Genomic DNA, 113,244 nt, shown 5'->3' with positions numbered 1-113,244 from the left:
AGAACTGGTTCCTGAAATCGGCGGACGGCAGCGAGGCCGAGTTTGCCCGCCTCGTCTCGCCGATCGGCGGCGATGCCGTCAAGGACAAGCGCCCGCCTGTCATCGCCGCACTCGCGGCCGCAGAAATCATGACCGCGATGGTCATTCACAGCGCAGCGTCAAACGCCGGGCGTCAGGTCCCGCGTGACAAGGTGTTAGCCGGCTGACTTTACATCACAGCTATATCGGCCGCTTCAAGCCCAGATGGTCGCGCAGCGTGCGGCCTTCATAATCCTTGCGGAAAAGGCCACGCCGCTGCAGTTCCGGCACGACCAGTGTGGCAAAGGCATCGAGTTCGCCGGGGAAAAATGAGGGCATGACGTTGAAGCCGTCGGCAGCACCTCCCTCGAACCGCGCCTGCAGCTCGTCGGCCATCTCGGCCGCCGTTCCGACGATGCGCCAATGGCCGCGGGCGCCGGCGAAATGCCGCGCCAGCTGGCGGATGGAGAGGTTGTCGCGGCGCGACTGCTCGATGACCAGCGCTTGCCGGCTCTGCATGCCTTCGCTGGGCGGCAGCTCGGGCAGCGGCCCATCGATCGGATAGCGCCACAGATCGGCGATGCTGAGGTAGCTGGACAGCAGTGCAACGCCGACATCGTCAGGGATCAGCTCTTGCAGTTCCTCATATTTTTCCTGGGCTTGCGCCGCAGTTTCAGCCACTACGGGTGCGACGCCGGGCATGATCTTGATGTCGTCAGGCTCGCGCCCATAGGCCGCCAGGCGCCCCTTGAGATCGTCGTAGAAGGCCTTCGCTTCCTCGATGGTCTGCGCTGCCGTGAACACCACATCGGCGGTGCGGGCGGCAAGGTCGCGGCCGACATCCGAGGCGCCGGCCTGAACCAGCACCGGTGCGCCCTGCGGCGAACGCGGCAGGTCGAGCGGATCCCTCATCGAAAAGCTCTGGCCATCGTGACCGGGAGCCCCATCTGGATTGCCGCGCCAAAGTCCGGTGACCACATCAGCGAACTCACGCGCCCGCTCGTAGCGATCGGCATGCGGCCGCAAGCCGGTCGAACCGAAATTGGCGGCCTCGATGGGACTGGCCGAAGTGACCAGATTCCAGCCGGCCCGACCGCCGCTCAGATGGTCGAGCGACAGGAAGGTCCGCGCCAGCCCGTAGGGCTCGTTGTAGCTTGTCGACGCGGTGGAGACGAGGCCGATGCGGCTGGTCTGGACGGCCAGCGCCGACAGAAGGCTGATCGGCTCGAAGCCGATCGAGCGCGAGGTCTGGCTGGCGATCGCGACATTGGCTTCGCGCAGGCCGGCGGCGTCCTCGCAGAAGACCATGTCGAACTTCGCCGCCTCCGCGGTGCGCGCCACCTGGATGTAATGGTCGATGTCGATGCCCGCCGTCACATGTGCCTTGGGATGGCGCCAGGCGGCGATATGATGGCCTGTCGCCCACAAGAAGGCGCCAAGCTTCATCTGGCGGGAAGCAGCGGTCATCGATCACCTCCGCCGGCGATCCCAAGATGCGAGCGCAAATTTGTCCCGCGATAGCTTTCTCGAAACAGGCCGCGCCGCCGGAGCGCCGGCAAAACCAGACCGACAAAATTGTCCAGTGCCGAAAGCTGCGCCGGCATCAGCATGTTGAACCCGTCGCAGCTTTTCCCCCGGAACAGGTCTTCAAGCCTGTCGGCGGTGACGGCAGGCTTTTCATCAATGACGTGCGAGACATTCATCAGCACCTTCACGACATCCGGGTCGCGTGCGCAGGCGGCGACGCGGCGCTTCAGATCGTCATTGCGGGTTTTCGCGCTCTCGATCGGTTCGTCCTCCAGCAGGACGACATCGGCGGTGCGGGCGGCAATATCCATGTCTGATACCGACAGGCCGGACAGCACCAGCACCGGCATATCCTGTGGCGAGCGCGCGACGTTCAGCGGCCCGCGCACCGAAAAGAATTCGCCCTTGTGGTCGAGCAGGTGCATCTTTTCGGGATCGTGGAAGCGGCCGCTGATCTTGTCGAACCTGAGCGCGTCCTCGTCCCAGCCTTGCCACAAGCCCTGAACGATGCCGATATATTCCTCGCTGCGGCGGCGAAAATCATCGCCGGAAAACCCCTCCGGCCGGCTGAAATTGGCTGCCTCACGCGGGGCCTGCGCCATGATCGCGTTCCAGCCGGCGCGGCCATGGCTGATGATGTCGAGCGAAGCAAAACGGCGCGCCAGATTGTAGGGCTGGTGGGCAACAGTCGAGGCCGCCGCGACCAGCCCGATCCTACTTGTCACCGTCGCCAGCGCGGCTACCAAGGTCGTCGCTTCGAAGGGCATCGTCGCGGCATCGCTGCCGGAAGCCGGCGCGGAATCGGCGAAAATCACCATGTCCAGACCGGCCGCTTCCGCCCTTTGGACAAACCGCGCCAGAAGGCTGAAGTCCGGCTCGGCTCCTGGCGATGGCTCGGAGGTTCCCGGAAGCGGTGAAACGGCAAGATGCATTATGGCGCCGTTGTCCATCGATGGTCCCTGCAAGGCGAAATACCATCGGAACTATGTTCGTCACGTCCAGCGATGGCAACCGCCGGCGCTGGGCCAACGGCCGGTCACTTGCCAGCCAGCCATCACTTGCTAGCCAGCCCTTGCTTGCCAGCCATTACTTGCCAGCGAGAAGATCTTTGATCAGCCGTTGGCAGCGCTCGGCCATGAAGTCGAGCAGCAGCCGCACCTTGGGGTCTTGCAGCTTCTTGTGCGGATAGACGGCGGCGAACTGCACCGGCGTCGGCGGCGTGTTGCTCAGGATCACCTTCAGCCGCCGGTCGCGGATGAACGGCTCGACCTCGAAGCGCGGCTTGTTGATGATGCCGCGGCCGGACAGCGCCCAGCCGGTTAGCACGTCGCCATCGTCGGTGTCGTAGGGCCCGTGCACCTCGAATTTCTGCGGGCCGGTGGGGGTCTGCAACGTCCACACATACTCGCGCGCGCCGGAATAGCGCAGCATCAGGCAGTCGTGCTTCTTGCCGATCAGTTCCTGTGGCTCAACGGGTTCGCCGCGCGCTTCCAGATATTTCGGCGCTGCCACCAGTACGCGTTCGCATTCCATGATGCCCCGCATCCTGAGGCTGGAATCCTCGATGATGCCGAGCCGGAAGGCGACGTCGATGCCTTCCTTCATGATATCGACATTGTGGTCCGAGAGCCTCAGCCGCACTTCGATGTCGGGGTACTTGTCATGGAAATCGGGGATGCCAGAGGCCACCAGCCGGCGGCCGAGGCCGAGCGGTGCCGTCACGCGGATGGTGCCGCGCGGTTGTCCGGACAGTGCCGAAACGGCGGCTTCCGCTTCGGTGATCGCCTCCAGCACCTGCTTGGCGCCCGAATAGAAAACCGTGCCATGCTCGGTCGGCATCAATTGCCGTGTGGTGCGGTTGAACAGCCGCACGCCCAGATGCTTCTCCAGCTCCTTGATGCGGTTGGAGGCGACCGCCGGCGAAATGCGCATGTCGCGGCCTGCCGCCGACAGATTGCCGAGCTCGACGACGCGAACGAAGACGGCGATGTTGTCGAGATAGGCCATGCGGTTTCGTGGCTCTCATCCAGCTGCGTCTAGCAACCCTAGTATTTTCCATTTTTTTTTGAAAGTCATCGCGCACCTCGCCTCTTTCCGTTTGCGCGCGACACCGTAAAGTCGCGTCATCGGCAGGGACGACTTCAATGATGGATTTCGCGATTTTCTGGGACTGGCTGAGCTTCGCCGTGCGTTGGCTGCATGTCATCACCGGGATCGCCTGGATCGGTTCGTCTTTCTACTTCGTGGCGCTCGACCTCGGCCTGCGGCAGCGTCCTGGCATGCCTGTCGGCGCCTTCGGCGAGGAATGGCAGGTGCATGGCGGCGGCTTCTACCACATCCAGAAATATCTGGTGGCGCCGGCCGAAATGCCTGAGCACCTGACCTGGTTCAAATGGGAATCCTACGCCACCTGGCTGTCCGGTTTTGCGATGCTGTGCGTGGTCTATTATGCCGGAGCCGATCTGTTCCTGATCGATCCCAATGTGTTGCCAATGTCGGTGCCGGTCGGCATCTTGCTGTCGCTGGCGACGATCGGCGTCGGCTGGGTGGTCTACGACCTGCTGTGCCGTTCGCCGTTGGGAAAAAGCGACACCGGCCTGATGCTGGTGCTCTACTGCGTGCTGGTGTTCATCGCCTGGGGGCTCACCCATCTGTTCACCGGACGCGCCGCCTTCCTGCATCTGGGCGCCATCACCGCGACGATCATGTCGGCCAACGTCTTCATGGTCATCATCCCCAACCAGAAGATCGTCGTTGCCGACCTCATTGCCGGCCGCAAGCCCGATCCGAAATACGGCAAGATCGCCAAGCAGCGCTCGTTGCACAACAACTACTTGACGCTGCCTGTGCTGTTCCTGATGCTGTCGAACCACTATCCGCTGGCGTTCGGCACGCAGTTCAACTGGGTCATCGCCTCGCTGGTGTTCATCATCGGCGTGCTGATCCGGCACTATTTCAACAGCGTCCATGCGCGCAAGGGCAACCCGACCTGGACCTGGCTGGGAGCCGTTGTCCTGTTCATCATCATCATCTGGCTGTCGACCGCGCCGAAGGTGCTGACCGGCGAACCGAAAGAATCGGCAGCGGCGCAGGTCTATGTCGCATCAGCGCATTTCCCGGCCGTGCGCGATACCGTGCTCGGCCGCTGCTCGATGTGCCACGCGGCGGAGCCGGTCTATGAGGGTATCTATCACGCGCCAAAGGGGGTGATGCTCGACACCGACGCCGACATCGCCAACCATGCCCGCGAGATCTATCTACAGGCTGGCCGCAGCCACGCCATGCCGCCGGCAAACGTTTCGCAGATTACCGACAAGGAACGGGCGCTGCTGGTGGCCTGGTTCGAAGGCGCAGGGAAATAGCATGACCTCGACACTTCTGCGCGGCCGCACGCTGTCCTTCGTGCGCTGGCCGCAAACGATCGACGACCATTCCGCCTGGCGCTACGAGGAGGATGGTGGCCTGCTGATCCGCGGCGGCCGGATCGTCGCCGCCGGTGCCTATGCAGACGTCGAGAAACAGGCAGGCGAAGCAGCGAAAAAAATCGACCATCGGCCGAATCTGCTGCTGCCGGGCTTCATAGACGCGCATGTGCATTTCCCGCAGATGCAGATCATCGCCTCCTATGGCGCCGAACTGCTCGACTGGTTGAACACCTACACCTTCCCGGAGGAGACGAAATTCGCCAACGCGCAGCATGGCCGCCGCATCGCACGGCTGTTCCTCGAAGAGATGGTGCGCCACGGCACCACGACGGTGGCCGCCTACTGCTCGGTGCACAAGGCGTCAGCCGAGGCCTTCTTTGCCGAATCGCATGACCGCAACATGCTCAACATCGCCGGCAAGGTGATGATGGACCGCAATGCACCCGACGGCGTGCTCGACACGCCGCAATCCGGCTACGACGACAGCAAGGCCCTGATCGCGCAATGGCACGGCAAGGGCCGCCAGCACTATGCGATCACACCGCGCTTCGCCATCACCTCGTCACCGGAACAGATGGAGATGGCCGGCGCGCTGTGCCGGGAGTACCCCGACCTGCACATGCAGACGCATCTGTCGGAAAACCACGCCGAAATCGCCTTCACCCAGGAACTCTATCCGTGGTCGCGCGACTACACCGACGTCTACGAGCACTATGGGCTGTTGGGGAAAAAGAGCTTGTTCGGCCATTGCATCCATCTGTCGGACCGTGAGGCGGATGCGCTGTCGGACAGCGGCTCGGTGGCGGTGTTCTGCCCGACCTCGAACCTGTTCCTCGGCTCCGGCCTGTTCGACTATCAGCGTTTTCGCCGCCGCGGCAAGCCGGTCAGGATCGCCGCCGCCACCGATGTCGGCGGCGGCACCAACTATTCCATGCTGCGCACCATGGACGAAGGCTACAAGGTGATCGCGCTGAACGGTGAGAAGCTCAATCCCTTCCAGTCCTTCTGGCAGATGACGCGCGGCAATGCCGAGGCGCTGTCGGTGGCGGAAAAGATCGGCACGCTGGATGAAGGCAGCGACGCCGACATCATCGTACTCGATGCCAGGGCTACACCGGCGATGCGGCTCAGGATGGAAACGGTCGAGACGCTGGCACAGGAATTGTTTCTCTTGCAGACGCTGGGCGACGATCGCGCCGTGCGCGAGGTCTATGTGGCCGGGCGGGCCGCCAAATCCGACATGGCGATTTAGGCACCCTCCGATGTGTTTCCTTGCTTGACCCGGCGGCAGCCATCGGTCAAAGCGTGCGGCGAAGTTGATAGGGGAACGACATGGCCGTTGCCGAAGACATCGCTCTGATCAAGAGACAGGAAGACGTTCTTGTCTTTCCCGCCTTCGATGAGGCCGTGGCCTTCAAGATCGGCTCGGCCATCCGTGATCGAGCCTTGGCCGAGAACCTGCCTGTTATCGTCGACATCAGGACTTTCGACCGCCCACTGTTCTATGCCGCGATGCCAGGTTCGAACGCCTCCAATCCCGACTGGGCGCGGCGCAAGATCAATGTCGTCAAGCGGTTCCTGAAAAGCACCTACCGCATGGTGCTGGAACAACAGCGCCCCGATCGCACCTTCAAGATCGGCGAAGGGCTGGATATTGCTGATTATGTGCTGGCCGGAGGTGGTTTCCCGGTCACGGTCAAGGGCGCCGGCGTCATCGGTGTGATCGCCGTTTCCGGCCTGCCGGAGCGCCAGGATCACGGCGTCGTCGTCGAGGCACTTTGCGATCATTTGGGCATCGACAAGCGCGGTCTGGCACTGCCCCCGGAAGAAAAATGAGCGACCCCAAGACCTTCCTCACCTCCATCTTCAACGCCGCCGTCGCCGCCGCCGATCCGGAGCGAACCATCCGGGATCATTTGCCGGCCAAGCCCAAGGGCCGCACCATCGTCATTGGCGCGGGAAAAGGCTCCGCGCAGATGGCGGCGGCCTTCGAGAAGGTCTGGGACGGGCCGATCGACGGGCTGGTCGTCACCCGCTACGGCTATGGCGCGACATGCGAGCGCATCGAGATCATCGAGGCGGCGCATCCGGTGCCGGACGCCGCGGGCCTGGAAGCCTCGCAACGCCTGCTCGCCAAGGTCCGAGGGCTGACAGCGGATGATCTGGTCGTGGCGCTGATTTCCGGCGGTGGCTCGGCACTCTTGCCATCGCCCGCCGGCAACCTGACGCTGGCCGACGAGATTGCCGTCAACGAGGCGCTGCTCGCGTCTGGTGCGCCGATCGCGGCGATGAACACCATCCGCAAGCATCTTTCCACCATCAAGGGTGGACGGCTGGCTGCCGCCGCCTGGCCGGCCAAGGTGGTGTCCCTGGTCGTTTCCGACATTCCCGGCGACAATCCTGCCCTGGTTGCCTCCGGTCCGACCGTGCCGGATACCGGCAGCCGTCAAGACGCGCTGGCGTCGATCGCAGCCTATGGGATGAAACTGCCGGCTGCGGTGATGGCTCATATCAGCACGCCTGCCGCCGATGCCCCAAACCCCGATGATCCACGCTTTTTACGCAACGAGGTGCATCTGATCGCGTCGGCCGGCGTCTCGCTCGAAACAGCGGCGGCTGAAGCTAAACGGCAAGGCGTCGAAGCCGTCATCCTTTCCGATGCCATCGAAGGCGAGGCGCGTGAGGTCGGCGGCGTCCATGCGGCCATCGCGCGCGAAGTGGCGACGCGCAACCGGCCGTTCGCAAAGCCAGTGCTGATCCTGTCCGGCGGCGAAACCACGGTGACGCTCCGCGCCCCCATTAATGGCATAAGGGGCAAGGGCGGCCGCAACTCGGAATTCCTGCTCGCCTTCGCCATCGGCATCAACGGCGTGGACGGCATCCACGCGCTCGCCGCCGACACCGACGGCATCGACGGTTCGGAAGACAATGCCGGCGCTTTCACCGATAGTTCGACCGTGTCGCGCATGAGGGCGGCGGGCGTCGACGCCAAGGCGATGCTTGCGGGCAACAATGCCTGGACGGCCTTCAATGCGATAGGCGATCTATTCGTACCCGGCCCGACTGGCACGAATGTCAACGACCTGCGGGCAATTCTGATCCGGTAACCTCAAGCGGCCATCAGCCGCTTCACCTGCTTCATGTCTCGCAGGAACCGCTGGCGTTCAGCTTCCTTGTCCGCGGGCTCTTGGATGCGCAGGATAAAGGAGGGGTGGATGGTGATGAAGACACGCAAGCCGTCCTCGCGTTCGATCACCTGGCCGCGCATTTTTGTCACCGGGATCGCCTTGCCCAGCAGCGACAAGCCCGCCGTTGCGCCGAGTGCCACGGCCAGATTCGGCTTGATCAGCTCGAACTCCTTGTCGATCCACCAGCGGCAGGCCTGAACCTCGCCGGCATTCGGTTTGGAATGGATGCGTCGCTTGCCGCGCGGCTCGAACTTGAAGTGCTTGACTGCATTGGTGACGTAGACCTTCTGGCGGTCAACCCCCGCGTCGTCGAGGATGGCATCGAACACCTTGCCCGCCGGGCCGACGAAAAGGTTTGCCGGCCAGATCCTCCTGGTCGCCGGGCTGTTCGCCGACGAAGATCACCTTGGCGCCGTCAGGCCCTTCGCCGAACACGGTTTGCGTGGCGTCGCGCCAAAGCGGGCAGCGCCGGCAACCTTTCGCTGCCTCTCGCAATTCGGAAATGGTGTTGGCGGCCTGATCTTCCAGGGCCTCAGCCGGCTCATTCTTCGACCAATGCTTGGCCTGCAGCCTGGCGTGGTGCGGCGCGGGTGTCGTCGGCATTCTGGCAATCATGTCCTTGGCGGCCTTGTCCGCTCCCGAGATCAGTTCTGGAATGAGCGAGGCCTCGGGAAGGTTCCTCCAATATTTCTTCGGCATCTCCTTCTGCATGGCTTTCACCTTCAGCCGCGCCGGGTTGAAGATGTTCTCGAAATAGGTGCGCCACAGGGCTTCGGTATCGTCCTGCGCCGGCGCATCGCGTTTGGCCGCACCAGGCCCGATCGCCAGCCTGTCGCCATCCCAGTCGGCGGAGGCATGCGGCGTCAAAATGGTCCAGCGCATACCGGTGAAGCGCCTGACGAAGAAAGCCGCGTTTCGTTCGACGATGAAATGATCCGGCTCGAACCAGGCGACATAGCGCTCCTCGTCACCGTCGCCGATCTTCCGGAAGCGTACGAAGGCGCGCATCTTGTGGATGTCGCGCCGCACCGCCTTCTCCATGGTTTCGAGACGACTGATGTCTGGATCCGATGCAATCGACAGCAGCTTCGGCTCTGTGCGCAGCCGCCAGAGCAACCGGTAGAGAAAAGCGAACCTGCCGGGGTCTGAATGGCAGAAGGCGATTTCGGCATGCTCGACGAAGTCACGCGGCACCACCAGCTGCACGCCCGCAGGCACGTCCGGCAATTCGGTTTGATTGGAGCCCGGCTCGACATGCCAGCTTATGTCATCGGGCCCGACTTCATTCAGGGCCAGCCGGCGTGCCGCGTCGCGCCAGCCGGAAAAGTCGGTCTCCGCGTCGAGCCGCACCGTATATCTGGCAAGATCGAGCTGTGCCGGTCGCATGGTCAAAACAGGGACAGTTGTTCGCAGGAACGCACGATCTTGCCGCGCAAACCGGCTTTGTCGGTGAGCGCGCCCGGCGACCAGCCTTCAGCGACGATGAATGGCCTGAGCTTGGCGATCGACTGGCAGAGACGGCCGATATCTTCCAGCCGCAGCCGCCGGTGACGTCGGGTCTCCAGAATTTTGGCGATCACCTTGGTGCCGAGACCGGGCACGCGCAACAATGCCTCTCGATCAGCGCGGTTGATATCGACGGGGAACCGTCCGCGGTTGCGCAGCGCCCAGGCCAGTTTCGGATCGATGGCGAGGTCGAGCATGCCGTCGCTGCTGCCGGCCAGGATCTCCGGCTGCGAAAATCCGTAAAACCGCATCAGCCAGTCGGCTTGGTAGAGCCGGTGTTCGCGCACCAGCGGCGGTTTCTGCAAGGGCAGGGACGACGACGAATCCGGGATCGGGCTGAACGCGGAATAATAGACGCGCCGCAGATGGTAACTGCCATAGAGCCGCGCGCTGGTATGAAGGATGCCGTCATCGGTGGTGCTGTCGGCGCCGACGATCATCTGCGTCGACTGCCCACCCGGAGCGAAGCGTTCGCGCTTTTTGGTCCTCAGCGTCGGCTCGGCCTTTTCCTCCATCTTCTGGCGCAGCCTGGCCATGGAAAGCCGGATCGTTTCCGGCTTCTTTTCCGGCGCCAGTCTCTTCACCCCTTCGTCGGTGGGCAGTTCGACATTGATCGACAGCCGGTCGGCATAGAGGCCGGCCTTTTCGACCAGTTCCGCCGAACTTTCCGGAATGGTTTTAAGATGGATATAGCCTGAAAATTTCTCTTCCAGTCGCAGCCGTCGCGCCACCTCGACCATCTCGCCCATCGTCTCGTCGGGCGAGCGGATGACGCCTGAGGACAGGAAAAGGCCCTCGATGTAGTTGCGCCGGTAGAAATCCATGGTCAGCTTCACCACCTCGTCGATGGTGAAACGGGCGCGCCGCACATTCGACGACGAGCGGTTGATGCAGTAGCTGCAATCGTAGATGCAGAAATTGGTCAGCAGGATTTTCAGCAGTGAAATGCAGCGCCCATCCGGCGCATAGGAATGGCAGATGCCCATGCCTTCGGTGGAGCCGATGCCGCCGGATTTCAGTGAATCCTGTTTCGCCGCGCCGGATGAGGCGCAGGAGGCGTCGTACTTGGCGGCATCGGACAGGATCGCTAGCTTTTCACGGACGGTGAGTGCGCTCATTTGTTCATGATATGTTCTTGAAGGCGGGCGCGCCACCTCATTTGATGGAGGCGGCGAAAAAGTGATCGCCGCCTGATCGCAAGGCTCTCAGACCTCGTGCAGGTAGAGGTGATAATCCAGTTCGCTCACCGTGCGCGCCACGCGCAGATACTCGGATTGCTTGATCGCCACGAAGGTGCGGTGCAGGTCTTCGCCGAGCGCGCTTTTCAGGAAGCTGGATGCCCGCGCGGCCTCGATGGCGGCGCGCCAGTCGACTGGCATCGTCGTGCGCGTCACCGCTGCCTCATAGCCGTTGCCGGTGGTTTCCGGGCCGGGGTCGAGACCTTCGTCGAGACCTTTGATGATGCCGGCCAGCACGGTCGCGGCGATCAGATAGGGGTTGGCGTCGACGCCCGATGGCCGATGCTCGATGCGCCGGTTCTTCGCGTCGCCGGCCGGCACGCGCAGTGCCACCGAACGGTTGTTGACGCCCCAGGTCGGCGCCACCGGGGCATAGGATTGCGAGACGAAGCGCCGCCAGGAATTGGCGTGCGGCGCAAACACCAGCATCGATTCCGCCATCGTCTGGATCAGGCCGCCGAGGCCACGCAACAGCGGCAGCGACCAGCTCTCGCCGCCGGCTTCGGCAAAGACGTTTCGGCCGGTCTTGTCCTGCAGCGAGACGTGGAAATGCATGCCAGAGCCGGCATATTTCTCGATCGGCTTGGCCATGAAACAGGCGGTAACGCCATGGCGGCGCGCCTGTGCCCGCACCAGCCGCTTCAGCATGACCAGGTCGTCGGCCGCCCGCATCACGTCCTTGCGGTAATTCAGCGTCAATTCGTACTGGCCAGGCGCATATTCGGAAATCACCGTCTCGGCCGGAATGCCTTGTGCCTTGGCCGCCGCATAGATGTCGGAAAACAGCGGCTCCATGCCGTGCAGGTGATCGACGGAATAGACTTCCGTCTTGCCCGAGACGCGGCCGTCGAGCACGGCGCGCGCCGGCTGCACCTTGCCGTCGGCGTCGCGCTCGTTGGCCAGGAGAAAAAATTCCAGCTCGAAGGCGCCGGCGGGATAAAGACCCTTGGCGGCCAGGATCTCCACTTGCCGGGCCAGCGCCAGGCGCGGGTCCGACGACATCGGCTGGCCGTCGAGGTGATACATCGCCATCAGCAGCTGGCCGCGCGGCGGGTTTGTGCCGTAGAGCGGCACCAGCGTGCCGGGGATTGGCCAGGCCCTGAGATCGCCGTCACCGGTCGTCCAGATCAGCCCGGTTTCGTGCACATCCTCGCCGGTGATGTCGAGGCCGAGGATCGAGATCGGCATGTGCCGGCCGCCCTCGAAGATGCTTTTCAGCTCATGCCGGCGCACGATCTTGCCGCGGCCGACTCCATTGGCGTCGGTCAGCACGATATCGAAGGCTTCGATTTCGGGATGAGCGTCGAGAAAGGCTTGCGCCTCGGTGGGCGTCGAGCCCGAAGGTGAGGTCATGATCTGTCCGGCTTTGCTTGGCGCGCCCATGTGTTAGCCGCTTGTCTCATGCCGCAAGTTTCGCCGCAACCGCGCCGAAGGCGGTGATCAGCCGGTTGACCTGGGCACCGGTGGTCGCCGGCGAGATCAGCATCATGTTGTGGAAGGGCGCGATCAGCACGCCGCGATTGACCAGCGCGACATGGATGGCGGCTTCCAGTTCCTGCGCATGCGCCGTCTCGGCCTCGCCGCCATTCCGCAGCGGGCCGGGCGCGCAGATGAACTCGACGCGGGCGCCGACGCGGGCAACATGCCAGGGCAGGCGGTAGCGGTCGATCACGCCGGTCAGCCCGGAGTCGAGCCGCCGCGCCAGATCGTCCATGCGGGCATAATTGTCTTCGGTCATCACCTCTTCGAGCGTGGCGCGCATCGCCGCAAACTGCAGCGGATTGGCTGAGAGCGTCGTGCCCATGCCGGAATAACCCGGCTCCTTCTCCCTGTTGTAGGCCGCATAGCGCGAGGCGACACCGTCGCTCATGCCCCACACACTGGCCGGCACACCGCCGGCGATCGGCTTGCCCAGCACGAAGAAGTCCGGGTCCAGCCCGTATTTCCTGGTGTAACCGCCCAGGCCTGTCGAGATGGTGTGCGTCTCGTCGATCAGCAGCAGCGTACCGGCTTCGCGCGTCAACCTGCGCAACGCGTCATGGAAGCCCGGATCGGCCAGCACCATGCAGGAATTGGTCAGTACCGGCTCGGCGATGACGCAGGCGACATCCTTGTCCCCAAGCGCTGCCTCCAGTGCGGCGACATCGTTGAATTCGATCACCTTCGCCGTGCGGGTCAGGTCGCGGAATTCCCCCGCCAGTCCCGGCCGGTTGATCGGAACACCATCCACCAGTCGCACCATCGTCTCGTCGACGGAGCCGTGATAGCAGCCGTTGAAGACCAGGATCTTTTCGCGCCCGGTAACGGCGCGGGCGACCCGCAACGCAAAGCGGTTGGCATCGGTCGCCGTTGTCGCGATCTGCCAGAACGGCAGGCCGAAATGCTGCTGCAGCAGCGGGCCGATGGCGAGTGCGTCTTCGGAGGGCAGCATATAGGTCAGGCCCCGCCCGGCCTGGCGGCGAATGGCGCGCGCCACCGGCGGTGGCGAATGGCCGAACATCGAGCCGGTGTCGCCCAGACAGAAATCGTCGAGCCTGATACCGTCGATATCGGTGATGGTGGCGCCCCTGGCTCTGTCGACCAGGATCGGAAACGGCGTCGGCCAGTCGTTCATCCAGTGCATCGGCACGCCGCCGAAGAAGCCGGGCAGGCCATTACCGACCTTCGCCCGTGATTGCGGCCGCGCCTTGCGGAACGCTGCCGCCTCGATCTCGCGCAGGTCGGCAATGCGATCGCGATCGATGCCGCCGATGGACGTCCTTGAACTGCCGCTATGCATGAAAACCCCCTCTGGTCGTCTCTCATAGCCAATCCATGTCCGCGACCGCAATTGGCCGCGCGTCTATCCTGCATTGGCTCAGCCGCTGGTGGCAACGCTTGACGCTGCTGGCGAAACCAGCGCCAATGAGGGGCAATTGTGGGTGCGGGGGGGAAAAATGCGGACGATCATTTGCGCGACGGGGCTGCTTTTGTCGGCCAATATGGCCTGCGCCTCAGGTGGCATCTGGTGCAACGTTGACGATGCGGCGGTAGCATTCGAGGTCGGCGCCGGTGTCACCAGAGGCATGGGCGGCCCGACTTTCAACTTTCGCGGCGACCTCGAAATCAAGGCAAGGTCCGCTGACGACCATCTGCGCAAGACCGTGTTCGAGGATGCCAACCTCACCCAGTACTGGCTCGACGACAAGGATCTGCGGCTGAACATCTATCATGAGCACGAGGTGGCCCAGACCTTCAGTTCCGTCGAACTGACGATCCTGACCAAGGCCAGCGATGAAGGTGTCTATGACGGGCAGTACACGCTTGCCGTCTATGACAGCACCGCCGACAAGGACGGCGATGGCAAGACCACCGATCTGACCGGCAAGGTTTCCTGCGGCGCCGAGTGATCCCAGACCAGGGTGTGTTGAGATTCAGGTCAGGCCGAGCCGAAAATGATGGCTCTCGAGAACCGGAGCGGAGCGGACGTTCGGGTCCGTGAGCACCGGAAGCGCAGAGAGCTGTCGTTTGCAGGCCGGCCTCACCTGAATTTCAGCACACCTTACGCCGTGATGTCGATGACGCCGCAATCGCCGGCCGCGCTGCCGAAGGCGACGCGGCGCTCTTCCTTGTCCCACATCATCGAGGTGATGGCTCCCTTGCCCGGTCGCCGCAACAGCACTTCCTTGGCATCGGAAAAACGTACCGCCATCACCATGCCGTCATCATAGCCGACGGCGACGACATCCTGGCTCGGGTGGCAGGCGACCGCCGTCACCATGGCGTTGCCACGCGTGCCGAGTTCCAGGGGCGCCTTGCCCATCGGGCCGTCCTTGCCTGAAAACGGCCAGACGATCGCCGCCGGTGCACCGGAACTCGCCAGCCACTTGCCTTTCGTGCTCCATGACAGGCTTTTGACCTTGCCGGGATAGCCGCTCATGCGCATGTGTTTGCCGTCGGCAAGCTTCCAGCCGTGCAGGGCGTTCTCCTGCATCGTGGTGACTAGGAACGCACCGTCGGGCGAGAAGGTGATGCCAGTATGGGCGCCGGCCCATTCGAGCTCCGCCGGCTTGCCTTCGGTGGCCGGGAAATGCAGCGTCGCGCCATTGTAGCGGGCAACACCAAAGCGCATGCCCTTGGGCGAGAACGCCAACCCCTCGACCGAACGCGGATGGGCAAATTCCCTGGTCTTGCCGTCGGCGAAACGCACGAAGGCGTTCTTGCCTGAGGCATAGGCGATGGCGCCCTGCGGTCCGGCGGCGACGCTGGTGATCCATTTTTTCCCGGCTCTCGCCAGTTCCTGGAAGCTGCCGCCCGCGGTGACAGAAAAAATCTTGCCATCCTCGCCGCCGGTGATCAGCCGGTCATTGGCCGCATCGTGGAAGGCGGCGAGCAGCCCGTCATTGGCTTGAATTGTCTTGTGGCCATGGTCGAGCCGATGGACGGCACCATCGGCCAGCGCGAAATGCGGCACGTCGCCGAGGAAGACGGCGGCGACGCAATGGCCTTCGAGATCAAGCGGGGCGACGGTGGGCATGGGCTAGTTCAATTTCCTGCTTTTGGCGAACAGAGGTGAGTAGGTTTCCAGATAGGCTTCATGCATGACGACATAGAACCTCGTCCAAAAGTCCGAGATGTCGACGAAGTTAACGATTCGCCGATCGTCATCGCCATCGAGGGAACCCCAGGAAACCACGATGTTTTCGCCAGACCTGGCCAGCGCGGGAGCAATGTCACCAAGACGAAAGAAGCGTCGTCTTTCTCTCGAAAAAAGTTGGATAACGTAGGGGTAGTAGTCTATCTCGGTCGCGAAATTCGCGCACAAGTTGGACCTGCGCACTCGTTTTGTCATCGGATTTGCCGGGCATCCGGCGTGCAGTTTGCTAAGAGAGGGTGAACTATCAGCCTTCAGACCGATAGCCCCTTTCCCATACTACCTTGGCGGGCGTCAAGCTGCCGCTTGGCAAGCCTCAAAGCTCTTCTTCAGCCGCTCGGCGTCGAGCTCGCGGCCGATGAACACCAGCCGGCTCTCATGTTTCTCGCCGTCCTTCCAGGCGCGCTGGTGGTCACCCTCGATGATCATGTGCACGCCCTGGATGACATAGCGCTCGTCATCGCCCTTGAGCGCGATAATGCCTTTCAGCCGCAGGATGTTGGGGCCTTCCATCTGGGTGACCTTCTCGATCCATGGGAAGAACTTCTTCGGATCCATCTCGCCGCCGCGCAGCGACACCGATTGCACCGTCACGTCATGGATGTCGGAAGGATGCGCGTGATGGTGGTGGTCATGCCCGTTATGGTCATGATCATGATGGTCGTGGTCGTGGTCGTGGTCGTGATGGTCGTGATCGTCCTGCGCCTCGAGGAAATGCGGATCGTTTTCCAGCGCCCTTGAAAGGTCGAAGGCGCCACGGTCGAGCACTTCCGACAAGGCGACGCCGGCGCGAGTCGTGCGATGGATCTTCGCCGCCGGATTGATGGCGCGGATCGTCGCTTCGACCTTGGCGAGTTCCTCCGGGGTGACGAGGTCGGTCTTGTTGAGCACGACGACGTCGGCGAAGGCGATCTGGTCCTCGGCTTCCCTGGAATCCTTGAGCCGCAGCGGCAGATGCTTGGCATCGACCAGCGCCACCACCGCGTCGAGCCTGGTCTTGGAGCGCACATCGTCGTCCATGAAGAAGGTCTGCGCCACCGGCACCGGATCGGCGAGGCCGGTGGTCTCGACCACGATGGCGTCGAAACGGCCGGGCCGGCGCATCAGGCCTTCGACGACGCGGATCAGGTCGCCGCGCACCGTGCAGCAGACGCAGCCATTGTTCATCTCGTAGATTTCCTCGTCGGATTCGACGATCAGTTCGTTGTCGATGCCGATTTCGCCGAACTCATTGACGATGACGGCGTAGCGCTTGCCGTGGTTTTCCGACAGGATACGGTTGAGCAGCGTCGTCTTGCCGGCGCCGAGATAGCCAGTGAGAACGGTTACGGGGATCTGCGTCTGTGCGTCGCTCATGACTTGCCTCGAAAAATCTGGGCCTTGAAAGGCCTCGAAAAGGGATTGTCGGCTCCATATAGGACGTGTGCCGGGTTTTTGCACGAGGCAAACCGATGGGCCAAACTGGCTTGCCGGCATTGCCGAATTTTCATTGGCGGGAGCCGCCGTCACAGGCCTGGATCAGCACACGGCAAGCCAATTAAAGAGGCACGATATGTCCGGCAAGCCATTCTCCTTCTCATTGAGCCGGCGCAAGGCGCTCGGCTTGATCGCGGTGACCGCCGGCGGTGGTGCCTTCCTGCCGGCCGCGGCAATCGCCGCCCAGTCTTCCGCCGCCCAGTCCTGGTCCTATGCCGGGCTGACCTTGTTCCAATCCGGCGCCGGCGTTTGCGCCAATCACGCCCGAGGTGACCGAAGGGCCGTTCTATTTCGACCCGAAACTCGAACGTGCCGATGTCACCGAAGGCAAAAAGGGCGTTGCCCTCACCGTACGGCTGCAGGTCGTCGACGCTGCCTGTCGCCCGCTTGCCGGCGCCCGCGTCGACATCTGGCATTGCGACGCGCAAGGTGCCTATTCGGGCTACCCGGGACAAGGTGACGGCCGTGATGTCGACACGTCGGGCCAGACGTTCCTGCGTGGCTGGCAGAAGACCCATGCAAGCGGCATCGTTTCCTTCGCCACCATCTATCCCGGCTGGTATCACGGCCGCACCACCCATATCCATTTCAAGGTCTTCCCTGACGAGAATTCGGTGATGACCGGGCAGTTGTTCTTCCCCGACAGCGTCAGCGACCAGATCTTCACCTCTGTCGCGCCATACAACGACAGGCCCGGCAAGCGTGACACCTCGAACGCCGGCGACGGCATCGCCAGGCAGGCCGGACCGCTGTCGCGGGCCGCACTGCACGAGGTGGAGGATGCCTATCAGGCGCTGATGATCGTGGCGGTGAAGCCCGGCTGAGCGACATTTCCTCACGCATATGGTCCGCGGCGAAAACTCCGCTCGCGAAAAGTCGTTTGTCATCTAACTGAAATAAACATCTGGCATTAGCCACGGCGGACACCTCAATGCTTGCCGGCAAAGCTGTTTGGAGCGCCGGACTCTTTTTGATCGTCGATTGCCAACCGGCCGGCTGCGTCTATGCTGACCGCACCGGTACGGCCGAAGAGGGATGACCATGGCTAAGGCGGACAAGACTGCAACAATGAGCCGGCTGCATTCGGCGGCAAGGCTGGCAAGAACCGCGCTCGCGGCGCGGCTTCTGGCACACGGCTTCTATGCCGGCCAGGATCAGATCATGCTGACGCTCGACCGTGAAGACGGCCAGACGCCGGGCAATCTTGCTGGACGCCTCGGCGTGCGCCCGCCGACCATCACCAAGACCATCAACCGCCTGCAGGCGCAGGGCTTTCTGGAAAAGCGCGCCTCCTCAGCCGATGCTCGCCAGGCCCATATTTTCCTCACCGACACGGGCCGCGACATCATCCACGCCATCGAGAAATCGGTGAAGAAGACCGAAAAGCAGGCGCTGAAGGGCCTCGACAAGAAGGACCAGAAGGCACTGTTCAAGCTGCTTGCCCGTATCGAGGCCAACCTCTCGAACGAGGAATTGGTGTTGATCGACGACGACGCCGAGACGGACGACTGATCGCCTGGTCCCGGCGCAACAATCAAGCCGCCTCCGTTGCAGCGCCTTGGATCAGCGATGACCAGCGCCCCGGCGTCATGCCGAACGCCTTCTTGAATTGCCTGATAAAATGGCTTTGGTCGCTGAAGCCGGTCTCGATGGCGATCTGCGCCAAGGGCTCGCCGGCGGCAATCATCCGCCGCGCGCTCTGAAGCCGGCGCATCACCAAGAAGCGATGCGGGCTGGTGCAGAAGGCGGCCCGGAAATGCCGTGACAGGGCATAGCGGTCGAGCCCGGTGATCGCCTCCAGTTCGCCTGAACGCACCGGGCGGCCGAAGTTTTCCGCGAGATAGTCGCGCGCCAGCGTAGCTGCTCGCCATGCCGTCCTGGCAATCGGCTTCGCCGGCTGGCCGGCATGCCGGGTCAGGCTTTGCATCAGCTGGGTGAGGAAGTCGGCAACGAACAGCTCGTCGAGTTCCTCCTCCAGCGGCCCCAGCGCCGAAAGCAGCGTCGTGCAGAAGCTGTCGTCCGTCAGCACGCCGTCCCTGACAAAGGGCAAAGACGCGCCGCCACGGCAGTCGAGCATCAGCGACGGCTCCAGATAGAGCATCCTGTAGCGCAATCCGTCCTCGGTGCCGGCACCACCGTCATGCAATTCGTCGGGATGCAGCACGATGATCTGGCCAGGCAGGCTGTGGCGCGTCGCGCCGAGGTAGCGAAACCGCTGTACGCCGTGCAGCGTCACCCCGATCGCAAAGGTGTCGTGCCGATGCAGGTCGAAGGCGCTGCCGTGGAACCGCGCCTCGATCCGCTCCATGCCAGCAGGGTCGGAGGCGAAGATGATGCAGTTCTCCGCCGCGTCAACGCACAAACGTCCAAGACCCTCGAAGGCCTGGCTGTTTAGATCGTGCGACATCTTCTCCTTCAGCCTCGTATTGGGGCACAAGCTCGAATGGTCAATGTCTCATGTTCGACACGAAATTTGCAATCGTGCTCAGGCAGGATCTGCCGGTCTGGCAGAAACTCAACGTCACCGCCTTCTTGACCAGCGGCATCGTCGCCCAATTCCCGGACATCATCGGCGAACCCTACCGCGACCGCGCCGGCAATCTCTACAATCCGCTGTCGATCCAGCCGGTCATCGTGTTGTCGGCCGACCAGGCGACGCTGGGCACAATCCACCGGCGCACGCTGGAGCGTGGCGTGACGACCTCGCTCTATGTCGAGGAGATGTTCGCGACCGGCCACGACACGGCCAACCGTGCGGTCTTCGCCGATTTCGCACCTGAAGACGCCAGGGTGGTCGGTATCGCGCTTCGCGCCGAGAAGAAGGTGGTCGACAAGATCACCAGGGGCGCCCGCATGCACCCTTAGTTCCCGAAAGCTAGAACTAAGCCTGCCGGGCGCTGTTGTTGTGCCAGCCGGCTTTGGCGTGGTGGCAGCCGACAATTGGCTTGCCGGCAAGCGGCATTTCCCGCAAAGGTGGGCTCCAGCCAAGCTTCCCATCCGGCCTGCAAGTGAGTGCTCCCCAAAGACATCCAGAAAGCGCAACGCCCCCGGTGGCGATTCTCTGCATGCTTTCCACCTACATCTTCTTCACATTCCTCGACACCAGCAGCAAATATCTCGTCCTGGCCGGGGTATCAGTACTGATCGTCGCCTGGGTGCGCTTTGCCGTGCATGTGGTGCTGGTCGGCACGCTTTTGCGCAGCTGGCGCCAACCGGTACGGTTTCGCCCGGTCAACCTGCCGGCCCATGTTCTGCGTGGTCTGTTCCTGTTCGGATCGACCATGTTCAACATCCTGGCGCTACGCTCCCTGCAACTGGCCGAAACCACCTCGATCTATTTCTTCGGGCCGATGGTGATCACTGCACTTGCCGGCCCGCTGCTTGGCGAATGGGCCGGCTGGCGGCGCTGGCTGGCGATCCTGGCCGCCTTCGCCGGGGTTCTGATCATCACCCGGCCAGGTGTCGGCGTTTTCGGCATCGGGCATATCTTCGCGCTCGGCTCGATGCTGTCGAACTGCTTCTACGTCATCATGACGCGCCGCATGTCGGCGACCGAGACGTCGGAAAGCCTGATCCTGTTTTCGGCACTGGCGCCGGCGGTGCTGCTTTTGCCCCTGCTGCCGTTTTCGTTTTCCCTGCCGCATGATGGCTGGCACTGGTTCGTCCTGCTCATGCTTGGTGTGTTCGGCGGCGTAGGCCACTGGTTGCTGGTCCAGGCCTACCGGCTTGCGACGACCACCGCATTGGCGCCCTATCCCTATTCGCAGATGGTGTGGATGATCATTTCCGGCTGGATCGTCTTCAAGCAGTTTCCCGACCGTTGGACACTGGTCGGCGCCGCCATCATCGTCGCCAGCGGCCTCTACATCGTTCATCGCGAGCATCGGCTTCGGCTGCAGAGCCGCGCGGCCTCCGATGTCGAAGCGGAGGCGTTGGCAAAAAAACTTTGATTTACTGCCGATCGATGGCATAACGCCGCCTTTAAACTGTTTAATGCATGTCGCCCAAAAGTGGGAACCAGTTTCGGGACAACGACGTGCATAAGGACTGAAGCCGGTCGGGGAGCACAGGTCGCTGGCACAGAAAATCAAGCTTTCGACGATCGCGGATGCGCTCGGCGTCTCCACGGCCACGGTGTCACTGGCGCTGCGCGACAGTCCGCTGGTCGCCGGCACCACCCGCGACCGCATCAAGGAACATGCCCGCGCCATCGGCTATATCTACAACCGGCGCGCCGCCAGCCTGCGCACCTCGCGTTCGGGCATTGTCGGGGTCGTCGTCCACGACATCATGAACCCGTTCTTCGCCGAGATCCTGCGCTCGATCGAAAGCGAACTCGACCGCAGCCGCCAGACCTTCATCCTGTCCAACCATTATGACCAGCTCGAGAAGCAGCGTACCTTCATCGATACGCTGCTGCAGCTGGGCGCCGACGGCGTCATCATGTCGCCGGCCATCGGCACGCCGGCTTCCGACATCCTGATGGCCGAGGAGAACGGCCTGCCGGCAGTGCTGATCGCACGCACGGTCGAGGGTGCCGATGTGCCGGTCTTTCGCGGCGACGATGCCTATGGCACCGGGCTCGCCACCAACCATCTGATCTCGCTCGGCCACAAGCGCATTGCCATGATCGGCGGCACCGACCAGACCTCGACCGGCCGCGATCGCTACCAGGGCTATGTCAACGCCATGGAGGCGGCAGGGCTTGAGGTCAGGCCGTCCTGGCGCATCGCCGGCCCGCGCACCAAGCAGGCCGGCTTCGAGGCCGCCGGGCAGTTCCTGGCGCTGAAGGACAAGCCGACGGCCGCCTGCTGCTGGAACGACCTTGTCGCCATCGGCCTGATGAATGGCATTGCGCGTGCCGGCCTGGTGCCGGGCGTCGACATCTCGGTCACCGGCTATGACGATCTCGAAGAGGCGGCAATTGCGACGCCGGCGCTGACCACCGTCTGGAACGGCCAGCGCGAGGTTGGACGCCGCGCCGCCAGCGCGCTGCTGGACAAGTTGAACGGGCAGACGGTGCGGCCGTCGCAGGAACTGATCAAGCCGGAACTGCATGTGCGCCAGTCGACCGGCAAGCCGGTGGAGCGTTCATGACCAAGGCCGAACAATTGCAGACCGTCGCCATTCTGGTGCCGGGCGACTTCAACGATCATGCGGTCAAGCGCATCGACAACACCTTCAACCCGGTCAGGATCGAACGAGCCGATCCGGCGCTGGTCACCGAAGAAATGCGCAGCAACGTGCGTGGCATTGCCTCGTTCGCCGGCATCAATGCGGCGATGATGGATGCATTGCCCAATCTCGAACTCATCGCGTCCTTCGGCGTCGGCTATGATTCGGTTGATGTCGGCCATGCGGCCGCCAAAAACATCATGGTCACCAACACGCCCGACGTGTTGACCGAAGAGGTTGCCGACGCCACGATCGGGCTGCTGATCAACACCATCCGCGACCTGCCGCGCGCCGAGACCTGGCTGCGTGACGGCAGCTGGCTGCGCAAGGGCAACTATCCGCTGAGCCGGCTGACCTTGCGTGGCCGCAAGGTCGGTATTTTCGGCATGGGCCGCATCGGCCAGGCGGTTGCCCGGCGGCTGGAAGCTTTTGGCCTGTCGGTCGCCTATCACAATCGGCGCCGGGTCGAAGGCTTGAGCTACCAGTACCACCCGACATTGAAGGGCCTCGCCGAAGCGGTCGACACGCTGATTTCGGTGGCGCCCGGCGGCGCCTCGACGGAGAAGGCGGTCAATGCCGAAATCCTGTCGGCGCTCGGCGCCAACGGCGTCTTCGTCAACGTCGGCCGCGGCAGCACGGTCGACGAGACAGCGCTTGCGGCAGCGCTTGCCAATGGCACCATCGCCGCCGCAGGGCTCGATGTCTTTGCCGACGAGCCAAACGTGCCCAAGGCGCTGCTCGACGCACCGAACACATCGCTGTTGCCGCATGTCGGCTCGGCCTCGGACCATACACGGCGCGCAATGGCGGATCTGTGCGTCGACAATCTGGTCTCCTGGTTCGCAGAACGTCGTCCGCTGACGCCGGTGCCGGAGACTGTGAATGTGAAGGCCAAAGCTATTCCAGGAAAAGCGTGAAGCGCCTTTCCGTCCGGACAGGCGGCAGGTTGCCACACTTATTAACGTCCGCTTAACCATCTGAAATCATTCTTCATCCTGTCCGTGTTCGAGGATGAAGAATGATAAAAACGCTTTCCCTCGTGACAGCTGCCGCCGCGCTGTTTGGGAGCTTTCATCTGCTTCACGACGGCGGCGGTGACAGTACCGCCGATGCGGTCGCGCCATCCAACAGCTACAGGCTGGTGGCCAATGGCGACCAAGGCGACTGCGCGGTCACGCGCGGTGCGTCGGTTTCGGATGACCTGTCGCTGTTGACGATGGGGCCGAACTGCCGCCGGCTCTTGCCCGGTATCGAGCGGGCAAAGTTCTGGCGCCAGCAACAGGACGGCACGGTCGCCTTCAGCGCCAATGGCGTCGATCCGATCGTCACCTTCGCGGTTGCTGACGGTGACGGCTATGAATCCTATGCGCCGGCCGCGCCATTGCTGTCACTGGCGGCGACAGGTGATTTGAGGAACTGATTATTCCGCAGCGGCGCGCGCACCGGCTTTCGCCACGGCGTGCAGCCGCACGGCATCGCCGAAGGCACGGAAAATCTTGACCGAGTTGCTATCCGAGTTGACCCAGTATTCCGGATGCCATTGCACGCCGACGGCGAAGGCGCGGGAGTCGCGCACCGAAACCGCCTCGACCGTGCCGTCACCGGCGACCGCCTCGATCTGCAGTTTCGAGCCCAGCCGGTCGATCGCCTGGCGGTGCAACGAATTGACCTTGATGTCTCCAGCGCCGAACGCGCCGGCCAGGCAGCTGCCCGGCTTGATCGAAATGGTCTGGTGGATGGCGAAGCGCTCATCCTGATTGTCGCTCACCGGCGCGCGGTGGTCGAACGAACCCTCGCGCTCCTGGATCTCGGTGCCCAGCGTGCCACCGAGCGCCACGTTCATTTCCTGGATACCGCGGCAGATGGCGAGCAGCGGTACGCCGCGCTCTATCGCCCTGCGAATCAGCGGCAGCGTGGTGGCGTCGCGCGCCGGGTCGTAGGGGCCATTGGCCTCGCTGGCATCGCCGCCATAGAGCGAGGGGTGCACATTGGATTTCGACCCGGTGACCATGACCCCGTCGACCGACGACAGAAGTTCGTCGAAGTCGAGCCTGTCGCCGAACGATGGCACCAGCACCGGAAACACGCCGGCACCGGCAATCGCCGCCTCCAGATATTGCTGCGGGGCGGCATGCCAGGTGTAGTTGTCGAACTGACGTACGTCGGTCGATATGGCGACGAGCGGCTGATGCATTTTGGCTCTGTTTTCCATCTGCAAAGGATGTCCTGCCTCCAAAATAGGCGATCCGCCGCCATTTTTCCATGACAAGTTTCGCTTGTCGCATGGGCCACGAAACAGCCTGTTAGACTATAGTTGCAGGGCAGCTGGGCTTCGCCGTCAAATCGGGCCGCCGCGCTGGACTCGACCTCTTGCCTGTGTATTGTTTCGCGCCAACCGACACGGAAGCGAGGATTTTCGGAACGTCGGTCTGTCTGGTCCAAAAGGGAGGAACTTCATGGATCGTCGTTCATTCATTCGCAAGGCTGGTGTTACTGGCGTCGGTGCTGCGGCGGCGGCGGCCACGCTCGCGGCGCCGGCAATAGCCCAGTCCAATCCCAAGGTGACGTGGCGGCTTGCGTCGTCCTTCCCGAAGTCGCTCGACACCATCTATGGCGGCGCCGAGGTGTTCTCCAAAATGCTGTCGGAAGCCACCGATGGCAACTTCCAGGTCCAGGTCTTTGCCGCCGGCGAACTCGTGCCCGGCCTGCAGGCCGCCGACGCCACCACGGCCGGCACGGTCGAGGCCTGCCACACGGTGGCATACTACTACTGGGGCAAGGACCCGACATGGGCGCTCGGTGCGGCGGTTCCCTTTTCGCTCAACGCGCGCGGCATGAACGCCTGGCACTACCATGGCGGCGGCATTGACCTGTTCAACGAGTTTCTCGCCACGCAGGGCCTTTTCGGCCTGCCGGGCGGCAACACCGGCGTGCAGATGGGTGGCTGGTTCCGCAAGGAGATCAACACGGTTGCCGACCTGTCCGGCCTCAAGATGCGCATCGGCGGCTTTGCCGGCAAGGTGGTGCAGAAGCTCGGCGTCGTGCCGCAGCAGATCGCCGGCGGCGACATCTATCCGGCGCTGGAAAAAGGCACCATTGACGCCGCCGAATGGGTCGGCCCGTATGACGACGAGAAGCTCGGCTTCTACAAGGTCGCGCCCTACTACTACTATCCCGGCTGGTGGGAAGGCGGTCCGACCGTCCACCTGATGTTCAACAAGGCGAAATACGACGAGCTTTCGCCGGCTTACAAATCGTTGCTGCGCACCGCGGCCCAGGCTGCCGATGCCAACATGCTGCAGAAGTACGATTATCTGAACCCGGCGGCGGTGAAGCGGCTGGTGGCCGGTGGTGCGAAGCTGCGCCCATTCAGCCAGGACATCATGGCCGCCTGCTTCGAAAAGGCCAACGAGGTCTATGCCGAAATGGAAGCCTCCAACGCGCCGTTCAAGAAGATCTGGGAATCGATCAAGGGCTTCCGCAAGGAGCACTATCTCTGGGCGCAGGTGGCCGAATACAATTACGACACTTTCATGATGGTCCAGCAGCGCAACGGCAAGCTTTAGCCCTGTAAACCACTCCAATGTATTCATTCCAGGACCCCGGGCCTGTTCGCCCGGGGTCTTTCTTTTCAGGCTGGCGAGGAACTCACCTCGATCAGTATTCCGCCTGGCGCAAGGCAGTAGAAGGTGGTCGAATTGACGCCGCCTCGCGTCAGCTCCTGGACTTCGCCAGGCGCGAGGCCCGCATCGGCAAGCTCGGCCTGCTTTGCGTGCACAATGTCCGGTTTGCCGACGATGAAGCCGACGTGAAAACCATCGGGATATCTGGCCGTCTCTCCCTTACCCGGCATCATCAGGTTGAGGATGAAGCCATCCGTTCCGCGTAGAACCGCGAAGGCATCCTTGCCGCGCATGGCGACAAGCTCGAAGCCGAAATGGCTGGTGAAGAAGCCGGCAAGAGCCGCGACTTCGGTGGCAATGAGATTGGCATGGTTCAGTTTCATGGTCCTTTGTCCTGTCGTTGGTTGAAGCGCGGACAGGCGTGGCTGCAGACCGTGAACCGGCGGGGCCGTGGCATCAGGAAATCCGGACATGACCCAACCGGCTCGCGGGCTTTCGCCTCGCTTGCCGGCCGTGGGTTCTCCCGCAAATCATGCGGTGAACAGGCCTCCGTTCAAAAACGGAAGAGACCGGACTACCGAACCGGACTTTTGACCGTCTATCTCATTGATTTTGCGTCGTTTATGCTTCGAGGCGGTGCCTTCTCCCCAATGCTTTTCCTAAAGGAAAATGCAACCGAAGGAGAGACATTATGACTTACGCCGCCATATGCCTGCTGCTGGCCGCAGCAGCCTTGCGAATGCGCTTGGTGCGCCTGCACCTCGCCTTGAGGCTCCTCCGCCTCTCCAATGCCCTCCATGACGCTGGCGCCCGTATCATTGACCGGGAAGAGCGGAAGGTGGGCCAATGAACGCGATCCTCGGAAGGTTTTCCCGCCGCGCTTTGCTTGTCGGCGCTGTTGCCTCTGTACCAGCCTTGGGAGGCGCTGTAACGGCTTCGGCGGCTACTCCCGTCAATGATCCACTGATCGATGCGATCGCCGCCTTTCGCGCTGGCATTGACGATTTCAACCGGAACGCGCGGCTAGAGGATGAGGACAAATTGGACGCCTATGCCGAGGCTTCCTTTGGGCTGACCGTCATCGAGGAATGGGAGCGGCCGGCACGATCGAAGAAAGGCGCCATTGAGGCCTTGCGTCTTGCTCTGGACGAAATGGGTTCGTTCGAGGCATCTCCGACGGTGCCGCCGATGGTGGCTGCAGCGCTGGCCTATCTGGAAGGGTTGCAGTCATGAGCGCCGCCATCGGGAAGACAACTTTCTTCGATCTTGAGCCGCTGATCTGCGATGCGGACAACATGCTCGACGTTCTCCTTGACATGATGGAGGTCTTTTCCACGGTTCCGGACGGGAACCACGTGCTGACCCAAGGCGAAGGGGAACGGCTTTTCTTCGTGGCCAGTATGGCGTCAAAGCTGTCAGGCGAAATGAAGCGGGCGTATTACAAAGCTCTGGAAGACCAGAAGGGCGGTGCAGCATGACCGATATGATTGAGCCCGCAGTGGTCCTAGACACCTTTGTGCAAGGCGTTGGGCGCGTCGAGGAAGTATCGGCGAACCTGTTCCGCTTGTCGTACTACGCCAACCAGCGAGGCTTCGACGGTAGCCAGGAACGCGTTTGCGTGGCGAAGTTCATTGTCACGGCCGAGACGATGAAGCTCATGGCGGCGGAAACATTCGGTCGGCAAGAGGCGCGACGGATGACCGGGGAAACCCATTCGCCAATGAACTGATTAACCGGAAATCGGTTGACGACATTGGCCCGGAGGCTTCGGCTTCCGGGCCTTTTCTTATGATGCCCCGATTGTAATGCCACGGACTAGCGCAACTTGGCGTTACACCACGGTCCTATGAAGGTCGATAAACATGACGGGCGATTCTGACGCTTTGTTATCCGGCGTATCGATCATCGTGAAACCGTATTTCCCATAGAAATCAATTGATGGTTTCTTGGCATCCACGACAAGAAACCGGCACCCCACATTAGGGCAAATGACCTCTCTCGTAATGCCTATGGCTAGATCCATAAGCAGTCGTCCGATGCCGCCCTTCTGAAGGCGTCGGTCTACCGCCAGCCTAGCGACTTTGACCGCTGGATATCTTGAATATGGGTACTGAAGGTCTTCGCCTTCATGGTTGGCTTGAACCTCGATTTCTCCGCATATGATGGTGATGTAGGCACTCACTCTTTCGGTGCCGTCCTCAACCGCCACATACGTGCGAGCTAGGCTTGCACCTTCATGGGACTTGGCATCTTTACGAAGATACGTTTTGAGAGGCGTGAACGCTTCGTCACCCAGTGACAAGGACGTTACTCCATCCTTCTCACCGAGTGCTCTTATTTGGAATTTGCGTTCAGCGTTTCCGGGCAGGGGATTTCGCGTCCGATTCTTTCTTGACCGTAACGCTTACCGAACCCGACTTTTGCATTTTGCAAAGCATGACAGAGCCACGCTTGGCGGATGCCGTTGCTGCTGCTTTTGGCCGACCATAGCGGACCTGATTAAGAAACTTCTTAGCATCATCACCCGTCAAGGTGACGCCGCCGAATGCAGAGGATTTGATACTCATGTCGTCTCCTTTCCTGTTATGGGGTGCTTCGCAAGGTACCTGTCAGGCACCATCCCATATCTAATTTTTCTTAACGGGGTGTCAATCAGCCGGGTGGAGGGCTTGATTTTTGTCGAAAAGGGTGCTACGAGGCGCGTGCCTCTCCGTTAGGCACTTACCTCTCCGGCGCCGAAATCCCAAAAATCCGTTATGAAAATATTTTTGCTCCTACAGCTTCTGTAGCGGGTTGAACTGGATAGCGCCGGCCATTCCCCTACGGCTGTGTAGCCACCGCCTGCCTCCCCTATGGCCAATAGAATTCAATCCCGCCTCATGCACTGTAAGGGGATGCGTGACTGGGTAACCCCCATGGCGGTCATTACCATAACTGTAAGCTTATCGCTTGCCGCCTATTTACTCGCCGGTCTGATGGGGCTTCTGGACTAGGGGCTTCACGGCGCGGGCTTCTCCGGCGGGAGGGACTTGGTTGCCGTTTTAATCACCCATTGGGACGTGCCACCAAGGTTGGCCCGGTTGCTGGTTATTTGCACGCGCCACAGCCGGGCCGCCTCTTTTGTCCTAGCGCCCCGCTGCTAAATCAGCGTCCCGCTGCGGTGTGTGTCACCGGCGGCGGGGCCCCTGCATCTCCTAGGCAGGTATCAGAACGGCGATGCGATGCACGCCGACTACGGCACTTGTATTTGTCGCCTCATCTGTCTTGCCCTTGGCGCACGTATACATGTCGCCTTCCTTGAGCTTGAATTCCTTGTCCACCTTTTTGATGGTGAATTCGCCCGCAGCGATTGTGCAAACCATATCGTTGTCCATCATCGTTGCCGGAGCATGTGCACCGGGCTGAAAGACCACGTCGACAATCGCGATGCTCTTGTAAGCGGCAATGTCGGCGTTCCCGGTGCCGACCTCCACCACCCTGACGCCGGGGGCAATCTCCTTGCCGTCCTTCGGGCCGTATTCCTTGGTTTTTGCAGATGCCGCCAAGGCGAACAATGGCGTTATGGCAGCGGCCGTCACACTGAGAGCAATTGCAGATCTGCGATTCAAGTTATCCATCGCATCCTCCCATTTTCGTCACGCGTGAATGTGCGGGACGTTTCATATTAGCAGAAATGCACTTGCAAGGCTCTTCCCGATCTACCGCTTTACGCATAGTCGTTGCGAGTCATTTGCGGGCTGCTCGTTGTCCTTTAGGTGCGGGCCCGCGCTCTTCTAAAGCAGCCGCCTCCAGCTCTTGCCGAAGCGCCCACACGGCAGGCCATGCGGCAGCCCAGGCCGTCCCTGATGAGGATGCTGGAGGCATCGGCCCGTCAACTTCCGATGGCGACGGCTCCCATGGCTTCATGCCAAGCATGTCGCGAAGAGCGTCGTCGTCGCCAGCCTTGAATGCCGCGATGGCGGCCGGCGTGATCCGGCGTTTGATGTCGCGGCGCAACGGGGTGCGTTTTGTTGCCACTTTATGGCGCTCCCATCTCGATGAGTGCCCACGGCTTTGCGCGCCTATCGGTCGGCACCCATTCAGCCATAAAGCGATGTCCGAACCGCTGCCATGCGTCCGCAGTCGCCTCGCGGAACGCAGCCCGTGCGGCTGGGAGATCGGCGACGCGGACAATGCGCCCGCAAGGATCGAAAACGCCGAACTCATCGAGATCGTGAAAATCGTCGTAACTGCTCTCGAAAACGTCGCGCCATGCCCGGTATTCAGCCTCGCCACCAATCTGGCGCCTGCGGTCTATCGGTTTTCTCTTCGTTGCCATCAGCCCACGTATCCAATGCCAGAGGGCCGGCCGGGACCGCTGCGCAACGGCTCGAGGTCGAGCCCGAGACGGGCAAGCGTCCGAATGCACAAGCTGCGTGCGGCGATCTCGTGCTTCAGGCCCGGGTGATCTTTCAGCCCGGCTTTGGTGCGGACGATCGCGCCGTCGGAATCGATTTGCGCCTTCAGCGCCTCGGCCCGGTCTAGCGCCTGGCATGCAGTCACGAGGAACTCGATACCGGCAGCATCAGTGATGCCGTATTGGCTTAGGACTGACTGCCACAGAGCCATCCCGTGTTCGCCGAGCGGACGCGGTGGCGCCTGGGTTGCGGGCGGGTTGCTGGCTACCAGTTTGAGATTTTTAGCCACGATTTTTCGGCCCTTTGAATGAATTGCTCAATTACGTGAAAGTTGTGGCCCGGAGCGGTCTGGACCCCAAACCCGATTTGCTTTTCCAGATACCCCCCCGGTGTTGGTCAGTGTCTGGTTGCATGACACTCATCCAGGTGGCGTTCGACCTTCGTCAGGATAGGGTTGACCAGGGGTTCGATCTGCTCCGCGACGAACGTGCGCAGAAGCGCCGGTATGTCGGCCGCGTCGATGTTGGGGTGGTCCATCATCTCCTGCGCGCGCCTCTCGACCGCACCCCGAGTTATGTCCCGAATCTCGTCTAGCGCTTCTTGTATGGTCATGACCTCGGCTCCTCGTTGCCTTTCGTGAAAGCGTCGAGCGACAGGCTGGCATCGGGCAGGCCACGCGCGTGGGCCTTTTCTCTTTCGCGCTGGCGAGCGGCCATGTGCGCTTCCCATTTGCTGTCGCCGTATAGCGCGCGGCCAAGCGCGTCGAGTTCCTCAGCATTGCGTGGCGGCGGTCCGCGAAGCGGGTTGCGCTGTCTGGTGGTGTCGGTCATCCGAGGCTCCCTGATTTGACTGCGAGCTGCCAGCAATCGGCAGCACCGGGAATAGCGCCGGCCGGCGTATCGGTGACAGCGACCCACAAGGCTCCGGAATAGGTGACGAGCGCGCCCTTGCGATATTCCAGCGCCCGCTGATGGACACCGGCAAAGTGCTGTGATTTGGCCTCGATCTCTGCGACGCGCTCTTCGAGTTCCTTCATGCGGAAAGCCGACCAGGCTTGGCCCGCCATGTCGAAGGCGCGAACGGTGACGACATCTTCCAAGGTGACGCTATCGTTCGGATGGGCGCCGGCATCTCTGAAGACTTTGGACAACGTGTCTGGATAGAAATCCAGGAAAGCAGCGAAGGTCTTGTCGATCAGATCCATATCCCCGGACTTGCGCGCGCCGAACGGGTAGGCAGGCTCCGGCAGGTCTCGCACCTCCCACTGTCGCGCTTGGATTTGTTGCTGCGGCGCGGCCTGCTTTGGCGGCTCTTCGCGAAGATCGACGCCCGTCTCGATCTCGATCTGCCGAGAAACGAGCGCGGCGCGCTCGGCATCGACCTTGCGGAGGTGCGCGTCGATTCCGTCACGAGCGGCGCCGACGTGATGCCATTTTTTGTCGACGAGTTTGTCGTAGAGCTTATTCAGGTCGCGCAGTCGGTCGCGGACGCCAAGCAATTCCTGAGCTTTGGTGATCACCGCAGGCTCCGCCGCTGGCGGATGAACCACCACTGGCGGCACCGGCAGCTTGATCTGCGGCGCGGGAGTGTCTTGCGGATCGCCTTTGAAGCTCTCGATCAATGCCATTGGATTCGCTGGAATTGACACAAGCGAAATTTCCAGAAGCTCCCACGTCTTGAAGCGGAGCCCGCCATTGGCCATTACCTCGGTATCCAGGCCGCGAAAGCCGATCGATACTGTCTTGCGAAGGCCCGATTTCACCAGATCCCAAGCGTAATTCGTCAGATCCTGTAGAGCACCCGGCTTCTCGATCTTGGCTATCCTGGCCTTGAACCGGATGCCCTTGGCGGTCACGCGGGCTTCGAAAACCTCGCCAACGTTTTGGTCTGATCGATGGTCGAGCAGAAACACAAGAGGCAGGGAAAATGCGCAACCCAATGGCTCCACGATATCACCTGCACGATCCGTAACCGGTGTGCTCGCCACGCCCTCAATGATGCGCTGCTCTTCATCGACGAATTTGACCCGCGTGAACTTCGCGGTCGCGGCGGTCTTGATGGTCATTCTGTCGTCGATGTCGATGGTCATGAGACCTTGGTAGCTGATTTGAAAAGTTCGAGGCGTGACAGCGTCACACTTTCGAAGGCCCTTGCCGACGTTGCCGCAGCGATCCATTTCTCGGCCGCCGTCCTTATGGCGGGTCGATCTTCAGCCTGATCTGCGCAGAGATACCCGGCGGCGATCAGGAAGGCGGCAAAGTTCACCTCGTCGACATCGATCACGAATGGTGTTGTGCCTTGCCGCAGCCGGGTGCGATGCCGGCGCATCCTGGCGGCGCCGCTCATGCTGCCACCGCCGTTGCGCTTGTTGCGCTTGTTGCGGTCTCCTGGGGAGGCGTAGACAGGTAGCGGTTCCAGGCATCAAGGAAATCTGCATGATGATAGCCGCGCGGTGTCGCTGTCCCAATCCTAACAACCCTTGGTTTGATGCCGTAGGGGCGGAGCTTCTGGGCTAACTGTCGATCATCGAGAGGTTTTCCCCTCATGTCTGACCAGGGCGATTCATCGAGACCGCAAAGCCGGATCAATATGGATTCGGTGGCCAGTACCTCGCTATCTGAAAAGATTGCCTTGAGGTCAGAGAGCAGTCGGACGCCAAGGCTGGGTGTACTCTCCTTAGAGAGCGCAACAAGCGCAACAGCCGCAACACGAGCGCGCGCCGGCCAATGTCCGCCGGCCGCATCGGCGACTGCTAGGAGCGGTTCCCAGACGTCGGCGTCGCGGTCCTTTATGCCTGCCGGCATCTCCGGCCATTGATTGCCGATGTCTGCGGAGATGAACTCGGCCCAGCCTGCCAGGCGTTTATGCACTACGTCGCCAGCGGGCTTATGCACGCGGCGGCGATACGGCTCGACTGCCTCGTCTGGAGCCCTGCGCCGCATGCGGATAATCACCGAACGGGTAAGGATGGTATCAGGCAGATCGCCGAGCCCAGCCAGCGCCACGGCGCAATATGCCGGCAACTCTTCGGTTTCGATGATCTTGCCCCGGACAACGCAGCGGCCGGCGGTGGCGCCGCGACGGTGGCCGGCGTTGAGCAAGCCGCGAATTTCCTCGTTGTCCTTGGCTTTCGGCCCGAAGATCGTGTCGATCTCGTCGAACAGGATGGTCGGCGCGCCGGCCTCGTCAGCCACCTTGCGGAAGAGGTAGGCCGGCGAGACGTTCACCGACTCGACCGGCCGGGGGACGAGCAGCTCGGAAATCTCAAGCGCGCGTGTTTTTCCAGATCCCGGCTCCGGTGACAGGAACGCAATCCGGGGTGTCGATTCCCAGGCCTGCATCATGTGGCAATGAGCCAGCCATAGGACATGCGCGACATGCGCGGCTTCAGATGGATAGGCAACGAAGCGGCCGACGAAGTTGTAAACCTCGTCAAGCAGCGAGGCGGCGAAATCGTCCTCCATCAAGCGCGCCTCCTCTGCTGGCGCCACTCGATCGCGGCCTCGATGACATATGCCGGCAATTCCTCCCCGATGCTCGGCCGGCGCCGGCCATGCCATTCGGCGAGCAACGTGGCGGTGCCATCGTTGAGGCTGTTGAGCAGGCGGCAGGAATAGCCCTCGTCGTCCAAACGAAACGCGGCGTTCAACAGGTGGCCGCGCGCCATGCGCACATGTTGGACAACCGGGCTGGGGACAACTTGCGGGGAAGGTTCAGGCGCGGTATCATGATACCGTCGATTTAAGCCCCCGCCCGTCGACATTCCTGAATGCCCGGTCGCTGCCAAGGCGGCCGGGTTTCGGCTTTCATGGGGTGCGATTGTCATTCGACACCTCCAGTCCGAAATCGTGGTGGCGGATTGCCTGGATCGCTGCGGCGGCGTTGAGGCCGAACTTTTCACGCAACTCGACAACCGCCGGCCTTGGCCGCAGATGCTTCGGCGTCTCAGCCAACCATGCAGCCGCCGACAGGATCAATTCGATTCCGCGCTCGCCGGTCATCATGCGGCCTCCGACCTGCGGGCCGCGATGCGTTCGCGGATCCAGGCGTCGACCTCGGACTTGACGAAAGCGATCCGCTTGTCGCCGAGCGGTACCGGCTGCGGGAATTTGCCGACCGCTCGCTTCTCGTTGATGCTGGTGCGGGAGAGTGAGGTAAGCCGAGCAGCTTCCTTGATAGAAATCAGAGCAGCTTCGCCGTCCATTTTAGACCACCTTTCGCTTTAGTGCGGCGAGGTGGCCTTTATGGTCGCCACCGTCGTCGCTGTTGACGTTGATGGCTGTCTAATTTGCACACGCGACGAGGCGGCGCATCAAGTCATTCTAAAAAACTAGGAGCGTTCCGACGCCCTCTTTTCCAAAAAGGGGAGGATAGCTTTCACGATAGCTATGACGCCTTTGGGTTTTTCCCCCGCAGCATGCAGGATAATTTCCACCAGTTGACAGAGCGGACCTTTTGGCTTGGCGTTGATCGGGAGACCTACATCCTGGAGCATGCAACCGACATTGAAGGCCATCGGATAACTCGGCTTCACTTGGTGGCCTTGCGGTAGATGCTTGCGTCCACGAGGAAGAAGGGCATCAACGACCATCAATTTTTCATAGGTTTCGTCGAGAATATTGGAATGCTCCAAAAATTCCTGCTCCACCATTCGGCCAAGATTGTTTCTGTTCAGCCATTGAATTTCGGTCATCAGGCTGCGGACGGCTTCCTGCAATTTGGTATAACGTCTCTCTATCTCTACCGGTTCGGGCTGGGCCTTGGCCGCCGGCCGGTAGAGCATATAGTTTGTAAATTCGCTTTCGATTCGCTTAATCGGCACAGACGGCCATCTTCTCTCGATCTCGCACCTCGCATCGTCTGGAAATGACGGCACGAACCCGGCTGCGGGCTCGACGAGAAACTGCCTGGACATCAGCGCTTCCTCCCTATGACGACGACGTTCGCGCCGCCCTTGACCGTCGACACATATGCCGCCCAGGCATCCATCAACTTTCGCCGCTTCGCGATCGCCGAGCCGCGTCGATAGGCCTGTTCGGTCGCGTCCCCGACCTTGTGCGCCAGCGCCATTTCGGCGACGTCTCTCGGAAAGCTGGTGGCGTCGCCGCACCAATCTCGGAACGCCGAGCGGAAGCCGTGCACGGTGTAGTGACCGACATTGAGCCGGCGCATCACATAAGCCATCGCCATTCTGCTCAGAGGGTCACGCGGCGCCCGACCAGGGAAAACCATGTCGGAGAGCCGGTTCTCGTATTGGCTGCGCGCTATTTGGACAGCGCGGGCGCTGAGCGGCACCTCATGTTCTTTGCCAGCTTTCATTCGGCTGGCCGGTATAGTCCAAGTGGCAGCGGACAGGTCGATCTCGTCCCATTGCGCACCGAGAGTTTCGCCGCTGCGCGTGGCCGTCAGAATGCAGAACTCGAGCGCTCGCGCCGAAGTGCCCGCATCCGCGCGAAGCCGCTCCATGAAGCCCGGAAGGTCATTGTAGGGCATCGCCGCGTGATGCTCGCGGTCAAGTTTCGGACCATCGCCGAGAACGTGGTCCAAGTGTCCTTTCCACCGTGCTGGATTCTCGCCGTCGCGCAGGCCGATTGCCTTGGCGTAATCCAAAACCCTTTCGATGCGGCCACGAAGACGCTTTGCCGTCACATGCTTGCTCAACCATAGCGGCCGCAAAACTCTGACGACGGCGTCGGTCGTGACATCGGAAACGGGAAGCTTGCGGAGCGGAGCGGCATATTCGGTCAGCGTCATGCGCCATTGAGCGCGGTGCTCGGCGTTCCGAAACGTTGCTTCCTTCGTAGCCAGCAACTCGTCAGCGCATTCGCCAAAGGTCCGAGGCTTCACCAGCCGCCGCCGATACGCCATTTCCGCAGAGGGATCTCCACCGCTCTTGATGATCTCTCGCGCCTCGTCGGCGCGGGCTCGTGCGTCTGTCAGGCTGATCTTGCCGGAAAGGGTGCCGTAGGAGCCAAGGCCCAATTCCTTGCGGATGCCCTGCCTGATGTAAATGAACACCCAAGACCGGGAGCCTGACGATTGGACGTATAGCCATAGGCCATCGCCATCGCCATGCCGGCCTGGCGGGAGCCCTTTTATCTGGCTGTCGGTTCGCAGCTTGTGGCGAGCCATCCAGGTTTTTCCCTATGCGTTTTCCTAATGCGCGGCCTTGTCAACAAAGACGACATAGCGCAATATCGTCATGGGAATACGCCTTGGGATTAGGAAAAACAAGCCTTCGCTTGGCAGTAAAGACAGCATATTCAACAGGTTGACGGACTACCGAACCGGTCATGTCTTTTTCGGCGCGCACCCAATAACCGGTCGATGGGGTGCCGGCAAGCGCGCGCACGGCCAAGCCGCAGCCGTTCAGCCAGGGTGCGGCACCACCAGCACCTTGACCTCGCCGGGTGCCGGCGGATTGGCGATCACCGCTGCTGCGTCTTCGAGCCCCACCTGCCTGGAGATCAACCGGTCGATCTCGATTGCGCCCGATGCTATGAGCTCGGCGGCGCGGCGATGCGTGAAGGGATTGAGGAAGGAGCCGAGCACTTTCAATTCCCGGAACAGCAGATCGAATGGCTCGAATTCCGCTTTCATGCCTTGCGGCGTCACGCCGACGATGACGACCGTCCCGCCGGCGCGGGCCAGCCGCATCGACTGCTCGACGGTCTCCCGCACGCCCGCGCATTCGAAGACGACGTCGACACCGCCTGGCGCCAGGCCCGTTGGCCCGGCGACGGCATCGATGACATCGGCGGCGGTCGGATCGACCGTCGCCGTGGCCCCGAGATCCTCGGCGAGCGCGCGCCGCGAGGCCTGCCTGGTCGACAGGATGATGGTCGTGGCCCCCGCCAGACGCGCCAGCTGCACGGTGAGGAGGCCGATCACGCCGCCGCCAAGCACGGCCACCGAGCTGCCTGGCCTGATTTCGGCCAGGTCCACGCCATGCAGGCAACAGCCGAGCGGCTCGCAGAAGGCACCATGCGTCGGCTTCAGGCTGGCAGGCAGGATGAAAGCCTGCTTCTGCGGCAAGGCAAGATATTCGGCAAAGCCGCCATCGCGATGAATGCCGATGGCACGCAGGTTGCTGCAGAGGTTGACCCGCCCTGCATGACAGTGCGCGCAACGCCCGCAGGCGATGTTGGGGTCGCCGGTGACGCGGTCGCCCACGGCAAAGCCGGATACGGATTCTCCGATAGCCTCGACGATGCCGGAGAATTCATGCCCGGGCGTCACCGGCGGCGTGCACGGGAATTCGCCGTGGAACAGATGCCGGTCGGTGCCGCAGACGCCGCAGGCTTCAACGCGCACCAGAAGCTCATCCGGCCCGATGTCGGGCTTGTCGACCTCGCGCAGCGCGATGCTGCCCACCGCTTCCAACCGAACCGCTTTCATGATCTTGGCCATGCCGGTCTCAGTTGAAGCTTGGCGGTTGCGACAGGTCCGGCTGCGGAGCTGCCGGTTTGGCCGGCGGCGTGTCGCCGAAACTCGGTGGTTGCGACAGATCAGGGGCGGCAGGAGCCGCCGGCGCCGTACCGCCGTCGGCCGGCGGTGCGGCAAGCGGCGACAGGGCTGGTAGTTCCGGCACCTTGTAGTCGATCGTGCCGGGATCGACCACCGTGCCCTTGTAATGCATCACCATCTGCGGGAAGGCGATGGTCAGCCCGATCATGATCACCTGGATTAAGACGAAGGGCACCGCGCCCCAATAGATCTGTCCGGTGGTCACTGGTGCGATCTGTTTGCCGGTGATGCGGTCGAGATAGGGCACGCGCGCGGCGACCGAGCGCAGGTAGAACAGCGCGAAGCCGAACGGCGGATGCATGAAGCTGGTTTGCATGTTGACGCCCAGAAGCACGCCGAACCAGATCAGGTCGATGCCGAGCTTGTCCGCGGCCGGCGCCAGCAGCGGCACGATGATGAAGGCGAGTTCGAAGAAGTCGAGGAAGAAGGCCAGGAAGAAGACCAGGATGTTGACGCCGATCAGGAAGCCGACTTCGCCGCCAGGCAGCGAGGTCAGCAGGTGTTCGACCCAGATCTGCCCGTTGACGCCATAGAAGGTCAGCGAGAACACCCGCGCGCCGATCAGGATGAACAGCACGAAGGACGACAGCCGCGTCGTCGAGGCCAGCGCCTGCTTGACCACGTCCAGCGACAGCCGACCTTTTGCCGCCGCCATGATCAATGCGCCGACGGAGCCCATGGCGCCGCCCTCCGTCGGGGTGGCTATGCCGAGAAAGATGGTGCCCAGCACCAGGAAGATCAGTGCCAGCGGCGGGATCAGCACGATGATGACCTGCTGCGCCAGCCGCGACATCATGTTGATGTTCAGCCGCCTGTCGGCGATCGCGACGACATAGATCAGGATCACGCCGACGCAGGCGCCAAGAATATCGGCATTGTCGCCATGCGCCGGCGCCAGATAACGATATGCCGCATAGGAGATGGCCACCGTTACCGCCAGCGCCACCAGCAGCGACATCACACCATGGCCGAGCGTGCGCGCTTCCAGTGGCAGCGCCGGCATCATCTTGGGCCGAAAAATCGATACGATCAAAATGTAGAGCGAATACAGACCCGTCAGAACCAGGCCGGGAATGAGCGCGCCCGCATACATGTCGCCGACCGAACGGCCGAGTTGGTCGGCCAGAACGATCAGCACCAGCGACGGCGGGATGATTTGGGCTAGCGTACCCGACGCCGCGATGACGCCGGACGCCAGCCGGCGGTCATAGCCATAGCGCAGCATGATTGGCAACGAGATCAGCCCCATGGCGATGACGGATGCCGCCACCACGCCGGTGGTCGCCGCCAGCAGCGCGCCGACGAAGATCACCGCATAGGCGAGGCCGCCGCGGATCGGTCCGAACAGCTGGCCGATCGTGTCGAGCAGGTCTTCGGCCATGCCGGATCGCTCGAGCACGATGCCCATGAAAGTGAAGAACGGAATGGCCAGCAGCGTGTCGTTCGACATCACCCGGCTGCCGTAGAAATTGTCCGGAAGCGCATAGAGCAGCGGCCAGGCGAGGTTGATCGCGCCGCCCGAATATGGCGTCAAAAGCACGCCGATGCAGAAGAACATCAACCCGTTTGCGGCCAGCGAGAAGGCGACGGGATAGCCAATCAGCATGAACAGGATCAGCGACGCGAACATGATCGGCGCCATGTTCTGGGCGATGAACTCCATCACGAGCGCACCTCGTCGGCGAGCGCCTTGGCTTCCAGTTCGGCCTGCTCATGCGCGGAGACGAAGGGGTTGGGATCGTCCATGTCGCCGCGCATGATGGCGATCTTCTTGATGATCTCGGAAATGCCCTGCAGTGCCAGCAGGAAAAAGCCGGCCAGCAGGATGGCCTTGGCCGGCCAGACGATCAGCCCGCCGGAATTGTTGGACATTTCGCCGCTGTGGAACGACAGCCGGACATAGGGAACGAAATAGAACACCATCAACGTCACGAACGGCATCAGGAACAGGACATGGCCGAGAAGGTCGATCCAGTGCTGCACGCGGCGCGAAAACAGGCCGTAGACGATGTCGATGCGGATATGTTCGTTCTGCTTCAGCGTATAGGCGGCAGCCAGCATGAAGGCGGCGCCGAACAGATACCATTGCAGTTCCAGCCAGGCGTTCGAGGATATGTCGAAGATCTTGCGGATGATGGCGTTGGCGGCGCTGACCAGGATCGCCAGCAGGATCAGCCACGACACCCATTTGCCGATGAATTCGTTCGCGCGATCAATGGTCCTGGATAGAGCGAGAAGCCCTGCCATGCATTCCTCCCTGTGCCGGAGGCGTGCCAGCTTCCCCCCTCAGGTCCGTCACGCCGCGTGGTCCAACGGTATGCCGCGCGTGGCCGGACCGGTCAACAAGGATGGAGGCAGCAAAGGTCATCGCATCGGAGGGCAGGTCCGGATATTGGCGGTCTGCCCCCGCGTCATGCAACCAAAGTCTGATGGTTTCAGGCGATTTTGCTGGTGTCGCGGCCGGCGCCGATCAGCACCAGCATGGCGACCAGGAACAGATACATCCAGGCGTCGCGCCATTCGACCGGGAAATAGCCGGCCCAAAGCGATTCGGCCATGCCGAAGGCCGCCGCACCGAGCGCCGCGCGCGGCGGCGAGAGATAGCCGCCGACCGCGGTCACGAACAGGATCTTCAAGCCGTAGACGAGGCCGGAGCCGAAGCTGACATTGCCGTAATAGAGGCCGGCCATCACGCCGGCCAGCGCTGCGCAGAAACCGCCGAACAGCACGGCATGCCGGAACACCGCGCGCACGTCGACACCGCACATGGCGGCCGCCTTGGGATCGTCGGAGACGGCGCGCCAGTTCCGGCCGAAGCTCGAGCGGGCAAATGCCCACGCAGCCAGCACGATTGCCGCCAGCACCACCGCGCAGTCGATGATCTGGATGAGCGTCAAGGTCGCCTTGAAGGTTGCGTCCTGCGCGAAAACGACGGGCTGCGCCAGCATCGGCGGCAACCATAGATCATGCGTGTCGGCGGCGATACGGCTTGCCTCCGACAACAAAAGCAGGACGCCGAGCGTCGTCACCACGATCGCATTGGGCGAGCGGTCGGCCAACGGTTCGAAGACGCTGCGCGACAGCACGTAGCTGACCAGCCCGGCATAGAGGAAAGCCGCGACGACGCCGAGTGCCACCGCAGCCAGCAGCGTCAGCCACAGCACCTGATAGCCGAAGGCGGCGGTGAGGATCATCGTCTGGCCGCAAAAGGCAAACAGCGCGCCATAGGCGAGATTGGTGCGGTGCAGGATGCCGTTGGTCAGCACGTAGCCGAAGGCGAGCAGCGCGTAGAGCGCTCCCGAATGCAGCCCGTTCAGCACCTGCTGGAAGAAATAGAGCATGCAAAACCCTTGGACCATGCCGTCCGGAAGTAATGGTTGTGACGACGACATGTTCAAAAAAGCTGGGGGAACCGCATCCCCACCAAGGTTTGCATCGCGGAATCTAACTTGTCAAATGTGATTTATCGGTTAGATTTCGGGCATGACGGTATCCTGGACCCCGCACCGCTTCACCGGTGGCCTGCTTGCGCTCGACACGGCGAACACCGTGGTGCTGCGCGGCGATCCGGAGAAGACGTTCGACCGCTTCGATGATCCGGCCGAGATCGCCCGCTTTGCCGACGCGGCGAGCGGCTTTCGCGCCGCCGAGCTGGGCGACCGGCAACTGGCGGTATCGTCGCCGGTGGCAATCGCGCCCGTCGTGCTGTCGATCCGCGAGGCGACGGACCGGCTGTTTCGTGGCGCGGTGTCGAAAGGCACGGTTGCCACCGCCGATCTGCCCGGGTTCCTGAGCGCCTGCGCTGAGGGGCTGGCTGGCAGCCAGACCGAAATCGGGGCGCCGGGAAGGCCGTTCGGCGACCCGGTGACGCCGATCGCCTTCGAGGCGGCGCTGGCGGTTTCCGCCCTGTCGCTGCTGCGCGACGACACCGTCGCAAGGCTGCGGATCTGTCCCAACTGCACCTGGCTGTTCGTCGACAGAAGCCGCAATTCCAGCCGTCTTTGGTGCGACATGGCGGTATGCGGCAACCGTCAGAAGGCAAGTCGTCACTATCGCCGCCGCCGCATGGCGGCCAATGAGGTCAAGGATGCTTAGAAGTCTTTCCCGCTCGATCGTTGTCGGCGCTGCATTGATTGCCGCCGTTGCGCTCGGGGCCTGCCGCGATGCCGGCAACGACGAAGGCAAGCTGTTCGAGATTTCCGGCAAGATATTCGTCTTCAACTACCGTCTCGCCAGGGCAACCTATGTCGTCACGCTACGGCCGCTGCAGCCGATGGCGGACGGCCAGCTGGCGGTCGCCAGCTTCCAGGATCCCGCCGGCGGCGCGCCTTTGGTGGTCGAGCAGAAGGTCTGGCCGAAGCTCGACAAGGTGACCCTGGAGAGCCCGGCCCTGACTTGCGTCGTCAAGAACAAGCCCTATGCGATTGCCATCAGCATCAAGGGCGCCGATGGCGCGATCCTGCAAAAGATCGACACCACCTTGATGTCGACGGAGGACCAGTCAGTGCTGCCCGACCGGCCGCTGGTCATCGATCAGCTCTACACGGCCAATCCCGATCTCGTCGGCCATCCCGACGGCAAGTTGCCGGGCGAACCGAAGCCGGATTGCTCCAAAGGCATCTGACGCGCAGATATTTTAGTGCGCTAGGCAGCGTCCGTGGAGTGGTTACACACCCGATTCGTGATCGCCGCGGACCGTTCGTTGCGCGTTGCCTGGTACCTTCGATTTTGTTTGACCTGCCTTGCAAGGGGAGAAAGGATGCGTCATCCGACTCCGAACGTTGGCTGCCTGCTCCCACGTGGCCTCCGCAGAGGAAATGCCTGATGACGCTGCACGATGTCGCGCTCGACGACAAGTTCGACCTCGCAAAGGAGCGCATCTTCCTGTCCGGTGCGCAGGCGGTCATCCGCATGCTTCTGATGCAGCGCGAGCGCGACCGTCGCGCCGGCCTCAACACGGCGGGCTTCGTTTCCGGCTATCGCGGCTCACCGCTCGGCGGGCTCGACATGCAGTTGTGGAAGGCCAAGAAGCAGCTCGCCCAGGCCGAAATCGTCTTCCAGCCCGGCCTCAACGAGGAGCTTGCCGCCACCGCTTGCTGGGGATCGCAGCAGGCGGAACTGCTGGGCGAGGGCACCCACGATGGCGTCTTTTCGGTCTGGTACGGCAAGGGGCCGGGCGTGGATCGTTCGGGAGACGTGTTCCGCCACGCCAATCTCGCCGGCTCGTCCAAACATGGCGGTGTGCTCGCCCTGATGGGCGACGACCACATGGCCGAATCATCAACCAACGCGCACGCCACCGAATTCCTGTTCGTCGACACGATGGTGCCGATCCTCAACCCGGCCGGCGTCCAGGAGATCATCGATTACGGACTCTACGGCTTTGCCATGTCGCGCTTTGCTGGCACCTGGGCGGCGATCAAATGCGTCAAGGACAACATCGAATCGACGGCCTCGGTCGATGCCTCGCTCGAACGGCTGAACATCGTCGTGCCCGATTTCGACATGCCGCCCGGTGGCCTCAACATCCGCCACGAGATCGACATGCTCGGCCAGGAGGAGCGGCTGCATGAATACAAGCGCGCCGCTGCCTCCGCCTTTATCCATGCCAACGGGCTGAACCGCATCGTCTATTCGGGCGGCCGCAACCCGAAGCTCGGCATCATCACGCTGGGCAAGAGCTATCTCGATGTCCGCCAGGCGCTGGAGGACATCGGCATCGACGAGGCGGCCGCCAACCGCATTGGCGTACGGCTGTTCAAGGTTGGCTGTCCCTGGCCGCTCGACCTGCAGCATATCGCCGACTTTGCCCGCGGCCTCGACACCATCGTCGTCGTCGAGGAGAAGCGCTCGCTGATCGAGGTGCAATTGCGCGAAAGCCTTTACGGCACCGCCACGCAGCCGGTCATTGTCGGCAAGAAGGACGAGCGCGGCGACTGGCTGTTTCCGGCCAAGGGCGCGCTCGACCCCAACGAGATCGCCATCGCGCTTGGCGAGAGGATCGTGCGGACGATCGGTCCGTCCGAAGAAATCTCGGCGCGGGTGGCAAAGCTGCGCCAGTTCCAGGCGATGCTTGCGGATGCCACCGACATCGGCTCGCGCACGCCGTTCTTCTGTTCCGGCTGCCCGCACAATTCCTCGACCAAGGTGCCGGACGGCTCGATCGCCGCTGCCGGCATCGGTTGCCATTTCATGGCGCTGTGGATGGACCGCAACACCCTCGGCTTCACCGCGATGGGCGGCGAGGGCGCGCAATGGGTCGGCCAGGCGCCGTTCTCGAAGCGCGACCACATCTTCCAGAATCTCGGCGACGGCACCTACAACCATTCCGGCACGCTGGCGATCCGCTTCGCACTCTCGACCGACGCCAACATCACCTACAAGATCCTCTACAACGATGCCGTCGCCATGACCGGCGGCCAGCCGCACGAAGGCGGCCTGACCGTCGACATGATCGCCAGGCAAGTGCGGGCCGAAGGGATCGACCGCATCGCCATCGTCACCGATGAGCCGGACAAATATGTCGGCAAGGCCGAATTCCCGATCGGCGCCACCATCCATCACCGCGACGACCTCGATCTCGTCCAGCGCGAGCTGCGCAGCGTCAAAGGCGTGTCGGTGCTGCTCTACGACCAGACCTGCGCGGCCGAAAAGCGCCGCCGCCGCAAGCGCGGCACCTTTCCCGATCCCGACAAGCGGGTCTTCATCAACGAACTGGTCTGTGAAGGCTGCGGCGATTGCGGCGTGCAGTCGAACTGCGTCTCGATCCAGCCGGTCGAGACCGAATTCGGCCGCAAGCGCAGGATCGACCAGTCGAGCTGCAACAAGGATTTCTCCTGCGTCAACGGCTTCTGCCCGTCCTTTGTCACCGTGCACGGCGCCAAGATCCGCAAGGCCGAGGGTACGGCCGGTAAGGCCGACCCGCTCGACGGCGTGCCGACGCCCGCCGAATTCCCGCTTGGCGAGCAGGGCTGGGCGGCGATCATCGACGGTGTAGGCGGCACCGGCGTCGTCACCGTCGGTGCGGTGCTCGGCATGGCGGCCCATCTCGAGGACAAGGGCTGCGGCATGATCGACATGGCCGGCCTTGCCCAGAAGGGCGGCTCGGTGTTCACCCATGTCCGCATCGCCCGTACCCCTGACGACATCCATGCCATCCGCGTCTCGGCCGGCAAGGCCGATCTCGTGCTTGGCTGCGATCTCGTCGTGTCGGGCGCCAAGAAAGTGCTGACGGCGGTGCGCGAGGGCCACACCATCTTTCTCGCCAACACCGCCGAGATCATGCCCGGCGAATTTGCCCGGTCGGCCGATTTCTCGTTGCCGATCGAGCGTCTGAAGAAGGCGATCCGTGCCGCCGCCGGGGACGGCAAGGCGCATTTCTTCGACGCCACGCGCACCGCCACGACGCTGTTCGGCAATTCGCTCGGCGCCAACATGTTCATGCTCGGCTTTGCCTTCCAGCACGGCGGCTTGCCGCTGTCGGCCGAGGCTGTCGAGAAGGCGATCGAACTCAATGGCGAAGCCGTGGCGATGAACATCGCCGCCTTCCGCTGGGGCCGCCGTGCCGCCCATCAGCCGGATTTCGTGCGCGGCCTCGTCGCCCAGCCGGGCAAGACCGGGCAGGCCGCTGCGATCGCCGAGACGCTGGATGACATCATTGCCCGCCGCGTTGCTTTCCTGACCGCCTACCAGAATGCCGCCTACGGCAGGCATTATGCCGAAAGGATCGCCGTCCTGCGCACCGCCGAAGCCAAGGCCGTGCCCGGTTCGACTGCGGTGTCGGAGGCTGCCGCCAGGAACCTGTTCAAGCTGATGGCCATCAAGGACGAGTACGAGGTGGCGCGGCTTTACACCGATGGTTCCTTCGCCGCCGAATTGGGCAAGCAGTTCCAGAGTTACGAGAAACTCGAATTCCATCTCGCCCCGCCGATCATGGGCCGCCGCGGCAATGACGGCACACCGAGGAAATCGAGCTTCGGCCCCTGGATGATGAAGGGTTTTCGCCTGCTGGCGGCGATGAAAGGTGTGCGCGGCACCGCCTTCGACCTGTTCGGCTACACCGCCGAGCGGCGCATGGAGCGGCAACTTCTTGTGCAGTACGAGGCGGATCTGGACCTCGTCGCCAGATCGCTGGCGCCGGCCGGGGTCGATGCGGCAATTGCCCTGGCCTCGGTGCCGGCTCTCATTCGCGGCTATGGCCACGTCCGCCGGGCCAGCGCCGAAAAGGCGGCCGGCGAACGCAAAAGGCTGCTCGAACGTCTGTCGAACTCGCCGGAACGGCCGAAACTTCAGGCTGCCGAATGATCGATACGCCTTGTTTACCTGAAGTCTGGTTTCTCAGCCGATCCTGCATCTGCGCGCCCTCGGCAACCGAGCCGAAACCACTGTTCTAAGCCTTTCTTAAGGCGGACGTGGCATGACAGGGCTTAGCGTTGGGCCGACGAATGGGCAGGACAAAGACCGAAAACATCCCACCGGATGTTTATATCCAGTTTGTGAGGTCGTTGTTCGACAACGCCCACATGCTGGTGATTGGCGGCGTATGCTACTGGATCCTCGGATTCATGATCTACTTTCGCACGCACAATCCGTTGTTCCTGGCTTTCTCTTTTACTCTACTGTCCATCAGCCTTTTCCGCTACTTCGGCATTCGCGCCTTCCGCAAGGCGGGCGGTGTCATAGCCAATGTCGACGAGGCGCGGCGGTGGGAGCGCAACTACATCCTCAAGGGCAGCCTGCAGGGCCTCGGGTTGGGCGCGCTATGCTTCATTTCGATCTATGTGTACCCTGACCCCTTTGCCGAACTGGCCGCGACGTCGCTGGCCATTGCTACCCTGGTCACGGTTGTTGGCCGGAACTACGGATCTCCGCGCATGGTGCGGATTTTTTCCGTGACCTTCATTGGTCCGGCGGCACTAGCACTCTTACTGCGCATGGATGTCCCTTCGGTCGTTCTCGGGTTGATGATCATCCCGTTGACTTTCGTCACCATCAACAGCGCCGATCACGTCCGCGACGTGCTTTTCTCGGCCGTCATTGGCCACAAGGAAGCGAGGAAGCTCGCCCTCAGGTTCGATCGCGCCCTCAACACCATGTCGCACGGCCTTGTCATGCTCGGCCCCAACGGCCGGGTGGCGGTGGCCAATGCCGAGGCCGCGCATCTGATGTCGCTCAAGTCGCCGGATGCGCTGCTCGGGCGGTCGATCCACGGTCTGTTGATGCGCGGTGTCGCCGGCGGCATGCTGGCGCCGAAGGATTGCCGCTATATCGAAGCCCAGCTGACGCGCGCCCTGCGGGAAGGCCGCGATCGCAAGGTGCTGGTTTCCCTCGCCAACGGCCAGCACTATGAATTCTCGGCTCGCGAGGGCAGCCAGGAGCTGGGCGTCATCACCTTCGAGGACGTCACTGCCCGTGTCGAGGCGGAAGACAAGATCCGCTTCATGGCACGCTACGACAACCTCACCGGCCTGCCCAACCGCGCCTATTTCCACGAACTGGTCGGCGAGGCCATGGCGTCCGGCGACGGCGACCGTCTGTGCGGGCTGGCAGTGCTGGATCTCGACGATTTCAAGAGCGTCAACGACACGCTTGGGCACCCGATCGGCGACGGGTTGATCTACGCCGTGGCCGAGCGCCTTGCCGCCATTGCCGGGCAAGGCATCACGGTCAGCCGTTTCGGCGGCGACGAATTCATGATCTTCTTCGACCGCGTCGAGGACGAGAGCCATCTGACCGGCCAGCTCGACGAGACTTTCGCCGGCCTGCAGGGTGAGGTCGACGTCGCCGGTCACGGGCTGCGCATCCAGGCCAGCGGCGGCGCGGTGCTGTCGCGGGTCAAGGATACCGATGTCGACGCCATGATCGTCAAGGCGGACCTGGCGCTCTACAAGGCCAAGGAACTCGGCAAGAACAGCTGGCGGCTGTTCGAGGCCTCGATGGATGCCGCCTTCCGCAACCGCCAGCTGATGAAGGCGGATCTGCGCACCGCCGTGGAAAGCAAGGCCCTGCGGGTGGTCTATCAGCCGATCGTGGCGATGAACACCATGCGTATCGCCAGCTGCGAGGCGCTGTGCCGGTGGGATCATCCAGATCTCGGGCCGATCTCGCCCAGCATCTTCATTCCGCTGGCCGAGGAAATGGGCATCATTTCCGAGATCAGCACCTTCGTGCTGCAGGCGGCCTGCACCGAATGCGCCAAATGGCCGGACCAGACGAGCGTCTCGGTCAATCTCTCCGCCAAGGATTTCCGCAGCCGCGACGTCGTCCAGAAGGTTCGTGACGCGTTGATCAGCTCCGGCCTCGCCGCCGGTCGGCTCGAGATCGAGGTCACCGAAACGGCGTTGCTCGACGACAAGTCGCTGACGCGCCAGTACATCGAGGAGCTGAAGCAGCTTGGCGTGCGCATTGCGCTCGACGATTTCGGCACCGGCTATTCGAGCCTGAGCTACCTGCACAAGCTGCCGCTCGACAAGATCAAGATCGACCGTTCGTTCCTGATAGACGTCACTCAGAACAGCCGCTCACTCGAACTGCTCAAGGGCATTGTCAATCTGTCACGGCCGCTCGGACTTTCCGTGACCGTCGAAGGTGTAGAGACCTTCGAGCAGCTCAAGATCCTGGCCTTGCAGGTCAAACCGGATCTCGTGCAAGGCTTCCTCTTCGGCGCCGCGCTTAGTGCGTCGGGTATCGAGACGATGTCGAGTGCCACCTGGCCATTCGTCGCTGACCTGCGTCTCACCGGCAAGCGGACAGCCAGTTAGTATCCTGCTTTTCGAAGTTGGCCCTTGGCAGCCTCCTCCTCACGCGAGTTACTCATCAGTAGACATTTTCAAACGGACGTCCGGCCATTAACGTTAACAGAAGGTAAATCAACAATATCGGAATTTCAGCTTGTGTCTCATTTCAGCTCGAATAGCCTATCCGCAGGCGGAATTTTCGAGGACAGACAATGGATGCTGCACGGGCTGTATGGAGTGCGTCTGGCGGGGTCAGCACGGCTGGGGATTCGGTGTTGAACCGATCGATCATGCAACTGCTGGAGCATGTCGATTATCGCCTTATTACAGGAGGCGAGGACCTGGAGGCGATCTACCGACTTCGCTATAAATCCTACCTGCGCTCAGGCATGTGCGGTCCGATCGCCAGCGGTATGTTCGAGGATCGCTGGGACAATCTGCCCAATTCCTACCGGTTCGGTGTCTATTGCTATGGCGAATTGGTCAGCACGATCCGCTTCCATTACATTTCCAGCGAGCACCCGTATTCCCCCTCCGTCGATGCCTATCCGGAAATACTGAGCGAGCGACTTGCCCGCGGAGAAACCTTCATCGACGGAACCCGGTTCGCAACCGATCCCGACAGCGCGCCGGCGCCCGGAGTGCTGCCTTTTCTGACACTCAGGCTTGCCATGGTGGCCTCGCGCTACTTTGGCCAGGACTCGGTGCTTACGCCAGTCAAGCTCGAGCATTCCAATTTTTATTCCCGTTACTTCAATGCCGTGCAGAGGACTGAGGGCAAAGAGTTTCCCGGCGTTCTTACTCCGATCGCACTGTTCGAAATCCCTGCCGGCGAAAACATGCGCCTGACACTCGAACGGTTCCCATTCTTCAGGTCGACGCCGACCGAACAGCGGCTGATGTTTGCCAATCCGGCCATCAACCGACTGACACCCTTGTCCATCGTGCCGACAGCGAAATATTATCGCGAAGCCGCCTGAGGCCGCGCGATTTTGGCGAAGCGCCTGGAGCTTTCCGGCCACTTCCGCGTTCTGGATGACGTCAAGGGCGCTGCCGCGCCCCGGGCATCGCCGCGAAGTCTTTGAAGGAACCCGACATGCACATCTCGCAGCTCGCGCTCACGCCGCTCATCTCGCTGATCGCCGGCGTCCTGATTCTCATCATGCCTCGGCTGTTGAACTACATTGTCGCGCTCTATCTGATCGTCGTCGGTCTTCTCGGGCTTTTCCCCCATCTTGCCGGCTGAAGCGTCCGTCAGCCGGCGAAGAAACGCAGCGTCGCGGCGACGATCGCCTCGGGCGCATCTTCCTGCATGAGATGGTTGATGTCGCCGAAAATGTGAAATTATCACAGCGCGTTCAGTTCCGCTGACAGGGTCGCCGGTGCCGCCTGTGGTCGGGTTCGGGGAGCCGGCTTCAATTTTCCTTTGAGGCAGTTGTCGGCTGCGATGCGGCAATAGCGCCATTGCTCTCGGCTCGGCTTTTCGCTATGTGCCTGAAAGATGTCTTCGAAGGGGTATTGCTATGGCTGATCACACGCCGACCGGTCCTGTCGAACTGGGCGCGAAGATGGACTATGCCGAGCATGACCGCACCTATGCGGGCTTTCTCATGCTGGCCAAATACGGATCGCTCTTTTGCGGCGCCATACTCCTGGCGATGGCTTTCGGCTTCTTTGCGGGCGGCTTCTTTTCGGCGACCATCCTGTTCATTCTGATTCTGGCCGCCGGCGCCTTTATCCTCCGATAGATTTTTCCGACACCTTGTCCACGGCGCCGCCGCGAGGCCGGTCGGCGTCTTGCGGGAAACAGCGCCGGCCGAAAGGATCATGCGGTGGGACAGACGGTTTTCATCCCTCGTGAACTCGATGCCAACGAGCCGCGCGTAGCGGCTTCGCCTGACACGGTGAAACGGCTGGCGGGGCTTGGCTTCGATGTCGTCGTCGAGACCGGTGCCGGCACGAGGTCGCGCATCCCCGACGAGGAGTTCGCCAAGGCCGGTGCCGCCATCGGCAAGGCCGGCGATGTCGCCAAGGCCAATGTGGTGCTGAAGGTCCGCCGGCCGACGGATACTGAGCTGAAGGGCTACAAGCCCGGTACGGCTGTCATCGCCATCATGGATCCCTATGGCAATGACGCCGCCGTGGCGGCCCTGGCCAAAGCCGGCGTCACCGCCTTCTCGATGGAGTTCATGCCGCGCATCACCCGGGCGCAATCGATGGACGTGCTGTCTTCGCAGGCCAATCTCGCCGGCTACCAGGCGGTGATCGACGGCGCTTCGGAGTATGATCGCGCCTTGCCGATGATGATGACGGCGGCGGGCACGGTGCCGGCGGCGAAGGTCTTCATCATGGGCGTCGGCGTCGCCGGCCTGCAGGCGATCGCCACCGCGCGTCGCCTCGGTGCGGTCGTCACCGCCACCGACGTGCGCCCCGCCGCCAAGGAACAGGTCGCCTCGCTCGGCGCAAAATTCCTGGCGGTCGAGGACGACGAATTCAAGGCGGCCGAGACGGCAGGCGGCTACGCCAAGGAAATGTCGAAGGAATATCAGGCCAAGCAGGCGGCACTCACCGCCGAGCACATCGCCAAGCAGGACATCGTCATCACGACGGCGTTGATCCCCGGCCGGCCGGCGCCGAAGCTGGTGTCGGCGGCCATGGTCGCCTCGATGAGGCCGGGCTCGGTGCTCGTCGATCTGGCGGTCGAGCGCGGCGGCAATGTCGAGGGCGCTGAAGCCGGCAAGGTCGTCACCACGGCCAACAACGTCAAGATCGTCGGCCATCTCAATGTGCCGGGCCGCGTCGCCGCATCCGCCTCGCTGCTTTACGCCAGGAACCTGTTCGCTTTCCTCGAGACGCTGGTCGACAAGACCACCAAGACGCTTGCCATCAACCGCGATGACGACCTGGTCAAGGCAACGATGCTGACCGATGGCGGCAAGGTGGTCCATCCGGCCTTCGCCAAGGCCGACCAGCAGCCTCATGTCGAACCCGCCGCGATCCCGGCCACCACCATGGTCGCCGATGCTTCGGCCAAACCGGCTGCAAAGAAGGCCGCGCCCAAGAAACCGGCCGCACCCAAGTCGCCCTCGTCGAAGTCGAAAGGCATTGCGTGATGGATCAGACCCTGCAGAAAGCCCTCGACCAGCTCGACCAGGCCTCCGCCGCCGTTCGGCTGGCGGTACAGAACATGGCGACCGCGCCCGGCGGCGCCGAGGCGGCCGGTGATGCAGCGCATGCGCTGTCGGGCGGTGCCATCGATCCCTTTGTATTCCGCTTCGCCATCTTCGTGCTGGCGATCTTCGTCGGCTACTACGTCGTCTGGTCGGTGACCCCCGCTTTGCACACGCCGCTGATGGCCGTCACCAACGCCATCTCCTCGGTCATCGTCGTCGGCGCCCTGCTTGCCGTCGGCATCGCCGCCTCCGGCATTGCCGCCGGCTTCGGCTTCGTCGCGCTGATGCTGGTGTCGGTCAACATCTTCGGCGGTTTCCTCGTCACCCAGCGCATGCTGGCCATGTACAAGAAGAAGGACAAGTAGAGCGCCATGAACGCCAACTTCGCGTCCTTCCTTTATCTGGTTTCCGGCGTCCTGTTCATCATGGCGCTGCGTGGCTTGTCGCATCCGACCACCAGCCGCCAGGGCAACCTCTACGGCATGATCGGCATGGGCATCGCCATCGCCACCACGCTGGCGCTGGCAACCCCGTCGGCCGGCCGTTTCGGCTTGATCGTGCTTGGCCTTGCCATTGGCGGCGGCGTCGGCGCCATCACCGCGCGCCGCATCGCCATGACCTCGATGCCGCAGCTGGTCGCGGCCTTCCACTCGCTGGTCGGTCTTGCCGCCGTCATGGTGGCCGCCGCGGCCATCTATGCGCCGGAAAGCTTCGGCATCGGCACGGCCGGCGACATCCATGCCCAGGCCCTGATCGAGATGAGCCTTGGCGTCGCCATCGGCGCCATCACCTTCACCGGCTCGGTCATCGCCTTCCTCAAGCTAGACGGACGCATGTCGGGCAAGCCGATCATGATCGGCGGCCGCCACTTCATCAACGCCGCGCTTGGCATCGCGCTCATTGTGTTGATCGTGCTTCTGGTCACGACGGAATCGAAGCTGGTGTTCTGGCTGATCGTCGCGGCATCGCTGGTGCTGGGTATCCTGCTGATCATCCCGATCGGCGGCGCCGACATGCCGGTCGTCGTCTCGATGCTCAACTCCTATTCCGGCTGGGCAGCGGCCGCCCTTGGCTTCACGCTCGGCAACTTGGCGCTGATCATCACCGGCGCGCTGGTCGGCTCGTCCGGCGCGATCCTGTCCTACATCATGTGCAAGGGCATGAACCGCTCGTTCATCTCGGTCATCCTCGGCGGCTTCGGCGGCGAGACGGCGGCAGCGGCCGATGACGGCATCGAGCGCACGGTCAAGCAGGGTTCGGCCGACGATGCGGCCTATCTGATGATGAACGCGCAGAAGGTCATCATCGTGCCCGGCTACGGCATGGCGGTGGCCCAGGCGCAGCATGCGCTGCGCGAGATGGCCGACAAGCTCAAGGCCAACGGCGTCGACGTCAAATATGCGATCCACCCCGTCGCCGGCCGCATGCCGGGCCACATGAACGTGCTCTTGGCCGAGGCTAACGTGCCCTACGACGAGGTGTTCGAGCTCGAGGACATCAACTCCGAGTTCGCGCAGGCCGATGTCGCCTATGTCATCGGTGCCAACGACGTCACCAACCCGTCCGCCCGCGATGACAAGTCCTCGCCGATCTACGGCATGCCGATCCTCGACGTCGACAAGGCCCGCACCTGCCTGTTCGTCAAGCGCTCGCTCGGCTCCGGCTATGCCGGCATCGACAACACGCTGTTCTACAAGGACGGCACCATGATGCTGCTCGGTGATGCCAAGAAGATGACCGAAGAGATCGTCAAGGCTATGGATCACTGATCAGCGGATCAGCACTGAGATGCGCCAAGAAACGCCCGGCCTCGCGCCGGGCTTTTTCTTGGCTTGACGGCGGTTTCGGGGCTACGATGACGAATGCCCGTCCCGTCGACGGGATTGTCGTCAACGGAGACGTTGGTGCCCGACCCCATCGCATCACAGGCCACCCCAAAAGCGCCGCGCAAGCTCAGCCAGGCGGTGGTGATCGTGCATGGCATGGGCGAACAGCGGCCCATGGATACGCTGCGGGGCTTTGTCCAGGCGGTCTGGAGCCATGACCCCGCCCGTGCACCGTTCTATGCCCATGTCGCCGATCCGGCCGACCCCGCCGGCGCTAAGATCAACCAGAGCTGGATCACACCCGACAGCCGGACAAATTCGTATGAGCTTCGCCGCATCACGACACCTTACGATGTCGATGGCCGTCGCACCGATTTCTACGAGCTTTACTGGGCCGACATCACGCAAGGCACCACACGGGGCCGGCTCGCGGCCTGGGTGACGAACCTGCTGTGGCGCAAGCCCGCCGACATTCCGCGCGACGCCCGCAAGCTCTATCTCGTCACCCTCTTTGCGGTCATCGTCGTCCTGTGCGCGACGCTGGCGCTGGCGACGTCGGTTTGGCAAGGCTACGTGTCCTGGGCCGCCGGCGTGCTCGTCACGATCCTGGCCTCATTCGTCATCTGGTCGGTCGACCGGTTCGGCCTTCCCTATTTCGGCGATGTCGCCGCCTATGTGCGCGCGGAAGCGGCGACAGTCGAGAAGCGCGCGCTGATCCGCGAGCGCGGCCTCAGGCTGCTGAAGCGCCTGATGTTGGACGATACCTACGACCGGATCGTGCTCGTCTCGCACAGTCTGGGATCGATGATCGCCTATGATCTCTTGCAGATATTGTGGGCCGATTTCAGACCCCGAAACCTGGAGGCCATCCGCGACAAGGCGAAACTGAAAGCGATCCGCGCCATCGACAAGGCGACACTCAGTTCCGGCGGTTCCGCGTGGCCGGATAGACTGGACGACCTCGCCGGTTTGCAGGGTGATCAGTGGGAGCTCTACCGACAGCTGCGCACGAAAGACGCCGACCATCCGCTGCCATGGAAGATCAGCGATTTCGTCACGCTCGGCAGTCCGCTGACCCACAGCGAGTTTCTGGTGACGTATGACCTCGCCGAGTTCCGGCGCGGCATCGCTGAGCGGCTGTTCTCAGCCTGTCCGCCAATCGCCGAAGGGGCCGCAGCCGGAGGCACTATCCTCTATCAGGAAGGGCGCAGTCCTTCAGGCAAACCGCAACGGGCGGTGCATCATGGCGCGGTGTTTGCCGCAACGCGATGGACCAACATCTTCGACAGGGGCAATGGCTGGCTGACCGGCGACCCGATTTCCGGACCGATGACCGAGAATTTCGGCCCCGGCGTGGAGAATGTCCAGGTCGAGCTGCGCGGCTCCCTCGGCCGCATCTTCACGCACACGCTCTATTGGTCGCTGGCGGCAACCGGCGTCGAGGTCGCCGCGTCGGCCGGCGTTGTGCCGCGCACGCATCTTGCCGTGCTGCGCGACGCTGTCGATCTTGGCCGGAAGCTGGAGCCGAGCCAAGCGCCGGCGACTGCCAAACGATAAGAACAGAGAGATCCCACCGCACTGCATGGCAATTCAAACAGAAATCCACTCCGGGCTTGGCCCGGAGTGGATTGATTTGTTTCGCCCCAAAATCAGCGGCCGGTCAGGAACACCGCCTCCTCGTCGTCGCGCTGCCTGCCGCCGAGGGCCGCCGCAGCACTTGCGATGAAGGCGCCGATGGCCAGCGACAGCGCACCAAGCAGCGCAAAGGTCGCGCTGCCCTTCCTGGCGGCGTCGGCGGTCTGCTGTGCCTTGACCTTGGCGTCCTGAGCCTTGGCAAGGATCGCGTCGACCCGCGCCTTGGCATCTGCCTCCGAAAGGCCGGTGCGGGCAGCGACCAGTTGCGACAGATAGGTCTTGTCGTCGGCCGAAATCTCTCCTGCCGCAGCGCCGGCGATCAGGATGCGCGAGGCTTGCCCGACCGCGGCGGCATCACTGTCCGGATTGGCTACTGCGAGCTTGCCCGCATCGGCCGGGCGGAACAGCGAATCCACCAGATAAGACGTCGCATTGTCGGTCGAAGCGCCGCCGGCGGAGGCACCGGCCGACGCGCCCATGACGGCACCCGAAGCGACGGTCGAGACCGCCTGCACGCCTGACCCCAGCGCAGCGGAGAGGGCCGAGCCAAGCACCCCGACGACGAGCAAGGTGGCCAACGCCCAAGCGAGGAAGCCGTGGGCGGTGTCGCGGAAATAGACCTCGTCGGTATGGATGCCGACCCATTTGGTGCGCAGGCGCCCTGCAAGGTAGCCGCCGACACCGGAGGACAGCCATTGCACGACGATCAGCCAGATCGCGGTGGACACCGCGAAGGTGGTGACCGACGCGCCTGAGCCCGCCCAGGGTGACACCATGGTGAGACCTAGCCCTGAGCCGAGCAGCATCAGGATCAAGGTCAATGTCGAGGCCGCGAAGGCACCGGCGATGATCGGTCCCCAGCTGACGGCAGGAGTGGAGGATTCAGTGGAAGCGGAAACGTCGACAGCCGATAGGGTGGACTGCATGAATTTCCCCCTACCGTACGAAAAGCATGATCAAAATGATGATTGGAATCGGGATTCCAAGTAGCCAGAGCAAGATACCGCGTCCCATGAAGGCCTCCTGTCAGAAATTGTGATCGATACTGTCACAATGTCCCTCGGGGACTTCCGTTCCGGCGGGTTATGAAATGATTTTGTTTGCCTCGGATGGAACAAATTGGCGCGCCGCAGCGCGCCAATGCCGGAGATCAATATCCAGGGAGATCAAATATCCAGGTTGGCGACCGACAAGGCGTTGTCCTGGATGAACTCCCGCCTCGGCTCCACCTCGTCGCCCATCAGCCGCGAGAACAGACTGTCCGCGTCGGTGGCGTCGTTGACCTTGACCTGCAGCAGCGACCGCACATTCGGGTCAAGCGTGGTTTCCCAGAGCTGTTCGGCGTTCATCTCGCCGAGACCCTTGTAGCGCTGCATGGTCAGCCCCTTGCGGCCGGTCGCAAAGACCGCGTTGAGCAGCGCCAGCGGCCCCGAGATGGTTTCGGCGACATCCTTGCGGCGCAGCACCGGCGGCGTCCCGTAGACCTCGCTGAGGCGCTGTGCGTAGCGGTCGAGCTGACGGGCATCGGCCGAATTGATCAGCGCCAGGTCGAGATGCGCGTATTCCTTGACGCTGCGCACCGTACGCTCGAACACATAGCCACCGACGCCTTCGTTCGAAGTCGACATGCGGCCGGTCCAGCCGCGCTCGGTATCCTCGGCGATGATGTCGAGGCGTTTTGCAATCCGCTCCGCCATGGCATCGGCGCGGCCGAGATCTGTGAAGACGTCGGGGTTGAGCCCGCCGGCGATCGCCGCCTGTTCGACCACGCCTCTGTTGTAGCGCGTGTGCAGCCCGTTGATCAGCTGCCGCACCGCCAGCGCATCGTCGATGGCGCTGCGCAGATCCTGTCCGGTGCGAACTTCGCCCGAGCCCAGAGAAAGCGATGCTTCTTCGAGCCCCGAGCCGATCAGGAACTCCTCGAAGGCGCTCTCGTCCTTGATGTATTGCGAGCTCTTGCCGCGCGTCACTTTGTAGAGCGGCGGCTGGGCGATGTAGAGATGGCCGCGCTCGATCAGTTCCGGCATCTGCCGGAAGAAGAAGGTGAGCAGCAAGGTGCGGATATGGGCGCCGTCCACGTCGGCGTCGGTCATCAGGATGATCTTGTGGTAGCGCAGCTTGTCGGCGTTGAACTCGTCCTTGCCGATCGAGGTGCCGAGCGCGGTGATCAGCGTGCCGATCATGTCGGAGCCGAGCATGCGGTCGAAGCGGGCCCGTTCGACATTGAGGATCTTGCCGCGCAGTGGCAGGATCGCCTGGTTCTGGCGCGAACGGCCGCCCTTGGCCGAGCCGCCGGCGGAATCGCCCTCGACGATGAAGATTTCGGATTTCGCCGGGTCGCGCTCCTGGCAGTCGGCCAGCTTGCCGGGCAGCGAGGTGACGCCGAGCGAGCTCTTGCGGGTGATGTCGCGCGCCTTGCGCGCGGCTTCACGCGCCGCCGCGGCCTGGATCACCTTCTCGATGACCACCTTGCCCTCGCTCGGGTGTTCTTCCAGCCAGGTGCCGAGCGCTTCGTTGACAAGCCCTTCGACAACCGGACGGACTTCCGACGAGACCAGCTTGTCCTTGGTCTGCGACGAGAACTTTGGATCGGGAACCTTGACCGACAGCACCGCCGTCAGGCCTTCGCGGCAGTCGTCGCCGATCAGCGAGACCTTTTCCTTCTTGGTCAGGCCCGAGGAATCGCCATAGCCGGTGATCTGACGGGTCAGCGCACCGCGGAAACCGGCCAGATGGGTGCCGCCGTCGCGCTGCGGGATGTTGTTGGTGAAGGCCAGCACGTTCTCGTGGTAGCTGTCGTTCCACCACATCGCCACTTCGACGGTGATGCCGTCGCGCTCGGCCTTGATGGCGACCGGTTTGTCGATCAGCGGTTTCTTGACGCGGTCGAGATATTTGACGAATTCCTCGAGGCCGCCATCATAGTGCAGTTCATGGCGCACGATGTCGGCATGGCGGGCATCGGTCAAAACGATGCGCACGCCGGAATTGAGGAAGGCGAGTTCGCGCAGCCGGTGTTCCAGCGTGCCGAAGTCGAATTCGACCATGGTGAAGGTTTCGGCCGACGGGAAGAAGGTGATCTCGCTGCCGCTGCGCCCTTCATAGGTGCCGGCAACCTTGTGCTGTTCGTAGCTGCCGGTGGCCTTCAGCGGCGCGTCGGCATTGCCGTGCGTGAAGCTCATCTCGAAGATCTGGCCGTTGCGGCGGATCTTCAATTTCAGCCATGCCGAAAGCGCGTTGACCACCGAGACGCCGACGCCATGCAGGCCGCCCGACACCTTGTAGGAATTCTGGTCGAACTTGCCGCCGGCATGCAGCTGCGTCATGATCACTTCGGCCGCGGAAATGCCTTCGCCGGTGTGGATATCGGTCGGAATGCCGCGGCCATTGTCGATCACGGTGACCGAACCATCGGGGTTGAGCGTCACCGTGACGAGGTCGGCATGACCGGCCAGGGCCTCGTCGATAGCGTTGTCGACCACCTCATAGACCATGTGATGCAGGCCGGAACCGTCGTCGGTGTCGCCGATATACATGCCGGGGCGTTTGCGGACGGCATCCAACCCCTTCAAAACCTTGATGGAATCGGCGCCGTATTCGGCTTCAGCGCCGTTGTTGTTGTCGATCTGATCGCTCATGAAAACCTGTTGTCTGGATGCCGCTTGCACGGTGCTAAAAATCGGCCCCGAATCGCGCCTCTGATATTGCCTAGATATAGGCGCTAAAGGCGGTTTTTCCAAGGTTTGCAGGCATTTCCGGGCCGAATCCCGAGCCGGCAGCCGGCTATTTTTTTCGAGCGCCGAATTTGGCGAGAAGGCCGCGCAAATATTTGATCGTGGATTTATCTCTGGGCGCCAGCCGGCCCGTGCGGTCGAGCTCCAGTGTCAGGTCCAGCGCCTTGGTCAGGACAGCCTTCGGATCCTTCGCGACATACGCATAGTTGATGTAGGCCTGTACCAGATCAAATTGCCAGATCGCATTGTTCGGATCGGACTTGGCCAGTCGCTGGCGGATGTCGAGGCTGGCTTCAAAGGCCTCGCTGGAGCCCTCAAAATGACGCTGTTTGGTCTCCAGCATGCCAATCTCCGAGAGCGTAATCGACAGGTCGCGTTGCCAGTCGGAATTGGCTGGGTCTAGCTTGGCCAGCCGGTCGGCGATGGCAAGACTGTCCCGATAATTTTGCAGTGCGCCGCTGACATCGCCCTGGACATCAAGCACACCGGCAACCTTTTCCAGACAGACCGACAGGTCGCGCTGCCAGTCTGCGTTGCTCGGATCGCTCGTTGCAAGATCACGCGCTATGGCCAGCGCTTGCTGATAGGAAGCAAGTGCTGGCGGCCAGTTCTTCTGGTCGCGGAGAGCATTGCCGATCTTGGAGTAACCAATCGACAGGTCGCGCTTCAAGTCGGTATCGTTGGGGTCGCGGCGCACCAGCTCTTCGGCGATCGCCTGGCTCTTGTTGAAGGCCGCGAGCGCACCGGTGGCGTCGCCGCGCTCCCGCAGCAGATCACCGATCCTGGTTTGGCTGACTGAGACAGCGCGTTGGCGTCGCGCGTCATCGGGCTTGTTCTCGGCCAGCGCCAACCGAATTCTCAGGCTCTCTTCCAACGCTGTCTGGGCGCCATCCAACTGACCGGCAGTACGGGCAAGTTCGCCGATTTCGTCATAGGTGATTGTCAGATCATTGAGCAGATCGGCGCGGCCCGGCTCCGCATCGGCCAACTGTTGCTTGATCGAGAGGCTTTGTTGATAGGCTTGGGCCGCGGCGCTCACATCGCCTTGCGTCGCCAGAACGTTGCCGATCTTGTCGTTGGCCATGGCAAGATCGCCGAGCCAGTCCTTCTTGTCCGGCACATTTGTGGTCAGGTCCTGCAGCATGTCCCTGGCCGCCTCATAGTTTTCCAGGGAGGTTGGCAGGTCGCCTTGCGCCATCCTTATGTTGGCGAGCTTGATATGGCTGATGGCGAGATCGCGTTTGACGCTGGGATCGGTTTCCTGAAGCGATCGCTGCTCGAGGTTGGCCAACAGTGCGGAAAAGGCGCGGCCGGCCGCCTCGATATTGCCGACCGTCGTATAGAGAACACCGAGTTCCTCCAGCGTGCGGCTCTGGCGGTCGGCCTGTTCCAGGCTGAGCGAGGTCTGCCCGGCCTCGCCATAGAGGGCCAGCACCAATTCATAGTCGCTGATGGCCGTGGCGTAGTCGAGGTCCGCGCGCGCCGCACCACCGGAGAGAAAACGCGTCGCGGCTTCGGAAAGCGTGCGGCTGACGAAGTTGGCCTTCAAGGCGTTGCTTGAGACACTGTCAATGTCGGCGGCCTTGGCAAGCATCGCGCGTGCGCCATCGAAGGCACCGAGCGAAAGCTGCTCCGCGGCCTGCCGGCGCAATTCCGTCACTTGCGGATCGTCGGCCGCGAGCGTTTTCATTTCGCTGCGCACCTTGACGAAGGCGTCGGCCGCTTCACGCAGCCGGGCATTCAGACTGTCCGCCGACAAATGGCTGGTGTCGGAACCGATCAGCGCGCCATAGAGCGGCGCCAGCGGCATGTCGGCGTCGCTGGCGATCTGTTCCACCTGGCCGCGCATTTCCGGCGTCACGTCGGCCATGGCGAGCAGCAGGCGTTCGCGCTCCGGCAACTGCTCCTTGGCCGCGGCGGCAAAGAACAGTTTCGGCAGGCCGCTCTCGACATAAGGCAGCTGTTTTCCGCGCGACAGGTCATAGACCTCCTGCTGCACCAGCGTCAGCACCGAGCGGATCTCGAGCCCGTCGGTGCCAAGATATTTGGTCAACGCCGTCGTGAATGGCGAATTCTGGCCGGTTCCGTCGGCGGCCGTCTCGCCGGGGGCGGCCGAGAAGGCGAACAGGATGTTCTCCGCGCGGCCAATCCGTCCGAGACCTGGCTTGACCTTGTCGGCGACATCCTTTGCCAATGAGGTCGCGCCGCGCCCTTCTCCGCTGCTTCCCGTGAAGGGGTCACTTCGGCAGGCGTCGAGCACGATCAGTCCGACCTTGGCGGTGGCGGCGACCGCGTCGCGCACGTCCTCCAGCGGCAGGCTGGTCTTTTCCAGTGCATCGAGCGACGAGGCGTCGGCATCGATCGGCAGCAGCCGGTTGTCGCCTGAGATTTCGACGCCATGGCCGGAGAAATAGACTAGCGCCACGTCGGCGCCCTTGGCATCCTCGCGAAAATCGTCGAGCGCACGCCGCATGCTCCTGAGATCGCGATTGGTTTCGAGGACGACCTCGAAGCCGAGCTTCTTCAGCGCTGCTTCCATCGCTTCGCCGTCATTGAGGGGATTGGCGAGCGGCCGGACCAGGCGATAGTCGTCGTCGGCGATGACCAGCGCCACGCGCCGCTCCGCCAACGCCGTGGCGGTGGTCGCGAACATCAGCAGCAAGGCAAACAGCAAGCGCAAGTCGAACCGCCCCCGGCTCATTCATTTGCGCGAACATTCCACCTCTTTATGGCGCGAGCAAGCCGCGCCTTTGGCCGAAACCGGCTCTTCAGGCGGCCCGCATCGGTTTCAGCGCCTCGCTCCAGCGCAACAGCTCGTCCAGCATGGTCCTGGTTCCGCCCTGCACCTGCTCGCTCGGTCGGAAAGAGCCGTCGGACTCGAGCAGTTTCTGATAGAGCGGCAGCCCAACGCCTTCGGGGATCGGCATGATGCCCACCGAAGTCAGCAGCGGCTTGAGCGCCTGCGCTGCGCGCAGGCCGCCGGAGACGCCGCCATAGCTGAAGATGGCGGCGGGTTTGTATTTCCACTCGCGCGCCAGATAGTCGATGGCGTTGATGATCGCCGGAGCGGCGAAATAATTGTATTCCGGCGCCACGAAGACGAAGGCGTCGGCGGCATCGATCGCCTTCGACCAGGCCTTGGTGTGGTCGTTCTGATAGTTGCCAAGCTTGGGGTGATGCGGCTCGTCCAGAACCGGCAGATTGAACGCGGCGATGTCGGTCAGCACCGGTTCGAATTTCCCGTGCTCGCGCGCGAATGCCTCCAGCCATTCGGCAAAAACCGGTCCGGCACGGCCGGGCCGCGTGCTGCCGATGATGATGTTCAACTGGTGCTTCAAGGCGGGCTCCTTCGATTGGCAGTATCTGTTGGTGACTGTCACTAGGGCAGAGCATCCTTTGGGACAAGGCGAGGTCGCCGGCGCAGCGGTCACGATCAGATGAACAGATTGCCTGAGTTCGCGTCTTGGCTGCCGCGGTTTCGGTCTGCGTTTCGGTCACATGGACGCCTGGATTGCCAGCCACTACATTGAGGTATCAGCGGAGCACTCCATGGACGTCCAGCCCGCCCCCTTCGTTCCCCCGGCGCCAAAGCCGCGCACGACGCCGCCCTCGACGCTGGAGATGATCCGCATCGTCTACCGCAACCCTCTCGAACTGTGGGGCGAGCATACCTACAACGAGCCCTGGATTTCGGTGAATGGCATTGGTGGACATCTGGTCGTCGCCAACGATCCCGGCCTCATCCGTCACGTGCTGGTCGACAACGCCAAGAACTACAAGATGGCGACGGTGCGCCAGAAGATCCTGCGGCCGATACTCCGCGACGGCCTGCTGACCGCCGAGGGCGAGGTCTGGAAGCGTTCGCGCAAGGCGATGGCGCCGGTGTTCACACCGCGCCACATCTTCGGCTTCGCCGAGCCGATGCTCAGGCGCACGCAAGAGTTCGTCACCCGCTACGAGCGTGGGGGCACATCCGACATCGCCCATGACATGACGCTGCTCACTTACGACATCCTGGCCGAGACGCTGTTTTCCGGCGAGATCGCTGGCCAGCCGGGCAGTTTTGCCAATGAGATCGACCGGCTGTTCGAGACCATGGGCCGCGTCGATCCGCTCGACCTGTTGCGCGCGCCCGATTGGCTGCCACGGCTCACCCGCATCCGTGGTCGCAAGACCATGGCCTATTTCCGCAAGATCGTCACCGACACGGTCAAAATGCGCGAACAGAAATTCAAGCGCGACCCCGAGGCCGTGCCGCAGGATTTCCTGACGCTCCTGCTCAAGGCCGAGGGGCCCGACGGGCTGACGCGGGCCGAGGTCGAGGATAACATCATCACCTTCATCGGCGCCGGCCACGAGACCACGGCGCGTGCACTCGGCTGGACGCTTTACTGTCTCGCGGAATCGCCATGGGAGCGCGACAGGGTCGAGCAGGAGATTGACCGGGTGCTGGCGCGCGAGCCCGATCCGACGAAATGGCTCGACGCGATGCCGTCCACGCGCGCGGCTTTCGACGAGGCGCTCAGGCTCTATCCGCCGGCGCCGTCGATCAATCGCGAGCCGATCGAGCCGGAAATGTGGAAGGATCTTTACATCCCGAAATACGCTGCGGTGCTGGTCATGCCATGGGTCGTCCATCGCCACAGGAAGCTGTGGGACCGCCCTGACGCCTTTATGCCGGAGCGCTTCCACCAGGGAAACCGCGAGAAGATCGATCGCTTCCAGTATCTGCCGTTTGGCGCGGGCCCACGCGTCTGCATCGGTGCCAGCTTCGCCATGCAGGAGGCGATCATCGCGCTCGCCATCATGCTGTCGCGCTTCCGCTTCGACACCACGGCCGAGACGAAACCCTGGCCGGTGCAGAAGCTGACCACGCAGCCGCAAGGCGGATTGCCGATGCAGGTCACGCCGCGTTAGAGCAGCTCTCCGTTTCACGGAAACGGCGAACGGCTCTAACTCTTTGTTTTGACGCAATTCCCTAAGGGAAAGCGCTACGCGCGTGCATTGACTTATGCTGCGGGCTTGCGCTGCTGGAACTGGCCGGCGGCGCGGAAGCGCCAGAGGTAGCTGGGCAGGATCGTGGCGATCGATTGCGGCTGGATGCCAAGCCCGGCCAATGTCCGGTTGGCCTTGGCCGCCGCGTCCGAAACGACGTTGTGCTCGCGCAGCTGCATCACCTGGTCCTTGGTCAGCAGCGGATTGGGCAGGAGGCCGAGGATCGAGGCCTGCATATTCGCCACCCACCATGGCACCGGCACCAGCAGGCGCTTGCGTTCGGTGACCTCAAGCAGTTCTTCCATGCATTCCTTGAAGGTCAGCACCTTGGGGCCGCCAAGCTCGTAGATCTGGCCGCCATCGACCTTGCCGTCGACGGAGCGTGCCACCGCTTCGGCGACGTCGCCGACATAGACCGGCTGGAACTTGGTCTGGCCGCCGCCGATCAGCGGCAGCACCGGCGAATAGCGCGCCATGTTGGCGAAGCGGTTGAAGAAACTGTCCTCGGGCCCGAAAATGATCGACGGCCGGAAGATCACGGCGTCCCTGATCGTCTCCAGGACGGCCTTTTCGCCAAGCGCCTTGGTGCGTGCGTAGTCCGATCCGGAGTCTAGATCGGCACCAAGCGCTGAAATATGGGTGAGGCCGGCGCCGACGGCGCGCGCCGCTTCGGCCATCGCGCGGGCGCCGAACTCATGCACCGTGGAGAACTTCTGCCGGCCGCTCTGATGCAGGATGGCGACCAGATTGACGACATGGTCGGCACCTTGCACGGCGCGGTCGACCGACCAGCGGACGCGCACATTGGCCTGCACCGGCTGGATCTGGCCGACATTGCCGAGCGGCTGGAGGTGGCCGGCGAGATCAGGCCGCCGGCAGGCAACCCGGATGCGATAGCCGCGTTTGGCCAGCGCGCGCACGACATGGCGGCCGACAAAGCCTGAGCCGCCAAAGACGACGACGAGCTTTGGGGTCTGCAGGATTTCGGTCATGGCTGGCTCCGGCGCTCGCAAGGTTAGCTGAAGCCGTTTCATAATCCGTTTCGCGCCAAAGGCAAAGGGCGACGCGTGGTCGCGTCACCCCTGTTTCGATCTGTTAGAACGCCTTGCCGATGCGGGCGTCGACTGAGTGGCGGTTGCCGCCTCGAATGACGAAGAAGAGCAGCATCGCCACCCACAGAAGCGACTTCTCGGCACCCGAAAAGCCCTGGCTCATCGTGACCCAGTGGAACCAGACCGTGACCAGCAGCACAAACAGGCCAGCAAAGGCGGCCGGCCGCGTTAAAAGGCCGATGGCAATGAAGATGCCGCCGAAGAATTCCGTGCAGGCCAGAAGCAACGACCACAAGGCGCCGGGATAGAAGCCGAGGCCCTCGACCATTTCGGCGGCGCCGAAAGGATTGGTGATCTTCTGCGAGCCATGGATGGCCAGGAACGCACCGGCGACGACGCGAAGAACGGTTTCACCGGCGTCATGCAGCGACGAATACAGGCGGCCAAGCACTGGAACGATCAGCTTGCCGCGGGAGGCGTCAGTGGTCACGGACATCGTAGCTCCTGTTTTTGTGATAGTCCCTTGCAAACGCCCGATGGCTCCCATCAAGTCAAGTTAACAAAAGTTAACTTTCATCATCATGTTTGGGGCCATAGAACGAAACACAGAAAACCCCGCCGCAGCGGGGTTTTCCGGGTGACATCATGCGAAGCCAGGGGCCGACGGAGCGGCCTGACCTGAGACGGTATCAGGAGGGCGTGAAGCAAGTACGCCCACCCCAGCCCTGGACATCCGACATGGTGCCGCCAACCTTCTTGCAGGCCGCGATGAAATCGGCGCTGCAGTTGGCGAATTTTGCATGGCCGTTCTTGCAGTAATGATCCTCGGTGGCGCCGCCGCTCGGAGCGGCGATGACGCCGGGCGCGGACGGCTTGACCGGCGAGGCCTTCAAGGAGGCAGCCTGTGTGGCGCCCATGAACGAGCCGAGAAGAAGGACGGCGGTCAGCATGGTGAGCTTGGTGTTGGTCATGGCAATTTCCTTTTGATTTGGGTGGGTTTTCGAGGCGCAAAGGGACATCCCCTGCGTGAAACAGGCTTTCGCTTTCGGGTTGCTGTTCCCCTCGGTGTGGATCGGGCAAGCTCGCCTTGCCCTGGACATAGCTGGGTCGCTGCGATGCGCTGAAAGGTTCAGCAGCACGCAAAGAAAATTTGCACCGCAGCTCGCCTTGGGCGGACAGTCTTCAGATAACTAGCTGACAAATAAGCGGATTATTCAGGAAGAATAACGTGCGGCGAATTCGGAAATGCGCTGCACCACCGCCTTTGGCGCGGTGATGCCCCGCGCCTGCGCCTTTTCGGCGGCTTCGGCCCGGGCACGCCCGGGCACATGCACGCCGAAGCGCCGCCGCAGCCGGTCGAGCTGGTCCTTCATGCGCTGCTCGAAGTCGGGATCGAGCAGCTTGGGCTCGACGGCAAGCACGAACAGCCCGGTTCCTGGACTGTCCGGCCCGCCGGTGAACCATGGCGCGTCGAGCGACCAGTTGGCGCCCGACAGGCCCGCCGCCAGCACTTCGACCATCAGCGCGATGTTGGCGCCGCGCTGGCCGCCGAAGGCAAGCATGGCGCCCTTCATGGCTGCGGCCGGATCGGTGGTCGGGTTGCCGCTCGCGTCCAGCGCCCAGCCTTCGGGGATCTTTTTGCCGTCTTCCGCCGCCTTGCGGATGTTGACGAAGGCGGTGGCGCTCGACGACTGGTCGATGACCAGCGGCGCGCCGTCGGCGGCAGGTGCTGCAAACGACATCGGGTTGGTGCAGTAGACCGGCTTGACCGAGCCCGAGCCGGCGAGCACCGCCGGGCCATTGGTGGCGGCGAACGACACCAGCCCAAGTTCTGCCAGCCTGCCGGTGAAGTAGCCGAGCGCGCCGCATGTATAGGCATTCTTCTGCGAGAAGATGGCGACACCGAACAGCTTTGCCGCCTTGGCGAGGTCGTCGATGGTGCGGTCGAAGCCGGTATGCGCCAGCCCGCCGCGCGCGTCGGAGAGATAGACCGCCAGCGCCGGCCTGGTGATCACCGGGTCGGCATTGCCGTCGATGCGTCCGGCTTCAAGCGCCTCGAGATAATCGATGAAATGCGACAGCCCGACGGTCGAAAGCCCTTCCGACTCGGCGGCGATGATCGAGGCGGTGAGCGATTGCGCCGCTTCCTCATTGGCGCCGGCGCCAAGCGCCGCCATCCGGCAAAGTCCTTTTGCCTGGTCGAGACTGAGTTGCATCATGGCTGCCTCTAAGCGAGTAGGGAGTGGTGGCTAGTGAATAGAGGATGCGGCGCGCCGCTTCTACCCGCTATTCGCTGCTGGCTGCTCGCTAGCCGATCTTGTTGGGGATCCGCGCCTCGATCCTGCTGAAGGCGAAGACCAGGATGCCGGTGATCGTCATGTAGATCAGCGCCAGCAGCAGCAAGGGTTCGTAGGTCAGGTAGGTGTCCTGCCGCACCTTGGACGAAACGGCGAAGATATCGATGACGCTGATCGTTGCCACCAACGGCGTCGACTTCAATTGCAGCACGGTTTCGCCGGTCAGCGTCGGCAGCGCACGATAGAACGCTTGTGGCAGCCAGATGCGCCGAAATGTCTTCCAGCGGGTCATGCCGAAGGCGCGGGCGGCCTCGAGCTGGCCCTTGGGAACGCCGGCAAAGGCGCCGCGCATCACCTCGCCCTCATACCCGGCGAAAGACAAGGTCAGTGCCAGCACGCCATAAGGCCAGGCTTGCCGCAGATACGGCCACATCCAGGATTCGCGGATCCACGGATATTGCGGAAACAGCGAGCCGAGGCCGTAATAGAGCAGCCACAGCTGGATCAGCAGCGGCGTGCCCCGGATCACCGTGCAGAAGACCTTGGCCGGTGCGGCGAACCAGAAGGAGCCGGTCGCCTGCGCCAGCCCCAGCGGCACGGCGAGCAGGAAGCCCAACACGCAGGTGACGGCCAGGATCCACAGCGAGCGCCAGATGCCCAGCAATCCCATTTCATAATACTGCGGCAGCCAGTCCCACCGCATGAAAAAGGTGGCCCCCAGGACCAGCCCCAACGCCACAAGGATCAGCACAATGCGGTGCGGCTGCAACCAGAGCGACGTTCGCGCGACGATATTGATAATGGCCGTTTCACCGGTCATCAGCGCGCCTCCTTGAGCGAAGGCATGCCGCGCCGCGACCAGGCCTCGATACGGCCGATGATCAGATTGGAAAACAGCGACAGCAGCAGATAGAGCACGCCGGCTGCGAAAAAGAAGGTGAAATAGGCTTTGGTGACGCCCGCGGCCTGCCGCGTTGCCAGCGCCAGTTCATAGAAGCCGACGACCGCCAGCAGCGCGGTGTCCTTGGTGGCGATCAGCCAGAGATTGGCGAGGCCCGGTATGGCGAAGGGCAGCATGGCCGGCAAGGTGATGCGCCGTAGCAGTAGGCCGGGAGACATTCCATAGGCACGGGCGGCTTCGATCTGGCCTTGCGGAATGGCCAGGATCGCGCCGCGTATCACTTCGGTCGAATAGGCGCCCTGGACAAATCCGAGCACGGCGATGCCGGCGGCAAGGCCGCTGATGTCGACGCGCTGATAACCCATTGCCGTCAGCGCCTGGTTGATCAGGTCGGTTCCGGCATAATACAGCAGCAGGATCAGCACCAGTTCGGGCACGGCGCGCACGATGGTGGTGTAGACGGCCAGGAGATCGCGTACCACCGGCCCGCCATAGAGCTTGCCATAGGCGCCGCCGGTGCCGATCAGAAGGCCGAGGCACGTGGCGCCCAGCGCGATCTCGATCGAATGGAGCAATCCAACCAAGAGAGCTCCGCCCCAGCCCGGCGGGTAGGGCGAGAGAAGCTCGATGATGCCGGCCGCGGAGGCCGAAAGAAGTGCGTCGATCAGCGTCGTCCCCGAATTGCTGGCGTCAGCCGCTGTCAATTCTCGTCAGCGGAAAGCGTGCGTGGACAGGTTCCGGCGAAACCGCACGGCGCGATGCCGTGCGGTTGTTGCTCATGCGTGGACGACGTCAGTTCGACTGCGTCGGGCCGCCGTAAATGTCGAAATCGAAGTACTTCTTCGAGATTTCGTCATACTTGCCGTTGGCGCGGATGGCCTTGATGCCGGCGTTGATCTTGTCCTTCAGCTCGGTGTCCTCCTTGCGCACGCCCGCGCCGACGCCCGGTCCGAGCACTTCATCGTCCGGAGCCACCATGCCCTTGAGGTCGCAGCACGCCTTGCCCTGGTCCGACTTGAGGAATTCGCCAAGCGCGATGGAATCGGCCTGCACCGCGTCGAGACGGCCGGCGGCAAGATCGTTGTTGGCCTCGTCCTGGGTCTGGTATTCCTTGATCTCGGCCGCCTCGGTGAAGTGCTTCTTGGCGTAGACGGCATGCACGGTCGACACCTGAACCCCGACCACCTTGCCCTTGAGGTCCGCGGGAGCGGGCCCGAATTTCTGGTCCTTGGGACCGATGATCGCGGTTGGCGTGTTGTAATATTTGTCGGAGAAGTCGATCGTCTTCTGGCGCTCGGCGGTGATCGACATCGAGCTGGCGATGACATCGATCTTCTTTGTCGTCAGCGCCGGGATGATGCCGTCCCAGGCAACCGGGGTGATGACGCAGTCGAGTTTCTCTTCGGCGCAGACGGCGTCGATGAAATCGATCTCCCAGCCAACCCACTTGCCCGAAGCATCCGGCGAGGTGAAGGGTGGATAGGGCTCGGCGGCGACGCCGATCTTGACCGGATCGGCCTTGGCCACGCCCATGGCGGCGACGCCCAGCAGCAGCGCTGCGGCAAATGTCTTCAGAACAGTCTTCATTTCACGACTCCCAGTTTGTTGTTGGTTCCCGGTTTTCTTCCGTCTCGGCCTGTCCTAGCCGATGTTGCGGATGAACTGCTTGAGCCTTTCGGATCTGGGCGCGCCGAAGATCTGCTCCGGCGGTCCTTCTTCCTCGACCAATCCATTGTAGAGATAGACGACATGCGTCGCGACCTCGCGGGCGAACTTCATCTCGTGGGTGACCAGCACCATGGTGCGGCCTTCGCGCGCCAGGTCGCCGATCACCTTCAGCACCTCGCCGACCAGTTCGGGATCGAGCGCCGAGGTCGGCTCGTCGAACAGCATGACGCGCGGATTGATGGCCAGCGCCCGGGCGATCGCGGCACGCTGCTGCTGGCCGCCCGACAGATAGGCCGGATAGACGTCGCGCTTTTCGGCCAGGCCGACGCGGGCGAGCAGCTTCTCGGCCTCGCGGATCGCCACATCGCGCTGGACGCCAAGCACATGCACGGGAACCTCGATGACGTTCTCGATCAGCGTCATGTGGCTCCACAGGTTGAAGTTCTGGAACACCATGCCGAGCTTGGAGCGGATGCGCTCGATCTGCTTGCGGTCGGCCGGAACCGTGTGGCCGTGGCTGTCGGCCCTCAGCTTGATCTCCTCGCCATTGACCCGAATGATGCCGCTGGTCGGGTTCTCCAGGCAGTTGATGCAGCGCAGCAACGTCGATTTGCCGGAGCCCGAACCGCCGATGATGGCGATGACCTCGCCGTCGCGGGCCGACAGCGAGACGCCCTTCAGCACGTGCAGCTCACCGAACCGCTTGTGCAGGTTCTCGACATGGATGGCTTCGGCGGCGCCGCCCTGCGCCGTGTGTTTCAGTGCGGGGACGGCGCTTTGCGCCATCATCCCTTCGACGCTCCGCGGAGTGGTCGAGCCCGTCGCTGCTGGATTCTTTTACCCATTACCCGTCACTGGACAGAGTTCCCGTTCTCAAGATGGACCGTTCCGCTTGCCTCCGTCAACCATGGTTTTTGGACTATTGATCACGGCTTGCCGTAGTGGTTAGTGGCGGCAACGGACGTCTCGGGAGAATTGAGTGGGCAAATCATACGGGTCGCAGTCCATGGCCGGACCGCTGAAACGCGTGCTTATGCGGTCCGCCGCCAGCGCCATGCGTGATGCCAGGGCGAAGGAGTGGCACTACGGCCCCGGCTTCGAACCTGGAAGGGCCGCTGCCCAGCATGAGCGATTGACGCAGCTGGTTTCTGCCTCCGGCGCCGAGGTCGAATGGCTGACGGATGCCGACGACGGGCTGGCCGATTCGGTCTTCACCCATGATCCTTCGCTGATGACCGATCACGGCGCGATCATTCTTGCCATGGGCAAGACGCTGCGCCGGACTGAGCCCGGCCTGCACGAAGCAGCCTACGAGCGACTGGGCATTCCCGTCCTCGGCCGCATTGATGATCCGGGCCAGGTGGAAGGCGGCGACTGCGTCTGGGTGGATGCGAACACGCTGGCCGTCGGCCGTGGCGTGCGCACCAACCAGGATGGTATCCAGCAGCTCGCCAACCTGCTTTCGCCCAGGGGCATTTCGGTTTTTGGCTTCGATCTGCCGCTCTGGCACGGCGAGGAGGCCTGCCTGCACCTGATGTCGGTGATCAGTCCGCTTGCCGACGATCTCGCGCTGGTCTACGCGCCTCTGCTGCCGGCCGCCTTCTACCAGATGCTGAAGGGGCGCGGCATCACGCTGGTCGAGGGCGATGCAGATGAGTTCCATGCTTCCAACGGGCTCAGCCTCAATGTGCTGCCGACTGCGCCGCGCCAGGTGATCGCCGTCGCAGGCTTCCCCAGGACGGCGGCTGCCATGCAGGCGGCCGGCTGCACGGTTTCGACCTTCGAGGCGGATGCGCTGTGCATCGCTTGCGAGGGTGGCCCGACCTGCCTGACGCGACCGGTGCTGCGCCAATGACCACCATTGGGACCACCCCTGGGAACACCATAGGGACGACTGTCGGCGAGGCGCTCATTTCGCTGCTCGAAGCCCATGGCGTCGACACGGTCTTCGGCATTCCCGGCGTGCACACGGTGGAACTCTACCGGGGGCTGGCGCGCTCGAATATCCGCCATGTCACGCCGCGCCACGAGCAGGGCGCCGGCTTCATGGCCGACGGCTATGCACGCGCCAGTGGCAGGCCGGGCGTCGCCTTCGTCATCACCGGACCGGGGCTCACCAACACCATCACCGCCATGGGACAGGCGCGTGCCGATTCGGTGCCGATGCTGGTGATCTCAGGTGTCAACGCCACGCCGACGCTCGGCAAGGGCCTGGGCCATCTGCATGAACTGCCCGACCAGCGCGGCATGATGGAGAAAGTGGCGTTGTCGTCGCTGCGGGTCACCGACGCCAGTGAATTGCCCGGCGCGCTGGCGCAGGCCTTCGCGCTGTTTTCATCGGCCCGGCCCGGTCCGGTGCATATCGAAATCCCGACCGACGTCATGGTCAAGCCGGCGGATGGCATCACCGCCATGCTGAGCAATGCAGCACCGCCCGCGCCGTCCGGCGCGGCAATTGCCAGCGCGGCTAAACTCATCGCCGCCGCGCGCGCTCCGTTGATCCTGGCCGGCGGCGGCGCCAAACGCGCCGAAGCGCCATTGCGGCGTCTGGCCGAACAGCTGGGGGCGCCGGTCGTCGAGACAGCCAATGCGCGCGGCCTCCTGCATGCCCATCCGCTTTGCGTGCCGGCCAGCCCCAGCCTGAACGCAGTGCGGGCGCTGATGGCGCAAGCGGATCTGGTCATTGCCGCCGGCACCGAATTCGGCCCCACCGACTATGACGGCTACAGCGATGGCGGGTTCGTCCTGCCCGCCAATCTCATCCGCATCGATATCGGCGCAGACCAATTGGCCCGCCGCCCGGCGACGGTTTCGATTCAGGCCGATTGCGCCGAGGCGCTCGAAGCGCTGCTCCTGGAAATCAGCCATGTCCCGGCAAGCGAGGGCGGACCATCACGCGCCGCCGCAGCACGAGAGGCGGCCTTTGCCGAGATCAGTCCGACGATGCAGTCGCAGGTGCGCGCCGTGGAAGTGATCCGCGACGCACTGCCGGGCGCGCTCATCGTCGGCGATTCGACGCAGCCGATCTATGCCGCCAACCTCTACTACGACCATGATCGCCCCGGCGGCTGGTTCAATGCCGCCACCGGCTTCGGCGCGCTCGGCTACGGCCCGCCGGCGGCGATCGGCGCCGCCCTTGCCGTGCCCGATGCGCCGGTCGTCTGTCTCACGGGGGATGGCGGCTTTCAGTTCACGCTACCGGAACTGGGCGCCGCGCTTGATGCCCAGGCACCGGTCATCTTCGTCGTCTGGAACAATCGCGGCTACCGCGAGATCGAAACTTCGATGCTCGATGTCGGCGTCGAGCCGGTCGGCGTGTCGCCGGCGCCGCCGGATTTCTGCAAGCTGGCCGAAGCCTATGGCCTTGGCGCCGAACGACTTGCCGATATCGACGCCCTGGCGGACGCGTTGAAACGCGCCCGGGCAACCGGACTGCCGCGCGTCATCGAAATCACAGTCGACTGAAGAGTGGCGGCGCAGCGTGCTTCATGCCTCATGTGGCATGGACCCGGCTGGCCGCCAGGCTGATGCATGCAAAGACGCAACAACTGCCATGTCGAGATATCAGTTGAGTGATGGTGCGAAAGGCGCGACGCTCTGCGTCGGGCGGCGTAACAAGCGACACAATCAAAAAAATAACAGGAGCGGTCCAGGATGACGGAAACACTTGAAGGCAGGCACATTGTCGTGACCGGAGGCACCGGGGCGCTCGGTGGTGCGGTCGTCGGCAAACTGCTGAGTGAGGGCGCGATCTGCCATGTGCCCAATGCCCATGCCGCGGCGCCCGGGCATTTCCCCTTTGCCGAGCACGACCGTGTCAAGCTGGTGCACAATGTCGATCTCTCGGACTCCGCCAAGGTCGAGGCGTTCTACAGCCAGGTTCCAGGTCTGTGGGGCTCGATCCACCTGGCCGGCGGCTTCACCGCGGCACCGGTGGAAAAGATCGAGTCGGCATCCTTTGCCGAGATGATGGACACCAACGCACGCACCGCCTTCCTGTGCTGCCGTGCGGCAGTGCGCTCGATGCTGGCGTCGGACATTGCGGGCCGCATCGTCAATGTCACGGCGCGCGCCGGGCTCGACCCGCGGCGCGGCAGCGGCACGGTTGCCTACGCCGCCAGCAAGGCCGCGGTAGCGGCGATGACGGTGGCGATGGCCGAGGAGTTGAAAGGCAGGGGCATCCTGGTCAATGCCGTGGCGCCATCGACGCTCGATACGCCGGCAAACCGCGCCGATATGCCGGATGCCGACGTCACCAGATGGGTCAGTCTCGAAGCGGCCGCCGAAGCCATTGCCTATCTCGCCTCGCCAGCCAATCAGGCGATGAGCGGAACGCTGGTGCCGCTCTACGGCAGGGCCTGAGCAGAAGCCGTCGAAACAGGGCAGGTGGCCTCCGATCCGTTGGCGTTGCGGTAGCGGTAGAGCCGCAGCGGCGAGGAAGCATCCGTCGGACACTCCTTGAGCCATGATGGCGGGTGGCCCTCCATCAGCGCTGCCGCGAATGGATAGGTGGTTTCGAGATCTGGCGACGGTGGGCCTCTCCACCCGCAAAGGGCGACATGCGTCGCCTTGGACGCATCGAGAAACGAGCGCGGGTCGGCGGTCGAGGGATCAAGGAAGCGATAGCTCCGTTCGATCCCTTGAGCCGACGGGTGATTGGGGATTGTCACCACCTTGGGACCTTCGGCAAGAGCAAGAAAATGCGCTCCGATCAACGGTGGCGTCAGAACGACGGCGCCTGCCGGCCAACCCTGTCGCGGCTCAATGTGCCTGAGATCGCAGCTGTCGGCGAACTCGCCGGCTGGAATGGCTGCCTGCGATGGTCTTGCCGACAGCTGGTACAGCGCCATCGCCGCGGACAGAACCAGACCGGGCAGGATCAACGCGTATCTTCGCGATGCCACCGGCACGCGTGACTTCAAATAGCGCCCCAGTCCCGCATCCGGTGGCAGGAAACTCGCCAGCACGAAGGTCAGACCGATGCCGGAAAAGACCGGAAGATAGCGAAAGTAGCGGAAGTAGCCGATCGCCAGCGCCAGCGAGAGCAGCGAGAACAGCGCCAGGATGACAAGCGGCCGGCTTCGGCTCCGCGGATTGAGGCAGATGACTGCCGGGGCGAGCGCGCCGACGAACAGCAACGCCATGCTGGGAAAGCTGTCCGACAAAACGAAATCAGGGCGCCGGAACAGGCTCAGTTCCTGAGGGATCCTGTTGAGCATGTTGTCGCGTACATAGGCGTCGAGCGAAGCATAAGGGCCGGCCAGGCATTGCGGGAACAACATCACCAGCGTCGCCGCGCTGGCCGCCGCGAACACCAGCAAGATTGCCGTCCGCGTCGCCCATCCGCCGCGCCGGCCGACAAGCAAAGGCACCACGGCAAATGAAAGCCCGGCCGCGACGAGTGCCGTCACATGCGGCGTGGAATAGGTATCGCATCTGATGGCGGAATAGGCTGAAGGCGGCACGATCGCGGCGAACAGGCCGACCCCGCCCAGGGCCAATGCCAGCCCGAAGCCAGCGATCCTGTCGGCACCCCGTTCGCGGCCGAAGATCCAGTCAAAGGCATAGACCGCCATCACCAGCGCATAGAACGGCGCGAACTCGGCGCTGATGGCAAGCGCCAAGGCCGCCAGTAGCCCGTTCATGAAGGCAGCGAAGCGGTTCTGCGACAACATCAAGACCAGGGCCGCGAGCAGAAGCAGTATTTGCAGATTGTGGTAGTCGATCCGTCCCGGGGCGTATTCGAAAAAGCTGCGCGCGGCAAAGATCAGAGCCAGCGGCAATGCAACGGCCGGGTTAGCAAAGCCCACTGCGATCACCAGCCTATTGTAGAAATAGAGCGCCGGCGCAAGCAGCAGCAGCGGCACGGCAAAGCTTGCCATCGTCAGCGCCGGCTCGAAGCCGGCAAACGGCATCAGCAGACGCGCGAAGGCGGCATAGGGCAGGTCCACGATCCATGGCCAATGCGAGACATAGGGCTCTGGCTGGGCAACACCGGGCAGCAACCGGTCGAAGATGTTGCCGGTTTCAAGCAAGGTGCGGACTTCATGCAGTTTGACAAGGTCGTCCACGTCGCCATTGAGCTGGAAACCCAGGGACCAGAGGACGGCCATCAAGATCGCCATTCCGCAAAAGCAGAACAAGGCCGGTGACCCGATGTAGAGACGAGGCAACCACGAAGAGCCCGTAGCGGGACAATCGTCGTCATTGCGCATGGAAAGCCTCTCCTCGGACCACTGGCAAATACGCGAGGAAGTTTATCTTACCGTAAAGAAAAACCCCGCCGGATCGCTCCGGCGGGGCTTGAACTGACCACCGCGCAAGCGGTGGGGGCAGATGACTTAGCTGCCCTGCTTCTTCAGCGCGGCACCCAGGATGTCGCCCAGCGAAGCGCCCGAGTCGGTCGAGCCGTACTGGGCGACCGCTTCCTTCTCTTCGGCGATTTCCAGCGCCTTGATCGAGACCTGCAGCTTGCGGGTCTTCTTGTCGAAGGCGATGACGCGCGCGTCGACCTTCTGGCCGACGGTGAAGCGCTCGGGGCGCTGCTCGTCGCGGTCACGGCTCAGATCGGAGCGCTTGATGAAGGTCTCGATGCCGCTGTCGACCAGCCGCACTTCCAGACCGCCATCCTTGACGCCGATGACTTCGCAGGTGACGACCGCGTTCTTGCGCAGTTCGCCGCTCGTCGCTGCTTCGCCGACCGTATCCTTGGCCAGCTGCTTGATGCCGAGCGAGATGCGCTCCTTGTCGATGTCGACGTCGAGCACCTGCGCCTTGACCATGTCGCCGCGATTGTACTCTTCGATGACCTGCTCGCCCGGACGGGTCCAGTCGAGATCGGAGAGATGGACCATGCCGTCCACGTCGCCTTCGAGGCCGATGAACAGGCCGAACTCGGTCTTGTTCTTGACCTCGCCCTCGACCTGGCTGCCGACCGGATGGCTGCTGGCGAAAGCCTGCCACGGATTCTCGAGCGTCTGCTTGAGGCCGAGCGAGATGCGGCGCTTGGCCGGATCGACTTCGAGCACCACCACATCGACTTCCTGGGTCGTCGACAGGATCTTGCCGGGATGCACGTTCTTCTTCGTCCACGACATTTCCGAAACGTGGATGAGGCCTTCGATGCCCGGCTCCAGCTCGACGAACGCGCCGTAGTCGGTGATGTTGGTGACGGTACCCTTGATCTTCTTGCCGATCGGGAACTTGGTGCCGATCTCGGACCACGGATCGCTCTCGAGCTGCTTCATGCCGAGCGAGATGCGGTGGGTTTCCTGGTTGATGCGGATGATCTGCACCTTGACCGTCTGACCGATGTTGAGGATTTCGGTCGGATGGTTGACGCGGCGCCATGCCATGTCGGTGACATGCAGCAGGCCGTCGATGCCGCCGAGGTCGACGAACGCACCGTAATCGGTGATGTTCTTGACGACGCCTTCGACAACCTGGCCTTCTTCGAGGTTCTGCACGATTTCCGAACGCTGTTCGGCGCGGCTCTCCTCGAGCACGGTGCGGCGCGACACCACGATGTTGCCGCGGCGGCGATCCATCTTGAGGATCTCGAAGGGCTGCGGGTTGTGCATCAGCGGGGAGACGTCGCGGATCGGGCGGATATCGACCTGGCTGCGCGGCAGGAAGGCCACGGCGCCGTCGAGGTCGACGGTGAAGCCGCCCTTGACCTGGTTGAAGATGACGCCTTCGACGCGCTCACCCTTGGTGAACTTCTCTTCGAGACGGACCCAGCTCTCTTCGCGGCGGGCCTTTTCACGGCTGAGCATCGCTTCGCCAAGCGCGTTCTCGATGCGCTCGACATAGACTTCGACGGTGTCACCGACCTTGAGGGTGGTGTCCTTGCCCTTGACGCCGAATTCCTTCAGCGGCACGCGGCCTTCGACCTTGAGGCCGACGTCGATGATGGCCATGTCCTTTTCGATGGCCGTGATCGTGCCCTTGACGACCTGGCCTTCGCCGGAATGACCTGTGGTGAATGATTCTTCGAGCAGGCTCGCGAAATCATCGCGAGTGGGATTTGCAGCTGACATTGTTTCTCCTGGAATGCCCCGCTTCTGTCGCGGGACGGGCGCCGTGGGTTAGCGTTGCGTTGGCCTGCCGGCGTTCCGGGCTACAAAAGCCCTGGGCCGCTCTTTAAGCGGCAATTCCGGCGCATGAAGAATGCTGGCAGGCTGGTTCGTGCCCGATATGGGTATTTTCTTCGCCTCCGACAACGGAAACACGAGGGAAAAACCCGGCTCAGGCCTTGTCTCTCTTGGCCAGCACGTCGTCGATGATCGCCATGGCCGCAAGAAACGCGGCTTCTATAGCCATTTCGCTGGTATCAAGCAAGTGCGCGTCTGCCGCCGGCTTCAAGGGCGAGTCGGCGCGGCCCATGTCGCGCTCGTCGCGGCGCACGATATCGGCGAGGATCTCGGTGAAATCGGCGGTACCGCCGATGCTCTCGATCTCGGCCAGTCGCCGCCGCGCCCGCACCTCGGCGCTCGCCGTTACATAGAGTTTTATGTCGGCGTCGGGGCAGACGACGGTGCCGATGTCGCGGCCATCGAGCACGGCGCCCGGCGGCGTCGTGGCAAATGCGCGCTGCTTTTCGACCAGGATGCGCCGCACAGTCGGGAAAACCGCGACCTTCGAGGCCGCCTCGCCTACCGCATGCGCCGACAGCACCGCCCGGTCGAGCTTGGCCAGATCGACCTGGCGTGCCGCGGTTTCGGCCGCCGAGACATTGTCGAGCGGCAGCGCGTGCTGGATCAGCGCGTAGGCCACCGCGCGATAGGTGAGGCCGGTGTCAAGAAGGTTCAGCCGGTAATGGTCGGCGAGCCGCCGGGCCAGCGTGCCCTTGCCGGCGCCGGCCGGGCCGTCGATGGCGATGGTGAAGATCGAAGTCATGAACGACAACAAGCCGAGAACCGGCCTCAATGCAATATGCCACTATGCGGTTTGACGAAGCCCCATCAATGGGAAACGGGCCGCGCAAATGCCCTAAGCAGATACAGCACCCATCCCAGCACGTGGCCAAGAAAATACCCGCTGAGGATCGCGTAGCCGCCCATTACGAAAAATATCACATTTGAGGGTAGGTCGGCTTTGATGGGTTCAAGCACCCAGCCGAAATGCAGGCCGTATGCGCAGCCTATCGTTCCACATGAGGAACCCATGCTTGGGATGGTAAGTCCGACCCAGGATGCCCCGATCAAACCGAAGCGCACGAGTGAATAGTTCCGCTCATTGATCATCTTGGCCACGGATATGGCCTTTACAATGATCAAAACGACACCCGCTACGATCGCAAGCAAAATCGAGGCTAGGATGTTCATGGCTCTCCCCAATGTTCGCTCGACCTTGAAGGACCGGCCTTAAAGAACAATTGAGTTGATAGCCAAATTTGACGACAATCCTGGGTTTAGCAAATCTCCGCGCCCAGCCCCTTCATCAGCCCCATGAATTCCGGGAAACTGGTCGCGATCATCGCCTGATCGTCGATGGTGACGGGCTTTTCCGTCGCCAGCCCCATGACCAGAAAACTCATGGCGATGCGATGGTCGAGATGGGTTTGCACCGTTGTATCCGGGCCGTTCGGATGGCGACCGAGACCCTTACCGCCCGGCTTTCCGCGTACCGCCAGTGAAGCCTCACCCTCGGTGCAGTCGACGCCGTTGAGCTTCAGACCGTCGGCGACGGCCGACAGCCGGTCGGATTCCTTCACCCGAAGCTCTTCCAGCCCCTGCATCAGCGTTTCGCCCTCGGCGAAGCTGGCGGCAACCGCAAGCACGGGATATTCGTCGATCATCGACGGCGACCGCTCGGGCGGCACGGTGACGCCCTTGAGTTCGGAATAGCGCACGCGCAGGTCGGCGACATCCTCGCCGCCGGCATTGCGCGGATTGAGGATCTCGATCTTGCCGCCCATTTCCTGCAGCGTCAAAAGCAGACCGGTGCGGGTCGGGTTCATCAGCACGTTTTCGATGACGATGTCGGAGCCCGGCACGATCAGTGCGGCCACCAGCGGGAAGCCGGCGGAGGACGGGTCGCCCGGCACCGCGATCGTCTGGCCGGTCAGCTTGCCCTGGCCTTCGATGAAGATGTGGCGCACGCCGCGCTCGTCGGTCTCGACCGACAGATTGGCGCCAAAGCCCTTAAGCATCTTTTCGGTATGGTCGCGCGTCATGACAGGCTCGATGACCGTGGTGATGCCCGGCGTGTTGAGACCGGCCAGCAGCACCGCCGATTTCACTTGCGCCGAGGCCATGGGCACCCGGTAGGTGATCGGTGCGGCATGCTTGGGCCCATGCAGCGTGATCGGCATGCGGTCGCCGGGCGTCGCCTTCAGCACCTGCACGCCCATCTGGCGCAAGGGTTCGAGCACGCGGCCCATCGGCCGGCCCGACAGCGACGCGTCGCCGATGAAGGTCGTTTCCATATCATAGGTGCCGACCAGGCCCATGGTCAGCCGCGAGCCGGTGCCGGCATTGCCGAAGTCGAGCGGGCCTTCCGGCTGCAGCAGCGCGCCATTGCCGGTGCCGCGGATCACCCACTCGGCGCCGCGCTTCTCGATATGCGCGCCCATTGCCTTCATCGCCGCACCGGTGCGCAACACGTCCTCGCCTTCGAGCAGGCCGGTGATGCGGGTCTCGCCGGAGGCGAGGCCCCCAAACATGAAGGAGCGGTGCGAGATCGACTTGTCGCCCGGCACGCGCGCCGTGCCGGCAAGGGCTGGTGATTTGCGGGCGGTGGCCGACTTTGGGGCGGCGGCGTGAGACATGGAATTTCCCTGGACGGAATGCCGGCGGGCCGGCGCTTTTCATTTGTTGCGGCGGTCTCGTATCACGGCGGGCCGAAATGGTCATCCCCCATGGTCGTCATCGACTCGAGGCCTTCCATTGCATGGTTTTGTGACGCCGGCTTTTCGCTTTGACAGCGCTGCAAACAGTGGTTAAGGGGACCACTCTTTTATTGACGAGGCTTGCCGTGGCAAAAACCGAACTTGGCATAAAGCGCATCGACCCGGAGACGGGCCGGAAATTCTACGACCTGAACAAGGACCCGATTGTCTCGCCCTACACCGGCAAGACCTATCCGCGTTCCTATTTCGAGGAAGGCAAGAGCGCCGTCCTCGAGGAGGAAGAGGAAGTGGCCGAGAAGGAAGTGGACGCCGAGGACGAAGAGGGTGTTGAGGTCGTCTCGCTCGAAGAGGCCGACGAGGATACCAAGAGCGGCGACGATCTTCCCGACCTCGGCGACGACGAGGATGATGTCGATCTCGGCGACGACGAGGATGACACCTTCCTTGCCGACGAAGAGGAAGAAGACGACGACGTTGCCGACATGATCGGCGTCGGCGACGACGACGACGAGGTCTGATCGGCCTTGAAAGCAGGCGTTTGCCAGCTTTCGTGGCCTGTGAAGAAAAAGCCGCTCTCGAAGGCTTGATATTGACGAAAGGCGGGGTTAGAAGCCGCCTGCACTAACGGCGCGGTCTCCAACCCACGCCGGATCTCTTCGCCGGAAACGGCGCCGGTTGACTGCCGGAAGTGGGGCCATAGCTCAGTTGGGAGAGCGCTTGAATGGCATTCAAGAGGTCGTCGGTTCGATTCCGATTGGCTCCACCAAGTTCCCTCTAGGCCGTTGATTTTCCTAGAAAGCCTTTGGTTTGAAGGCTCTATTCTACGAACGTGGTCCACATTGGTGGTACACACGCAGGGAAGTCCGTGCCTTGTCGGGCGTCACATCTCCTACTTCGCAGGAATGTCTATTGGTTTCGGTTGCGCGTCCCGGCTCTGACACCAAGCTTGGCCAGATAGGCCGGCGTTCGGGAGTTCGTCGAACTCTTTCAAAAGCTGCCGAGCGATGCGACGAGGCACTTTCCTGAAGCCACCATCTTCGAAGCCGTTCAACTGGCTACTGAATGCGATGGATTTGGGATGAAACCTTGCCCCGTCGAGCAGGCAGACCAATCGAGCAGCCGCGAGCTGGTATGGAGTGCGTTCGATTTCCTTCCCGCACGCGCTCGTTTCGAGTAAAGCTATGACTGGGCGCCTTCCGATCGCGCGGGGACGGCGCTGTTAGGGTGGCGGCGAGACCGTGATCGGCTTTGATTGCAGCGTTTGCCATCTAGGATTGCGTGCTTCGAGGCTGGAACATGGAACACAGGCTCGCGGCGGTGCTGGCAGCCGACATGGCTGGATTCTCTCGGCTCATGGAAGCCGACGAGAGGGGCACCCTTGCGCGGCTCAAAACGCACCGGATCGAACTCATTGATCCGGCAATCGCTAAGAACCAGGGCCGCATCATCAAAACCACCGGTGACGGCATGCTGGTCGAGTTCCAGAGCGTCGCAGATGCCGTGCGTTGCGCCGCGGAGGTGCAGATCCGCATGCGCCGCCGCAACGCCGACGTGCCGGATGCCGGACGCATTCAGTTCCGCATCGGCATCAATCTCGGCGACATCATCTTCGATGAGGGCGACATTTATGGCGACGGCGTGAATGTCGCCGCCCGGCTGGAGCAGATGGCCGAAGTCGGCGGGGTGTGCGTCACCCAGGCCGTGTACGAACAGGTCTTCGACCGGCTCGAAATCAGGTTCGAGGACCTCGGCGAGAAGGCCCTGAAGAACATCTCTCGCCCGATACGGGTCTGGCGCGCGGTGCTGGAGGATGCAGCCGATCCGCGAACGGCGGACGGCTCGGCCCGGCGCAGCGTGGTGAAGCCGTCGATTGCGGTCCTGCCATTCGCCAATATGAGCGGCGAATCCGAACAGGAATTTTTCGTTGATGGTCTGACCGAGGATATCATCACGGAACTTTCGCGCCGGCACGAGCTGTTCGTCATCTCGCGCAACTCCACCTTCGTCTACAAAGGGCAGTCGGTAAACCTTCGTGAAATCGCCCGGAAGCTGGGCGCGCAATTCTTGGTGGAGGGCAGCGTCCGAAAATCGGGCGGTCAGCTCAGGGTGACGGCGCAGCTGATCGATACTGCCACGGATACGCACATCTGGGCCGAGCGATACGACCGCAAGCTCGACGATGTCTTCGCCATTCAGGACGAACTGACCGCAGCGATCGTGGCCACGCTGCCAGGCCGCGTCGAAGCCGCGCAGCAGGATGTCGTGGCGCGCAAAACACCTGCCAACATGGCAGCATACGAATGCGTGCTCGCGGCCAAGGTCCGCCACCATCGCAGCAGTCGAGCCGAGAATGAGGAGGCGCTGAAGCTGGTGACACGAGCGCTGGAACTCGATCCCGAATACGCGCATGCCCATGCCTGGCGGGGCTGCATCCTGGGGCAAGCTTGGGGCTACGGCTGGTGCGCCGATAAGGACGCCGCTTTCGACGAAGTCGTCCGTGAGCTTGAGTTGGCGCAGGCACTGGACAGCAACGATGCCGACGTCCAACGGATATTGGCGGCCATCAGCATCAGCCGCAATGATCTGACGAAGGCTCGGCACCACCAGGAGCGGGCTCTCGCACTCAATCCAAACTACGATCTTGTCGTGGTCCAGCACGGCGAGCTTTTGACTTGGCTCGGTCACCCCAAGGAAGGGGCCGACTGGATTCGCAAGGCGATGCGGTTGAACCCTCATCACCCAGAACGCTTCTGGAGCCATCTTGGGAAAGCTCACTTTACAGCCCACGAATATCCCGAAGCAATCGAGGCCTTCATGCATCTGTCGAAGATGGATGCCAACCAACACGCTTTTGTCGCGTCGGCCTATCACTGGCTGGGCGATCGGACCGCTGCGTCCGCTCACCTCGCTCAAATAGACAAGGTCGATCCGGAATTTACGCTTGAGGCGTTCGTCTCGACCTTGCACTACGAGAACGAGGCGGATCTTCATCACCTGGTTGATGGACTGAAGTCATCCGAAGCGGCGCAGGTGAAAGCATAGCCATCACCACTCGGCGAAGGAGCCATCCTTGTGGCGCCAGATTGGGTTGCGCCAGCGGTGGCCTTCCTTGGCGCGCTCCTTGACGTAGTCCTCGTCGATCTCGACGCCGAGGCCGGGGCCATCGGGAATGGCGACATAACCATCCTGGTAGCGGAAGACATCCTTGTTGGCGGCATAGTCGAGCAGGTCGTTGGCGGCGTTGTAGTGGATGCCGAGGCTCTGCTCCTGGATGAAGCAGTTGTAGCTGACCGCATCGAGCTGCAGGCAGGCGGCAAGCGCGATCGGCCCGAGCGGACAGTGCGGCGCCACCGCGACATCATAGGCCTCGGCCATGGCCGCGATCTTGCGGCATTCGGTGATGCCGCCGGCATGCGAAAGGTCGGGCTGGATGATGTCGACGACGCCTTCCTCGAACACCGACTTGAAGTCCCAGCGGCTGTAGAGCCGCTCACCCAAAGCAATCGGCGTCGAGCCAAGGGCGGCGATTTCCTTCAGCGCCTCGCGGTTTTCGCTCAGCACCGGCTCCTCGATGAACATCAGCCTGTAGGGCTCGAGCTCCTTGACCAGCATGCGCGCCATCGGCCGATGCACGCGGCCGTGGAAATCGACGGCGATGCCGATGTTGGGGCCGACGGCCTCGCGCACCATGGCGACCCGCTCGACCGCGGCATCTATCCTGTCGTGGCTGTCGACGATCTGCAGTTCCTCGGTGCCGTTCATCTTGAGCGCCAGGAAGCCGCGCGCCACCATTTCCCGGGCACCCGCGGCGACCTCGGCCGGACGGTCGCCGCCGATCCAGGAATAGACCTTGATGCTGTCACGCAACTTGCCGCCGAGCAGTTCATGCACGGGCACGCCGAGCGCCTTGCCCTTGATGTCCCACAGCGCCTGGTCGATTCCGGCAATGGCGCTCATAAGGATCGGCCCGCCACGGTAGAAGCCGCCGCGATGCATCACTGTCCAGTGGTCCTCGATCAGGCGCGGATCCTTGCCGATGAGATAATCGCCAAGCTCCTTGACCGCCGCTTCGACGGTCAGCGCCCGGCCTTCGACGACCGGCTCGCCCCAGCCGGTGACACCGGCATCGGTCTCGATCTTCAGGAACAGCCAGCGCGGCGGAACGATGTAGGTGGTGAGCGAGATGATTTTCATGCGCTGTCTCAGTTGTTCTTGAGTTTCTTGGCGCTGACGAGGTCGCGCGCCGCAAGGTCGAGGATCTTGTTTGCCGCGCCGCGCGCGGCCTCGGCGTCGCGCATGCGTAACGCCTCGACCACCTCGCGATGTGCCGCCACCGCTTCCAGGCGCCGCTCGAGCGAAATCGTCGCCGTCGCCTCCAGCGAGAATTTCAGCCCCGTGTCGATCAGATTGCCGATCTGGCGAAAGATCGGGTTGTGGCTCGCGGCATAGACGATCTGGTGGAAAGCGATGTCGCTGCGCGAGAAAGCGGCGCGATCCTCGCCGGCGCCTGCCATGCCGCGCCAGGCAGCTTCGAGATCGGCGATCTCCTGCAATGTCGCGCGCGTCGCGGCAAGCTCGGCGACCAGCGGTTCGATGGCCCGGCGTGTCTCCAGGATGGCGTCGAAGAGCTTGTCGTCCAGCGCGTGCGGCGCGTGCCAGGCCAGCACCTGCGGGTCGATGATGTTCCAGTCGTCCTCGTTGCAGACGACGGTGCCGACGCGCGGCCGCGACAACACCAGCCCCTTGGCGGCCAGCACCTTCAGCGCCTCGCGGATGACGGTGCGGCTGACACCGTACTCGACGCCAAGTTCGTTTTCGGTCGGCAAGGAGGATCCGGCCGGGTAGCGGCCGGAAAAGATGTCCGAGGCCATTGCCTTGGTCACATCGGGCATGACGCGCGGGCGACGCGTGGTCGCACCCCCCGGGGCTTTCTTCGAAATTTCGGTCACCTTAGCCCTCCTCCAAGGCGGCGAACCTGCTAGTTCGCGCAACCGGCCCGGCATTAGCGGATGCAAACGAGTTGCGCCAGCGATCGTTGGTCAGAGCATGTACCTTAATTATCATACCAGATCAATTGACGAGTATGATAAAAGCGAATAGAAACGCCGACACCCGGGCTGAGCGCCCGGCCTATCGCTGGGAGGTAATCATGCGACTTTTGAAGACCGCGCTCGTCGCGGGCGCTCTTGCCGTGCTGTCCGTCACGACGATCGCTTCTGCCTATGCTCAGGACACCAAGATCGGTTTCATCGTCAAACAGCCCGAGGAACCGTGGTTCCAGGACGAATGGAAGTTCGCCGACCAGGCCGCCAAGGAAAAGGGCTTCACCCTCGTCAAGATCGGCGCCGAGGACGGTGAGAAGCTGATGTCGGCGATCGACAATCTCGGCGCCCAGGGCGCCCAGGGCTTCATCGTCTGCACGCCGGATGTGAAGCTCGGACCCGGCATCGTCGCCAAGGCCGCCGCCAACAATCTCAAGCTGATGACCGTCGACGACCGTCTGGTCGGTGCCGACGGCAAGGCGCTGGAAGACGTGCCGCATATGGGCATCTCGGCCACCAAGATCGGCGAGGCCGTCGGCCAGGCGATCGTCGATGAAATGAAGGCGCGTGGCTGGAAGGCCGACGAGGTTGGCGCCATCCGCGTCTCCTATGATCAACTGCCGACGGCGGTCGATCGTGTCGAAGGCGCCATCTCGGTGCTGAAGGCGAACGGCTTCAAGGCCGAGAACATCTTCGACGCGCCGCAGGCCAAGACCGACACTGAAGCCGCGCTGAACGCCGCGACGGTCGTGCTCAATGCCCATGCCGACATCAAGAAATGGGTCTCCTTCGGCCTCAACGACGAAGCCGTGCTGGGCGCCGTGCGCGCCTCCGAGAGCGTCGGCATCCCGGCGGACGGCATGATCGGCGTCGGCATCGGCGGCGCGGATTCGGCGATCAACGAGTTCAAGAAGCCGGCCGCCACCGGCTTTGTCGGCACCGTGATCATCTCGCCGAAGCGCCATGGCTATGAGACGGCGCTCAACATGTACGACTGGGTTGCCAACAACAAGGAGCCGGAGAAGCTGATCCTGACCTCCGGCGCGCTGGCCAAGCGCGACGACTATCAGAAGGTCCGCCAGGGCCTCGGCATCGAATAATCCTCCCTGTACAAACAGGCGGCGGCTCATCCCGCCGCCTGTTTGTCATGGCACAACAAGGATCGACGCCCGTGTCCTTTCTCGACTTTTCGCGCATCACCAAGACCTATCCGGGCGTCAAGGCACTGTCGGACGTCTCGTTCGGCGTCGACAAGGGCGCCGTGCATGGCCTGATGGGCGAGAACGGCGCGGGCAAATCCACCCTGATCAAGATCCTGTCCGGCGACCAGCATGCCGACGCGGGTGAGATAAGCATCGACGGCAAGGTCCAGGCCTATGCCTCGACCCGGGATGCCTTCGACAATGGCGTCATCGTCATCCACCAGGAACTGCAGCTCGTTCCCGAACTCACCGTTGCTGAAAACCTCAGCCTCGGCCGCTTTCCCGCCAGCGCCGGCATCATCGCGCGCGCCAGGATGCTGGACGACGTCGGCGCCAAGCTGAAATCGGCCGGCATCGACATCGACATGCGCCGCAAGGTCAAGACGCTGTCGATCGGCGAGCGCCAGATGGTCGAGATCGCCAAGGCGATCATGCTCGACGCGCGCGTCATTGCGCTGGACGAGCCGACCTCTTCCTTGTCGTCGCGCGAAAGCGAAATCCTGTTTGCCCTGATCGATCGGCTGCGCGGCGAGGGCAAGGTGATCATCTACGTGTCGCACCGATTGGATGAGGTGTTCCGGCTTTGCGACAGCCTGACCGTGCTGCGCGACGGCAAGCTCGCGGCGCACCATGTATCGCTGGAAGGTGTCACCCGCGACCAGGTCGTCGCCGAAATGGTCGGCCGCGAGATCTCGGACATTTGGGGTTTTCGCCCGCGCAAGGCAGGCGATGTCCGCCTGAAGATCGAGGCCCTGTCAGGAGCAAAGCTGAGGACCCCGGCCAACTTCGACGCCCGCGCCGGCGAAATCGTCGGCTTCTTTGGCCTGATCGGCGCCGGGCGCTCGGAACTGATGCGGTTGGTCTTCGGCGCCGATCCGCGCTCGGGCGGCGCCATCACAGTCGACGGCAAGGGGATCCACGCCACCGATCCGCATGGCGCGATCCGGGCCGGCGTCGTGCTGTGTTCGGAAGACCGCAAGCATGACGGCATCATCCAGGGCCGCTCGATCGAGGAGAACATCAACATCTCATCGCGCCGCCATCACACGCGTTTTGGCGTGCTCAACCGCGCCAGCGAGATCGCAACCGCCGAAACATTCATCAAGAAGCTCAAGGTGCGCACGCCGTCGCGCAAGCAGGACATCATCAACCTCTCCGGCGGCAACCAGCAGAAGGTCATCCTTGGCCGCTGGCTGTCCGAGCAGGGCGTGCGGGTGCTCATCGTCGACGAGCCGACACGCGGCATCGACGTCGGCGCCAAATCGGAAATCTACGAACTGCTCTACCAGCTTGCCGAGGACGGCATGGCGATCGTCGTCGTCTCGTCCGAACTGCCGGAGGTGATGGGCATCTGCGACCGCATCCTGGTGATGTGCGGCGGGCGCATCAGCGCCGAACTCACCCGCCACCAGTTCGCCGAGAAGGCGATCCTGGCCGCCGCTCTTCCCGACAAGAAAACCCCCGACGCGATCGCATCCTGAGGACCCCGCAATGACCGATCCGTTGAAGAAGATCCTGCTCGGCGAACAGGGCCTCGTCGTCATCTTCGTCGTTGCCTTCGCGCTGGTGTCGGCTCTGGTGCCGAACTTCCTCACCGACCGCAACATGCTCGGCCTGCTGCAGTCGGTGGTCACCGTCGGCATCGTCGCCTGCACCATGATGTTCTGCCTCGCGGCGCGCGACTTCGACCTGTCGGTCGGCTCCATCGTCGCCTTTGCCGGCATGGTCGCGGTGATGGCGTCGAACGCCACCGGTTCGATCCTGCTTGGCCTTCTGGCGGCAATCGCCTGCGGCGCCTTCGTCGGCTTCATCAACGGCGTCGTCATCGCCAAATTCCGCATCAACGCGCTGATCACCACGCTGGCCACCATGCAGATCGTTCGCGGCCTTGCGCTGATCGCCTCCGACGGCCGCGCCGTCGGCATCAACAGCCCTGATTTCTACCAGCTGGCGCTGTCGAAACTGCTCGGCATACCGACGCCGATCTGGGTGTTGGCCGTACTCTTTGGCATCTTCGGCTTCGTCCTCAACCGCACCGTCTTCGGCAAGAACACGCTGGCCATCGGCGGCAATCCGGAGGCCTCGCGGCTGGCCGGCGTCAATGTCGACAGGACGCGCATCTGGATCTTTACGCTTCAGGGCGTCGTCTGCGGCATCGCCGGCATCCTGCTCGCGTCACGCATCACCTCGGGCCAGCCCAACGCCGCGGTTGGGCTTGAGCTTTCGGTCATCTCGGCCTGTGTGCTCGGCGGTGTCTCGCTAGCCGGTGGCCGCGCCACCATGTCGGGCGTCATCGTCGGCGTGCTGATCATGGGCATCGCCGAAAACGCCATGAACCTGCTCAACATCCCGGCCTTCTACCAGTACATCGTGCGCGGCGTTATCTTGCTCCTGGCGGTGCTGCTCGACAATCTGCGCTCGTCGGCATTGGGCCGACGTTGACCGTCTTCGACTGGAGCAAAAAAGATGACTGAGCGGCTGTCCGGCAAACGCATCTTCCTGACAGGGGCCGCGCAAGGCATTGGGCTCGCCATCGCCGAAGCCTGTTTGGCCGAGGGAGCAAGACTGTTCCTGGTCGACCGCGACAGCGCATTGCTGGACAAAGCCGTCGCGGGCCTCGCCGCACAGCAAGGCCATGTCGGGCATACCGCAGCCGACATCAGCGATGGGGCGGCGATTGCCGCGGCTGTCAGCCGGGCAAACGATGAAATCGGTACTATCAACGCGCTGATCAACAATGCCGGGGTCAATGTGTTCTCGACGCCGCTCGACACCAGCGAGGAGGAGTGGAACCGTAATTTCGATGTCAACGTCAAGGGCGCCTGGAACTGCAGCAAGGCAGTCTTGCCGGGCATGATCGCAAGCGGCGGCGGCGCCATCCTCAACATCGCCTCGACGCACAGCTTCACCATCATTCCGCATACCTTCCCCTACCCCGTCGCCAAGCACGCTCTGCTCGGCCTGACCAAATCGCTGGCACTCGAATATGCGGCGCAGGGCGTGCGCGTGAATGCGCTGGCGCCGGGCTATGTCGAGACGCAGAAGGCCATCGACTACTGGAACAGTTTTCCTGACCCGGTTGTGGCGCGCGCCGACACCATGGCGCTGCACCCCGGCGGCCGCATCGCCTCGGTGCGCGAGATCGCGCTTGCCGCGGTGTTCATGATTTCCGACGAGTGCCCGTTCATGAACGCGGCCAGCCTCGTCGTCGATGGCGGGCTGAGTCAGATGCAGCATCCCGCCTGAAAGTTGCGAAAGACCATGACCAAGAGACGATCGCAGCACTCAGCCTAGGCGACGGACGTCGCCAGGCTGACTGAGACTGAGCGCCGGAGCTTATGGACTGGACGGCGCAAGCGCCGGATGAGGGCAGGCTTGCATCGCCGGCCTTAAGAGAGAATTTCCAATCGTGGCGCCGGATTTAGAATAAACTAACTCTACAGAATTTGTGGAATAAGCAATCTGCGCTGGCGATCTGGTTTCCATCCAGACAGGACCACGCCATGCCCACCCTTTTGCGCTCGCCCTCAATTCCATCTGGACACCGGCATCGCCCAGGCGGCGATCGACGAGACGGTCAGTTTCGTCAGGACCAAGAGCCGCGCCTGGATCGACAGTGGCGTCGACAATGCCTGGGACGACCCCTACACCATCCAGGCCATCGGCGACCTGACGCTGCGCCTGCATGCGGCGCAGGCGCTGCTGGAAAAGGCCGGCTATGCGATAGACCGGACGGTGGCCGAGCCGACCGCCGAGACAGTGGCGCATGCGCAGGTCGTCACCGCCGAGGCGAAGATACTGTCGACCGAAATCGCCATCACCGCCAGCAACAAGCTGTTCGAACTGGCGGGAACCCGCTCGACGCTGGCCGAGCACAATCTCGACCGGCATTGGCGCAATGCCCGCACGCACACGCTGCACGATCCGGTGCGCTGGAAATACTCCATCCTCGGCAAGTATTTCCTCAACGGCGAAAATCCGCCGCTGCACGCCTGGAGCTGATTTTCCACCGGCGGGCATAGGTTCGCCGCATCAGACATCGATCATCAAGAGGCCCACTGCCATGTCAAATCCAACAGTCGTCGGCTTTTCCGGCAACATCACCCGGCCGTCAAAGACGCGCGCCTTCGTCGATCTGGTCACCAGGGACATAGCAGCCCGCCACGGCCTGTCGGCGAGCACCCATGATATCGAGGATCTCGGTCCATCGCTGGGAACGGCAAGATGGGCTCGCGATCTCGACAGCCAGGCGCGCCCAATCCTCGAGGAAATCCTCGCTGCCGACGTGCTCGTCGTCGGGTCGCCGACCTACAAGGGCAGCTATACCGGCCTGTTCAAGCACTTCTTCGATCTGATCGATCCGGCCGCCTTGCGGGGAAAGCCCATCCTGTTGACCGCGACCGGCGGTGGCGAGCGTCACGCCTTGATCGTCGAGCATCAGCTGCGGCCGCTGTTCGGCTTCTTCGAGGCCTTCACGCTACCCACCGCCGTCTACGCCACCGACAAGGATTTTACCGACGGTGTGCTGTGCTCCGATGCCATCCTGAAGCGTGCGGCTCAGGCGGTGGACGAGGTCGGCTTCGTGCTGGCAAACCGCTCGGCTGGCAGGATCGCAGCCGAGTAGCATTCCGCCGGCGGATTGCGACGATAATTCCTGTGGGCGGTGGCCTCGCTTACGCGCAATTTACGACCGCCCGCTATGTTTCTGTCTGATTCGTCTGGGACAGGAACGACATGAGCAAAGCCCTCACATCCTTCGCACTGGTCGCGGTGCTGACCGCCTTGCTCATGGCGTTGAGCCTGGCCGTGGCCAGGCACGGGTATCCCTATGGTGCGATCGGCGTAAGGCGGCTCGATGGCATTGCCGATGCCGGAACATTCATTCCGCTTGCCGCGGTCTATTTCTTCAGCGCCCTGCTGATGATGATCCTGCCGATCAGGGCGGCCAGCATCGTTCTCACCCATGCCGCCGATGCGGTCTTCTGGACCGTGATCGTGCTGTTTGCAGCCATCGTCGGCTGTCTCGCCGCCAGATGGGCCTTCGGCCAGGGCAGCGCCGTGTGGGCGCTGCTCAACTGGCGGTTCCTGTTTGCCGCAGCGATCGTCGGTTGCCACTTCGTCATGAACGAGCTGCGCCGCAATGTGCTGCTGCGCAGCCTGTTCTTCGTGGTTTTCGCCGCCGCGACGCTGGCCTGCCTGTTCTGGTCCTTCTCGCTCTGACCAGAACATAGCCGGCTAGTTTCCTGACCCGACGCTGATGTTGCTGGCCGCCGTTGCCATCCATGTCCAGAGATAGGCGGCAAGCCCGCGATCGACATGAATGCGCAGCCTGCCCTGATGGCGATAGATGATGGCGCTGATGCCGGCGAAGGAAAGCGCTGCGCTGGCACTCGTGTGCTTGGGATCGAGTGTCGTCCCGCGCGCGATGAAAGCGTCGAGCGCCGAGCCCTCGACCTCGAACACCTGCAGCCCGGCGCTGATCGCCGTCACCGCGAAGCCTTCTGCGTGCCAACCCATCGCGACAGCGAGTGGGCTGTTCGACACGACAAGCAGCCGGTCGCGCGCCAGCCGCGCCGCATAACGGTCGCCTTGCGCTGTGCCAAAGGCACCGACCCCATTTCCGTCCAGGCCGGACGCCCGCGACCACGCGTCGAGGTCGCCGCTGACCAGCAACTGATTGAGGCCGGCGATCGCGCGCACCACGAGGCCGGGTGCCGTGATGACCGTCGACTGCCAGTCGGGCGCGACAGACCATTTTTCAGCGAAATCACGCATGCAGCCGGTCTCCTGCTGGGTCGAAGGCGCAAGGCGCGGCAATCGTCGCCTTGCTGACCTTGCCGAGGTGCTGGATGTCGATCGTCTCGCCGTGGCGGGCGGCGCCGCGTTCGATCAGCCCAAGTGCGACCGGACGACCGAGTGATGGGCTCTGGTAGCTCGAGGTGACAAAGCCCTGGCTGCGCAATCTGCCGTCACTCCGCCTGACGCCATGCGCGCCGGTCGGCAGCGGCGCTTCGCCGGACGGCACCGTCAGTCCGACAAGCTGCATGCGGCCGCCGCGCGATGCCTCTTCGGTGAACAGCGAGCGGCGGCCGACGAATTCGCCCTGACGTTTGGCGCGCGGACCATCGACGCCGAGATCCTGCGGCAGCGTGGTGCCGTCAGTGTCCTTGCCGATGACGATAAAACCCTTCTCGGCCCGCAAGATCATCAATGCCTCGAGGCCGATGACAACCGCGTCGAACGCCTGGCCGGCATGTCGCAGATGCGCCCACAGCGGCTCGGCGCGGTCAGCCCGCATCGAGATCTCGTAGCTCCTGTCGCCGGTGAAGCTGACGCGGGCGATGCGGACCTCGTCACCTGCATATGAGCCTTGGCCGACCGCCATATGCGGCAGGTCGGCATCGTCGAGCGAGAGGCCGAGATCCATCGTTTCGAGCAACTTCCGGGCATTCGGCCCCGAAACAGTCAGCGTCGCCATCTCGGCGGTGGCGTTGTGGATGTAGACGGCGCCGCGCCCGAAGCGGTCCTGGCGCCATTCCTCCAGCCGCGTATGCACGGCAGCGACATGCGAGGACGAGCACGACACCACGAAGCGATGCTCGTCGAGCCGCACCAGTACGCCGTCATCGAAGACCACGCCATTCTCCGACAGCATGAAGCCATAGCGGCAACGACCGGGTCTCAGCGTCGACATGGTGTTGTAGTAGATGAAATCGACGAATTCGGCCGCCTTGGGTCCGATCACCTCGATCTTGCCGAGAGTCGAACCATCGAACAACGCGACCGACTGGCGGGCGTGCCGCGCCTCGTCCGCGATGGAGCGTTCCGCGTCGGCGTTGCCGCCATAGTGAGCCGGGCGCAGCCAGCCGCCATATTCCTGGAAGACGGCGCCGCTGGCACGATGCACGCTCTCGAGCGGCAGCCGGCGCACCGGCGCCATCAGTTCGCCGGCGCGGGCGCCGGCAAAGCTCGCCAGCGGCACTGGCGTGAACGGCGGGCGATAGGTGGTGGTGCCGACCTCCGGCACCGTGCGGCCGGTGATCCCGGCCATCAGCGCCAGACCCGGCAGGTTGGAGGTCTTGCCCTGGTCGGTCGCCATGCCGAGCGTGGTGTAGCGCTTCAGATGTTCGACCGAGACGAAGTTTTCGCGTGCCGCCAGTTCGACGTCCTTCACCGTGACGTCGTTCTGGTAGTCGATCCAGATGCGCCCCTTCGCGCCGGGCATCGGCCATACCGCGAGAATGCCGCCCGTGGCTTCAGGTCCGGTGCTGCGCGGCACTGCTGTCGTGGCCTGGCCAAGCGATGCAACAGCCTTGCCGGCGCTTGCAAACACCTCCGACAAGGAAACCGCACCGGCCACGGCGCCGGCCACGGCAATACCGTCGACCGGATCGCCGGGCAGGAAGGCGGCGCGCGTCTCGCTCCAGGCGAGCTTGCCCCTGGCCTGGCCGAAGAGATGAATGGTCGGCGTCCAGCCACCCGAAACCAGCACGCAATCGGCATCCAGCCTGGTGCCGTCTTCGAGCGTCACGGCTTGGACACGTAACCTGCCATGCGCAGCGGCGAGGCCACGTCCCGCGATCAGCCGGACATTGGCAGGCCCAGCGGGAGTGCCGTCGCGCCGCAGATCGACAAGCGTGACTTCGGCGCCGGCCGTGGCGAGCGCCTCCGCCACTTCATAGGCGCTGTCATTGTTCGTGGCGATGACGATCCTGCGGCCGACCAGCACCGCATGCTGCCTGAGATAGGCGAGTGCGGCATCCGCCGACATGATGCCCGGCAGGTCGTTGTTGGCGAAGGGCAGCGGCCGCTCGATGGCGCCGGTCGCCAGCACGATCTGGCGCGGCCTGACCCGCCACAGGGCGTCCGGCCGTCCGTCGCGATGGCGGTGGTTCAGGCCGACCAGATTGTGGTCGTAGATGCCGAAGGCCGTGGTCGAAGGAAGGATCAGGTGACCGGCCGCGGCAAGCTCCGCAACCGTCTCCTCGATCCAGTCGGCGACCGGCTTGCCGTCGATCTCACCAGTCCGGTGGCCGAGCGATCCGCCTGGCCTCGGTTGGTCGTCGACCAGCGTGACGGTGAGACCCGCGCCGGCCGCCAGCCTTGCCGCCGCCAACCCGGCCGGTCCCGCGCCCACCACCAGCACGTCGCAATGGTGGTTGATCTGGTCGGCTGTGCCCTGCGATGTCCAGCCCGTATCGACCTTGCCCAGTCCCGCCATGGCGCGGATGCGCGGCTCGAACATGTGCCAGTCCGGCCACATGAAGGTCTTGTAGTAGAACGCCGCTGGAATGAAGCGGGAGAAGCGATCGAGGAACGCGTTGCGGTCGGCCAACGCGGTTGGCGTGGCGTTAACGCTTTTCGCCACCAGCCCGTCACGCGCCGCCTCGGTCGTGGCCCGCGTGTTCGGCGTCGCCGGCACGCTGCCGCCGATATCGACCAGCGCGTTCGGCTCCTCGACGCCGGCGCCCCAGATGCCGCGCGGCCGGTGATATTTGGAGCTGCGCCCGACGACCGCGACATCGCTGGCCAGCAGCGCGGAGGCGATGGTGTCGCCGGCAAAGCCGTGCACGGTGGCGCCGTCGAAGCTGAAGCGGATCGGCCGTGACCGGTCGATGGCGCTGCCACCGGTGGCGAGGCGCGAGGCGGTCACGCCGCGTGCTCCCCACCGAGAGCGGTTGAGGACACCACCGTGTGGGTGACGGTGTCACGTTCCACGACGAAGAACTCGCCGCAGTTCATATGCACCCAGATTTCGCGCGCAGTGCCTTTCGGGTTGGAACGCAGATAGAGGTAATCAGCCCAGCGCTCGACCGGCACATCGACGCCATCCGGCCGCGCATTGCCGGCATCGCCGCCATAGTGGAATTCGGTCTCGTCGCGCGGGCCGCAGAACGGGCAAGGGAAAAGCTGCATAAGTCCTCTCAATGCGCGATGCCGGAGCCGGCCGCTTCGTCGATCAGCCGCCCGCTGGCGAAGCGGTCGAGGTCGAACGGACGGCTGATGTCGTTGTGCTTGCCGCCGGCCAGCAATTGCGCCAGCAGCGTGCCGCCGGCGGGTATGGCCTTGAAGCCCCCCGTACCCCAGCCGCAATTGAGGAACAGGCCGGGCAAGGGCGATTCACCGATGATGGGCGAGGAGTCCGGCACGACATCGACGATCCCGGCCCATTGCCGCATCAGCTTCAACTGGCCGAAGATCGGGAACATCTCCAGCAGGCCGGCAATCACCGTCTCCAAGGTGGGCAGATTGCCGCGCTGCGCATAGGAGGGGATGCGATCGAGCCCGCCGCCGATGACAATCTCGCCCTTGTCCGACTGGCTGACATAGACGCCTGTGCCTGGCGACAGCACCACCGTGTCGAGGATCGGCTTGACCGGCTCGGAAACGCAGGCCTGCAGCGCGTAGGAGTTGATCGGCAGGCGAAAGCCGGCCTTGGCCGCCAGTACCGAGGAATGACCGGCGACCGCCATGCCGATACGGTCGGCACGGATCGCGCCACGCGTCGTCTGGACGCCGCGGCAGCGGCCGCCCTCGATGATGAAATCGGTGATCTCACAGTTCTGGATGATGTCGACGCCGAGCCGGCTCGCCGCCCGCGCGTAACCCCAGGCGACCGCGTCATGGCGCGCCGTACCGGCCCGGCCTTGCCAGATGCCGCCGAACACCGGGAAGCGCGCATCGGCTGAGAAATTGTAGATTGGCGCCACCCGGCGCACATCCTCGGGCGAAAACAGCTCCGCATCGATGCCGTTGATCTGCATGGCGTTGACGGTGCGCGCCCCAACCTCCATTTCGGCGGTGCTGTGACAAAGATTGACCATGCCGCGCTGCGACAGCATGACATTGTAGTTCAGATCCCTGGACAACCCCTCGTAGAGCCGGTGCGCCAGCCCGTAGAGTTCGACGCTTTCCGGATAATAGTAGTTGGAGCGCACTACGGTGGTGTTGCGGCCGGTGTTGCCGCCACCGATCCAGCCCTTTTCCAGCACTGCAACCCGGCTGATGTTGTGATTGCTTGCCAGGTAGTAGGCCGTCGCCAGCCCATGGCCGCCGCCGCCGATGACGATCGCGTCATAGGACGGCTTCGGTTCGGGCGAGCGCCATGCCGGCTGCCAGCCGGTCTGGCCGGCCAGCCCTTCCTTGAAGAGCGACAAAGCGGAATAAATTCTTGTCATGGCGTGCCGGGCAAGCTGCTCTCTCAGGTCAAAGCGTAATGGTATTGTACATATATGTCTAGTGCGTCTGTCGATCGTGCACGTTGCGGATAGTGCTAGCGTTTACGCGAAATCGTCTCCTCGACGTAGCGCGAGAACGCCTCGACATCCTCTGCCAAAGGCTCCTGGCCGGTGAAGCTGCGCAGATACAAGGCGACCTGAGCCAGGCGGCTGCTCATCGGCTCGTTGAGTTCGAGCGAGTAATAGCCGATCTGCATGAAATAGAGCACGCGGGCGCGCACGAACGCGTCTTCTTCGTCATAGCCATGACGCACGAACATGTCGCGAATGGCATCGACGCGCTCCTCGTCGGCCTCGTCAAGCGCGCGCCTGATGGCAGGCGAGCGACGGGCCCAGGCCCTGATTGCGAAATCGAGCTGCGGATCGAACAGCCTTTCGTCCACCCAGCATTCGAAGATGCTCATCACCCCGCGGATCACGGTCGCGGAGGGCCGTCTGGCGCGTTCGACGATGAACTTGGTGTTGGTCTGCCGCCAGTAGTCCAGCAACTGGTCGAGCAGGTCCTGACGGCTCTTGAAATACCAGTAGAAGCTGGAGCGCGAGACGTCGAGCTTCTGGCCAAGTGTCAGCACGCGGACGCGTTCGACACCATCCGAGATCAACGTCTCAAGCGCAAGCTTAAGCCAGTCTTCGCGGGTGGCCTTGATGTTTCCGGTGGCGCCGGCGCGCTGGATCGTCGTATCGGTGGCTTCCATAATCACGACGCATGACACGCTGCATCAGGCAAATCAAGGCTATGGACACTTATGTCCAAGGTCAAGTCGGCCTGGCCCGGATGATGCCTCACGTATGGCGCTGTCGCCGCCGCGCCATCGGCATGATGCAAGGCTTGGGATTTTGTCGCGGGCGGCTGGCCCACTGCGTGCTTTCCCGCAAGGCAATTGTCTGGCAAATACCAATTCAGACAGACGCCGCCGCGCGGCCAACCAGCAGGAAGACAAGACATGACCCTGTTTCGACAGAACCTCATCGATGGCGAATGGGTCGGCGACGCCGGCTCCCGCAACATCAACCCTTCGGACACCGGCGATGTCGTCGGCGACTATGCCTCGGCGGGTGCCGCGCAGGCGGGGCAGGCAATCGCTGCCGCAAAGGCCGCGTTTCCGGCATGGTCCCGGTCTGGTCCGCTGGCGCGCCACGCAGTGCTGAAAAAGGCCTCGGACGAGATTATGGCGCGCAAGGACGAGATCGGCCGCAATTTGGCGCGTGAGGAAGGCAAGACACTGGCCGAAGGTATAGGCGAGACCATTCGCGCCGCCCAGATATTCGACTTCTTCGCCGGCGAAACATTGCGCCTGTCCGGTGAGGTCGTGCCAAGCGTGCGGCCGGGGGTCGGCGTGGAGATCACCCGGGAAGCCGTCGGCGTGGTCGGCATCATCACGCCGTGGAATTTCCCGATCGCCATTCCGGCCTGGAAGATCGCTCCGGCGCTCGCCCATGGCAACACCGTCGTCTTCAAGCCGGCTGAGCTGGTTCCCGAGAGCGCCTGGTCCATCGTCGACATCCTGCATCGCGCCGGCCTGCCGAAGGGCGTGCTCAATCTCGTCATGGGCAAGGGCTCGGTCGTTGGTCAGGCCATGCTCGACAGTCCCGACGTCAACGCCATCAGCTTCACTGGTTCGGTCGGCACCGGCAAGCGCGTCGCCGCCGCAAGCGTCGAGCACATGCGCAAGTTCCAGCTCGAAATGGGCGGCAAGAACCCGCTGGTCGTGCTTGACGATGCCGACCTTGCGGTCGCTGTCGATTGCGCGCTCAACGGCGCCTTCTTCTCGACCGGCCAGCGCTGCACCGCCTCGTCCAGGCTGATCGTGACCGACGCCATCCATGACCGTTTTGTCGATGCCCTCAAGGATCGCATGGGCAAACTGGTCGTCGGCGACGCTCTCGACGCGCAGACCCAGATCGGCCCGGTCGTCGACGCGACCCAATTGAAGCAGGACGAGGATTATATTGCCATCGGCGTCAGGGAAGGCGCCACGCTCGCCTTCGGCGGCGAACGGCTCGACCGCAAGACGCCCGGCTTCTATCTCAGCCCGGCCCTGCTGACCGAAGCCACCAATGCCATGCGCAGCTCGCGCGAGGAGATTTTCGGACCTGTCGCCAGCGTCATCCGCGTCAGGGACTATGACGAGGCGTTGGCTGTCGCCAACGACACACCGTTCGGGCTGACCTCGGGCATCTGCACCACGAGCCTCAAGCACGCCACGCACTTCAAGCGCAATTCGGAGGCCGGCATGGTGATGGTCAACCTGCCGACGGCGGGCGTCGATTTCCATGTTCCCTTCGGCGGCCGCAAGGAGTCGAGCTACGGCCCGCGCGAACAGGGCCGCTATGCCATGGAATTCTACACCACGGTGAAGACCGCCTATACGTTCGCGGGCTGATCGGCCACCGCCGATCATGCCAGGCTGATCGGCCACTTCCGATCATGCCGGGCTGATGGCCACCCGGGCCGATCATGCCGGCGATACGGCAACATCAAGAACACCGGACCGGCGCGCGGCGATGACATTGCGAGACCTGACCTGGCTCAATCCGCCGCCGCACCATGCCATCGACGGCGATACAGTTCGTGTGCGCACCGGCAAGGAGACCGATTTCTGGCGCGAGACCTTCTACGATTTCTGGCGCGACAACGGCCACTTCCTCTACCGTAAGGTCGAGGGCGATTTCACCGCCGAAGTCACTGTCGAAGGGCGCTACGAGGTGCTCTACGATCAGGCCGGATTGATGGTCCGGCTGAGCGAAACGCACTGGATCAAGGCAGGCATCGAATACACCGACGGCGTTATGTATTTTTCCGTCGTCGTCACCAACGATACCTCGGACTGGTCGTTGGCCACCATTCCAGCAGGTCCGCACGGTGTGCGGATCCGCTTGACCCGTCATGCCGAGACGATCCGCGTCCAGTATCTCGATGCTTCCGACGGTCACTGGAAGCCCGTGCGGCTCGCCTATTTTCCGATCTCGAAAGTGGTCGATGTCGGCATGATGTGCTGTTCGCCGCAACGCGAGGGTTTTGAGGTTACATTCTCGGGCTTTTCGGTCGGCCCGCCGATAGCGCGGGAACTGCACGACTGAAGCGGATGCGTCCGCGCCTCGATCACGCACCAGCCTCGTCCAGCCCCAGCCCGTCGCGAACGGCGTTGCGGATGGCTCGCGGGCCGAATCTGGCCCAGACTGCCTGATGCGCGCGGATGCGCTGCTTTGCTCTGCGTTCGGCGTCCAGGCAAAGTCCGACCGCCATCTCGGCAAGCACTTCATCGGAAACCGACAGCAGCAGCTCCTGGTTCTCGACAAAGCCAAGCCCCTCGGCGGCCAGCGGTGTCGCGATTACCGGCACGCCCCAGGCCATCGCCTCCAGGATCTTGATGCGCGTGCCGCCGCCTGCCGTAAGCGGGATGATGGTGAGATGCGCCCTGGACAGCAGCGGCGCCATGGTTTCCGGGTTTTCGACGAGCTCCACGCCAGGCAATCCGGCCAGCGCCCGTACGGCAGGTTTCGGCCTGCGCCCGGCAACAACCAGTGTCGCCACCGGAAAGGCCTGCTGGATGCGAGGAAATATGATGCCGGCTAATCTCTTGGCGGCATCGACGTTGGGCGGATAATCGAGATGGCCGACGAACAGGATCACCGGAAAGCCATTGTCAGCCGCAGGCTCGGCGGGCATCGTTTCCGGGATATCACTGGCGTGGGGAATTCCGTTCGGAACGACGTCGACCGGCACCTTGTGCGGGAAAAGGGTCGTCAGCCTTTCGCGATCCTCGTTCGAGCACACCCAGACCCTGTCGACGAGGGAAAGCGCCTTTCCTTCGAGGCGCCTGATGGCAATGGCCGTGGCAAGCCTGGCCGCGGCGGATCGCGCCTTGTCGGCGCGATGCAATTGTCCCGCCAGGTCGGACTCGACATTGTGCATGTCGAGGATGAGCTGTTTCGTCAGGGGTCTCAAAGGCCGCAGCAGCTTGAACAGACCTATGCCCTCGACCACAATTATGTCCGGGCGGAAGTCTCGAACGAGGGTCTCGAGCCGCGTCAGGGCAGAGCGCGAAATGCGATGTTCTGCCCTTATGCGCCACCAGCCGATCGAACCGGTGCGAGCTTCACCGTCGATCGATAGGGCCTCGATGCGGATCGGCGGATCGACGGCTTCCACGACCTGCGGCCGCACCGACACCAGGCACGCAGGTCCGAACGCTGCAGCCGCCACGGCATTGCGGTGGTTGCGCAGATCCGTGCCGGACTTCGGCGGAAAGGCCGGATCGTGCGACACGACCAGCACACGCCGTTCGGCGCTCCGAGGCTCTGTTCCAGACGGCATTCCAGGCGGTTCCGCAATCACAAAAACGGCTTCGACTTGTTTAGCTGAACGGCGCTTTCGTCAAGTTGCTTGGATGTCCGTTGCAGCACGTATGCCGGCGGGCCGCAGGGTCACCGCCTGGACCACGCCAGCCAGCGCGCCGACAGCCGCCTCCACAAAGTGGTGAACCGGGTTCGCCGGTAGGCGTCGCCGGCCATCTTTATGCCTTGTGCCTGCGTCGGGAAGGGGTGGATGACGTCGGCCAGCGCGTGCAATCCCATACCGGATTTGATGGCGAGCGACACCGCATTGATCATCTCGCCTGCATGGCTGGCGACGACCGTGGCACCCAGGATGCGATCCGACCCTTCCTTGACGTGGATTTTGACAAAGCCCTCCTCCTCGCCGTCCATGACCGCACGCGCGACGTCGTGCATCAGTACCGTATAGGTCTTGACCGGGATGCCATCCTGGCGCGCCTGTGCCGGATAGAGGCCGACATGGGCAATTTCCGGATCGGTATAGGTACACCACGGCACGACCAACTGGCTCACCCTCTTGCGCCCAAGGAACAGGGCGTTCTGCACGACGATGCGGGCCGTTGCCTCCGCGATATGGGTGAATTTGTAGTCGAGGCAGACATCGCCCGCCGCATAGACGCGCGGATTTGTGGTCCTCAGATGATCGTCGACCTTGATGCCGTCGGCGTCGTATGCCACCCCGGCGTTTTCCAGGTCGAGACCGTCGACATTGGGCGAACGGCCGATGCCGGTGATGATCTCGTCGACGGAAATCGTCGTCGTGTCGTCGTCCCGCAGCAGGTCCGCGAGCTTCTTCCCGCCTGCCGTCCGTACCGCCACAACCTCGGTGTTGAGGCGAACCTCGACCCCTTCGCGCGCCAGCGCATCCGAAAGGACCTGGGCGGCGTCGCGCTCCTCGCCGGGCAGGAACATCGGGTCCCGCTGGGCCAGGATGACTTTCGCACCCAGCAGGCAGAAGGCCTGCGCCGCCTCGCAACCGAGCGGTCCGCCGCCAATGACCAGAAGCCGTGGCGGGCAGGCTGTGAGGTTGAACACGGTCTCGTTGCTGAGATATCCGGCTTCGGCCAGCCCCGGAATTGTCGGCAGGCTCGCACGGGCACCTGTCGCGACCAGCGCCTTCTTGAAACGCAGCGTCTTGCCGGCGACGATCACCGCGTCCGGTCCGGCAAACCGCGCTTCGCCGAAAAAGACATCGATGCCTTCCGAGGCGATGGTTGCGGCCGAATCGGCGCGGCTGATCCGCTGCCGGATTTGCCGCATCCGCCGCATGGCCCGCTGGAAGTCGACGTGAAGACGGTCCGGGGTGTCGCCGCCAAAACTTTCGGCATCGCGCATATCGGCATAGAGCCTGGCCGTGCGGATGACCGACTTCGACGGGATGCAGCCGACATTGACGCAGGCGCCGCCAATCAGGTTGCGCTCGATCAGCGCGACCTTTGCGCCGAGGCCGGCCGCGTCGCGGGCGGCGGTCAACCCGGCCGGCCCGGCGCCGATGACGACGAGGTTGTAGGGACCGTCCGGCTCCGGATTCTTCCAGTGCGGTGGATGGGCGTGCTGGATCAGCTCGATGTCATTGCGGTCGACAGGGAAGGCGGCAGTCCGGTCACGCGCCATCGCCGTCATCCCTCGACAGCCATCCACCCGTGAAGCCCGCCTTGCGCAAGCCTCGACGGATGTGCTGGTTGGACCGCATCAGTTTCCAGACCAGGCACGAGCGGTGGTTCTCGATCATCATCACCACGATGCCCTGGTCCAGACCGTAGTGGCCTTCCGACACCCAACCGTTGGGGCCGAATTTTCGCCGGTTCGCCAGTGTCGGGTTGAAGCCGCTCGGCAGCCGGAAATTGTCGGCCACCTCGGGGTAGCGATCCCCGAGATGGCGCAACGCCGCCAGGCAGATCTCCGGCGCGAAAGGCAGCGACGCCGGATAGGACCATGGGGCGATCGTCCCGTCATCCGGCCCGAACGGAGCGCCACGCGCGGCATAGCCGGAAAACCGGCGACGCTGTCGCTCCACGCTGGTGCGAAAGCCGCCCGGCCCGTCGCCTGCCGAAAGTCCCCACAGGTTCTCGTCGTAACCCCCATAGCCATAGGGGTTGTGCCGCGCATAGTCGCGGTGGAGGTAGGTCGAGCGGCGGCTGTTTTCGAAATAGTCGGAATTCTTCTCGCGCATGAAAGCGTCGCGGATGCCGGCGAAATCGATCCAGGCATGCGAGAACTGGTGCATGAACAGGGGTCCGCCATAGAGCACATCGTAGCCGTAGATGTTTTCCCACTGGTAGGTGGCCGTCCAACCTTCGTAGCTGTCGCCGGAGGTCGGGCTGTCGGGCGAGGCCATCGACAGCACATAGAGGATCGTCGCTTCGTTGTAGCCTTCCCAGCCATAGTGGAGAAAGCCGCTCTTCGGCTTCCAGCCCTGCCGCAAGGTCGGACTGCTGCCTTGCGCCCACCGCCAGTCGACACGCCGGTAGAGTGCCTCGGCCAGCCGGCGAATTTCGGCTTCCTCGTCATCGTCACCGGAAAAATAGGCGCCCGCCACCAGCACGCCGGCGATCAGCAATGCCGTATCCACCATCGACAGTTCGCAGCGCCAGACGCGCAGGCCGGTCCGCATGTCGAGAAAGTGGTAGTAGAAGCCTTTGTGGCCGGTGACGTCGTCGCCATTGCCTTGCGTGGAGGTCGAGAAGAAGCGCAGTGCCGCAAGGGTCAGTTTCACCGCCGCCTCGCGTGTCATCCAGCCGCGCTCGACGCCGATCGGATAGCAGGACAGGGCGAAACCGACGACGGCGATGCTGGCCGGCGAATTCGGCCGCGACGTATCGGCGACCAGCCCGTTCTCCGCGTTCACATTCTCCAGGAAATAGTCGAAGGCCGCACGCTGGTAGCGATCCAGAAGCTCGTCATCGGACAGCGCGGCGGGTTCGGCCCTAAGCAAACGATGCACACTCCAGCCTGACCGCCGCAGGTTCCGCCGGTCGCATGGCGAGCCCATGGCAGGTCATCGCGCATGCCGAACTGTCACTCGGTGTCATGGCTTTCCCATATCTTTCTTGCGTTCTCGTCGATTCGGACCTTGGCAATCATACGCGTGTAGCGCTCCCTTCGTTGCCCCCGTCACGCAGAATTGTAGCTGTATCCGCCGACGCAGGGAATGGGCCGGTGGATGGCGCTGTCACATCGCCACCGACGGAAAGGCACGTCGACGCAGGAGCATCTATCGGTCCACCTGGTGCTGGAAGAACTGCAGGAACAGTTCCCGCTCGGTGGTGATGTCGAGTTTTTCGTAGATGCGGCGGCGATGGTTCTTCACGGTGCCGACGGTGATGCCGAGGCGCTCGGCGATGTTCGCCGTCGGGTGGCCGGCCAGGATCAGCTGGACCAGTTCCCGCTCGCGCAGCGACAGTTCCGGCCACAGGCTTGCCGGGATGGTCGGCTCCTGCCGGGGCGAGGCACCGGGGCCGGTCGGTGCTGAGGTGCGGGAGAACTCGGTTCCGCGCGCCTTGATGTCGAGCGCATGCAACGCCTCGAACACCGGCAGCCGCTCGTCCAGCAGGGCGATCTCGCTGTCCTTGAATGCGGTGGTCGAGCGGTCGAGGAAGATGCCGAGGCACCAGTCGCCGCCATCGGCCAGCATGATGCCGACCTCGTCGCAGATTTCCGACTGCGCCAGGAAGCCGGCAATGTACTGGCCGCGCTTGGCCGCGTCGTCGGCAAGCCGCCTCAGCGGCATGATGCCGAGCCTTCGCTCGCGTCGCCACGAGGCGTAGAAGGGGTCGAACACGTAGTAGCTGGCGAGATAGCGCTGCACCATCTCGTCCGAGAAGCGCCGGTGCTTGACGAATTCCGGTGTCTGCGTCGCCGAATAGCGCGTCACGGTGACGAGGTCGTGCGCGATGTCCGCGCCGATCAGGTCGATCAGGCAGTCGACATGCCTGTCCGTGCCGGTGGCGGCGATCGCTTTGGCGAGCGGCGCCCAGATGGCCCCCATGCGCATGCCCTTTTCTCGGCGATGTCGGTCAGCCCGTCATTGTGTCTTTAGGCATATGGCGCGAGGCCACCCGCCGAATCTAGCCTAGCGACAACTTAGACCAGATTCCGAGGCGACCGTGACCCAGCCCAACCTCACCGGCCCCATCGTTGGCAATCAGCCGATCATTGGCAATCCAATTGTCATCGGTATCGACGCCGGCGGCACCATGACCGACACGATCCTTGTCGATCAGGACGGCCACTTCAAGATAGGCAAGTCGGCGACCACGCCGAAGAACGAAGCCGAAGGTTTCCTCGCTTCGGCCGAGGACGCGGCGGATGCCTGGGGCATCTCGCTGGAGCAGCTGTTTTCCGGCGTCAATGTTGTGCTCTATTCCGGCACCGGCATGCTCAACACGCTGCTGTCGCGCACCGGGCGCCGGCTCGGCCTGATCACCACCAAGGGTCTTGAAGACATGATCCTGATGGGCCGCGGCCTGCAGGCCTGGGCCGACTATTCCTACGCCGACCGGCTGCATGCGGTCACCCACCATCATCCCGACCCGCTGGTGCCGCGCCGCCGCACCCATGGCGTCACCGAACGCATCGACCAGTTCGGCGACATCGTGCTGCCGCTCTACGAGCATGAGGTCGCGGCGGCCGCGAAAAAACTGATCGCCGACAAGGTCGAGGGGATCTGCATCATGACGATCTTCTCGCATGTCAATCCGGTGCACGAGAAGCGCATCGCCGAGATCTGCCGCGAGGAGATCGAGAAGGCCGGCGCCGAGATCACCGTCTACACCAGCCACCAAGTCCGCCCTGTCATCCGCGAACAGTCGCGGCTGAACTCGGTGCTGATCGAGGCCTACGCCACCTCGCGTGGCCGCAAGCAGCTCAAGGGGATCGAAGACGTTTCGAAGAAATACGGCTTCAAATATGGCGTGCAGACGCTGCTCTCCTTCGGCGGCCTGACCTCGATCAACCATCCGCGCCTGCATGAAACCATGATCTCGGGCCCGATCGGCGGCATCCTGGGTGCTGCCTATGTTGGCAAGCTGATCGGCAACGACTCGCTGATCTGCTCAGATATGGGCGGCACCTCCTTCGACATGGGCGTCATCACGCGCGGCCAGACGCGGATCGAGAACGAGCCGCTGATGGACCGTTTCAAGCTCAACGTGCCGACGCTTCATCTCGACACCATTGGTGCGGGCGCCGGCATGATCCTCAAGGTCGATCCGCTGACGAAGAAAGTCAGCCTCGGGCCGGAAAGCGCCGGCTCCGATCCCGGCCCGATCTGCTTTGCCAGGGGCGGAACCGAGCCGACCATCGCTGATTGCGACGCCATCCTGGGGCGGCTGAACCCGCATTATTTCCTCGGCGGCAAGGTCGTGCTGCAGGTCGAGAAGGCCCGCAAGGCTTTCGAGGAAAAGTGCGCCAACGTGCTCGGCGTCGGTGTCGAGGAGGCCGCCGAAGGCATGATCGACATGCTGGAGGCCGACGCCAACAACGCGCTGCGCCGCGTCATCTCGGGCCAGGGCATCCATCCGTCGGAATTCACGCTGCTGTCCTATGGCGGCTCTGGCCCGCTGCATCTGGCCGGCTGCTCCAGGTGCATCGGCTTCAAGGACATCATCACCTTCCAGTTCGCCGCCGCCTTCTCCGCCTTCGGCTGCACAACGGCCGATTTCATGCGCCGGCATTCGGTGTCCACGCAGCACGACATCCCCTCGCGCGCCGACGAGGCGACGCTTGCCGCTTTCGGCGCCAAGGTCACCACGGTCTGGAACGATCTGACCAAGGCCGCGGTCGACGAGATGATCGCCGACGGCCATGCGCGCGAAAAGATCAGGACCGTGCCGTTCCTGATGATGCGCTACACCGGCCAGCTCGAGGACGTCGAAGTGATGGCGCCGCTCGCCGAAGTCAATTCGGCCGACGACATGCGCAAGGTGCTCGACGAGTTCGAGGCGGTCTATGCCAAGGTCAACCACCGCGTGTCGCGCTATGGCGAGGCCGGCTTCACCATCACCGAGCTCGGCCTGATCGCCACCGCCGACAAGGTCAAGCCGGTGCTGCTCAAGCGGCCGCTCGGTGCCTCCAATCCGGCTGCCGCCCACAAGGGCGTGCGCGAGGCCTATATCGGTGGGCGCTGGCACAAGGCCGATCTCTACGAGATGGATCTGCTGCAACCCGGCCATGAGGTGATCGGGCCCGCCATCATCGAACATCCCGCCACGACGCTCGTCGTCAATCCGCAAGACCGTGTCCATGTCGATGAATGGACGCTGCTGCACTACACCCACGCTTGAGAGGGCGATCGCCATGTTGGACAAACCTGCCTCGGCCCTGCGCCTTCGCGAAAGACTGCTCGATTCCGAGCGGCTGATGGAAGAGACCGGCTGCTATGACGGCATCACGGAACTCACGCTGCGCAACCAGGATCCCCTGAAATTCGAGACCCTGCACACCAAGCTGCGCGCCTATTGCGTCTCGGCACGTGAAATGGCCCGCCGCATCTCGGCCTCGCCCGGCGTGCGCGAGGTCGGCGAGATGGTGGTCGCCATCTACACCCCCGAGGGCGATGCCATCGCGCTCTCCAACGGCATCATGGTGCATGTCCACACGATGAGCCGCTTCATTAAATGGATGATCAAGAACAATTACGAGGAAAACCCGCGCATCCGCGAAGGCGACATCTTCGCCAACAACGACGCCTTCATTGGCACCGTGCAGGTGCCAGACGTCATGGACGTGGTGCCGATCTTCCATGAGGGCACCTTGGTCGGCTGGGCCGGTGCGGTCTGCCACGAGCTCGAGGCCGGCGGCATTACGCCCGGCGGCGACGTCTGCCTGGCGCAGGAGCGCTTCACCGAAGGCCTGTTCGTCTGCGCCGAGAAGATCGGCGAGAATGACGAGATCCGCCGCGACTATGTCATCCGCTGCGAGCGCAATCTGCGCATGCCGATCTACTGGGTGCTGGACGAAAAGGCCAAGGTCGCCTCCTGCATCGACATGCGCGAAAGCGTCAAGCAGCTGATTTCCGAGATCGGCCTCGACTATTGGATGAAGGTGTCGAAGGAGTTCATCGAGGAAGGCCGTCGCGCCCAGCTCGCCCGTACCCGCCAGCTCACCGTGCCCGGCATCTATCGCGGCCACACCTTCTATGGCCACGTCACCGCAGGCAAGCCCGGCTTCCAGCTGCTCGGCGATCCGGACTGGCTCTACAACATCCCGGTCGAGATGGAGATCACCACCGACGGCAAGATCACCATGGACTTCGAGGGCACCCAGCCCTGGGGCTACCATTCGATGAACTGCACGCCGGCCGGCATGGATGGCGGCATGTTCGTCACCTTGACCCAGCACATGAATTTCGAAGGCCTGGTCAATGACGGCGCCTGGATGGCGACCGAGCTGAAATTGCCGCATGGCACCTGGACCAACCCCGACAACGAGATGGTGGCGACAGCCACATCATGGGCGCTGCTGCTGCCGGCCTATGGCGTGTTCCAGCGGCTGCTGTCGCGCAGCTTCATTGCCCGTGGTTTCGTCGAGGAGGCCTTCGTCGGCCAGGTCAACAGCCCGATGATCGAGATGGGCGGCGAAAGCCAATACGGCACGCCGTTCGGCATGGCGCATTTCGAATGCGCCGCCGCCGGCTCCGGCGCGCTCGCCATCAAGGACGGTCTCGACACCGCCTATGTCGGCTGGAACCCGGAATCCGACATGGGCAACATCGAGGTCTGGGAACAGTCGATGCCGATGGTCTATATCGGCCGCTCGATCGTGCCGAATTCCGGCGGCGCCGGCAAATATCGCGGCGGCTGTTCCTTCGTCTCGACCTGGCTGATCAACAAGACCTCGCATCTGCGGCTCCACACCTCGGAACACTCTTCGCGGGTGTTCGACAATGGCGGCATGTGCGGCGGCTATCCGGCGCCAACCTGCCAGAAGCACCGCGCCGTGCGCAATTCCAACATCCATGAACTGGCGGTCAGGGGCGAACCGCTGGCGCATGCGCCAGGCATCGACCCGCTTGTGTCGGACTATGAGAAGAACATTGGCGGCGACCATATCGTGGTCGAGGGCCCCTACATCACCTCGCCGCACAAGGAAGGCGATATCTTCAGCCATTCCTACAATGGCGGTGGCGGCTACGGCGACGTGCTGGAGCGCGATCCGCTCAAGACGGCCTGGGATGTCGAGAACGGTTTTCTCACCCGCGAAGCGGCGGACAGCGTGTTCGGCATCGTGCTGAAGGACGATGAAGACGGTTATCCCACGGCCGATATCGATGCGACCGTGACGCGTCGCGCCGCCATGCGCAAAGAGCGTCTGGCGAAAGCAATCTCGGTGGCGGACTGGATCGCCACCGAGCGAAGCAGGGTCGAAAAGGCCGACTTCGCGCCCGAGGTGAAGAAAATGTACGCCAGCGCGATCAAGCTGTCGTCGCGCTTCACCAAGGATTTCAGTGATTTCTGGAACGTCGACGCAAGGTCCATCTTCACGCCGGGAGCAAAGCCATGACCTCGTACAGCAAGGAAGTCATCCGCGATCTCGCTGCCGGCCAGCTGCCCTGGCCGCAGACCCGGCGCATCATGAGCGCCTACAAGGACGATGACCGTTTCTTCAAGATGGTCGCCGTCTATCAGGATCGCGTCGCCTGGAAGGATACGATCCTGCTGCCGGTCTCGGATCACCTGTTCATCTGCCAGAGCGGCGATGAGCGGATAACCCGCTGCGAGTGCGGCCACTCCTTCGGCGACTACCGCAAGAACTGGAAGCTCAACGCCGCGATCAACGTGCGCAACACCGAGCAATCCCTGCGCGAGATCTATCCGAACAGCGATCTTCCCGATCCCGAATGGATGGAAATCCGCGAATTCATCTGCCCGGAGTGCGGTACCTTGCACGAGGTCGAGGCGGCGGCGCCGGGATATCCGATCGTGCATGATTTCGAACCCGATCTCGAAGGCTTTTATCGCGAATGGCTGGGCAAACCACTTTGACGACACTGATCTTGTGAGCCGCGTTGCAGGCAAGGTAGCCTGGCTGCCCGCACCGAATTGTCTTGGAGACCACGCCTGATGACAAACCTTTCCGGCCGCAGCGCGATCATCACCGGCGGGTTTTCCGGAATGGGCTTTGCCATTGCCACGGCACTGGCTGAGGCTGGCGCCAATGTCGCCGTCGGCTCCTACATTGCGCCCGCCGGCGCCGACAAATCCGATGCCGCCTATTATCCCGGCGCCGACGAAATCGTGCGTGTGCGTTCGGCTCTTGCCGCCCATGGCACCAGGGTTCACGCCGCCCATCTCGACGTGCGCGACAGCGACGTCACCAACGGTTTCGCGGCGGAAGCCGAAGCCGCTATCGGCCCCGCCGACATATTGGTCAACGCCGCCGGCACCACCGCCGAGCAGCCGGTCTGCGGCCACTCCGACGCGCTGTGGGACAAGATCGTCGACACCAATCTGACCGGCGCCTTCCGCGTCACCCGTGCCGTGCTGCCCGGCATGATCGGGCGCGGCTGGGGCCGTATCGTCAACATAGGCTCGACCGCCGCCTCCGTCGGCTGGAAGGACAACCCGGCCTATTGCGCTTCCAAGGCCGGCCTGCTCGGCCTGACCCGCTGCGTGGCGCTGGAAGGGGCGGCGCATGGCGTCACCTGCGTCATGATCAGCCCGACCTGGGTCGAGACCGACCTGATGCGCCGCAACGTGGCGCAGGTCGTCGAGCGCGAAGGCAAGGGGCGCACGGCGGAGCAAGCCATGGCCGAAATCGCCAGCGGCAACCCGCAGCAGCGCCTCCTGCAGCCACAGGAGATCGCGGCTCTTGCCGTCTTCCTGTGCTCGGATCTGGCCAAGGGCATCACCATGGAAAACATACAGATCACCGGCGGAGCACTGTGGTAGCGCTGATCCAGGCAGCTGCGGCCGGACAAGCGCCGGCCTGATCTCGGCAATCGCCTCGCTGTAAGACAAGGTGACCGGATTTGCCATTGAGCGCAGGGCACGATAGGTTATATTGCACTGCACAATGGAGACGCCGTTTATTGCACGCCCTTGTTTGCGGATATGCCGACTGGCCCACGGCCTGCCGGCCTTGGGTCGCGCCGGTGGGACTCTGAGATGAAGATTCCAAAGTCCCTGCTGGTCGATCCCGAGAAGAATTCGGTCTATGGCAGTTTTGCCGTTGCCGTCTCGATCTGGGCGTTTTCCTATTCGGTCATTTTCGGCCAGATCCTGATCCTCGCCTACTACGCGGTCTGGCTGCCGCTCATCCTGGTCGACTACCGGCGGTTCCTGCGGCACCTGTCCAGCGCCTGGCTGCCGCTGCTGTTTGCCGCCTATATCTGCTCCTCTGTCTTCTGGTCGCAAGCGCCCGGCATCACCGCAAGGACTTCAGTCCAGTATTTTTCCCATATTGCCTGCGCCTACGTCGCGGCGCGCACCGTCAGCGTGCGCACATTGACCATAGGCGCCCTGATCGGGATATTTGTCGTCCTGCTCTATTCGCTCAAGGTCGGCGCCTATTCCGAGGACGTTCTCGACGGCACCTACAACTTCGTCGGCGCCTTTGCGTCCAAGAACCAGATCGGCTTTGTCGCCTCGCTCGGCATCTATTTCTGCGTTGTATTCCTTGCTTTTTACAGACGCGGCTGGCTGAGCGTCATCCTGTCAGTGCCTATCGTGCTGTTGTCGGCCTATCTGCTGCTCGTTTCGCATTCCGCCACCTCGATGGCCTCGATACCGGCGGTTCTGGCGCTGGTGGCGCTTCTTGCCATGAGCAAGCTGCTGTCGCGGCGCTATCGCCGGGTGATCTTCCTGATCGGCGCCGGCCTGTTGGTCGTGGTTGCGTTCGTCGCCTTGAATCTCGGGCTGATGGACTTCGTCCTTGGCCTCTTCGGCAAGGATTCGACGCTCACCGGGCGGACCTATCTGTGGGAGCAGGGCTGGAACGCCGTGCAGAAAGCACCGATTCTCGGCGTCGGCTATGCCGCCTATTGGGTGCAGGGCTTCGCCGAAGCCGAGCGGCTGTGGAACGAATTCTACATCACCACCCGTACCGGCTTCCACTTCCACAACACCTATATCGAAGCCCTCGTCGAACTCGGCTTCGTCGGGGCGACCCTGGTCTCGCTGGTCATGCTGCGCACGCTCTATGGTCACGTCTCGGCGGTGATCTTCAGGGCATGGCAAGCGGATTCCGTGATCCTCTTCGGCGTCATGGTGCTGCTCTTGATCCGCTCCTTTGTCGAGGTCGAGATTCTCAACCCCTACATCATGGGCTCTTTCCTGATGTACTTCAGCTTCTTCAAGCTGGCGCGGCTGCCTGTCACCCGCACGCGGTGGAGCCCCGCCTTCGAGCAGGCCGAGGCGGCCAAGAGAGAGGCGGCCTGGCCCCGGCATGTGAATGGTCCGGCGGCCGCCAACCCGTCCTGAGCCAGTGCAAAACTGCGCAGCGGTTTTGACATGCATCAAAACAAAGGCTTGAAGCGCGTCGCATGAATCCCTTCAAACGCGACGCGCTTTATCGTTTGGGAGGCGGAAGCAGGGCCAACGGCGGTTTCGCTTGGGAGCTTTCGCCCAAGCAGGCCTGGCCCAAGGCGGATCCATCCCTGGCGGGATGGATCAAAACGCCGGATCGTGCTGGGGTTTCCGGGTCTGCTGGCTAGAACAATTCCAGGAAAGTATAAAACGGTTTTCCCGGGAAAAGCGCGTAGCGCGTTCCCTTAGGGAATCGCGTCAAAGCAAAGAGTTAGAGCGGTTCGCCGTTTCCGTGAACGGTGAACTGCTTGTCTTATGACATTGGCGCCGAACGGGTCAGAAAGGAACCGCTGGGAG

Annotated in this window: 106 protein-coding genes, 1 tRNA gene and 2 pseudogenes (1 of these 109 only partly in view); 50 read left to right on the top strand and 59 right to left on the bottom strand. The window is 63.0% G+C overall.

The genetic code is table 11. The annotated features are described in order from the left end of the window. Positions 1-206, top strand: the 3' portion of a protein-coding gene (gene xdhC, locus AC07FD_RS06120) for a xanthine dehydrogenase accessory protein XdhC (protein WP_478349103.1). Its footprint begins 685 nt before the window's first position; only the last 206 of its 891 coding nucleotides appear in the window; its start codon lies beyond the left edge, outside the window; its stop codon occupies positions 204-206. A gap of 13 nt (positions 207-219) precedes the next feature. Here xdhC and AC07FD_RS06115 read toward each other — a convergent pair whose 3' ends face one another. The 3 genes from AC07FD_RS06115 to AC07FD_RS06105 form a co-directional block, all read right to left on the bottom strand. Next, on the bottom strand, positions 220-1,485 hold the full coding sequence (locus AC07FD_RS06115) for an LLM class flavin-dependent oxidoreductase (protein ID WP_478349102.1): 1,266 nt from the start codon (positions 1,483-1,485) through the stop codon (positions 220-222). Next, the gene (locus AC07FD_RS06110; RefSeq protein ID WP_478349101.1) at positions 1,482-2,495 is read right to left on the bottom strand and encodes an LLM class flavin-dependent oxidoreductase; all 1,014 of its coding nucleotides are present in this window, start codon (positions 2,493-2,495) and stop codon (positions 1,482-1,484) included. The genes AC07FD_RS06115 and AC07FD_RS06110 overlap by 4 nt, the downstream gene beginning before the upstream one ends. A 136-nt stretch (positions 2,496-2,631) precedes the next feature. Next, positions 2,632-3,552, bottom strand: coding sequence for a LysR family transcriptional regulator (locus tag AC07FD_RS06105; protein WP_478349100.1), 921 nt, complete (start codon positions 3,550-3,552; stop codon positions 2,632-2,634). A gap of 137 nt (positions 3,553-3,689) precedes the next feature. Here AC07FD_RS06105 and AC07FD_RS06100 point away from each other — a divergent pair, with 137 nt between their 5' ends. The 4 genes from AC07FD_RS06100 to AC07FD_RS06085 all read left to right on the top strand — a co-directional run bounded on the left by AC07FD_RS06100 (position 3,690) and on the right by AC07FD_RS06085 (position 8,077). After that, on the top strand, positions 3,690-4,907 hold the full coding sequence (locus AC07FD_RS06100; protein WP_477393743.1) for a urate hydroxylase PuuD: 1,218 nt from the start codon (positions 3,690-3,692) through the stop codon (positions 4,905-4,907). Position 4,908: 1 nt separating this feature from the next. Continuing rightward, entirely contained in the window at positions 4,909-6,222 is a 1,314-nt protein-coding gene (gene guaD, locus AC07FD_RS06095) for a guanine deaminase (RefSeq protein WP_478349099.1), read from the top strand. An 80-nt stretch (positions 6,223-6,302) separates the two neighbouring features. Continuing rightward, on the top strand, positions 6,303-6,806 hold the full coding sequence (locus tag AC07FD_RS06090) for a heme-degrading domain-containing protein (protein WP_478349098.1): 504 nt from the start codon (positions 6,303-6,305) through the stop codon (positions 6,804-6,806). Next, on the top strand, positions 6,803-8,077 hold the full coding sequence (locus AC07FD_RS06085) for a glycerate kinase type-2 family protein (protein ID WP_478349097.1): 1,275 nt from the start codon (positions 6,803-6,805) through the stop codon (positions 8,075-8,077). The genes AC07FD_RS06090 and AC07FD_RS06085 overlap by 4 nt, the downstream gene beginning before the upstream one ends. Positions 8,078-8,079: 2 nt before the next feature. Here the strand turns inward: AC07FD_RS06085 and AC07FD_RS06080 are convergent. The 4 genes and pseudogenes from AC07FD_RS06080 to AC07FD_RS06065 form a co-directional block, all read right to left on the bottom strand. Continuing rightward, positions 8,080-9,544: pseudogene (locus AC07FD_RS06080) on the bottom strand (UdgX family uracil-DNA binding protein). Between the two features lie 2 nt (positions 9,545-9,546). Further along, a complete protein-coding gene (locus AC07FD_RS06075) occupies positions 9,547-10,782 on the bottom strand; it encodes a putative DNA modification/repair radical SAM protein (protein WP_478349096.1) in 1,236 nt (411 codons plus the stop codon). 87 nt (positions 10,783-10,869) lie between these two features. Then, entirely contained in the window at positions 10,870-12,255 is a 1,386-nt protein-coding gene (locus AC07FD_RS06070) for a glutamine synthetase family protein (RefSeq protein WP_478349095.1), read from the bottom strand. Positions 12,256-12,301: 46 nt separating this feature from the next. Beyond that, positions 12,302-13,681, bottom strand: a complete 1,380-nt coding sequence (locus tag AC07FD_RS06065) for an aspartate aminotransferase family protein (protein ID WP_478349094.1) — start codon at positions 13,679-13,681, stop codon at positions 12,302-12,304. Positions 13,682-13,838: 157 nt separating this feature from the next. On the opposite strand from AC07FD_RS06065, the gene AC07FD_RS06060 reads away from it, so the two are divergent. After that, positions 13,839-14,291, top strand: a complete 453-nt coding sequence (locus AC07FD_RS06060) for a hypothetical protein (RefSeq protein ID WP_478349093.1) — start codon at positions 13,839-13,841, stop codon at positions 14,289-14,291. A gap of 152 nt (positions 14,292-14,443) precedes the next feature. Here AC07FD_RS06060 and AC07FD_RS06055 read toward each other — a convergent pair whose 3' ends face one another. Both AC07FD_RS06055 and AC07FD_RS06050 read right to left on the bottom strand, forming a co-directional pair. Then, positions 14,444-15,418 (bottom strand): WD40 repeat domain-containing protein, encoded by a 975-nt coding sequence (locus AC07FD_RS06055; RefSeq protein ID WP_478349092.1) that lies wholly within the window; start codon positions 15,416-15,418, stop codon positions 14,444-14,446. A 411-nt stretch (positions 15,419-15,829) separates the two neighbouring features. Next, positions 15,830-16,891 (bottom strand): CobW family GTP-binding protein, encoded by a 1,062-nt coding sequence (locus AC07FD_RS06050; protein ID WP_478349091.1) that lies wholly within the window; start codon positions 16,889-16,891, stop codon positions 15,830-15,832. 389 nt (positions 16,892-17,280) lie between these two features. Between AC07FD_RS06050 and AC07FD_RS06045 the strand changes: the two genes are divergently transcribed. After that, a complete protein-coding gene (locus AC07FD_RS06045) occupies positions 17,281-17,835 on the top strand; it encodes an intradiol ring-cleavage dioxygenase (RefSeq protein ID WP_478349090.1) in 555 nt (184 codons plus the stop codon). Between the two features lie 217 nt (positions 17,836-18,052). Next, the gene (locus AC07FD_RS06040; protein WP_478349089.1) at positions 18,053-18,523 is read left to right on the top strand and encodes a MarR family winged helix-turn-helix transcriptional regulator; all 471 of its coding nucleotides are present in this window, start codon (positions 18,053-18,055) and stop codon (positions 18,521-18,523) included. A gap of 22 nt (positions 18,524-18,545) precedes the next feature. On the opposite strand, the gene AC07FD_RS06035 is transcribed toward AC07FD_RS06040, so the two are convergent. Beyond that, complete coding sequence (locus AC07FD_RS06035; protein ID WP_478349088.1) at positions 18,546-19,418, bottom strand: AraC family transcriptional regulator; 873 nt, start codon at positions 19,416-19,418, stop codon at positions 18,546-18,548. A gap of 50 nt (positions 19,419-19,468) precedes the next feature. Here AC07FD_RS06035 and AC07FD_RS06030 point away from each other — a divergent pair, with 50 nt between their 5' ends. The 5 genes from AC07FD_RS06030 (at position 19,469) to AC07FD_RS06010 (ending at position 23,606) form a co-directional block, all read left to right on the top strand. Further along, positions 19,469-19,876: a DUF2000 family protein gene (locus AC07FD_RS06030; RefSeq protein WP_478349087.1), complete on the top strand. Its 408-nt coding sequence runs from the start codon at positions 19,469-19,471 to the stop codon at positions 19,874-19,876. Positions 19,877-20,076: 200 nt separating this feature from the next. Next, positions 20,077-20,961: a DMT family transporter gene (locus tag AC07FD_RS06025; protein WP_478349086.1), complete on the top strand. Its 885-nt coding sequence runs from the start codon at positions 20,077-20,079 to the stop codon at positions 20,959-20,961. A 124-nt stretch (positions 20,962-21,085) separates the two neighbouring features. Next, the gene (locus AC07FD_RS06020) at positions 21,086-22,108 is read left to right on the top strand and encodes a LacI family DNA-binding transcriptional regulator (RefSeq protein ID WP_478349127.1); all 1,023 of its coding nucleotides are present in this window, start codon (positions 21,086-21,088) and stop codon (positions 22,106-22,108) included. Next, complete coding sequence (locus tag AC07FD_RS06015) at positions 22,105-23,103, top strand: 2-hydroxyacid dehydrogenase (RefSeq protein ID WP_478349085.1); 999 nt, start codon at positions 22,105-22,107, stop codon at positions 23,101-23,103. Before AC07FD_RS06020 ends, AC07FD_RS06015 begins: the two co-directional genes overlap by 4 nt. A gap of 101 nt (positions 23,104-23,204) precedes the next feature. Further along, positions 23,205-23,606: a hypothetical protein gene (locus tag AC07FD_RS06010; protein WP_478349084.1), complete on the top strand. Its 402-nt coding sequence runs from the start codon at positions 23,205-23,207 to the stop codon at positions 23,604-23,606. On the opposite strand, the gene AC07FD_RS06005 is transcribed toward AC07FD_RS06010, so the two are convergent. Further along, a complete protein-coding gene (locus tag AC07FD_RS06005; RefSeq protein WP_478349083.1) occupies positions 23,607-24,380 on the bottom strand; it encodes a gamma-glutamyl-gamma-aminobutyrate hydrolase family protein in 774 nt (257 codons plus the stop codon). It lies immediately after the preceding gene. 262 nt (positions 24,381-24,642) lie between these two features. Here AC07FD_RS06005 and AC07FD_RS06000 point away from each other — a divergent pair, with 262 nt between their 5' ends. Beyond that, positions 24,643-25,752 carry a TRAP transporter substrate-binding protein gene (locus tag AC07FD_RS06000; RefSeq protein ID WP_477412385.1) on the top strand — a complete coding sequence of 370 codons (1,110 nt, stop codon included), beginning with the start codon at positions 24,643-24,645 and terminating at the stop codon, positions 25,750-25,752. A gap of 65 nt (positions 25,753-25,817) precedes the next feature. On the opposite strand, the gene AC07FD_RS05995 is transcribed toward AC07FD_RS06000, so the two are convergent. Further along, positions 25,818-26,192 (bottom strand): VOC family protein, encoded by a 375-nt coding sequence (locus AC07FD_RS05995; protein ID WP_477225152.1) that lies wholly within the window; start codon positions 26,190-26,192, stop codon positions 25,818-25,820. Positions 26,193-26,500: 308 nt separating this feature from the next. Here AC07FD_RS05995 and AC07FD_RS05990 point away from each other — a divergent pair, with 308 nt between their 5' ends. The 4 genes from AC07FD_RS05990 to AC07FD_RS05975 are packed head-to-tail and all read left to right on the top strand — an operon-like array spanning position 26,501 to position 27,538. After that, positions 26,501-26,659 carry a hypothetical protein gene (locus AC07FD_RS05990; protein ID WP_478349082.1) on the top strand — a complete coding sequence of 53 codons (159 nt, stop codon included), beginning with the start codon at positions 26,501-26,503 and terminating at the stop codon, positions 26,657-26,659. After that, a complete protein-coding gene (locus AC07FD_RS05985; protein ID WP_478349081.1) occupies positions 26,656-27,042 on the top strand; it encodes a hypothetical protein in 387 nt (128 codons plus the stop codon). Before AC07FD_RS05990 ends, AC07FD_RS05985 begins: the two co-directional genes overlap by 4 nt. Then, positions 27,039-27,287 (top strand): hypothetical protein, encoded by a 249-nt coding sequence (locus tag AC07FD_RS05980; RefSeq protein ID WP_478349080.1) that lies wholly within the window; start codon positions 27,039-27,041, stop codon positions 27,285-27,287. The genes AC07FD_RS05985 and AC07FD_RS05980 overlap by 4 nt, the downstream gene beginning before the upstream one ends. Further along, on the top strand, positions 27,284-27,538 hold the full coding sequence (locus AC07FD_RS05975) for a hypothetical protein (protein WP_478349079.1): 255 nt from the start codon (positions 27,284-27,286) through the stop codon (positions 27,536-27,538). The genes AC07FD_RS05980 and AC07FD_RS05975 overlap by 4 nt, the downstream gene beginning before the upstream one ends. A 102-nt stretch (positions 27,539-27,640) precedes the next feature. Here the strand turns inward: AC07FD_RS05975 and AC07FD_RS05970 are convergent, their stop codons facing one another. The 19 genes from AC07FD_RS05970 to AC07FD_RS05880 all read right to left on the bottom strand — a co-directional run bounded on the left by AC07FD_RS05970 (position 27,641) and on the right by AC07FD_RS05880 (position 41,074). Continuing rightward, complete coding sequence (locus tag AC07FD_RS05970) at positions 27,641-28,111, bottom strand: GNAT family N-acetyltransferase (RefSeq protein ID WP_478349078.1); 471 nt, start codon at positions 28,109-28,111, stop codon at positions 27,641-27,643. A 49-nt stretch (positions 28,112-28,160) separates the two neighbouring features. After that, positions 28,161-28,376, bottom strand: a complete 216-nt coding sequence (locus tag AC07FD_RS05965; protein ID WP_478349077.1) for a hypothetical protein — start codon at positions 28,374-28,376, stop codon at positions 28,161-28,163. 627 nt (positions 28,377-29,003) lie between these two features. Beyond that, positions 29,004-29,426: a hypothetical protein gene (locus AC07FD_RS05960; RefSeq protein ID WP_478349076.1), complete on the bottom strand. Its 423-nt coding sequence runs from the start codon at positions 29,424-29,426 to the stop codon at positions 29,004-29,006. 401 nt (positions 29,427-29,827) lie between these two features. Then, positions 29,828-30,127 carry a hypothetical protein gene (locus AC07FD_RS05955; protein WP_478349075.1) on the bottom strand — a complete coding sequence of 100 codons (300 nt, stop codon included), beginning with the start codon at positions 30,125-30,127 and terminating at the stop codon, positions 29,828-29,830. Further along, a complete protein-coding gene (locus tag AC07FD_RS05950) occupies positions 30,127-30,495 on the bottom strand; it encodes a hypothetical protein (protein WP_478349074.1) in 369 nt (122 codons plus the stop codon). Before AC07FD_RS05950 ends, AC07FD_RS05955 begins: the two co-directional genes overlap by 1 nt. A gap of 107 nt (positions 30,496-30,602) precedes the next feature. After that, positions 30,603-30,818: a hypothetical protein gene (locus AC07FD_RS05945; protein ID WP_478349073.1), complete on the bottom strand. Its 216-nt coding sequence runs from the start codon at positions 30,816-30,818 to the stop codon at positions 30,603-30,605. Continuing rightward, positions 30,815-31,036 carry a hypothetical protein gene (locus AC07FD_RS05940; RefSeq protein WP_478349072.1) on the bottom strand — a complete coding sequence of 74 codons (222 nt, stop codon included), beginning with the start codon at positions 31,034-31,036 and terminating at the stop codon, positions 30,815-30,817. Before AC07FD_RS05940 ends, AC07FD_RS05945 begins: the two co-directional genes overlap by 4 nt. Then, positions 31,033-32,295 (bottom strand): HK97 family phage prohead protease, encoded by a 1,263-nt coding sequence (locus AC07FD_RS05935; protein ID WP_478349071.1) that lies wholly within the window; start codon positions 32,293-32,295, stop codon positions 31,033-31,035. The genes AC07FD_RS05940 and AC07FD_RS05935 overlap by 4 nt, the downstream gene beginning before the upstream one ends. Beyond that, positions 32,292-32,552, bottom strand: coding sequence for a hypothetical protein (locus AC07FD_RS05930; protein WP_478349070.1), 261 nt, complete (start codon positions 32,550-32,552; stop codon positions 32,292-32,294). The genes AC07FD_RS05935 and AC07FD_RS05930 overlap by 4 nt, the downstream gene beginning before the upstream one ends. Further along, positions 32,549-33,550 (bottom strand): DUF3631 domain-containing protein, encoded by a 1,002-nt coding sequence (locus tag AC07FD_RS05925; protein ID WP_478349069.1) that lies wholly within the window; start codon positions 33,548-33,550, stop codon positions 32,549-32,551. The genes AC07FD_RS05930 and AC07FD_RS05925 overlap by 4 nt, the downstream gene beginning before the upstream one ends. Before the next feature lie 119 nt (positions 33,551-33,669). Further along, on the bottom strand, positions 33,670-33,873 hold the full coding sequence (locus AC07FD_RS05920; protein WP_478349068.1) for a hypothetical protein: 204 nt from the start codon (positions 33,871-33,873) through the stop codon (positions 33,670-33,672). A gap of 139 nt (positions 33,874-34,012) precedes the next feature. Beyond that, the gene (locus AC07FD_RS05915) at positions 34,013-34,207 is read right to left on the bottom strand and encodes a hypothetical protein (protein ID WP_478349067.1); all 195 of its coding nucleotides are present in this window, start codon (positions 34,205-34,207) and stop codon (positions 34,013-34,015) included. Beyond that, the gene (locus tag AC07FD_RS05910) at positions 34,207-34,410 is read right to left on the bottom strand and encodes a helix-turn-helix transcriptional regulator (protein WP_478349066.1); all 204 of its coding nucleotides are present in this window, start codon (positions 34,408-34,410) and stop codon (positions 34,207-34,209) included. The genes AC07FD_RS05915 and AC07FD_RS05910 overlap by 1 nt, the downstream gene beginning before the upstream one ends. A 126-nt stretch (positions 34,411-34,536) precedes the next feature. Then, complete coding sequence (locus AC07FD_RS05905; protein ID WP_478349065.1) at positions 34,537-35,121, bottom strand: hypothetical protein; 585 nt, start codon at positions 35,119-35,121, stop codon at positions 34,537-34,539. Next, entirely contained in the window at positions 35,121-36,338 is a 1,218-nt protein-coding gene (locus tag AC07FD_RS05900) for a tyrosine-type recombinase/integrase (protein WP_478349064.1), read from the bottom strand. The genes AC07FD_RS05905 and AC07FD_RS05900 overlap by 1 nt, the downstream gene beginning before the upstream one ends. A 237-nt stretch (positions 36,339-36,575) precedes the next feature. After that, positions 36,576-37,604, bottom strand: coding sequence for a zinc-dependent alcohol dehydrogenase family protein (locus tag AC07FD_RS05895; protein ID WP_478349126.1), 1,029 nt, complete (start codon positions 37,602-37,604; stop codon positions 36,576-36,578). A 19-nt stretch (positions 37,605-37,623) separates the two neighbouring features. Then, positions 37,624-39,399, bottom strand: coding sequence for a TRAP transporter large permease (locus AC07FD_RS05890; RefSeq protein ID WP_478349063.1), 1,776 nt, complete (start codon positions 39,397-39,399; stop codon positions 37,624-37,626). Beyond that, positions 39,396-39,980 carry a TRAP transporter small permease subunit gene (locus AC07FD_RS05885; protein WP_478349062.1) on the bottom strand — a complete coding sequence of 195 codons (585 nt, stop codon included), beginning with the start codon at positions 39,978-39,980 and terminating at the stop codon, positions 39,396-39,398. The genes AC07FD_RS05890 and AC07FD_RS05885 overlap by 4 nt, the downstream gene beginning before the upstream one ends. Positions 39,981-40,168: 188 nt before the next feature. Then, positions 40,169-41,074, bottom strand: coding sequence for a branched-chain amino acid ABC transporter permease (locus AC07FD_RS05880; RefSeq protein WP_478349061.1), 906 nt, complete (start codon positions 41,072-41,074; stop codon positions 40,169-40,171). A gap of 142 nt (positions 41,075-41,216) precedes the next feature. Between AC07FD_RS05880 and AC07FD_RS05875 the strand changes: the two genes are divergently transcribed. From AC07FD_RS05875 to AC07FD_RS05825, 11 genes are all read left to right on the top strand, one after another. Next, positions 41,217-41,828, top strand: a complete 612-nt coding sequence (locus AC07FD_RS05875; RefSeq protein WP_477225156.1) for a CGNR zinc finger domain-containing protein — start codon at positions 41,217-41,219, stop codon at positions 41,826-41,828. Next, positions 41,821-42,357 (top strand): hypothetical protein, encoded by a 537-nt coding sequence (locus AC07FD_RS05870; RefSeq protein ID WP_478349060.1) that lies wholly within the window; start codon positions 41,821-41,823, stop codon positions 42,355-42,357. Before AC07FD_RS05875 ends, AC07FD_RS05870 begins: the two co-directional genes overlap by 8 nt. 200 nt (positions 42,358-42,557) lie before the next feature. Further along, a complete protein-coding gene (locus AC07FD_RS05865) occupies positions 42,558-46,037 on the top strand; it encodes an indolepyruvate ferredoxin oxidoreductase family protein (RefSeq protein WP_478349059.1) in 3,480 nt (1,159 codons plus the stop codon). A gap of 140 nt (positions 46,038-46,177) precedes the next feature. Beyond that, on the top strand, positions 46,178-48,493 hold the full coding sequence (locus AC07FD_RS05860) for a putative bifunctional diguanylate cyclase/phosphodiesterase (RefSeq protein WP_478349058.1): 2,316 nt from the start codon (positions 46,178-46,180) through the stop codon (positions 48,491-48,493). Between the two features lie 248 nt (positions 48,494-48,741). Further along, a complete protein-coding gene (locus AC07FD_RS05855) occupies positions 48,742-49,449 on the top strand; it encodes an N-acyl amino acid synthase FeeM domain-containing protein (RefSeq protein ID WP_478349125.1) in 708 nt (235 codons plus the stop codon). Positions 49,450-49,565: 116 nt separating this feature from the next. Further along, complete coding sequence (locus AC07FD_RS05850) at positions 49,566-49,715, top strand: DUF3096 domain-containing protein (protein WP_019862764.1); 150 nt, start codon at positions 49,566-49,568, stop codon at positions 49,713-49,715. A gap of 277 nt (positions 49,716-49,992) precedes the next feature. Then, positions 49,993-50,217 carry an aa3-type cytochrome c oxidase subunit IV gene (locus AC07FD_RS05845; protein ID WP_095082965.1) on the top strand — a complete coding sequence of 75 codons (225 nt, stop codon included), beginning with the start codon at positions 49,993-49,995 and terminating at the stop codon, positions 50,215-50,217. A gap of 84 nt (positions 50,218-50,301) precedes the next feature. Beyond that, positions 50,302-51,582 (top strand): Re/Si-specific NAD(P)(+) transhydrogenase subunit alpha, encoded by a 1,281-nt coding sequence (locus AC07FD_RS05840; protein ID WP_478349057.1) that lies wholly within the window; start codon positions 50,302-50,304, stop codon positions 51,580-51,582. Continuing rightward, positions 51,582-52,007 (top strand): proton-translocating transhydrogenase family protein, encoded by a 426-nt coding sequence (locus AC07FD_RS05835; RefSeq protein ID WP_091581083.1) that lies wholly within the window; start codon positions 51,582-51,584, stop codon positions 52,005-52,007. The genes AC07FD_RS05840 and AC07FD_RS05835 overlap by 1 nt, the downstream gene beginning before the upstream one ends. A gap of 6 nt (positions 52,008-52,013) precedes the next feature. Further along, positions 52,014-53,411 (top strand): NAD(P)(+) transhydrogenase (Re/Si-specific) subunit beta, encoded by a 1,398-nt coding sequence (locus AC07FD_RS05830; RefSeq protein ID WP_477412994.1) that lies wholly within the window; start codon positions 52,014-52,016, stop codon positions 53,409-53,411. Between the two features lie 135 nt (positions 53,412-53,546). Next, a complete protein-coding gene (locus AC07FD_RS05825; RefSeq protein ID WP_478349056.1) occupies positions 53,547-55,025 on the top strand; it encodes a hypothetical protein in 1,479 nt (492 codons plus the stop codon). A 92-nt stretch (positions 55,026-55,117) separates the two neighbouring features. Here AC07FD_RS05825 and AC07FD_RS05820 read toward each other — a convergent pair whose 3' ends face one another. The 4 genes from AC07FD_RS05820 to AC07FD_RS05805 all read right to left on the bottom strand — a co-directional run bounded on the left by AC07FD_RS05820 (position 55,118) and on the right by AC07FD_RS05805 (position 62,175). After that, positions 55,118-56,029 carry a hypothetical protein gene (locus AC07FD_RS05820; RefSeq protein WP_478349055.1) on the bottom strand — a complete coding sequence of 304 codons (912 nt, stop codon included), beginning with the start codon at positions 56,027-56,029 and terminating at the stop codon, positions 55,118-55,120. 240 nt (positions 56,030-56,269) lie between these two features. After that, entirely contained in the window at positions 56,270-58,741 is a 2,472-nt protein-coding gene (gene gyrB / locus AC07FD_RS05815; protein WP_095082955.1) for a DNA topoisomerase (ATP-hydrolyzing) subunit B, read from the bottom strand. Between the two features lie 145 nt (positions 58,742-58,886). Beyond that, the gene (locus tag AC07FD_RS05810) at positions 58,887-61,517 is read right to left on the bottom strand and encodes a caspase family protein (RefSeq protein WP_478349054.1); all 2,631 of its coding nucleotides are present in this window, start codon (positions 61,515-61,517) and stop codon (positions 58,887-58,889) included. 88 nt (positions 61,518-61,605) lie between these two features. Next, positions 61,606-62,175: an NADPH-dependent FMN reductase gene (locus AC07FD_RS05805; protein ID WP_478349053.1), complete on the bottom strand. Its 570-nt coding sequence runs from the start codon at positions 62,173-62,175 to the stop codon at positions 61,606-61,608. A gap of 211 nt (positions 62,176-62,386) precedes the next feature. Between AC07FD_RS05805 and AC07FD_RS05800 the strand changes: the two genes are divergently transcribed. After that, positions 62,387-63,754 carry a cytochrome P450 gene (locus tag AC07FD_RS05800; protein WP_478349052.1) on the top strand — a complete coding sequence of 456 codons (1,368 nt, stop codon included), beginning with the start codon at positions 62,387-62,389 and terminating at the stop codon, positions 63,752-63,754. A gap of 92 nt (positions 63,755-63,846) precedes the next feature. Here the strand turns inward: AC07FD_RS05800 and AC07FD_RS05795 are convergent, their stop codons facing one another. The 8 genes from AC07FD_RS05795 to AC07FD_RS05760 form a co-directional block, all read right to left on the bottom strand. Then, complete coding sequence (locus tag AC07FD_RS05795) at positions 63,847-64,824, bottom strand: complex I NDUFA9 subunit family protein (RefSeq protein ID WP_478349051.1); 978 nt, start codon at positions 64,822-64,824, stop codon at positions 63,847-63,849. Between the two features lie 103 nt (positions 64,825-64,927). Further along, on the bottom strand, positions 64,928-65,380 hold the full coding sequence (locus AC07FD_RS05790; protein WP_478349050.1) for a DoxX family protein: 453 nt from the start codon (positions 65,378-65,380) through the stop codon (positions 64,928-64,930). A 193-nt stretch (positions 65,381-65,573) separates the two neighbouring features. Then, a complete protein-coding gene (locus AC07FD_RS05785) occupies positions 65,574-65,855 on the bottom strand; it encodes a hypothetical protein (protein WP_478349049.1) in 282 nt (93 codons plus the stop codon). A 243-nt stretch (positions 65,856-66,098) separates the two neighbouring features. Continuing rightward, positions 66,099-67,100 (bottom strand): Ldh family oxidoreductase, encoded by a 1,002-nt coding sequence (locus AC07FD_RS05780; RefSeq protein WP_167392072.1) that lies wholly within the window; start codon positions 67,098-67,100, stop codon positions 66,099-66,101. Positions 67,101-67,191: 91 nt separating this feature from the next. Beyond that, entirely contained in the window at positions 67,192-68,001 is an 810-nt protein-coding gene (locus tag AC07FD_RS05775) for an ABC transporter permease (RefSeq protein WP_095082939.1), read from the bottom strand. After that, positions 68,001-68,714 (bottom strand): ABC transporter permease, encoded by a 714-nt coding sequence (locus AC07FD_RS05770; protein ID WP_206073704.1) that lies wholly within the window; start codon positions 68,712-68,714, stop codon positions 68,001-68,003. Before AC07FD_RS05770 ends, AC07FD_RS05775 begins: the two co-directional genes overlap by 1 nt. 160 nt (positions 68,715-68,874) lie before the next feature. After that, positions 68,875-69,669 carry a transporter substrate-binding domain-containing protein gene (locus tag AC07FD_RS05765; protein WP_095082937.1) on the bottom strand — a complete coding sequence of 265 codons (795 nt, stop codon included), beginning with the start codon at positions 69,667-69,669 and terminating at the stop codon, positions 68,875-68,877. Between the two features lie 54 nt (positions 69,670-69,723). Further along, on the bottom strand, positions 69,724-70,536 hold the full coding sequence (locus AC07FD_RS05760; protein ID WP_478349124.1) for an ABC transporter ATP-binding protein: 813 nt from the start codon (positions 70,534-70,536) through the stop codon (positions 69,724-69,726). Positions 70,537-70,756: 220 nt separating this feature from the next. Here AC07FD_RS05760 and AC07FD_RS05755 point away from each other — a divergent pair, with 220 nt between their 5' ends. The 3 genes from AC07FD_RS05755 to AC07FD_RS05745 all read left to right on the top strand — a co-directional run bounded on the left by AC07FD_RS05755 (position 70,757) and on the right by AC07FD_RS05745 (position 74,112). Next, a complete protein-coding gene (locus AC07FD_RS05755) occupies positions 70,757-71,605 on the top strand; it encodes a dimethylarginine dimethylaminohydrolase family protein (RefSeq protein ID WP_478349123.1) in 849 nt (282 codons plus the stop codon). Next, positions 71,602-73,215: a 5-guanidino-2-oxopentanoate decarboxylase gene (locus AC07FD_RS05750; protein ID WP_478349048.1), complete on the top strand. Its 1,614-nt coding sequence runs from the start codon at positions 71,602-71,604 to the stop codon at positions 73,213-73,215. The genes AC07FD_RS05755 and AC07FD_RS05750 overlap by 4 nt, the downstream gene beginning before the upstream one ends. A 189-nt stretch (positions 73,216-73,404) precedes the next feature. Then, on the top strand, positions 73,405-74,112 hold the full coding sequence (locus tag AC07FD_RS05745) for an SDR family NAD(P)-dependent oxidoreductase (protein WP_478349047.1): 708 nt from the start codon (positions 73,405-73,407) through the stop codon (positions 74,110-74,112). Here AC07FD_RS05745 and AC07FD_RS05740 read toward each other — a convergent pair. From AC07FD_RS05740 to aroA, 5 genes are all read right to left on the bottom strand, one after another. Then, on the bottom strand, positions 74,097-75,863 hold the full coding sequence (locus AC07FD_RS05740; protein ID WP_478349046.1) for a DUF998 domain-containing protein: 1,767 nt from the start codon (positions 75,861-75,863) through the stop codon (positions 74,097-74,099). The two genes, AC07FD_RS05745 and AC07FD_RS05740, sit on opposite strands and share 16 nt — an antisense overlap. A 228-nt stretch (positions 75,864-76,091) precedes the next feature. Continuing rightward, positions 76,092-77,789: a 30S ribosomal protein S1 gene (rpsA, locus tag AC07FD_RS05735; protein ID WP_013528183.1), complete on the bottom strand. Its 1,698-nt coding sequence runs from the start codon at positions 77,787-77,789 to the stop codon at positions 76,092-76,094. A gap of 208 nt (positions 77,790-77,997) precedes the next feature. After that, complete coding sequence (gene cmk / locus AC07FD_RS05730) at positions 77,998-78,648, bottom strand: (d)CMP kinase (protein WP_478349045.1); 651 nt, start codon at positions 78,646-78,648, stop codon at positions 77,998-78,000. Between the two features lie 65 nt (positions 78,649-78,713). Continuing rightward, positions 78,714-79,076: a hypothetical protein gene (locus tag AC07FD_RS05725; protein ID WP_478349044.1), complete on the bottom strand. Its 363-nt coding sequence runs from the start codon at positions 79,074-79,076 to the stop codon at positions 78,714-78,716. An 86-nt stretch (positions 79,077-79,162) separates the two neighbouring features. Further along, on the bottom strand, positions 79,163-80,521 hold the full coding sequence (gene aroA / locus AC07FD_RS05720; RefSeq protein ID WP_478349043.1) for a 3-phosphoshikimate 1-carboxyvinyltransferase: 1,359 nt from the start codon (positions 80,519-80,521) through the stop codon (positions 79,163-79,165). A 206-nt stretch (positions 80,522-80,727) separates the two neighbouring features. Between aroA and AC07FD_RS05715 the strand changes: the two genes are divergently transcribed. From AC07FD_RS05715 to AC07FD_RS05705, 3 genes are all read left to right on the top strand, one after another. Then, positions 80,728-81,120 (top strand): TIGR02300 family protein, encoded by a 393-nt coding sequence (locus AC07FD_RS05715; RefSeq protein ID WP_478349042.1) that lies wholly within the window; start codon positions 80,728-80,730, stop codon positions 81,118-81,120. Between the two features lie 172 nt (positions 81,121-81,292). Continuing rightward, positions 81,293-81,368, top strand: a tRNA-Ala gene (locus tag AC07FD_RS05710). Positions 81,369-81,898: 530 nt separating this feature from the next. After that, complete coding sequence (locus AC07FD_RS05705) at positions 81,899-83,644, top strand: adenylate/guanylate cyclase domain-containing protein (RefSeq protein WP_478349041.1); 1,746 nt, start codon at positions 81,899-81,901, stop codon at positions 83,642-83,644. 3 nt (positions 83,645-83,647) lie between these two features. Here the strand turns inward: AC07FD_RS05705 and dgoD are convergent, their stop codons facing one another. Together dgoD and AC07FD_RS05695 are read right to left on the bottom strand one after the other, a co-directional pair. Further along, complete coding sequence (dgoD, locus tag AC07FD_RS05700) at positions 83,648-84,796, bottom strand: galactonate dehydratase (protein WP_478349040.1); 1,149 nt, start codon at positions 84,794-84,796, stop codon at positions 83,648-83,650. Positions 84,797-84,804: 8 nt separating this feature from the next. After that, the gene (locus AC07FD_RS05695; RefSeq protein WP_210333926.1) at positions 84,805-85,494 is read right to left on the bottom strand and encodes a FadR/GntR family transcriptional regulator; all 690 of its coding nucleotides are present in this window, start codon (positions 85,492-85,494) and stop codon (positions 84,805-84,807) included. A 257-nt stretch (positions 85,495-85,751) separates the two neighbouring features. Between AC07FD_RS05695 and AC07FD_RS05690 the strand changes: the two genes are divergently transcribed. The 7 genes and pseudogenes from AC07FD_RS05690 to AC07FD_RS05660 all read left to right on the top strand — a co-directional run bounded on the left by AC07FD_RS05690 (position 85,752) and on the right by AC07FD_RS05660 (position 92,066). Next, complete coding sequence (locus AC07FD_RS05690) at positions 85,752-86,744, top strand: arabinose ABC transporter substrate-binding protein (protein ID WP_477412967.1); 993 nt, start codon at positions 85,752-85,754, stop codon at positions 86,742-86,744. A gap of 71 nt (positions 86,745-86,815) precedes the next feature. Further along, on the top strand, positions 86,816-88,327 hold the full coding sequence (gene araG / locus AC07FD_RS05685) for an L-arabinose ABC transporter ATP-binding protein AraG (RefSeq protein ID WP_478349039.1): 1,512 nt from the start codon (positions 86,816-86,818) through the stop codon (positions 88,325-88,327). A 10-nt stretch (positions 88,328-88,337) separates the two neighbouring features. Beyond that, the gene (gene araH, locus AC07FD_RS05680) at positions 88,338-89,288 is read left to right on the top strand and encodes an L-arabinose ABC transporter permease AraH (protein WP_478349038.1); all 951 of its coding nucleotides are present in this window, start codon (positions 88,338-88,340) and stop codon (positions 89,286-89,288) included. 24 nt (positions 89,289-89,312) lie between these two features. After that, positions 89,313-90,092: an SDR family oxidoreductase gene (locus AC07FD_RS05675; RefSeq protein ID WP_478349037.1), complete on the top strand. Its 780-nt coding sequence runs from the start codon at positions 89,313-89,315 to the stop codon at positions 90,090-90,092. A 282-nt stretch (positions 90,093-90,374) separates the two neighbouring features. Next, positions 90,375-90,848 (top strand): annotated as a pseudogene (locus AC07FD_RS05670) (acyl-CoA dehydrogenase family protein); the annotation flags it as partial. Positions 90,849-90,909: 61 nt separating this feature from the next. Beyond that, positions 90,910-91,470 carry an FMN reductase gene (msuE, locus tag AC07FD_RS05665; protein WP_478349036.1) on the top strand — a complete coding sequence of 187 codons (561 nt, stop codon included), beginning with the start codon at positions 90,910-90,912 and terminating at the stop codon, positions 91,468-91,470. Between the two features lie 110 nt (positions 91,471-91,580). After that, a complete protein-coding gene (locus AC07FD_RS05660; protein WP_095082895.1) occupies positions 91,581-92,066 on the top strand; it encodes a hypothetical protein in 486 nt (161 codons plus the stop codon). Positions 92,067-92,081: 15 nt separating this feature from the next. Here AC07FD_RS05660 and AC07FD_RS05655 read toward each other — a convergent pair whose 3' ends face one another. From AC07FD_RS05655 to AC07FD_RS05635, 5 genes are all read right to left on the bottom strand, one after another. Continuing rightward, positions 92,082-92,621: a hypothetical protein gene (locus tag AC07FD_RS05655; protein ID WP_478349035.1), complete on the bottom strand. Its 540-nt coding sequence runs from the start codon at positions 92,619-92,621 to the stop codon at positions 92,082-92,084. Continuing rightward, positions 92,614-95,499: a sarcosine oxidase subunit alpha family protein gene (locus AC07FD_RS05650; RefSeq protein ID WP_478349034.1), complete on the bottom strand. Its 2,886-nt coding sequence runs from the start codon at positions 95,497-95,499 to the stop codon at positions 92,614-92,616. Before AC07FD_RS05650 ends, AC07FD_RS05655 begins: the two co-directional genes overlap by 8 nt. Further along, positions 95,496-95,762: a sarcosine oxidase subunit delta family protein gene (locus tag AC07FD_RS05645; protein WP_478349033.1), complete on the bottom strand. Its 267-nt coding sequence runs from the start codon at positions 95,760-95,762 to the stop codon at positions 95,496-95,498. The genes AC07FD_RS05650 and AC07FD_RS05645 overlap by 4 nt, the downstream gene beginning before the upstream one ends. A gap of 8 nt (positions 95,763-95,770) precedes the next feature. Further along, on the bottom strand, positions 95,771-97,024 hold the full coding sequence (locus AC07FD_RS05640; RefSeq protein WP_478349032.1) for a sarcosine oxidase subunit beta family protein: 1,254 nt from the start codon (positions 97,022-97,024) through the stop codon (positions 95,771-95,773). Between the two features lie 95 nt (positions 97,025-97,119). Continuing rightward, positions 97,120-97,779, bottom strand: coding sequence for a TetR/AcrR family transcriptional regulator (locus AC07FD_RS05635; protein ID WP_478349031.1), 660 nt, complete (start codon positions 97,777-97,779; stop codon positions 97,120-97,122). Between the two features lie 249 nt (positions 97,780-98,028). Between AC07FD_RS05635 and AC07FD_RS05630 the strand changes: the two genes are divergently transcribed. Together AC07FD_RS05630 and AC07FD_RS05625 are read left to right on the top strand one after the other, a co-directional pair. After that, entirely contained in the window at positions 98,029-99,468 is a 1,440-nt protein-coding gene (locus tag AC07FD_RS05630; protein ID WP_478349030.1) for an aldehyde dehydrogenase family protein, read from the top strand. A 121-nt stretch (positions 99,469-99,589) separates the two neighbouring features. Further along, the gene (locus AC07FD_RS05625; protein WP_478349122.1) at positions 99,590-100,165 is read left to right on the top strand and encodes a DUF1349 domain-containing protein; all 576 of its coding nucleotides are present in this window, start codon (positions 99,590-99,592) and stop codon (positions 100,163-100,165) included. Positions 100,166-100,187: 22 nt separating this feature from the next. Here the strand turns inward: AC07FD_RS05625 and AC07FD_RS05620 are convergent, their stop codons facing one another. From AC07FD_RS05620 to AC07FD_RS05605, 4 genes are all read right to left on the bottom strand, one after another. Further along, positions 100,188-101,402: a glycosyltransferase family 4 protein gene (locus AC07FD_RS05620; protein WP_478349029.1), complete on the bottom strand. Its 1,215-nt coding sequence runs from the start codon at positions 101,400-101,402 to the stop codon at positions 100,188-100,190. Positions 101,403-101,512: 110 nt separating this feature from the next. Beyond that, positions 101,513-103,036 carry a mercuric reductase gene (locus AC07FD_RS05615; RefSeq protein ID WP_478349028.1) on the bottom strand — a complete coding sequence of 508 codons (1,524 nt, stop codon included), beginning with the start codon at positions 103,034-103,036 and terminating at the stop codon, positions 101,513-101,515. Continuing rightward, complete coding sequence (locus tag AC07FD_RS05610; RefSeq protein WP_478349121.1) at positions 103,026-104,357, bottom strand: glucoamylase family protein; 1,332 nt, start codon at positions 104,355-104,357, stop codon at positions 103,026-103,028. The genes AC07FD_RS05615 and AC07FD_RS05610 overlap by 11 nt, the downstream gene beginning before the upstream one ends. 279 nt (positions 104,358-104,636) lie before the next feature. Then, a complete protein-coding gene (locus tag AC07FD_RS05605; protein WP_478349027.1) occupies positions 104,637-105,416 on the bottom strand; it encodes a helix-turn-helix transcriptional regulator in 780 nt (259 codons plus the stop codon). Positions 105,417-105,576: 160 nt separating this feature from the next. Here AC07FD_RS05605 and AC07FD_RS05600 point away from each other — a divergent pair, with 160 nt between their 5' ends. From AC07FD_RS05600 to AC07FD_RS05580, 5 genes are all read left to right on the top strand, one after another. Next, complete coding sequence (locus AC07FD_RS05600) at positions 105,577-107,706, top strand: hydantoinase/oxoprolinase family protein (RefSeq protein WP_478349120.1); 2,130 nt, start codon at positions 105,577-105,579, stop codon at positions 107,704-107,706. Positions 107,707-107,719: 13 nt separating this feature from the next. Continuing rightward, positions 107,720-109,924, top strand: coding sequence for a hydantoinase B/oxoprolinase family protein (locus tag AC07FD_RS05595; RefSeq protein WP_478349026.1), 2,205 nt, complete (start codon positions 107,720-107,722; stop codon positions 109,922-109,924). Further along, positions 109,921-110,406, top strand: a complete 486-nt coding sequence (locus tag AC07FD_RS05590; RefSeq protein WP_477412932.1) for an acetone carboxylase subunit gamma — start codon at positions 109,921-109,923, stop codon at positions 110,404-110,406. Before AC07FD_RS05595 ends, AC07FD_RS05590 begins: the two co-directional genes overlap by 4 nt. A gap of 78 nt (positions 110,407-110,484) precedes the next feature. Continuing rightward, positions 110,485-111,312 (top strand): SDR family NAD(P)-dependent oxidoreductase, encoded by an 828-nt coding sequence (locus tag AC07FD_RS05585; protein WP_478349025.1) that lies wholly within the window; start codon positions 110,485-110,487, stop codon positions 111,310-111,312. A gap of 216 nt (positions 111,313-111,528) precedes the next feature. Continuing rightward, a complete protein-coding gene (locus AC07FD_RS05580; RefSeq protein WP_478349024.1) occupies positions 111,529-112,842 on the top strand; it encodes an O-antigen ligase family protein in 1,314 nt (437 codons plus the stop codon). The last annotated feature ends 402 nt before the right edge of the window (positions 112,843-113,244 follow it).

It is taken from the genome of Mesorhizobium waitakense, assembly GCF_056431085.1.
This window is presented reverse-complemented; position numbering and strand designations above follow the sequence as displayed.

What these genes read in the sequence shown, in the direction of transcription:
- AC07FD_RS05765 (WP_095082937.1), bottom strand. Translation starts at nt 69,669, where the DNA reads ATGAAGACTGTTCTGAAGACATTTGCCGCAGCGCTGCTGCTGGGCGTC.
- AC07FD_RS05920 (WP_478349068.1), bottom strand. Translation starts at nt 33,873, where the DNA reads ATGGCGCGCGGCCACCTGTTGAACGCCGCGTTTCGTTTGGACGACGAG.
- AC07FD_RS05725 (WP_478349044.1), bottom strand. Translation starts at nt 79,076, where the DNA reads ATGAACATCCTAGCCTCGATTTTGCTTGCGATCGTAGCGGGTGTCGTT.
- AC07FD_RS05740 (WP_478349046.1), bottom strand. Translation starts at nt 75,863, where the DNA reads ATGGCCGTCCTCTGGTCCCTGGGTTTCCAGCTCAATGGCGACGTGGAC.
- guaD (WP_478349099.1), top strand. Translation starts at nt 4,909, where the DNA reads ATGACCTCGACACTTCTGCGCGGCCGCACGCTGTCCTTCGTGCGCTGG.
- AC07FD_RS05660 (WP_095082895.1), top strand. Translation starts at nt 91,581, where the DNA reads ATGAGCAAAGCCCTCACATCCTTCGCACTGGTCGCGGTGCTGACCGCC.
- AC07FD_RS05820 (WP_478349055.1), bottom strand. Translation starts at nt 56,029, where the DNA reads ATGCAGTCCACCCTATCGGCTGTCGACGTTTCCGCTTCCACTGAATCC.
- rpsA (WP_013528183.1), bottom strand. Translation starts at nt 77,789, where the DNA reads ATGTCAGCTGCAAATCCCACTCGCGATGATTTCGCGAGCCTGCTCGAA.
- AC07FD_RS05985 (WP_478349081.1), top strand. Translation starts at nt 26,656, where the DNA reads ATGAACGCGATCCTCGGAAGGTTTTCCCGCCGCGCTTTGCTTGTCGGC.
- AC07FD_RS05915 (WP_478349067.1), bottom strand. Translation starts at nt 34,207, where the DNA reads ATGACCGGCGAGCGCGGAATCGAATTGATCCTGTCGGCGGCTGCATGG.
- AC07FD_RS05995 (WP_477225152.1), bottom strand. Translation starts at nt 26,192, where the DNA reads ATGAAACTGAACCATGCCAATCTCATTGCCACCGAAGTCGCGGCTCTT.
- AC07FD_RS06025 (WP_478349086.1), top strand. Translation starts at nt 20,077, where the DNA reads ATGCTTTCCACCTACATCTTCTTCACATTCCTCGACACCAGCAGCAAA.
- AC07FD_RS05910 (WP_478349066.1), bottom strand. Translation starts at nt 34,410, where the DNA reads ATGGACGGCGAAGCTGCTCTGATTTCTATCAAGGAAGCTGCTCGGCTT.
- AC07FD_RS05755 (WP_478349123.1), top strand. Translation starts at nt 70,757, where the DNA reads ATGGCCGGACCGCTGAAACGCGTGCTTATGCGGTCCGCCGCCAGCGCC.
- AC07FD_RS05980 (WP_478349080.1), top strand. Translation starts at nt 27,039, where the DNA reads ATGAGCGCCGCCATCGGGAAGACAACTTTCTTCGATCTTGAGCCGCTG.
- AC07FD_RS05630 (WP_478349030.1), top strand. Translation starts at nt 98,029, where the DNA reads ATGACCCTGTTTCGACAGAACCTCATCGATGGCGAATGGGTCGGCGAC.
- AC07FD_RS05800 (WP_478349052.1), top strand. Translation starts at nt 62,387, where the DNA reads ATGGACGTCCAGCCCGCCCCCTTCGTTCCCCCGGCGCCAAAGCCGCGC.
- AC07FD_RS05955 (WP_478349075.1), bottom strand. Translation starts at nt 30,127, where the DNA reads ATGGCAACGAAGAGAAAACCGATAGACCGCAGGCGCCAGATTGGTGGC.
- AC07FD_RS05745 (WP_478349047.1), top strand. Translation starts at nt 73,405, where the DNA reads ATGACGGAAACACTTGAAGGCAGGCACATTGTCGTGACCGGAGGCACC.
- AC07FD_RS05990 (WP_478349082.1), top strand. Translation starts at nt 26,501, where the DNA reads ATGACTTACGCCGCCATATGCCTGCTGCTGGCCGCAGCAGCCTTGCGA.
- AC07FD_RS05845 (WP_095082965.1), top strand. Translation starts at nt 49,993, where the DNA reads ATGGCTGATCACACGCCGACCGGTCCTGTCGAACTGGGCGCGAAGATG.
- msuE (WP_478349036.1), top strand. Translation starts at nt 90,910, where the DNA reads ATGTCAAATCCAACAGTCGTCGGCTTTTCCGGCAACATCACCCGGCCG.
- AC07FD_RS05975 (WP_478349079.1), top strand. Translation starts at nt 27,284, where the DNA reads ATGACCGATATGATTGAGCCCGCAGTGGTCCTAGACACCTTTGTGCAA.
- AC07FD_RS06065 (WP_478349094.1), bottom strand. Translation starts at nt 13,681, where the DNA reads ATGCATAGCGGCAGTTCAAGGACGTCCATCGGCGGCATCGATCGCGAT.
- cmk (WP_478349045.1), bottom strand. Translation starts at nt 78,648, where the DNA reads ATGACTTCGATCTTCACCATCGCCATCGACGGCCCGGCCGGCGCCGGC.
- AC07FD_RS06015 (WP_478349085.1), top strand. Translation starts at nt 22,105, where the DNA reads ATGACCAAGGCCGAACAATTGCAGACCGTCGCCATTCTGGTGCCGGGC.
- AC07FD_RS06000 (WP_477412385.1), top strand. Translation starts at nt 24,643, where the DNA reads ATGGATCGTCGTTCATTCATTCGCAAGGCTGGTGTTACTGGCGTCGGT.
- AC07FD_RS05945 (WP_478349073.1), bottom strand. Translation starts at nt 30,818, where the DNA reads ATGACCATACAAGAAGCGCTAGACGAGATTCGGGACATAACTCGGGGT.
- AC07FD_RS05645 (WP_478349033.1), bottom strand. Translation starts at nt 95,762, where the DNA reads ATGCAGCTTTTCCCTTGCCCGTTCTGCGGCCCGCGCGACGAGACCGAA.
- AC07FD_RS06055 (WP_478349092.1), bottom strand. Translation starts at nt 15,418, where the DNA reads ATGCCCACCGTCGCCCCGCTTGATCTCGAAGGCCATTGCGTCGCCGCC.
- AC07FD_RS05940 (WP_478349072.1), bottom strand. Translation starts at nt 31,036, where the DNA reads ATGACCGACACCACCAGACAGCGCAACCCGCTTCGCGGACCGCCGCCA.
- AC07FD_RS06070 (WP_478349095.1), bottom strand. Translation starts at nt 12,255, where the DNA reads ATGACCTCACCTTCGGGCTCGACGCCCACCGAGGCGCAAGCCTTTCTC.
- AC07FD_RS05880 (WP_478349061.1), bottom strand. Translation starts at nt 41,074, where the DNA reads ATGCTCTATTTCTTCCAGCAGGTGCTGAACGGGCTGCATTCGGGAGCG.
- AC07FD_RS05620 (WP_478349029.1), bottom strand. Translation starts at nt 101,402, where the DNA reads ATGCCGTCTGGAACAGAGCCTCGGAGCGCCGAACGGCGTGTGCTGGTC.
- AC07FD_RS05585 (WP_478349025.1), top strand. Translation starts at nt 110,485, where the DNA reads ATGACAAACCTTTCCGGCCGCAGCGCGATCATCACCGGCGGGTTTTCC.
- AC07FD_RS05655 (WP_478349035.1), bottom strand. Translation starts at nt 92,621, where the DNA reads ATGCGTGATTTCGCTGAAAAATGGTCTGTCGCGCCCGACTGGCAGTCG.
- AC07FD_RS06060 (WP_478349093.1), top strand. Translation starts at nt 13,839, where the DNA reads ATGCGGACGATCATTTGCGCGACGGGGCTGCTTTTGTCGGCCAATATG.
- dgoD (WP_478349040.1), bottom strand. Translation starts at nt 84,796, where the DNA reads ATGAAAATCATCTCGCTCACCACCTACATCGTTCCGCCGCGCTGGCTG.
- AC07FD_RS06010 (WP_478349084.1), top strand. Translation starts at nt 23,205, where the DNA reads ATGATAAAAACGCTTTCCCTCGTGACAGCTGCCGCCGCGCTGTTTGGG.
- AC07FD_RS05875 (WP_477225156.1), top strand. Translation starts at nt 41,217, where the DNA reads ATGACGGTATCCTGGACCCCGCACCGCTTCACCGGTGGCCTGCTTGCG.
- AC07FD_RS05780 (WP_167392072.1), bottom strand. Translation starts at nt 67,100, where the DNA reads ATGCAACTCAGTCTCGACCAGGCAAAAGGACTTTGCCGGATGGCGGCG.
- AC07FD_RS05690 (WP_477412967.1), top strand. Translation starts at nt 85,752, where the DNA reads ATGCGACTTTTGAAGACCGCGCTCGTCGCGGGCGCTCTTGCCGTGCTG.
- AC07FD_RS05705 (WP_478349041.1), top strand. Translation starts at nt 81,899, where the DNA reads ATGGAACACAGGCTCGCGGCGGTGCTGGCAGCCGACATGGCTGGATTC.
- AC07FD_RS05935 (WP_478349071.1), bottom strand. Translation starts at nt 32,295, where the DNA reads ATGACCATCGACATCGACGACAGAATGACCATCAAGACCGCCGCGACC.
- AC07FD_RS05675 (WP_478349037.1), top strand. Translation starts at nt 89,313, where the DNA reads ATGACTGAGCGGCTGTCCGGCAAACGCATCTTCCTGACAGGGGCCGCG.
- AC07FD_RS05885 (WP_478349062.1), bottom strand. Translation starts at nt 39,980, where the DNA reads ATGGCAGGGCTTCTCGCTCTATCCAGGACCATTGATCGCGCGAACGAA.
- AC07FD_RS05895 (WP_478349126.1), bottom strand. Translation starts at nt 37,604, where the DNA reads ATGAAAGCGGTTCGGTTGGAAGCGGTGGGCAGCATCGCGCTGCGCGAG.
- AC07FD_RS06040 (WP_478349089.1), top strand. Translation starts at nt 18,053, where the DNA reads ATGGCTAAGGCGGACAAGACTGCAACAATGAGCCGGCTGCATTCGGCG.
- AC07FD_RS05750 (WP_478349048.1), top strand. Translation starts at nt 71,602, where the DNA reads ATGACCACCATTGGGACCACCCCTGGGAACACCATAGGGACGACTGTC.
- AC07FD_RS06100 (WP_477393743.1), top strand. Translation starts at nt 3,690, where the DNA reads ATGATGGATTTCGCGATTTTCTGGGACTGGCTGAGCTTCGCCGTGCGT.
- AC07FD_RS05960 (WP_478349076.1), bottom strand. Translation starts at nt 29,426, where the DNA reads ATGGATAACTTGAATCGCAGATCTGCAATTGCTCTCAGTGTGACGGCC.
- AC07FD_RS05695 (WP_210333926.1), bottom strand. Translation starts at nt 85,494, where the DNA reads ATGCCCGATGTGACCAAGGCAATGGCCTCGGACATCTTTTCCGGCCGC.
- AC07FD_RS05830 (WP_477412994.1), top strand. Translation starts at nt 52,014, where the DNA reads ATGAACGCCAACTTCGCGTCCTTCCTTTATCTGGTTTCCGGCGTCCTG.
- AC07FD_RS05860 (WP_478349058.1), top strand. Translation starts at nt 46,178, where the DNA reads ATGGGCAGGACAAAGACCGAAAACATCCCACCGGATGTTTATATCCAG.
- AC07FD_RS06005 (WP_478349083.1), bottom strand. Translation starts at nt 24,380, where the DNA reads ATGCATCAGCCGCTCGTCGCCATATCGACCGACGTACGTCAGTTCGAC.
- AC07FD_RS05870 (WP_478349060.1), top strand. Translation starts at nt 41,821, where the DNA reads ATGCTTAGAAGTCTTTCCCGCTCGATCGTTGTCGGCGCTGCATTGATT.
- AC07FD_RS05775 (WP_095082939.1), bottom strand. Translation starts at nt 68,001, where the DNA reads ATGACCGGTGAAACGGCCATTATCAATATCGTCGCGCGAACGTCGCTC.
- AC07FD_RS06110 (WP_478349101.1), bottom strand. Translation starts at nt 2,495, where the DNA reads ATGGACAACGGCGCCATAATGCATCTTGCCGTTTCACCGCTTCCGGGA.
- AC07FD_RS05615 (WP_478349028.1), bottom strand. Translation starts at nt 103,036, where the DNA reads ATGGCGCGTGACCGGACTGCCGCCTTCCCTGTCGACCGCAATGACATC.
- AC07FD_RS05605 (WP_478349027.1), bottom strand. Translation starts at nt 105,416, where the DNA reads ATGCGCATGGGGGCCATCTGGGCGCCGCTCGCCAAAGCGATCGCCGCC.
- AC07FD_RS05965 (WP_478349077.1), bottom strand. Translation starts at nt 28,376, where the DNA reads ATGAGTATCAAATCCTCTGCATTCGGCGGCGTCACCTTGACGGGTGAT.
- AC07FD_RS06085 (WP_478349097.1), top strand. Translation starts at nt 6,803, where the DNA reads ATGAGCGACCCCAAGACCTTCCTCACCTCCATCTTCAACGCCGCCGTC.
- AC07FD_RS06090 (WP_478349098.1), top strand. Translation starts at nt 6,303, where the DNA reads ATGGCCGTTGCCGAAGACATCGCTCTGATCAAGAGACAGGAAGACGTT.
- AC07FD_RS05795 (WP_478349051.1), bottom strand. Translation starts at nt 64,824, where the DNA reads ATGACCGAAATCCTGCAGACCCCAAAGCTCGTCGTCGTCTTTGGCGGC.
- AC07FD_RS05900 (WP_478349064.1), bottom strand. Translation starts at nt 36,338, where the DNA reads ATGGCTCGCCACAAGCTGCGAACCGACAGCCAGATAAAAGGGCTCCCG.
- AC07FD_RS05635 (WP_478349031.1), bottom strand. Translation starts at nt 97,779, where the DNA reads ATGGAAGCCACCGATACGACGATCCAGCGCGCCGGCGCCACCGGAAAC.
- AC07FD_RS05790 (WP_478349050.1), bottom strand. Translation starts at nt 65,380, where the DNA reads ATGTCCGTGACCACTGACGCCTCCCGCGGCAAGCTGATCGTTCCAGTG.
- AC07FD_RS05850 (WP_019862764.1), top strand. Translation starts at nt 49,566, where the DNA reads ATGCACATCTCGCAGCTCGCGCTCACGCCGCTCATCTCGCTGATCGCC.
- AC07FD_RS05905 (WP_478349065.1), bottom strand. Translation starts at nt 35,121, where the DNA reads ATGTCCAGGCAGTTTCTCGTCGAGCCCGCAGCCGGGTTCGTGCCGTCA.
- AC07FD_RS05835 (WP_091581083.1), top strand. Translation starts at nt 51,582, where the DNA reads ATGGATCAGACCCTGCAGAAAGCCCTCGACCAGCTCGACCAGGCCTCC.
- AC07FD_RS05785 (WP_478349049.1), bottom strand. Translation starts at nt 65,855, where the DNA reads ATGACCAACACCAAGCTCACCATGCTGACCGCCGTCCTTCTTCTCGGC.
- AC07FD_RS06115 (WP_478349102.1), bottom strand. Translation starts at nt 1,485, where the DNA reads ATGACCGCTGCTTCCCGCCAGATGAAGCTTGGCGCCTTCTTGTGGGCG.
- AC07FD_RS06030 (WP_478349087.1), top strand. Translation starts at nt 19,469, where the DNA reads ATGTTCGACACGAAATTTGCAATCGTGCTCAGGCAGGATCTGCCGGTC.
- AC07FD_RS05580 (WP_478349024.1), top strand. Translation starts at nt 111,529, where the DNA reads ATGAAGATTCCAAAGTCCCTGCTGGTCGATCCCGAGAAGAATTCGGTC.
- gyrB (WP_095082955.1), bottom strand. Translation starts at nt 58,741, where the DNA reads ATGAGCGATCAGATCGACAACAACAACGGCGCTGAAGCCGAATACGGC.
- AC07FD_RS06035 (WP_478349088.1), bottom strand. Translation starts at nt 19,418, where the DNA reads ATGTCGCACGATCTAAACAGCCAGGCCTTCGAGGGTCTTGGACGTTTG.
- AC07FD_RS05760 (WP_478349124.1), bottom strand. Translation starts at nt 70,536, where the DNA reads ATGGCGCAAAGCGCCGTCCCCGCACTGAAACACACGGCGCAGGGCGGC.
- aroA (WP_478349043.1), bottom strand. Translation starts at nt 80,521, where the DNA reads ATGTCTCACGCCGCCGCCCCAAAGTCGGCCACCGCCCGCAAATCACCA.
- AC07FD_RS05640 (WP_478349032.1), bottom strand. Translation starts at nt 97,024, where the DNA reads ATGACAAGAATTTATTCCGCTTTGTCGCTCTTCAAGGAAGGGCTGGCC.
- AC07FD_RS05590 (WP_477412932.1), top strand. Translation starts at nt 109,921, where the DNA reads ATGACCTCGTACAGCAAGGAAGTCATCCGCGATCTCGCTGCCGGCCAG.
- AC07FD_RS05925 (WP_478349069.1), bottom strand. Translation starts at nt 33,550, where the DNA reads ATGATGCAGGCCTGGGAATCGACACCCCGGATTGCGTTCCTGTCACCG.
- AC07FD_RS05595 (WP_478349026.1), top strand. Translation starts at nt 107,720, where the DNA reads ATGTTGGACAAACCTGCCTCGGCCCTGCGCCTTCGCGAAAGACTGCTC.
- AC07FD_RS06105 (WP_478349100.1), bottom strand. Translation starts at nt 3,552, where the DNA reads ATGGCCTATCTCGACAACATCGCCGTCTTCGTTCGCGTCGTCGAGCTC.
- AC07FD_RS05930 (WP_478349070.1), bottom strand. Translation starts at nt 32,552, where the DNA reads ATGAGCGGCGCCGCCAGGATGCGCCGGCATCGCACCCGGCTGCGGCAA.
- araH (WP_478349038.1), top strand. Translation starts at nt 88,338, where the DNA reads ATGACCGATCCGTTGAAGAAGATCCTGCTCGGCGAACAGGGCCTCGTC.
- AC07FD_RS05865 (WP_478349059.1), top strand. Translation starts at nt 42,558, where the DNA reads ATGACGCTGCACGATGTCGCGCTCGACGACAAGTTCGACCTCGCAAAG.
- AC07FD_RS05625 (WP_478349122.1), top strand. Translation starts at nt 99,590, where the DNA reads ATGACATTGCGAGACCTGACCTGGCTCAATCCGCCGCCGCACCATGCC.
- AC07FD_RS06050 (WP_478349091.1), bottom strand. Translation starts at nt 16,891, where the DNA reads ATGAGCGACGCACAGACGCAGATCCCCGTAACCGTTCTCACTGGCTAT.
- AC07FD_RS06075 (WP_478349096.1), bottom strand. Translation starts at nt 10,782, where the DNA reads ATGAGCGCACTCACCGTCCGTGAAAAGCTAGCGATCCTGTCCGATGCC.